Source organism: Heyndrickxia sp. FSL W8-0423, from assembly GCF_038009395.1.
GTDB lineage: Bacteria > Bacillota > Bacilli > Bacillales > Bacillaceae_C > Heyndrickxia > Heyndrickxia sporothermodurans.
Genome location: NZ_JBBPBE010000001.1, coordinates 3,167,984 through 3,283,326, shown reverse-complemented (window position 1 = coordinate 3,283,326; position 115,343 = coordinate 3,167,984). Strand labels below are relative to the sequence as shown.

120 protein-coding genes, 1 other RNA gene and 2 riboswitches (2 of these 123 running past the window's edge) are annotated in these 115,343 nt (G+C 34.6%); of the genes, 100 read left to right on the top strand and 21 right to left on the bottom strand.

Features of this window, described 5'->3' with window-relative positions:
- From ccsB to MKY81_RS16780, 5 genes are all read left to right on the top strand, one after another.
- Positions 1-32 carry the final stretch of a c-type cytochrome biogenesis protein CcsB gene (ccsB, locus tag MKY81_RS16800; protein ID WP_066228759.1) on the top strand. Its footprint begins 1,177 nt before the window's first position, so only the last 32 of its 1,209 coding nucleotides appear in the window; its start codon lies beyond the left edge, outside the window; its stop codon occupies positions 30-32.
- Positions 33-131: 99 nt separating this feature from the next.
- A complete protein-coding gene (locus MKY81_RS16795; RefSeq protein ID WP_066228756.1) occupies positions 132-848 on the top strand; it encodes a response regulator in 717 nt (238 codons plus the stop codon).
- On the top strand, positions 845-2,620 hold the full coding sequence (locus MKY81_RS16790; protein WP_328007401.1) for an ATP-binding protein: 1,776 nt from the start codon (positions 845-847) through the stop codon (positions 2,618-2,620). Before MKY81_RS16795 ends, MKY81_RS16790 begins: the two co-directional genes overlap by 4 nt.
- A 272-nt stretch (positions 2,621-2,892) precedes the next feature.
- Positions 2,893-3,735 carry a peptidoglycan DD-metalloendopeptidase family protein gene (locus MKY81_RS16785; protein WP_341118378.1) on the top strand — a complete coding sequence of 281 codons (843 nt, stop codon included), beginning with the start codon at positions 2,893-2,895 and terminating at the stop codon, positions 3,733-3,735.
- Between the two features lie 90 nt (positions 3,736-3,825).
- A riboswitch (FMN riboswitch) is annotated at positions 3,826-3,971 on the top strand.
- A 219-nt stretch (positions 3,972-4,190) separates the two neighbouring features.
- Positions 4,191-4,763: an ECF transporter S component gene (locus tag MKY81_RS16780; RefSeq protein ID WP_107957842.1), complete on the top strand. Its 573-nt coding sequence runs from the start codon at positions 4,191-4,193 to the stop codon at positions 4,761-4,763.
- A 36-nt stretch (positions 4,764-4,799) separates the two neighbouring features.
- Here MKY81_RS16780 and MKY81_RS16775 read toward each other — a convergent pair whose 3' ends face one another.
- Positions 4,800-5,051 carry a ferredoxin gene (locus MKY81_RS16775; protein WP_107921437.1) on the bottom strand — a complete coding sequence of 84 codons (252 nt, stop codon included), beginning with the start codon at positions 5,049-5,051 and terminating at the stop codon, positions 4,800-4,802.
- 217 nt (positions 5,052-5,268) lie between these two features.
- Between MKY81_RS16775 and MKY81_RS16770 the strand changes: the two genes are divergently transcribed.
- From MKY81_RS16770 to MKY81_RS16750, 5 genes are all read left to right on the top strand, one after another.
- On the top strand, positions 5,269-6,321 hold the full coding sequence (locus MKY81_RS16770; protein WP_108071348.1) for a helix-turn-helix domain-containing protein: 1,053 nt from the start codon (positions 5,269-5,271) through the stop codon (positions 6,319-6,321).
- 2 nt (positions 6,322-6,323) lie between these two features.
- Positions 6,324-7,775 (top strand): RecQ family ATP-dependent DNA helicase, encoded by a 1,452-nt coding sequence (locus tag MKY81_RS16765; RefSeq protein WP_445663939.1) that lies wholly within the window; start codon positions 6,324-6,326, stop codon positions 7,773-7,775.
- On the top strand, positions 7,772-8,359 hold the full coding sequence (locus MKY81_RS16760; RefSeq protein WP_108071352.1) for a CPBP family intramembrane glutamic endopeptidase: 588 nt from the start codon (positions 7,772-7,774) through the stop codon (positions 8,357-8,359). Before MKY81_RS16765 ends, MKY81_RS16760 begins: the two co-directional genes overlap by 4 nt.
- A 19-nt stretch (positions 8,360-8,378) precedes the next feature.
- Complete coding sequence (locus tag MKY81_RS16755) at positions 8,379-9,005, top strand: LysM peptidoglycan-binding domain-containing protein (RefSeq protein WP_341118376.1); 627 nt, start codon at positions 8,379-8,381, stop codon at positions 9,003-9,005.
- Positions 9,006-9,129: 124 nt separating this feature from the next.
- Entirely contained in the window at positions 9,130-9,582 is a 453-nt protein-coding gene (locus MKY81_RS16750) for a DUF2663 family protein (protein WP_341118375.1), read from the top strand.
- 8 nt (positions 9,583-9,590) lie between these two features.
- Here MKY81_RS16750 and MKY81_RS16745 read toward each other — a convergent pair whose 3' ends face one another.
- The 3 genes from MKY81_RS16745 to MKY81_RS16735 are packed head-to-tail and all read right to left on the bottom strand — an operon-like array spanning position 9,591 to position 10,680.
- Positions 9,591-10,160 carry a manganese catalase family protein gene (locus MKY81_RS16745; RefSeq protein ID WP_066228731.1) on the bottom strand — a complete coding sequence of 190 codons (570 nt, stop codon included), beginning with the start codon at positions 10,158-10,160 and terminating at the stop codon, positions 9,591-9,593.
- Positions 10,161-10,191: 31 nt separating this feature from the next.
- A complete protein-coding gene (locus tag MKY81_RS16740; RefSeq protein WP_341118795.1) occupies positions 10,192-10,422 on the bottom strand; it encodes a spore coat protein CotJB in 231 nt (76 codons plus the stop codon).
- 39 nt (positions 10,423-10,461) lie between these two features.
- Positions 10,462-10,680: a spore coat associated protein CotJA gene (locus MKY81_RS16735; protein ID WP_066228725.1), complete on the bottom strand. Its 219-nt coding sequence runs from the start codon at positions 10,678-10,680 to the stop codon at positions 10,462-10,464.
- Positions 10,681-10,865: 185 nt separating this feature from the next.
- Here MKY81_RS16735 and MKY81_RS16730 point away from each other — a divergent pair, with 185 nt between their 5' ends.
- The 4 genes from MKY81_RS16730 to MKY81_RS16715 all read left to right on the top strand — a co-directional run bounded on the left by MKY81_RS16730 (position 10,866) and on the right by MKY81_RS16715 (position 14,733).
- Entirely contained in the window at positions 10,866-11,498 is a 633-nt protein-coding gene (locus MKY81_RS16730) for a CBS domain-containing protein (RefSeq protein WP_341118374.1), read from the top strand.
- Between the two features lie 130 nt (positions 11,499-11,628).
- A complete protein-coding gene (locus MKY81_RS16725; RefSeq protein ID WP_341118373.1) occupies positions 11,629-12,180 on the top strand; it encodes an adaptor protein MecA in 552 nt (183 codons plus the stop codon).
- Between the two features lie 212 nt (positions 12,181-12,392).
- Positions 12,393-13,670, top strand: coding sequence for a Glu/Leu/Phe/Val family dehydrogenase (locus MKY81_RS16720; protein WP_341118372.1), 1,278 nt, complete (start codon positions 12,393-12,395; stop codon positions 13,668-13,670).
- A 103-nt stretch (positions 13,671-13,773) separates the two neighbouring features.
- Entirely contained in the window at positions 13,774-14,733 is a 960-nt protein-coding gene (locus MKY81_RS16715; RefSeq protein ID WP_066228714.1) for a YpdA family putative bacillithiol disulfide reductase, read from the top strand.
- A gap of 64 nt (positions 14,734-14,797) precedes the next feature.
- Here MKY81_RS16715 and MKY81_RS16710 read toward each other — a convergent pair whose 3' ends face one another.
- A complete protein-coding gene (locus tag MKY81_RS16710; protein WP_181294262.1) occupies positions 14,798-15,769 on the bottom strand; it encodes an asparaginase in 972 nt (323 codons plus the stop codon).
- A 111-nt stretch (positions 15,770-15,880) separates the two neighbouring features.
- Between MKY81_RS16710 and prsW the strand changes: the two genes are divergently transcribed.
- The 7 genes from prsW (at position 15,881) to MKY81_RS16675 (ending at position 21,278) form a co-directional block, all read left to right on the top strand.
- Entirely contained in the window at positions 15,881-16,585 is a 705-nt protein-coding gene (gene prsW / locus MKY81_RS16705; protein WP_066228709.1) for a glutamic-type intramembrane protease PrsW, read from the top strand.
- 138 nt (positions 16,586-16,723) lie between these two features.
- Entirely contained in the window at positions 16,724-17,521 is a 798-nt protein-coding gene (gene sleB, locus MKY81_RS16700; RefSeq protein ID WP_425319827.1) for a spore cortex-lytic enzyme, read from the top strand.
- A gap of 12 nt (positions 17,522-17,533) precedes the next feature.
- A complete protein-coding gene (gene ypeB / locus MKY81_RS16695; RefSeq protein ID WP_325945997.1) occupies positions 17,534-18,883 on the top strand; it encodes a germination protein YpeB in 1,350 nt (449 codons plus the stop codon).
- A gap of 97 nt (positions 18,884-18,980) precedes the next feature.
- Positions 18,981-19,631, top strand: a complete 651-nt coding sequence (locus MKY81_RS16690; protein ID WP_066228698.1) for a flagellar brake protein — start codon at positions 18,981-18,983, stop codon at positions 19,629-19,631.
- 87 nt (positions 19,632-19,718) lie between these two features.
- Positions 19,719-19,922 (top strand): YpfB family protein, encoded by a 204-nt coding sequence (locus tag MKY81_RS16685; protein ID WP_066228695.1) that lies wholly within the window; start codon positions 19,719-19,721, stop codon positions 19,920-19,922.
- 94 nt (positions 19,923-20,016) lie between these two features.
- Positions 20,017-20,697, top strand: coding sequence for a (d)CMP kinase (gene cmk, locus MKY81_RS16680; RefSeq protein ID WP_066228692.1), 681 nt, complete (start codon positions 20,017-20,019; stop codon positions 20,695-20,697).
- Positions 20,694-21,278 carry a lysophospholipid acyltransferase family protein gene (locus tag MKY81_RS16675; RefSeq protein WP_325946003.1) on the top strand — a complete coding sequence of 195 codons (585 nt, stop codon included), beginning with the start codon at positions 20,694-20,696 and terminating at the stop codon, positions 21,276-21,278. The genes cmk and MKY81_RS16675 overlap by 4 nt, the downstream gene beginning before the upstream one ends.
- 329 nt (positions 21,279-21,607) lie before the next feature.
- Here MKY81_RS16675 and MKY81_RS16670 read toward each other — a convergent pair whose 3' ends face one another.
- The gene (locus MKY81_RS16670) at positions 21,608-22,834 is read right to left on the bottom strand and encodes an IS110 family transposase (protein WP_108073350.1); all 1,227 of its coding nucleotides are present in this window, start codon (positions 22,832-22,834) and stop codon (positions 21,608-21,610) included.
- Positions 22,835-23,268: 434 nt separating this feature from the next.
- On the opposite strand from MKY81_RS16670, the gene rpsA reads away from it, so the two are divergent.
- Positions 23,269-24,408: a 30S ribosomal protein S1 gene (gene rpsA / locus MKY81_RS16665; RefSeq protein ID WP_341118370.1), complete on the top strand. Its 1,140-nt coding sequence runs from the start codon at positions 23,269-23,271 to the stop codon at positions 24,406-24,408.
- A 96-nt stretch (positions 24,409-24,504) separates the two neighbouring features.
- Here rpsA and MKY81_RS16660 read toward each other — a convergent pair whose 3' ends face one another.
- A complete protein-coding gene (locus tag MKY81_RS16660; protein ID WP_066228686.1) occupies positions 24,505-24,639 on the bottom strand; it encodes a YpzI family protein in 135 nt (44 codons plus the stop codon).
- Positions 24,640-24,743: 104 nt separating this feature from the next.
- Between MKY81_RS16660 and MKY81_RS16655 the strand changes: the two genes are divergently transcribed.
- The 27 genes from MKY81_RS16655 (at position 24,744) to MKY81_RS16525 (ending at position 49,033) form a co-directional block, all read left to right on the top strand.
- Positions 24,744-25,346 (top strand): YphA family membrane protein, encoded by a 603-nt coding sequence (locus tag MKY81_RS16655; RefSeq protein WP_108071372.1) that lies wholly within the window; start codon positions 24,744-24,746, stop codon positions 25,344-25,346.
- A gap of 249 nt (positions 25,347-25,595) precedes the next feature.
- Positions 25,596-26,906 carry a ribosome biogenesis GTPase Der gene (gene der / locus MKY81_RS16650; RefSeq protein ID WP_341118369.1) on the top strand — a complete coding sequence of 437 codons (1,311 nt, stop codon included), beginning with the start codon at positions 25,596-25,598 and terminating at the stop codon, positions 26,904-26,906.
- Between the two features lie 43 nt (positions 26,907-26,949).
- Positions 26,950-27,990 carry an NAD(P)H-dependent glycerol-3-phosphate dehydrogenase gene (locus MKY81_RS16645; protein WP_107920392.1) on the top strand — a complete coding sequence of 347 codons (1,041 nt, stop codon included), beginning with the start codon at positions 26,950-26,952 and terminating at the stop codon, positions 27,988-27,990.
- Positions 27,991-28,278: 288 nt separating this feature from the next.
- On the top strand, positions 28,279-28,482 hold the full coding sequence (locus tag MKY81_RS16640; protein ID WP_066228678.1) for a DUF2768 domain-containing protein: 204 nt from the start codon (positions 28,279-28,281) through the stop codon (positions 28,480-28,482).
- A 35-nt stretch (positions 28,483-28,517) separates the two neighbouring features.
- On the top strand, positions 28,518-29,225 hold the full coding sequence (locus MKY81_RS16635) for a hypothetical protein (RefSeq protein WP_445663933.1): 708 nt from the start codon (positions 28,518-28,520) through the stop codon (positions 29,223-29,225).
- Between the two features lie 250 nt (positions 29,226-29,475).
- Entirely contained in the window at positions 29,476-30,954 is a 1,479-nt protein-coding gene (gene spoIVA, locus MKY81_RS16630; RefSeq protein WP_066228672.1) for a stage IV sporulation protein A, read from the top strand.
- Positions 30,955-31,202: 248 nt separating this feature from the next.
- Complete coding sequence (locus MKY81_RS16625) at positions 31,203-31,475, top strand: HU family DNA-binding protein (RefSeq protein ID WP_066228667.1); 273 nt, start codon at positions 31,203-31,205, stop codon at positions 31,473-31,475.
- Between the two features lie 205 nt (positions 31,476-31,680).
- Positions 31,681-32,247, top strand: coding sequence for a GTP cyclohydrolase I FolE (gene folE, locus MKY81_RS16620; RefSeq protein ID WP_066228664.1), 567 nt, complete (start codon positions 31,681-31,683; stop codon positions 32,245-32,247).
- A gap of 117 nt (positions 32,248-32,364) precedes the next feature.
- A complete protein-coding gene (locus tag MKY81_RS16615; RefSeq protein WP_107920396.1) occupies positions 32,365-33,150 on the top strand; it encodes a heptaprenyl diphosphate synthase component 1 in 786 nt (261 codons plus the stop codon).
- Between the two features lie 31 nt (positions 33,151-33,181).
- Entirely contained in the window at positions 33,182-33,889 is a 708-nt protein-coding gene (locus tag MKY81_RS16610; RefSeq protein WP_066228658.1) for a demethylmenaquinone methyltransferase, read from the top strand.
- A 16-nt stretch (positions 33,890-33,905) separates the two neighbouring features.
- Positions 33,906-34,868, top strand: a complete 963-nt coding sequence (gene hepT / locus MKY81_RS16605) for a heptaprenyl diphosphate synthase component II (protein WP_066228655.1) — start codon at positions 33,906-33,908, stop codon at positions 34,866-34,868.
- A gap of 103 nt (positions 34,869-34,971) precedes the next feature.
- Positions 34,972-35,418 (top strand): nucleoside-diphosphate kinase, encoded by a 447-nt coding sequence (ndk, locus tag MKY81_RS16600; protein ID WP_066228652.1) that lies wholly within the window; start codon positions 34,972-34,974, stop codon positions 35,416-35,418.
- A 122-nt stretch (positions 35,419-35,540) separates the two neighbouring features.
- The gene (locus MKY81_RS16595; protein ID WP_341118368.1) at positions 35,541-36,314 is read left to right on the top strand and encodes a CheR family methyltransferase; all 774 of its coding nucleotides are present in this window, start codon (positions 35,541-35,543) and stop codon (positions 36,312-36,314) included.
- A gap of 155 nt (positions 36,315-36,469) precedes the next feature.
- Positions 36,470-37,642 (top strand): chorismate synthase, encoded by a 1,173-nt coding sequence (gene aroC / locus MKY81_RS16590; protein WP_066228644.1) that lies wholly within the window; start codon positions 36,470-36,472, stop codon positions 37,640-37,642.
- On the top strand, positions 37,643-38,701 hold the full coding sequence (gene aroB / locus MKY81_RS16585; RefSeq protein WP_341118367.1) for a 3-dehydroquinate synthase: 1,059 nt from the start codon (positions 37,643-37,645) through the stop codon (positions 38,699-38,701).
- Positions 38,702-38,717: 16 nt separating this feature from the next.
- A complete protein-coding gene (gene aroH / locus MKY81_RS16580) occupies positions 38,718-39,086 on the top strand; it encodes a chorismate mutase (protein ID WP_341118366.1) in 369 nt (122 codons plus the stop codon).
- A gap of 9 nt (positions 39,087-39,095) precedes the next feature.
- Positions 39,096-40,199, top strand: coding sequence for a histidinol-phosphate transaminase (gene hisC, locus MKY81_RS16575; protein ID WP_341118365.1), 1,104 nt, complete (start codon positions 39,096-39,098; stop codon positions 40,197-40,199).
- Between the two features lie 34 nt (positions 40,200-40,233).
- Entirely contained in the window at positions 40,234-41,337 is a 1,104-nt protein-coding gene (locus tag MKY81_RS16570) for a prephenate dehydrogenase (protein WP_341118364.1), read from the top strand.
- A gap of 37 nt (positions 41,338-41,374) precedes the next feature.
- Complete coding sequence (gene aroA / locus MKY81_RS16565; protein WP_341118794.1) at positions 41,375-42,670, top strand: 3-phosphoshikimate 1-carboxyvinyltransferase; 1,296 nt, start codon at positions 41,375-41,377, stop codon at positions 42,668-42,670.
- 78 nt (positions 42,671-42,748) lie between these two features.
- Entirely contained in the window at positions 42,749-43,636 is an 888-nt protein-coding gene (locus MKY81_RS16560) for a hypothetical protein (RefSeq protein WP_341118363.1), read from the top strand.
- A 36-nt stretch (positions 43,637-43,672) separates the two neighbouring features.
- Complete coding sequence (locus tag MKY81_RS16555) at positions 43,673-44,935, top strand: tetratricopeptide repeat protein (RefSeq protein WP_108071390.1); 1,263 nt, start codon at positions 43,673-43,675, stop codon at positions 44,933-44,935.
- A 35-nt stretch (positions 44,936-44,970) separates the two neighbouring features.
- Complete coding sequence (locus MKY81_RS16550) at positions 44,971-45,510, top strand: ReoY family proteolytic degradation factor (RefSeq protein ID WP_244913472.1); 540 nt, start codon at positions 44,971-44,973, stop codon at positions 45,508-45,510.
- Positions 45,511-45,697: 187 nt separating this feature from the next.
- Entirely contained in the window at positions 45,698-46,156 is a 459-nt protein-coding gene (locus MKY81_RS16545) for a YpiF family protein (RefSeq protein WP_108071394.1), read from the top strand.
- A 155-nt stretch (positions 46,157-46,311) separates the two neighbouring features.
- Complete coding sequence (locus MKY81_RS16540) at positions 46,312-46,821, top strand: QcrA and Rieske domain-containing protein (protein ID WP_108071396.1); 510 nt, start codon at positions 46,312-46,314, stop codon at positions 46,819-46,821.
- 14 nt (positions 46,822-46,835) lie between these two features.
- The gene (gene qcrB / locus MKY81_RS16535) at positions 46,836-47,510 is read left to right on the top strand and encodes a menaquinol-cytochrome c reductase cytochrome b subunit (protein WP_058002373.1); all 675 of its coding nucleotides are present in this window, start codon (positions 46,836-46,838) and stop codon (positions 47,508-47,510) included.
- Between the two features lie 57 nt (positions 47,511-47,567).
- Positions 47,568-48,341: a menaquinol-cytochrome c reductase cytochrome b/c subunit gene (locus tag MKY81_RS16530; protein ID WP_066228611.1), complete on the top strand. Its 774-nt coding sequence runs from the start codon at positions 47,568-47,570 to the stop codon at positions 48,339-48,341.
- Positions 48,342-48,430: 89 nt separating this feature from the next.
- On the top strand, positions 48,431-49,033 hold the full coding sequence (locus MKY81_RS16525) for a DUF1405 domain-containing protein (protein WP_108071398.1): 603 nt from the start codon (positions 48,431-48,433) through the stop codon (positions 49,031-49,033).
- A gap of 326 nt (positions 49,034-49,359) precedes the next feature.
- Here MKY81_RS16525 and MKY81_RS16520 read toward each other — a convergent pair whose 3' ends face one another.
- On the bottom strand, positions 49,360-50,799 hold the full coding sequence (locus MKY81_RS16520; RefSeq protein WP_066235067.1) for a DDE-type integrase/transposase/recombinase: 1,440 nt from the start codon (positions 50,797-50,799) through the stop codon (positions 49,360-49,362).
- Positions 50,800-50,964: 165 nt separating this feature from the next.
- Here MKY81_RS16520 and MKY81_RS16515 point away from each other — a divergent pair, with 165 nt between their 5' ends.
- A complete protein-coding gene (locus MKY81_RS16515) occupies positions 50,965-51,750 on the top strand; it encodes a sporulation protein YpjB (protein ID WP_108071400.1) in 786 nt (261 codons plus the stop codon).
- Between the two features lie 59 nt (positions 51,751-51,809).
- On the top strand, positions 51,810-52,487 hold the full coding sequence (locus MKY81_RS16510) for a zinc metallopeptidase (protein WP_108071402.1): 678 nt from the start codon (positions 51,810-51,812) through the stop codon (positions 52,485-52,487).
- Between the two features lie 25 nt (positions 52,488-52,512).
- Here the strand turns inward: MKY81_RS16510 and MKY81_RS16505 are convergent, their stop codons facing one another.
- Positions 52,513-53,385, bottom strand: coding sequence for a YitT family protein (locus MKY81_RS16505; protein WP_108071404.1), 873 nt, complete (start codon positions 53,383-53,385; stop codon positions 52,513-52,515).
- A gap of 225 nt (positions 53,386-53,610) precedes the next feature.
- On the opposite strand from MKY81_RS16505, the gene MKY81_RS16500 reads away from it, so the two are divergent.
- The 16 genes from MKY81_RS16500 (at position 53,611) to nth (ending at position 68,225) form a co-directional block, all read left to right on the top strand.
- A complete protein-coding gene (locus MKY81_RS16500) occupies positions 53,611-53,961 on the top strand; it encodes a nucleotide pyrophosphohydrolase (protein WP_445663932.1) in 351 nt (116 codons plus the stop codon).
- Between the two features lie 26 nt (positions 53,962-53,987).
- On the top strand, positions 53,988-54,791 hold the full coding sequence (gene dapB / locus MKY81_RS16495) for a 4-hydroxy-tetrahydrodipicolinate reductase (RefSeq protein WP_341118362.1): 804 nt from the start codon (positions 53,988-53,990) through the stop codon (positions 54,789-54,791).
- 20 nt (positions 54,792-54,811) lie between these two features.
- Entirely contained in the window at positions 54,812-55,225 is a 414-nt protein-coding gene (mgsA, locus tag MKY81_RS16490; RefSeq protein WP_341118361.1) for a methylglyoxal synthase, read from the top strand.
- The gene (gene bshB1 / locus MKY81_RS16485) at positions 55,218-55,922 is read left to right on the top strand and encodes a bacillithiol biosynthesis deacetylase BshB1 (protein ID WP_341118360.1); all 705 of its coding nucleotides are present in this window, start codon (positions 55,218-55,220) and stop codon (positions 55,920-55,922) included. Before mgsA ends, bshB1 begins: the two co-directional genes overlap by 8 nt.
- On the top strand, positions 55,919-57,073 hold the full coding sequence (gene bshA / locus MKY81_RS16480; RefSeq protein ID WP_341118358.1) for an N-acetyl-alpha-D-glucosaminyl L-malate synthase BshA: 1,155 nt from the start codon (positions 55,919-55,921) through the stop codon (positions 57,071-57,073). Before bshB1 ends, bshA begins: the two co-directional genes overlap by 4 nt.
- Entirely contained in the window at positions 57,070-58,278 is a 1,209-nt protein-coding gene (locus tag MKY81_RS16475) for a CCA tRNA nucleotidyltransferase (RefSeq protein ID WP_341118357.1), read from the top strand. The genes bshA and MKY81_RS16475 overlap by 4 nt, the downstream gene beginning before the upstream one ends.
- The gene (locus MKY81_RS16470; RefSeq protein ID WP_341118356.1) at positions 58,248-59,231 is read left to right on the top strand and encodes a biotin--[acetyl-CoA-carboxylase] ligase; all 984 of its coding nucleotides are present in this window, start codon (positions 58,248-58,250) and stop codon (positions 59,229-59,231) included. The genes MKY81_RS16475 and MKY81_RS16470 overlap by 31 nt, the downstream gene beginning before the upstream one ends.
- A 301-nt stretch (positions 59,232-59,532) precedes the next feature.
- Positions 59,533-60,366, top strand: coding sequence for a 3-methyl-2-oxobutanoate hydroxymethyltransferase (gene panB, locus MKY81_RS16465; protein ID WP_341118355.1), 834 nt, complete (start codon positions 59,533-59,535; stop codon positions 60,364-60,366).
- A gap of 1 nt (position 60,367) precedes the next feature.
- Positions 60,368-61,219 (top strand): pantoate--beta-alanine ligase, encoded by an 852-nt coding sequence (gene panC / locus MKY81_RS16460; RefSeq protein ID WP_341118354.1) that lies wholly within the window; start codon positions 60,368-60,370, stop codon positions 61,217-61,219.
- A 14-nt stretch (positions 61,220-61,233) separates the two neighbouring features.
- Entirely contained in the window at positions 61,234-61,617 is a 384-nt protein-coding gene (gene panD / locus MKY81_RS16455) for an aspartate 1-decarboxylase (protein ID WP_066228569.1), read from the top strand.
- Positions 61,618-61,734: 117 nt separating this feature from the next.
- Positions 61,735-64,539, top strand: a complete 2,805-nt coding sequence (gene dinG / locus MKY81_RS16450; RefSeq protein ID WP_328007414.1) for an ATP-dependent DNA helicase DinG — start codon at positions 61,735-61,737, stop codon at positions 64,537-64,539.
- Between the two features lie 169 nt (positions 64,540-64,708).
- A complete protein-coding gene (locus MKY81_RS16445) occupies positions 64,709-64,879 on the top strand; it encodes a YpmA family protein (protein ID WP_341118353.1) in 171 nt (56 codons plus the stop codon).
- Positions 64,880-64,891: 12 nt separating this feature from the next.
- Positions 64,892-65,374, top strand: a complete 483-nt coding sequence (locus MKY81_RS16440; protein ID WP_341118352.1) for a cell wall elongation regulator TseB-like domain-containing protein — start codon at positions 64,892-64,894, stop codon at positions 65,372-65,374.
- A gap of 18 nt (positions 65,375-65,392) precedes the next feature.
- Positions 65,393-66,583, top strand: coding sequence for a pyridoxal phosphate-dependent aminotransferase (locus MKY81_RS16435; RefSeq protein ID WP_341118351.1), 1,191 nt, complete (start codon positions 65,393-65,395; stop codon positions 66,581-66,583).
- A 254-nt stretch (positions 66,584-66,837) separates the two neighbouring features.
- A complete protein-coding gene (locus tag MKY81_RS16430) occupies positions 66,838-67,536 on the top strand; it encodes a DnaD domain-containing protein (RefSeq protein ID WP_066228555.1) in 699 nt (232 codons plus the stop codon).
- A 38-nt stretch (positions 67,537-67,574) separates the two neighbouring features.
- Positions 67,575-68,225 (top strand): endonuclease III, encoded by a 651-nt coding sequence (gene nth / locus MKY81_RS16425; RefSeq protein WP_066228553.1) that lies wholly within the window; start codon positions 67,575-67,577, stop codon positions 68,223-68,225.
- 51 nt (positions 68,226-68,276) lie between these two features.
- On the opposite strand, the gene MKY81_RS16420 is transcribed toward nth, so the two are convergent.
- Together MKY81_RS16420 and recU are read right to left on the bottom strand one after the other, a co-directional pair.
- Positions 68,277-70,964, bottom strand: coding sequence for a transglycosylase domain-containing protein (locus MKY81_RS16420; protein ID WP_341118348.1), 2,688 nt, complete (start codon positions 70,962-70,964; stop codon positions 68,277-68,279).
- Positions 70,965-71,033: 69 nt separating this feature from the next.
- Positions 71,034-71,645: a Holliday junction resolvase RecU gene (recU, locus tag MKY81_RS16415; protein WP_107920404.1), complete on the bottom strand. Its 612-nt coding sequence runs from the start codon at positions 71,643-71,645 to the stop codon at positions 71,034-71,036.
- A 636-nt stretch (positions 71,646-72,281) separates the two neighbouring features.
- Between recU and MKY81_RS16410 the strand changes: the two genes are divergently transcribed.
- The 3 genes from MKY81_RS16410 to MKY81_RS16400 all read left to right on the top strand — a co-directional run bounded on the left by MKY81_RS16410 (position 72,282) and on the right by MKY81_RS16400 (position 73,604).
- Positions 72,282-72,524, top strand: coding sequence for a hypothetical protein (locus MKY81_RS16410; protein ID WP_066228544.1), 243 nt, complete (start codon positions 72,282-72,284; stop codon positions 72,522-72,524).
- 105 nt (positions 72,525-72,629) lie between these two features.
- The gene (locus MKY81_RS16405; RefSeq protein ID WP_066228541.1) at positions 72,630-73,004 is read left to right on the top strand and encodes a YppE family protein; all 375 of its coding nucleotides are present in this window, start codon (positions 72,630-72,632) and stop codon (positions 73,002-73,004) included.
- An 87-nt stretch (positions 73,005-73,091) separates the two neighbouring features.
- On the top strand, positions 73,092-73,604 hold the full coding sequence (locus MKY81_RS16400) for a YppG family protein (protein WP_066228538.1): 513 nt from the start codon (positions 73,092-73,094) through the stop codon (positions 73,602-73,604).
- A 73-nt stretch (positions 73,605-73,677) separates the two neighbouring features.
- Here MKY81_RS16400 and MKY81_RS16395 read toward each other — a convergent pair whose 3' ends face one another.
- Positions 73,678-74,148 (bottom strand): Hsp20/alpha crystallin family protein, encoded by a 471-nt coding sequence (locus MKY81_RS16395; RefSeq protein ID WP_066228533.1) that lies wholly within the window; start codon positions 74,146-74,148, stop codon positions 73,678-73,680.
- Positions 74,149-74,290: 142 nt separating this feature from the next.
- Here MKY81_RS16395 and MKY81_RS16390 point away from each other — a divergent pair, with 142 nt between their 5' ends.
- The 11 genes from MKY81_RS16390 to MKY81_RS16340 all read left to right on the top strand — a co-directional run bounded on the left by MKY81_RS16390 (position 74,291) and on the right by MKY81_RS16340 (position 86,225).
- Entirely contained in the window at positions 74,291-76,588 is a 2,298-nt protein-coding gene (locus MKY81_RS16390; protein WP_108071416.1) for a DEAD/DEAH box helicase, read from the top strand.
- Positions 76,579-77,826 (top strand): ribonuclease H-like domain-containing protein, encoded by a 1,248-nt coding sequence (locus tag MKY81_RS16385; RefSeq protein ID WP_108071418.1) that lies wholly within the window; start codon positions 76,579-76,581, stop codon positions 77,824-77,826. Before MKY81_RS16390 ends, MKY81_RS16385 begins: the two co-directional genes overlap by 10 nt.
- A gap of 431 nt (positions 77,827-78,257) precedes the next feature.
- Complete coding sequence (locus tag MKY81_RS16380) at positions 78,258-78,542, top strand: CotD family spore coat protein (RefSeq protein WP_066228525.1); 285 nt, start codon at positions 78,258-78,260, stop codon at positions 78,540-78,542.
- Positions 78,543-78,620: 78 nt separating this feature from the next.
- Positions 78,621-79,172: a DUF1273 domain-containing protein gene (locus MKY81_RS16375; protein ID WP_108071701.1), complete on the top strand. Its 552-nt coding sequence runs from the start codon at positions 78,621-78,623 to the stop codon at positions 79,170-79,172.
- A gap of 73 nt (positions 79,173-79,245) precedes the next feature.
- Positions 79,246-79,548, top strand: a complete 303-nt coding sequence (gene gpsB / locus MKY81_RS16370; RefSeq protein ID WP_066228522.1) for a cell division regulator GpsB — start codon at positions 79,246-79,248, stop codon at positions 79,546-79,548.
- Between the two features lie 80 nt (positions 79,549-79,628).
- Positions 79,629-80,024, top strand: an RNA gene (rnpB, locus tag MKY81_RS16365) — RNase P RNA component class B.
- A gap of 146 nt (positions 80,025-80,170) precedes the next feature.
- Entirely contained in the window at positions 80,171-81,307 is a 1,137-nt protein-coding gene (locus tag MKY81_RS16360) for a THUMP domain-containing class I SAM-dependent RNA methyltransferase (protein WP_066228519.1), read from the top strand.
- Between the two features lie 127 nt (positions 81,308-81,434).
- Positions 81,435-81,605, top strand: a complete 171-nt coding sequence (locus tag MKY81_RS16355; RefSeq protein ID WP_160331418.1) for a hypothetical protein — start codon at positions 81,435-81,437, stop codon at positions 81,603-81,605.
- A gap of 82 nt (positions 81,606-81,687) precedes the next feature.
- Positions 81,688-83,610, top strand: coding sequence for an ATP-dependent DNA helicase (locus MKY81_RS16350; RefSeq protein ID WP_108071420.1), 1,923 nt, complete (start codon positions 81,688-81,690; stop codon positions 83,608-83,610).
- Between the two features lie 118 nt (positions 83,611-83,728).
- Entirely contained in the window at positions 83,729-85,240 is a 1,512-nt protein-coding gene (locus tag MKY81_RS16345) for a carboxypeptidase M32 (RefSeq protein WP_425319823.1), read from the top strand.
- A 73-nt stretch (positions 85,241-85,313) separates the two neighbouring features.
- Complete coding sequence (locus MKY81_RS16340; RefSeq protein WP_341118343.1) at positions 85,314-86,225, top strand: DMT family transporter; 912 nt, start codon at positions 85,314-85,316, stop codon at positions 86,223-86,225.
- 21 nt (positions 86,226-86,246) lie between these two features.
- Here the strand turns inward: MKY81_RS16340 and MKY81_RS16335 are convergent, their stop codons facing one another.
- The 3 genes from MKY81_RS16335 to MKY81_RS16325 are packed head-to-tail and all read right to left on the bottom strand — an operon-like array spanning position 86,247 to position 88,537.
- The gene (locus MKY81_RS16335) at positions 86,247-87,899 is read right to left on the bottom strand and encodes a b(o/a)3-type cytochrome-c oxidase subunit 1 (protein WP_066228513.1); all 1,653 of its coding nucleotides are present in this window, start codon (positions 87,897-87,899) and stop codon (positions 86,247-86,249) included.
- Positions 87,896-88,375, bottom strand: coding sequence for a cytochrome c oxidase subunit II (locus tag MKY81_RS16330; RefSeq protein WP_108071424.1), 480 nt, complete (start codon positions 88,373-88,375; stop codon positions 87,896-87,898). The genes MKY81_RS16335 and MKY81_RS16330 overlap by 4 nt, the downstream gene beginning before the upstream one ends.
- 21 nt (positions 88,376-88,396) lie before the next feature.
- The gene (locus MKY81_RS16325) at positions 88,397-88,537 is read right to left on the bottom strand and encodes a subunit I/II of b(o/a)3-type cytochrome C oxidase (protein ID WP_066228507.1); all 141 of its coding nucleotides are present in this window, start codon (positions 88,535-88,537) and stop codon (positions 88,397-88,399) included.
- 186 nt (positions 88,538-88,723) lie between these two features.
- Positions 88,724-88,825: riboswitch (purine riboswitch) on the top strand.
- Between the two features lie 144 nt (positions 88,826-88,969).
- Between MKY81_RS16325 and MKY81_RS16320 the strand changes: the two genes are divergently transcribed.
- The 7 genes from MKY81_RS16320 to MKY81_RS16290 all read left to right on the top strand — a co-directional run bounded on the left by MKY81_RS16320 (position 88,970) and on the right by MKY81_RS16290 (position 98,796).
- Positions 88,970-89,557 (top strand): xanthine phosphoribosyltransferase, encoded by a 588-nt coding sequence (locus MKY81_RS16320; RefSeq protein ID WP_066228506.1) that lies wholly within the window; start codon positions 88,970-88,972, stop codon positions 89,555-89,557.
- Positions 89,557-90,864: a nucleobase:cation symporter-2 family protein gene (locus tag MKY81_RS16315; protein WP_341118342.1), complete on the top strand. Its 1,308-nt coding sequence runs from the start codon at positions 89,557-89,559 to the stop codon at positions 90,862-90,864. The genes MKY81_RS16320 and MKY81_RS16315 overlap by 1 nt, the downstream gene beginning before the upstream one ends.
- A gap of 556 nt (positions 90,865-91,420) precedes the next feature.
- Entirely contained in the window at positions 91,421-92,485 is a 1,065-nt protein-coding gene (locus MKY81_RS16310) for a type III polyketide synthase (protein WP_341118341.1), read from the top strand.
- The gene (locus MKY81_RS16305; RefSeq protein ID WP_066228498.1) at positions 92,485-93,054 is read left to right on the top strand and encodes an isoprenylcysteine carboxyl methyltransferase family protein; all 570 of its coding nucleotides are present in this window, start codon (positions 92,485-92,487) and stop codon (positions 93,052-93,054) included. The genes MKY81_RS16310 and MKY81_RS16305 overlap by 1 nt, the downstream gene beginning before the upstream one ends.
- 83 nt (positions 93,055-93,137) lie before the next feature.
- Entirely contained in the window at positions 93,138-96,740 is a 3,603-nt protein-coding gene (locus MKY81_RS16300; RefSeq protein WP_341118340.1) for a dynamin family protein, read from the top strand.
- Between the two features lie 211 nt (positions 96,741-96,951).
- On the top strand, positions 96,952-97,782 hold the full coding sequence (locus MKY81_RS16295) for a sulfurtransferase (protein ID WP_341118339.1): 831 nt from the start codon (positions 96,952-96,954) through the stop codon (positions 97,780-97,782).
- 111 nt (positions 97,783-97,893) lie between these two features.
- Entirely contained in the window at positions 97,894-98,796 is a 903-nt protein-coding gene (locus MKY81_RS16290; RefSeq protein ID WP_341118338.1) for a 5'-3' exonuclease, read from the top strand.
- 52 nt (positions 98,797-98,848) lie between these two features.
- Here the strand turns inward: MKY81_RS16290 and sspL are convergent, their stop codons facing one another.
- Positions 98,849-99,004, bottom strand: a complete 156-nt coding sequence (gene sspL, locus MKY81_RS16285; protein ID WP_341118337.1) for a small, acid-soluble spore protein L — start codon at positions 99,002-99,004, stop codon at positions 98,849-98,851.
- A 92-nt stretch (positions 99,005-99,096) separates the two neighbouring features.
- On the opposite strand from sspL, the gene MKY81_RS16280 reads away from it, so the two are divergent.
- Positions 99,097-99,414, top strand: coding sequence for a DUF6123 family protein (locus MKY81_RS16280; RefSeq protein ID WP_341118336.1), 318 nt, complete (start codon positions 99,097-99,099; stop codon positions 99,412-99,414).
- Positions 99,415-99,429: 15 nt separating this feature from the next.
- Here MKY81_RS16280 and MKY81_RS16275 read toward each other — a convergent pair whose 3' ends face one another.
- Both MKY81_RS16275 and MKY81_RS16270 read right to left on the bottom strand, forming a co-directional pair.
- Positions 99,430-100,356, bottom strand: coding sequence for a DMT family transporter (locus MKY81_RS16275; protein ID WP_341118335.1), 927 nt, complete (start codon positions 100,354-100,356; stop codon positions 99,430-99,432).
- Complete coding sequence (locus MKY81_RS16270; RefSeq protein ID WP_066228476.1) at positions 100,353-100,757, bottom strand: reverse transcriptase-like protein; 405 nt, start codon at positions 100,755-100,757, stop codon at positions 100,353-100,355. The genes MKY81_RS16275 and MKY81_RS16270 overlap by 4 nt, the downstream gene beginning before the upstream one ends.
- Before the next feature lie 155 nt (positions 100,758-100,912).
- Here MKY81_RS16270 and MKY81_RS16265 point away from each other — a divergent pair, with 155 nt between their 5' ends.
- Together MKY81_RS16265 and MKY81_RS16260 are read left to right on the top strand one after the other, a co-directional pair.
- Positions 100,913-101,566, top strand: coding sequence for a reverse transcriptase-like protein (locus tag MKY81_RS16265; RefSeq protein WP_107919892.1), 654 nt, complete (start codon positions 100,913-100,915; stop codon positions 101,564-101,566).
- A gap of 31 nt (positions 101,567-101,597) precedes the next feature.
- Positions 101,598-101,789 (top strand): zinc-finger domain-containing protein, encoded by a 192-nt coding sequence (locus MKY81_RS16260; RefSeq protein WP_107919894.1) that lies wholly within the window; start codon positions 101,598-101,600, stop codon positions 101,787-101,789.
- A gap of 66 nt (positions 101,790-101,855) precedes the next feature.
- On the opposite strand, the gene cspD is transcribed toward MKY81_RS16260, so the two are convergent.
- On the bottom strand, positions 101,856-102,056 hold the full coding sequence (gene cspD / locus MKY81_RS16255; protein ID WP_066232576.1) for a cold-shock protein CspD: 201 nt from the start codon (positions 102,054-102,056) through the stop codon (positions 101,856-101,858).
- A 385-nt stretch (positions 102,057-102,441) separates the two neighbouring features.
- Between cspD and mntR the strand changes: the two genes are divergently transcribed.
- Positions 102,442-102,864, top strand: coding sequence for a transcriptional regulator MntR (gene mntR / locus MKY81_RS16250; protein WP_066232574.1), 423 nt, complete (start codon positions 102,442-102,444; stop codon positions 102,862-102,864).
- A 35-nt stretch (positions 102,865-102,899) separates the two neighbouring features.
- On the opposite strand, the gene MKY81_RS16245 is transcribed toward mntR, so the two are convergent.
- Positions 102,900-103,118 carry a DUF3892 domain-containing protein gene (locus MKY81_RS16245; RefSeq protein WP_066232571.1) on the bottom strand — a complete coding sequence of 73 codons (219 nt, stop codon included), beginning with the start codon at positions 103,116-103,118 and terminating at the stop codon, positions 102,900-102,902.
- Positions 103,119-103,282: 164 nt separating this feature from the next.
- On the opposite strand from MKY81_RS16245, the gene MKY81_RS16240 reads away from it, so the two are divergent.
- The 3 genes from MKY81_RS16240 to MKY81_RS16230 all read left to right on the top strand — a co-directional run bounded on the left by MKY81_RS16240 (position 103,283) and on the right by MKY81_RS16230 (position 109,128).
- Positions 103,283-104,971, top strand: a complete 1,689-nt coding sequence (locus MKY81_RS16240) for a formate--tetrahydrofolate ligase (protein WP_235999571.1) — start codon at positions 103,283-103,285, stop codon at positions 104,969-104,971.
- Between the two features lie 243 nt (positions 104,972-105,214).
- Positions 105,215-108,265, top strand: a complete 3,051-nt coding sequence (locus MKY81_RS16235) for a GNAT family N-acetyltransferase (protein WP_181294634.1) — start codon at positions 105,215-105,217, stop codon at positions 108,263-108,265.
- An 11-nt stretch (positions 108,266-108,276) separates the two neighbouring features.
- Positions 108,277-109,128 carry an amidohydrolase family protein gene (locus tag MKY81_RS16230; RefSeq protein ID WP_108071440.1) on the top strand — a complete coding sequence of 284 codons (852 nt, stop codon included), beginning with the start codon at positions 108,277-108,279 and terminating at the stop codon, positions 109,126-109,128.
- Between the two features lie 46 nt (positions 109,129-109,174).
- On the opposite strand, the gene MKY81_RS16225 is transcribed toward MKY81_RS16230, so the two are convergent.
- Positions 109,175-110,827: a glutamine--tRNA ligase/YqeY domain fusion protein gene (locus MKY81_RS16225; RefSeq protein WP_341118334.1), complete on the bottom strand. Its 1,653-nt coding sequence runs from the start codon at positions 110,825-110,827 to the stop codon at positions 109,175-109,177.
- A 164-nt stretch (positions 110,828-110,991) separates the two neighbouring features.
- Here MKY81_RS16225 and MKY81_RS16220 point away from each other — a divergent pair, with 164 nt between their 5' ends.
- The 5 genes from MKY81_RS16220 to MKY81_RS16200 form a co-directional block, all read left to right on the top strand.
- Entirely contained in the window at positions 110,992-111,153 is a 162-nt protein-coding gene (locus tag MKY81_RS16220) for a hypothetical protein (protein ID WP_181294635.1), read from the top strand.
- Complete coding sequence (locus MKY81_RS16215) at positions 111,150-113,042, top strand: ABC-F family ATP-binding cassette domain-containing protein (RefSeq protein WP_108071444.1); 1,893 nt, start codon at positions 111,150-111,152, stop codon at positions 113,040-113,042. Before MKY81_RS16220 ends, MKY81_RS16215 begins: the two co-directional genes overlap by 4 nt.
- Positions 113,043-113,132: 90 nt before the next feature.
- A complete protein-coding gene (locus MKY81_RS16210) occupies positions 113,133-114,263 on the top strand; it encodes a conserved virulence factor C family protein (protein WP_108071446.1) in 1,131 nt (376 codons plus the stop codon).
- A 24-nt stretch (positions 114,264-114,287) separates the two neighbouring features.
- Entirely contained in the window at positions 114,288-114,722 is a 435-nt protein-coding gene (locus MKY81_RS16205; RefSeq protein WP_108071448.1) for a BrxA/BrxB family bacilliredoxin, read from the top strand.
- Between the two features lie 475 nt (positions 114,723-115,197).
- Positions 115,198-115,343, top strand: the start of a protein-coding gene (locus MKY81_RS16200) for a YpjP family protein (protein WP_341118333.1). The gene runs 454 nt beyond the window's last position; only the first 146 of its 600 coding nucleotides appear in the window; it begins with the start codon at positions 115,198-115,200; the stop codon falls past the right edge of the window.

Sequence of the window (115,343 nt, the reverse complement as noted above, 5' to 3'; positions counted from 1 at the left end):
TCGCAGGATTACACTCCTATGCTTCTAATTGATTTTGGCTAGTTTGAGTAATAAAATAAAGTAAGGATGACAACTTAAAGCCTTCACATTCGTGAAGGCTTTTTCACAAAAATATAAAGGGGAAAATATATATGGATTATGAAGCAAAAATATTAGTTGTTGACGACGAAGATCGTATTCGTAGATTATTGAAAATGTATCTAGAACGGGAAAATTATTATATTGAAGAAGCAGGTGACGGTGAGTCAGCTTTACAAATGGCACTGGAACATGATTATGACTGCATCCTATTAGATTTAATGATGCCCGGAAAAAGTGGGATAGAGGTTTGTAAAGAACTAAGAGAGAAGAAGGCAACACCTGTAATTATGCTTACAGCTAAAGGTGAAGAAGCTAATCGTGTGGAAGGCTTTGAAGTTGGAACAGATGACTACATCGTAAAGCCTTTTAGCCCAAGAGAGGTCGTACTCCGCGTAAAAGCATTATTAAGAAGATCATCGACTACTAGCTTTTTGAATACGGATACAAAAACAAAAGATATGATTGTCTATAATCATTTAACGATTGATAATGACGCCCACCGTGTGAGTGCAGATGGTAAAGAAGTTAATTTAACACCTAAAGAATATGAACTATTATACTTCTTAGCCAAATCACCGGATAAAGTTTTTGATCGGGAACATTTATTAAAAGAAGTGTGGCATTATGAATTTTTTGGTGACTTAAGGACTGTGGATACACATGTAAAACGCCTACGGGAAAAATTAAACCGTGTATCCGAACAAGCAGCTAAAATGATAGTTACCGTATGGGGAGTTGGTTATAAATTTGAGGTCACCTCAGAATGAGGTTATGGAAAAGCGTTGTCGGAAAACTCTGGTTAACTATATTAGTATTAGTCTCTTTTGTTTTATTTATTTTGACCATACTATTACTGGAGTTTTTCGAGAATTATCATGTGCAGCAAATTAAAGATAATCTAACATATACTGCACAAAAAGTAGCAAATATCGTTGAGACTCATGCGGGAGATGATATCGGCAAAGAACTTGCATTAGAATTTGTTGATAAATCAACAAAAGTAATGATTGCCTATGATAAGGATAACGTTTATTATTCCCCCAATATTCATAAAAACGATAAAATATCACCAATAACCATTTTAGAGGATCCAACATTTACTAGTGTTTATAATAAAGGGCAGACGAAGATTAAAGAATTTTCAGCCCCGAAAAATAAATCTAATAATAGGTATGAAAATGTAATTGTGGCATCCGCTCCTTTACATATTCGACAAGGTGAAACTGGAGCAATATTTATTTATCGCTCTTTAGATGTGTTGCAGGAAACCACTAATCAAACAACGAAATTAATTTTATTAGCGGCAGGTATTGCAATTATTTTAACTACTGGATTTGCTTTCTTTTTATCCACTCGAATTGCTGCTCCATTAAGAAAAATGCGTGAAGCAGTTTTTGAAATAACAAAAGGAAAATTTGATAAAAAAGTTCCAATTCTTACCCATGACGAAATTGGAGAGCTTGCAACTGCCTTTAATCAAATGGGAAAACAATTAAAATTTAATATGAATGCATTAAATCAGGAAAAGGAACAACTATCAAGTATTTTAAGTAGTATGGCCGATGGGGTGCTTACTTTTAATCGTGATGGTACGATATTAATAACGAATCCACCGGCAGAACGATTTCTTCAACAGTGGTATAAGGAACAAGGTGAAAATGGCGACTTCTTACCGCCAGAAGATTTGCTTCTCCAAAAAGTGCTTGAAACAGAAATGGAGAAAACAGATGAACTGACAATACAAGGAAGGACGTACGTTGTCATTGTCGGTCCCTTATATAACCAAGATAGTGTTCGTGGAGCGGTTGCTGTTATACGAGATATGACGGAGGAACGTAAGCTCGATAAACTGAGGGATGATTTCATTGCTAATGTTTCACATGAATTGCGGACTCCAATTGCGATGCTTCAAGGATATAGTGAGGCAATCATCGATGATATAGCTGCTTCTGAAGATGAGAAGAAAGAGTTTGCGAAAATTATTTATGATGAAACGTTACGAATTGGAAGATTAGTTAATGAATTATTAGATTTAGCAAGAATGGAAGCCGGCCATATTTCTCTATATAGAGATGAAGTCGAGATTCAACCATTTATTGAAAGGGTAACGAATAAATTTTACGGTTTAGCAAGAGAGAAGCATGTCAATTTATCTTGTGAAGTGAACTCGGCTACAGAAACAGTTTTTATTGATCCGGATAGAATTGAACAGGTTTTAACAAATCTTATCGATAATGCCATTCGTCATACATCATTAAATGGTTATGTAAAAGTCAAATTAATTGATAGTACTAACGGGATCGAAATAATGGTAGAGGATAATGGGTCCGGAATTCCCGAAGAAGATCTGCCATTCGTCTTTGAACGATTTTATAAAGCGGATAAAGCAAGGACAAGAGGTAAATCCGGAACCGGATTAGGGCTAGCAATTGCGAAAAACATTGTGGAAGCGCATGACGGGAAAATCTCTGTTAAAAGCATAGTAGGACAAGGTACGACATTTTCCTTCTTTATACCTAAAAATGTGAAACAAGCATGATGAATGCTGACGAGAAATCTTGTTTCATGAGAAACATTTACTGCATAATTGATAGCAAAAGCGCAAAATATTGCGCTTTTTTTTGTTCTTTTGTATAAAATTTCCCAATTAGCATAAAATAAGTTTTGCTCTAGCAAACTTAATATTGGCATTTTATTCTAGCTTCATTTCAATTGCATTACGTTTTAATTTCAAAAAGTGGGCTAGGTTCTAAAAAAAAACAAGCAGTCATATTAGTTTTTAGCAAGAGTTTTTATTTGAGGAGGAAAAATATGCTTGACTTTTTAAAAAGAATACTTATTGTAGCTTTAATGGCAATTTGTGTAGGTTTAATTCTAATTGGCGGAAGAGCCGAAGCGGCTGAAAATAGTATAAATAAAGAAACAAATGAATGGACTTTCCCGGCAAAAGGTGAAATATCCGACGTATTCGATTCGCGTGGTGGTATACATAAAGGTTTGGATATTGCGGGAAAATATAAATCCGGTGTTTATGCAGTTGCAGATGGTAAAGTGGTTCGTTCTTACTATTCAGGGTCATATGGAAATGTTATTTTTATTCACCACGATAACGGATATGAGACAGTTTATGCCCATTTGAATAAACGAATTGTAAATGAAGGCCAAAAGGTAAAAAAAGGAGAAAAAATCGGTTTGATGGGTAATACCGGGCAATCGACAGGGATACATCTCCACTTTGAAGTACATAAAGGTAAATGGAAAATTCATAAGGAAAATGCGATTGATCCTTTTTTAGTATTTGGTAAAGGGGAAATAGGTCAATATGTTTTTGCTTTAAATCATGATCCATATGGCGTAGTTAATGTATCTGGAAAATTAACGGTAAGTGAAACAAAGACAAATAATGCGGCTAGAGCATTTATTGAAAAAAATATAGAAAAACCTAAACAAGTATCGAAATCAAGACAAGAAAAATATGAAGTAGGCAATAAGTTGAAAAACGAGAAAGTATATGTCGTCAAGTCAGGGGATACATTGAGTAAAATTTCCCGATTCTATCATGTTTCAATCCAACAACTAAAATCATGGAATGAGTTAGAAAATATTGATCTCATCCATCCAAAACAAAAAATCATAATAAAAGCAAATAAATAACAATGGAAAGAATATAAAACATTGAAATCAAAACAAATCGCTTCACAAAATAATGTATTTAAGATATAATTTACATGTAAAAATAATATGATTCGTCTTCGGGGCAGGGTGAAATTCCCGACCGGCGGTAATGAAGCTTTTTTAACATGCTTATTAGCCCGCGAGCCTAGAAATTTTGGGCAGGATTTGGTGAGATTCCAAAGCCGACAGTACAGTCTGGATGGGAGAAGATGGAGGTGCCGGTATTCATAAATGCAGGCTTGAATAGTTATGTTCAAAATACTTTTGAAGCTGTTCAAAAGTAAAATTTGAATTTATTCAAAAATTGCATTTTTGAATATTATTTGAGCATGCCATTAATTCTCCCTCAAGGTAATTTCCTTGGGGGTTTATTTATTGTATGCTTAAGGCCACTTTCTTCTGACATGAGATGAATCTCAAAAGGAGAGAGAGAGTTGAGAAAATTACGTTTAAAGGAATTTGTTGGTGTTGCCATGTTGAGTAGTGTGGCATATGTTCTAATGTTCATTAAGTTTCCTGTACTGCCAGTCTATTCATATCTAACCGTTGATTTTAGCGATATACCCGCATTAATTGCAGCACTCATTTTTGGACCTATCGGAGCAATAATAGTTGAAGTGATAAAAAATTTATTAGATTACTTAACCCATATTAGTGATGTAGGAATTCCAATCGGGAATGTAGCTAATCTTATCGCTGGACTCTTATTCGTACTTCCAACTTATTTTGTTTACAATCGTATGAAAACAAAAATAGGAATGACATTTGCTCTAATTATCGGAACCATTATCATGGCTGTTTTAATGAGTGTGCTCAATTACATCATTATTCTTCCTGCTTACTTAGCATTGTTGCATATTGATGTTGGAAATGTAAAGGATTATATCGTGGCTGGTATATTGCCATTTAATCTTATAAAAGGGGCATTAGTTACGATCATATTTATGCTTATATTTGCAAAAATGCAAAAGTGGATCAATAAACAAGCCCAGATTAATAATATATAAAAAAGAGCAAGTGCATTATTACATGCACTTGCTTTTTTAGTCTTCAAATTTTAAAGGATTTCCATCAAAAGGCTCGTCCGCTACTTTTATAGAGTCAGTAGGACAGCCTTCGAAAGCATCAATCATATCATCCTCTAAAATATCGGGGATTTCTACTACACCTTTATTTTCGTCTAAAATGACATAAGCGATACCTTCATCGTCGTAGTCATAAATATCCGGTGCCGCAGCTCCACAAGCACCACAAGCAATACATGTATCTTGATCAACAATTGTATATTTTGGCATATATGTGACCTCCTAATAATCTATATCATTCATTAACCTTTAAAATGACCATTACATCCTTCATTATAATAAAACTCATTACAGTACTTTTCAATAGATAAGGATTAAAATAAAGTTTTTAATTTTTTATGCGTCTCATTTGTAAGCAATAATATTAACAATAATCAACACTTTCATGATAAAATTAGACATAAAAAGACAAAAGGGGTAAAAACAAATGACGTTTTTACAAGCCTTAATATTACTGATGTTAAAAAAATTAAATGGATCACGAACAGTATTTTCGATTTATCATTTGTTAAAAGGGAAAAAATCATCTCAAACTATTCAGGATGCTCACTTATTTAGAATCGGACAGTTTTTTCAATTCTTTCCCCCTTTAAAAAGAAGAACATTTGATGCTGCCGTTCAAGATCTTAAAATAAAGGGTCTAATTAGAGAAACGGAACTGAATAAATATACTGTAACACCCGATGGAGAAAAAGAACTGAACACTTATTTTAACCATCGACCAATTCCACAATATTTTAATGGGCTAAAATACCAAGATATCGCTATCGTTTTCTGGAAGCGGCTAAATTTATTAATACAAGTTTTATCAAATGCTATTTATAATAAAAAAAAGTATTACCCAATTCAAAGTGATGTAGAGGTTCAAAGGTGGGTTAAGTCATTCCTGAAAAGTCAAAAAAGCGACAAAGAACACCAAGCAAAACAGCTTTATCAGGAATTAACTTCCATCTTTTCTAATAACCCGCCCGAAGATCCTTTGCTTTTTATCATTCGTTTAACTGGCCAAAATCAAATTGGAATGACGATGGATCAAGCAGCAGAGCATTTCTCCCTAGATAAATATGATTATTGGTTTCGTTATTTGTTATTAATTCACTATATAATAGATACTTGTATAAATGATAAAAAGCAATATCCGATATTGTATACGTTATTGTCAGATAAATATCGCAATATACCACTTACAAATTCCACATACGAAACATTTTTATTAATAAACAAAGGTTATAATGTCTCTGAAGTTGCAAAGAAAAGAAAGTTAAAGGAAAGTACGATTCAAGACCATATCGTAGAAATTGTTTTAAACAATTCTGATTTTGATATTTCACCGTACTTGAATAAAGAATTAGAGCAAAAAATTATAAACGTTTCCGAGAGAATTTCACCCAAAAAACTGAAACCAATTAAGGAAACAGTCGGAGAAGTTACATATTTCCAAATTCGATTAGCTCTCGCAAAACAAGGGGAATGGGAATGAAAATAAATTTATATGACCATTTAAATAAACGGTTTGGCTATGATATGTTTCGGATTGGACAAGAAGAGGTCATTACTTCGGTTTTGGAAGGAAAGCAAACATTAGCTGTTCTGCCTACCGGAACAGGAAAATCATTATGTTATCAACTTCCTGGTTATTTGCTTAAAGGTATTGTTATTATTGTCTCCCCCTTACTTTCACTAATGCAAGATCAAGTTGAACAGTTAAAAATAAACGGAGAAAAAAGAGTTACCGCATTAAATTCTTTTTTAGAACCGAAGGAACGAAGACAAATTATTCATTCACTACAAAATTATCGATTTATATACACTTCTCCTGAAATGTTAACGAATAACGAAGTATTACAAAAACTAAAGCAAATGGATATTTCGCTTTTTGTCGTAGATGAGGCCCACTGTATCTCGCAATGGGGCCCTGATTTCAGACCAGATTATTTAAGTTTGAGTACGATACGATCCGAGCTGAAAAATCCAACTACCCTTGCATTGACTGCTACAGCTACGGAAGATGTTAGAGCCGATATAATAAAACATTTAAATTTAGACGATGTAAATCAATTAATATATTCTGTTGACCGTCCGAATATTGTACTAGTTGTAGAAGAAACGACCAATTATAATGATAAAGTTAAAAAGTTACTACAATTTGTAAAACAACTGCAAAAGCCGGGAATCATTTATTTTTCTAGCAAACGGTTAACAGAAGAAATGGCCGCTTTACTAAGAAATAATGGAATTGCTCAAACGGCTGCCTACCATGGGGGAATGGATAGAGAACAAAGAATATTAATTCAACAACAATTTTTACATAATCAATTACAAGTCATTTGTGCAACAAGTGCATTCGGGATGGGCGTTAATAAAGAAAATATTCGTTTTGTTATCCATTTTCATATGCCTTATCAACTGGACTCATATTTGCAAGAGATTGGACGAGCAGGAAGGGACGGTAAAAAAAGTATTGCCATACTTTTGTATTCACCGGGAGATGAATTTTTACCATTACAAATCTTTGAAAATGAATTACCGTCGGATGATCAGATTGAACAATTTTTTTTATTAAATAAGAATAGTAATGAGGCATCGCTACTTAACTTAACAGAAATACAATTGCGGTTTTTAACCTATTATCAAAAGAAGTATGATAAGAGTGTAGTGGAAAAACGTGTTAAACGGATTCGTGATTTTCGTGTGCAATATAAACAAAAAAAATTAAATGAAATGGTAAAATGGGTAAAATCTACGACATGTCGACGCGAAGGTATTTTACGATACTTTCAGGAACGGAAAGTTACGAATGTAAAAGATTGTTGCGATGTTTGCGGTGTACATATCGAAAATTATCAAACTGACATTCCGGAAACTATTGAAGGTCAAAATGAAAATTGGCAATTATTGTTGAAGAATTTATTATTAAGAGGCGATAAAGAATGAAAAGAAATAAGCAAGCCGAAATCATTAAACAGTTAACAAAAGAGGAATTATCTTTTCATTTATATATCACTCAATTAATCCTAGTAGTCATTGCAATGATTTCGTCCTTCTTTTTATTTAAAGACTTTTCGTCTTTTTTAACTTTATTTCAATTAAATTCATCTATTTTTACACTTGGGATAACAAATGGAATTGCTATTGTTGTTTTAGATGTTGTTTGTATGAAAATACTTCCCGATCATTTTTACGATGATGGCGGAATTAATGAAAAAATTTTTAAGAATCGTTCTATTTTAGAAATTGCCTTTTTGGCTGCTGTCATTGCAGTTTGTGAAGAGCTTCTATTTAGGGGTGTTATCCAAACACACTTTGGTTTAATTATTGCAAGTGTAATTTTTGCAATTGTTCACATTCGGTATTGGGGACATTGGTTTTTAATTGTGAATATTTTACTATTAAGTTATTGGCTCGGACTTGTATATGAATGGTCTCAACACAATTTGATGACAACGATTATGATGCATTTTACAATCGATTTTATATTAGGACTCATCATTAAATCTAAAAATAAAAACATGGAATAAGGGCTTGGTGGTGAAATATATGACGACAGATCCTTATCGTGATCAAGTTGAACGATTAAGAAAAAGAATTGATAAAGTTTCCGTAGAAAATTATTGGGAATCGAAACAGTTGAATGAAAAGTCAACTGAAACGTTACCTTCTAGAAGCGAAGTACAACGACAACGAAATCAATCAAAAAAGAAGAAAAAAAAGAAATTAAAGTTCCCTTTATTAAGGATATTATTAGTATTTTTTATATTACTGCCGATTGCAAGTTTGTTATTCTATACTGATTTGTTAAAAAAGTCGCCTTTCCCGAGTTCAACAGAAACTTCTACTGGTAATGAGTTTTCTTATGAAATAGAAGACTCTGGTACTAATACAGATAAACCCCAGGAAAGCAAGGATCAGGAACAAGAAGTCGCGGATTTACCTGATGAACAAACAATTGATAAAGGGCAAAAAATAGAAAATGGAGAGACACAAAGCAATTCAGAGCAAGATTCGAAAATCGTCTATCATACTGTGCAAGCGAATGAATCGCTCTACAGCATTGCGATGAAGTATTATCATTCCGAAGAAGGAATCGAAAAAATAAAACAATGGAACAATATAACGAATGACGGATTAATGGTAGGGCAAGTGTTACAAATTCATTTACCATAGCGTGTGCTTAGACAGAAAAAAGATAGCATTTTTTTGCTATCTTTTTTCTGTTTAAGCAAAATAACAATTGATTTTCTGACATACATTATGGACTTGCTCATAGAATTTTAATGGGGGGATAGTTATGGATTCATCAATTATATCTTTGAAACTTACAGATCAAGCGACAAAGCAAATGTTGCAAAATTTAGTCGATCGAAAGTTAAAATTCGATAGACTTAAACAACGTCATATTATTTTGCTATGGATAAGTGTTCTTTATAGTTTTACTTGCCTTTATTTTTTATACTACTTCATTTTAGAGCCTTACTCTTATTCCTTTGCGGATATATTTTCTATTATCGTCGGTGAAAATAATCATCTGTTTTTTCTTTTTATTGCTATAGGGACATTTGGGGCGACAAAAGTGTTATATGAAAAAAAAGAAAAAGCGGAAAAAGAGTACCACGAGTTAAGATGTGAGATTATCGATCGAAGCAAAGATTTATGGAAAAATGAAGCTTGGAAATCTAGAAATGTTGTATTTGAAATGATGAAAGAAAAATATAATATTAATTTATATCATGAAAGTAAGTAACAACGATACTAAAAAAATCTCTTTTTCCCTTTTTCTTCTTTAAGAATTTCAACTGCTTCTCTAAATCGAAGGGAATGTACAATTTCACGTTCTCTAAGAAATCTTAAACTATCGTTAATATCTGGATCATCGCTCATATTAATAATCCATTGATAAGTTGCTCTTGCCTTTTCTTCAGCTGCGATGTCTTCATAAAGATCTGCAATCGGATCTCCTTTTGCTTGAATGTATGTTGCGGTCCAAGGAACACCGCCAGCATTTTCGTAAAAAAGGGCTTTATCATGATTCGCATAATGAGCACCAAGACCTGCTTCCTTCAATTGATCTGGGGTAGCATCCTTCGTAAGTTTATACACCATTGTTGCAATCATTTCTAAATGTGCAAACTCCTCGGTTCCGATATCTGTTAATAATCCGATGACCTTATCAGGAATTGTATACCTTTGATTTAAATAGCGGAGTGCAGCGGCTAATTCTCCATCGGCCCCTCCGTATTGTTCAATTAAAAATTTAGCAAGCATAGGGTTACATTGGCTCACCTTTACCGGATACTGGAGTTTTTTCTCGTATACCCACATTAGCAAAATTCACTCCTTCAAAATAAATTTTTTATACTTGCCATGGCCATGGAGCATTTTTCCAATCCCAAGGAGCTTGTGAATAACTGTAGCCAAAACTTGTTAAGGCCCCAAACTGTTTTTCAAACTCTTTTTTTGCTTTCTTACGTTGTTGAGTAAATAAATTGTATTGCTGAATAGCATCATGGTCACCAGGATGTGTATCTAAATATAATGTTAGTTCGACAATGACAAAATCTAGCACCTGTAATTCTTCCATCATTTTGTAATATTCAGGAGGTACTGGTTTTGGCACTTTCTTTCACTCCTTTGCTCTTTCATATGGACTAAAATATGGATCATATAACGGTTGCCACAATGTTCCCTTTCGTAATGCTTCTTGTGGTGTGAATTGTGGTAAATTGGGTGGTTGAAAATCTATATATAAGTTAGGCGGTGTTGAAAAAGTTTTCACTTTTATCGGGGGACAAGGATCAAATGGGCTTATATAAGGTTTATAGCTTTTGTAATACGTAGGCATAATTCTCCCTCCTAAATTTGTCATCATTTAATTTTATGGAATAATATTGTCCATCATGTCAAAAATCCAATTAATAAAAACGCGATTGTATTTTTCGGCAAAAAAAATTAATCATTTAAAGGGTATTTTCCGAATAATGTTGAAATATACATGCATGGTGGATTAATTTAATGAGGTGATTACATATGTTTGCGAAAAATATAATGATTCCTAAATCTCGCTGTTTTTATGTGAATGCAGAAGATACAGTCGAACATGCGTTACAGGTGTTAAGGTCTAAAAAGGTGGACGGACTACCGGTTTTAAGTGGAGATGAGTATGTTGGAATGATTACTCATTATCATATTTATAAAAACTTTTTTAATTCCGAAATGCCAAAGGAAGAATTTTTAAAAACAAAGAAAGTTAGTGAAATAGCGACACATCAAGAGATTTATTTTCAAGGGACCGAAATCTTCGAAAATACATTAGTTGAGTTAAAAGACTTCCCTTTATTTGCAGTAGTGGATGAGGCAAGGAAATTTTTAGGTGTCGTCACTCGATTTGATGTTATAGAGCAATTCCAAAGTGCATTTGGAATTAAACGTCCGGGAATTCGGATCGCATTTAGCTCTGTCGAGGTCGAAGGACGTATTGCGAGATTAGCTAATATTATCCAACAATATCATGAGTCGGTAATATCACTAGTTACTTTTGATGAAACCGATAAATTAGTAAGAAGAATTATTTTAAAAATCGAAAAACGTGATAATATCGATAAATTTATTAACAGTTTGGAGGATTCCGGTTTCCGTGTTTTAAATATTACTGAAGACTAACGAATAAATAGAAAATCCACCTTGTGTTTTATTGGGAGGATTTTTTATCATTACGTCCCGATTTTTAAGTGAACCTTCTTTTTTCGCTCACATAGTATGGTATTAGAAGCCATATCAGGGGGCGGATTTAATGAAATTAGAACGAATATCCCAAAATAAAATTAAGTATTCGATTACTTTCGAAGAGCTTTTAGATAAAGGGTTGCATGAGGAAGAATTCGAATCGTTTATATGGTATGAATTGTTTGATGAAATGGTGGAAATTGCTAAACAGAAATATCAATGTGATATACCGGATACCATCTCAATTGAAATCTTTTCATTAAATTCGAGTGAGATCGTTTTAATATTAACTATGGACGAACTTTCCCTTCAAGAAGAAAATCAATCAAAACCATTTCTCTCGACAAAAAGTTGCTATTCTATCTTTATTTTTGAATCGATTGAAGACGTCATCACACTTGCATTTTATTTGGAAAATCTTCAGTTGCAGGCGAATAGTAAATTAATTTTATTTGAAGACCAATACTTTTTAATTCTTCCGTTTCAACAACCTGTTTCGACCATTTGCGAGGAATTTGGAGAAAAGACGAATTTGTCGGTCTATATGCTTGAGGAGTATGGAACAACCATTATTGATCACGATGCACTACAAATACTAGCAAACTATTTCAAACGTTAAAATAGTGTGAAAAATGACCTGTTACAGAAATTCATGTTCAGGTCATTTCTATGCTTTAATAAAAACTTTTGATGAATCTCCAAACGTTTGAGAGCGTTTACAAAAAATCGAAAAAGTATCCTCATTTATCTTGCATAAATACAGTAAAAGTGTATACTATGTCTGAAAGCATGAATACTTAATACCGATTGATTTTTAGGAGGTTTGCAACAATGGCAGCCGAGACGGGTGCAGATAATCAAGTTTTAGAAGAGAAACATGATGTATTAAAGTCTACACAAACAGTAATTCACAAAGCACTTGAAAAATTAGGTTATCCTGAAGAAGTTTATGAATTATTAAAAGAACCAATGCGCTTATTAACAGTGAAAATTCCTGTACGTATGGATGATGGTTCGATCAAAATCTTTACAGGTTACCGTGCACAACATAATGATGCTGTTGGTCCAACAAAAGGAGGAATTCGATTCCATCCTAATGTTACTGAAAAAGAAGTTAAAGCATTATCAATATGGATGACATTAAAATGTGGTATTGTTAACTTACCGTATGGCGGAGGAAAAGGCGGAATTATTTGTGATCCTCGTGAAATGTCGTTTCGTGAGCTAGAAGCTTTAAGTCGCGGTTATGTTCGCGCCATAAGTCAAATCGTAGGTCCTACGAAAGACATACCAGCTCCGGACGTATTTACAAACTCGCAAATAATGGCATGGATGATGGATGAATACAGCAGATTGCGTGAAAACGATTCACCCGGATTTATTACCGGTAAACCACTCGTGTTAGGTGGTTCTCACGGACGTGAAACGGCAACTGCTAAAGGTGTTACTATATGTATTCGTGAAGCGGCTAAAAAACGCGGAATTAACCTTGAAGGCGCAAAAGTCGTAGTTCAAGGATTTGGTAATGCTGGAAGTTTTTTATCTAAATTTATGCATGATGCGGGTGCTAAAGTAATTGGGATTTCTGATGCTTATGGCGCATTATATGATCCGAATGGTTTAGACATCGATTATTTACTTGACCGCCGTGATAGCTTCGGTACAGTTACAAAACTGTTTGACAGTACCATTTCAAATAAAGAATTGCTTGAATTAGATTGTGATATTTTAGTGCCGGCTGCAATCGAAAACCAAATTACGGAAGAAAATGCACATAATATTCGTGCAAAAATCGTAGTAGAAGCTGCAAATGGTCCAACCACTTTAGAAGCTACACAAATTTTAACTGACCGTGGTATTCTACTGGTACCAGATGTATTAGCTTCAGCTGGTGGGGTTACTGTATCCTATTTTGAATGGGTACAAAATAACCAAGGATATTATTGGACAGAAGAAGAAATAGATGAAAAACTTGAAAAAGTTTTAGTGCATTCCTTCGAAAATGTTTATAACACTGCTGAAACAAGAAGAGTCGATATGAGACTAGCTGCCTACATGGTAGGGGTAAGAAAATCAGCCGAAGCTTCCCGTTTCAGAGGTTGGATTTAGCACGAACATTGCAGCAATCATAAAAATCTCCTATCATTATAGATGGGAGTTTTTTTATATACTTTACTTAATATTATTCAAAAGGAATTAAGAGGTGGCAACAATGCAAACAGAAGAGTGTATTATTGTCGGGGGAGGTCCATGTGGTCTTTCAGCAGCAATCGCTTTAAAGGATAAAGGAATTGACCCGCTCATTATCGAAAAAGGGAATATCGTTAATGCTATATATAATTACCCAACACATCAAACATTTTTTAGTTCGAGTGAGAAATTAGAAATTGGTGGAGTTCCATTTATCAACGAAAATTTAAAGCCAAGACGAAATCAAGCATTAACGTATTATCGAGAAGTTGTAAAAAGAAAAAACCTACGTATCAATCGATTTGAAAAAGTTGAAACGATAACAAAACAAAATGATGAAAGTTTCATCCTTACGACAAGTAAAAAAGAATACACTGCGAAAAATGTAGTAATAGCAACGGGATATTATGACCATCCAAATTATATGAATATACCGGGGGAAGATTTAGAGAAAGTTTTTCATTATTTTAAAGAAGCACACCCTTATTTTAATACAAATGTAGTCGTTATAGGTGGGAAAAATTCTGCCGTTGACGCAGCGATTGAATTAAATAAAGCAGGGGCAAATGTAACGGTTTTATATAGAGGAGAAGAATATTCTAAAAGCGTAAAGCCTTGGATTTTGCCTGAGTTCGATTCTTTAGTACGAAACGGCCAAATCACTTTAGAATTTAAGGCGGAGCTGTTAGAAATTACGGAAAGTACTGTGAAATATCGCGTGAATGAAGTAGTTAAGGAAATTAAAAATGATTTTGTTTTCGCCATGACTGGATATCATCCGGATCATCATTTCTTACGGGAAATGGGAGTAGCGATTGATCCGTTAACAGGTAAACCTGAATTTGATCCGAATACAATGGAAACAAATATAAAAGGAATATTTATCGCCGGTGTAATTGCTGCTGGTAATAATGCGAATGAAATATTTATTGAGAATGGACGTTTTCACGGAGAACTTATCGCTTCATGTATTTGCCCATAACATGAGCTTGTTAAATATATAAAGACCTGTACCATACGAGGTACAGGTCTTTTGCTAATATTATTTAATGAAACATTTCTTCGATAACTTTCATATCGTTTGTTTGTGAAAGTGCAATTAAAAGCTTTATTCTAGCTTTTTGCCCATTTAAACCATTTGAAAAAATGGCACCTAATTCTTTTAATTGTTTTCCTCCGCCATTATATCCGTAAATGTCTTGAGCAATTCCATTAAAGCATCTTGAGACGATGATCGTAGGAATATTTGCCTCGATTAACGATTTAATTCCCTCCACTGTATCAGGGGGCATATTACCTTGACCTAATGCTTCAATGACGATTCCATCGTATTGTAAATCGAGAATGGAATGAAAAAGTAACGAGTCCATTCCAGCATGGGCTTTTAATAATGCTACTCTTTTTGAAATTTGATCGATATCGTATTTTTCTTTATGGGTAGGGGTATTATGAAAAAATACTCCCTGCTTTGTAATGATTCCAATTGGTCCATACTGAGGACTTTGAAAAGTCGATACATTACTCGCATGTGTTTTCGTAACGTTTTCCGCAGTATGAATCTCATCGTTTAATACAACTAGAACACCTTTTCCTTTGGCATCGTCACATGCTGCAACACGAATTGAAGTGATTAAATTATATAAACCATCGGAACCAATTTCATTACTTGACCTCATTGCTCCTGTAACAACGATAGGTATTTCAAGATCTATCGTTAAATCAAGAAAATAGGCAGTTTCTTCTAGTGTATCTGTTCCGTGTGTAATAACTACCCCTTCAATCTTATTCTGATTCACCTCATCTTCAATTATTTTCTTTAATTGAAGCATTTCTTGCATTGTAATATGTGGAGAAGGAAGGTTAAAAGGTTCCTTAATGATTAGATTTGCTAAATTATTTAAACCTTTTGTCTGAGTTGACAAAGGATTTTCATTTCCGGGTTTAACGGCACCTGTCTCACTATCTTCAAACATTGAAATAGTTCCACCGGTATGCACAACTAAAATGTTTTTTTTCATCAAATATACCCCCATAAAAAAACAAAGCTTTTCCAAATTTTGAATAAAATATTTTCATTCTATATTATACATGTTACGATTAAAAAAACGTTATAGAAAAGAGGACGAAAAATGCTGGTAATATTATCAGCAGGAATAGCACCAGGTTTAGCTTTATTAAGTTATTTTTATTTAAAGGATCAATATGAATTTGAACCAATTCAATCTGTTTTTAAAGCATTTTTATTTGGTGCATTTCTTACATTCCCAATCATGTTTATTCAGCATGTATTAATGACAGAGCATGTATTACAAGGAAATATTTTTAATGCATTTATTAATATATCATTATTAGAGGAGTTTTTTAAATGGTTTATCCTCTATTTTGTTGTGTACCAACTAGGAGATTTTAACGAGCCTTACGATGGAATTGTTTACGGTGCTAGTGTTTCACTTGGTTTTGCAACTGTGGAAAATATTTTGTATTTATTTGCAGATGGCGTATGGACAGCGTTTGGGCGAGCATTATTACCTGTTTCAAGTCATGCATTATTTGGCGTATTAATGGGATATTATTTAGGAAAAGCTAAATTTTCAGTTGATCATTTAAAAAAGAAGAAAGCATTGATCTATTCTTTTTCCATTCCACTAATTCTTCATGGTTCATATGATTATATCCTTTTATCAAAGACGAAATGGATTTATTATATGATCCCATTTATGCTATTTCTTTGGTGGTTAGCATTAAAGAAAGTAAAACATGCCCATATCCTTTCGAAAAATCATCATGAAGTAGTAACGGAAAACAACAAATCAACAATTAATACAATCGGATAATATGTCCGATTGTTTTTTATTATGAAATTTTGAATAAAAACCCTCTTGGAACAAAAACTAGCTTTAATTCTAAATCATTTTATGGAGGGTTAAGATAGAATGAAGTATAACACTTTGTTAAAAGTCATGTTCGTGTTAATGCTTTGTCTCATGACCTTATCACTATCAAGCAAGGAAAAACCTGTTCAAGCTTTTACTAATCAGGTGATACAAAAAGGAGCGGTAGGTGATGATGTAATTGAGTTACAGGCACGTTTGCAAAATATTGGTTTTTACCGAGGGAAAATTGATGGCGTTTTTGGTTGGGGTACCTATTGGGCATTGCGAAATTTTCAAAAGGATTTCGGATTGCCAATAGATGGTCTTGCCGGGTCAAAGACAAAAGCTAAATTAGCAAAGGCTTCAAATTATAATAAGGCATTTGTAAAAGACCAAATTAAAAAAGGAAATGAATTTACTTACTACGGTGGTGTAGATATCAGTAAACAGATTAAACCAAAGAAATCGTCTGCGAATAAAACAACAACAAAAAAACCATCGAATACATCAAAAGTTAGTGCTGCCAATGTTCCAAACGGTTACTCACAAAATGATATCCAATTATTGGCGAATGCGGTATATGGTGAATCTAGGGGAGAACCGTATGAAGGACAAGTTGCAGTAGCTGCTGTTATATTAAACAGAATTGAGAGTTCCTCATTTCCTAATACTGTGTCCGGAGTTATTTTTGAACCTGGAGCATTTACGGCTGTAGCGGACGGGCAAATATGGTTAACACCGAATGAAACTGCAAGAAAAGCAGTTATTGACGCGATAAATGGTTGGGATCCAACTGGTGAAGCTTTGTATTATTTTAATCCCGAAACAGCAACAAGTAAGTGGATCTGGTCAAGACCGCAAATTAAGAAGATTGGAAAACACATCTTTTGTATGTAAAGGGGGAGAAAAATGATTAGAGGTATTATAATTACAGTTCTTACGCTCGGGGTAATTGGTACAGGCGCTTGGGGCTATCAGGAACATCGGGAAAAAAACGCAATATTAATGAATGCTGAAAACAATTACCAACGAGCATTTCATGATTTAGCTTATCAAATGGATACTTTACATGACAAAATTGGTACGACATTAGCGATGAATTCCAGAAAATCATTGTCGCCTGCACTTGCTGATGTTTGGAGGTTAACATCTGAAGCCCATAATAATGTCGGTCAATTGCCTTTAACATTATTACCATTCAACAAAACAGAGGAGTTTCTTTCAAATATCGGTAAATTCAGCTATCGAACAGCAGTAAGAGATTTAGATAAAGAACCTCTCACAAAAGATGAGTACGGAACATTAAAAAAGTTATACTCACAAAGTGCAAACATTCAGGATGAATTGCGTAAAGTACAACATCTTGTATTAAAAAATAATTTACGTTGGATGGACGTTGAAATGGCCCTTGCAACGGGAAAAGAAGCATCCGATAACACGATTATTGATGGTTTTAAAACCGTGGAAAAAACGGTTAAGGGTTACGACGAATCCAATATGACGGATCCCTCACTAATGAGCTATCAAAAGAAAAATCAAAACTTTGAGGATGCACCAGGGAAAAAAATTAGCAAGGAAGAAGCAATTCAGATTGCGAAAAAGTTTACAAATAAGAATAACCTTTCAAAGGTGAAAGTAACTGAAAGTGGAAAAGGTTCAAAATTTGGGTTTTTTAGTGTGACCTTTGTTGATAGTAACGGAAATGAAGGAAATATAGATATTACTAAAAAAGGCGGTCACCCTATTTATTTTATTGAACGAAGGGATATTGCAAAGCAAAAGCTTAGTTTAAATGAAGGAATGAGCTCAGCGAAAAAGTTTATCGATAATAATCATATTAAAAATATGGAAGAATTTGAAACGACCCAATACGATACGATAGGGGTATATTCATTTGTAACAGTTGAAAATGGTATTAGAATATACCCCGAGACATTAAAAATAAAAATAGCCTTAGATAATGGTGAAATAGTGGGCTTCACTGCACAAGATCTTTTAAAGAATAAAAAGAAACGAAATATTCCTAACCCTAAATTAAGTAAAAAAGAAGCAAAAAAACATATAAATCCAAATTTGAAAATCATGGAAGATCGACGATCCCTAATAGTCAATGACTTAGGAAAAGAAGTCCTATGCTATGAATTTTTAGGGACACTAAATAATGATACGTATCGAATTTTTATTAATGCCGATTCGGGTGTAGAGGAAAAAGTAGAAAAGTTAAAAAATGCCGAAAAGGTTTATGAAAACACTCTTTAAGAAAGGCGCTTGCCTTTCTTTTTTTTTCTAGAAAAGTTCAAATAGTAATGTCATAATAATTATATAATTAAATTTGATTAGGAAGGATTGCAAGGGAATGCTAAATGTGGGAACGGCCCTTACGCTTGAATCATTAGAAGATGATGGTGAGAAATATAAATGCAAAATAGCGGATATCGATGAGGATAAAATTTATATTGATTATCCTATTAGCTTAACGACAAACCGTACTGCTTTTCTTTTAAATTCATTTCAATTAAATGCAGTCTTTATTACCGAAAACAACGTGGCGTACCAATTTCGAACTCAAGTAATAGGAAAAATAAAAAAGAATATCCCATTAATTATTTTACAATTGCCACCTAAGGAAACATTTAAAAAAATTCAACGGCGACAATTTGTTCGTGTGAATGCCGCTATTGACATTTCAATAAATTGTAAAGAATCTAATTGTCATTTTACTACGATTACTGAAGATGTTAGTGCAGGAGGATGCGCAGTATTATTACCTAATAATATAAAGCTTGTCCAAAATGAAATAGGTAATATGATACTTGTTCTACCAATGCATTCAGGAGAATATCACTATATTCAAACAAATTTTAAAATCATTCGTATTAATGAAGGAGAAAAAAATATAGCTTCAATCGAATTTATTGATATTCAAGAAAAAGATAAACAGCTTTTATTCCGCTTTTGCTTTGAAAAGCAGCTAGAGTTACGAAAAAAAGGATTATTAAAAAACTAACTTTTAGTAACTTCGTATAAAATGTTTCCATAAACCCAATAATGAAAAACAAATTACTAATATTCGTTGTTGGAGGAGTGGAAGCCTTTGAAAACAATTGAGCGCTGGTTTATAAAATTAATTGTCATTCATTTTATGTTTTTATTAATTATCCAAGTGTTTTTACATAGTTCACGTTACTTTCAAGACTTACAAAAAATCACCATTTATGAAGGCGTAAATAAAATGAATGAGACTCCGATTGTTGAAACATGGAGCCATTTAATAGACGATTATAATGAAGGCAGATAATTTTCTGTCTTCTTTTCTTTATTGATAAAATATATGTTAAAATAAAAAAGATATTGTGAAATAAGGTAATTTTATTAGATTAGGGTGGAATGAAATGAACAAAAAAATTAGAATCGCAATTGATGGTCCTGCAGCTGCCGGAAAAAGTACAGTTGCTAAAATTGTGGCAGAAAACTTGTCGTTTATATACATAGATACGGGAGCTATGTATCGATCATTAACACTTAAGGCCATTGAAAATGAAGTGGACATAAATAATGAAGAAGCGTTAGCAGATCTCCTGCATGCGACATCAATAGAACTTAAACCGGGTAAAAACGGACAACTTGTATTTGTCGATGGAATTGATGTAACGAATGAAATTCGTCAAGGTCACGTAACAAACAATGTATCAAATGTTTCAAAACATCGTTTAGTGCGTGAAGAGATGGTAAAGAGACAACAAGCCTTCGCAAAAGATGGTGCTGTTGTTATGGATGGGCGGGATATTGGAACACATGTTATCCCTGATGCAGAATTAAAAATCTTTTTACTTGCGAGTGTAGAAGAACGCGCGGTAAGACGTCATAACGAAAATATTTCAAAAGGTTATCCATCAGACCTTGCTCAATTAAAAAAGGAAATTGAACAGCGGGATAAGCTTGACTCTGAACGTGAAGTTGCCCCTTTGAAAAAAGCAGAAGATGCAATTATTATCGATACTACATCGCTATCTATCGATGATGTTGTAAATAAAATAATGAACTTAGCTAATGAAAGGATCGAATTAGCGTGACATTTTATTCTTTTGCAAAAGTCGTTGTATGGAGAATTTTTAAACCTCTATTTAGAATTCAAGTAATAGGATTAGAGAACTTTCCTAAAAGTGGCGGGGTTCTTTTATGTCCTAATCACATCGATAATCTTGACCCGCCGGTTGTTGGTATTACCGCCCCAAGACCAGTTATCTTTATGGGGAAAGAAGAATTATTTAAAACACCTGTCATTAAAACATTAATGAAACACTTAAATGTCTTCCCTGTAAAGAGGGGAATGAACGATAGGGAAGCTTTGAGAAAAGGGCTAAAAGTACTTAAAGATAATCAAGTATTAGGATTATTTCCGGAAGGCAAGCGAAGTAAGACTGGTGAACTCGGTGAAGGTCTTTCCGGTGCCGGATTTTTTGCGTTAAGATCGGAAGCGGCAGTTGTTCCATGTGCAATTATCGGTCCGTATAAGCCGTTTAAAAAATTGAAAGTTGTATATGGTCAACCGATTGACATGAAGGAACTACGTGAAAAAAAAGCAAGTGCAAGTGAAGTTACCGCTGTTATAATGGACCATATCAAAAAATTAATAGAAACTCATCGTTGCTAAGTCTCTTTACTTGACAAAATGTAGCATTTGTTAGAAGTTTATAGAAGGATTATATTTTGAATTATAAGAAATTAGAAAAGCATGGAAGCTAAATGGATATATTTATTCGAGTTTCATAGAGAAACAAAGAACTCAAAAACACATGTAGCATCTGCTTTCGGTATTTAGATTAAGACTTGTGGTAATAAGTCAAGAGAAAATCCATAAAAAATAAAGTTGATTTTGGACTTTCAAAGGAAAAAAAGGCGCACTGAACTAAACCCGCACCATCACAAGAACGCTTGTTCGGGTTTGCTGAAAGGATTCAAAAGCAGCTATTTGCTTTTGAGTTACACGCTCCTTTTTGGCGTGTAGAGTTGGTGATTGCGTAGTAGCACATCCACCAAACGCACTAATTTTCTTGCAGTCATGACAAGGGCTCTTTTGTGTTGAAATTTCGGAACTTCTTTATACTTCTTTAAGTAAAATTCACGATAGGCGGGTTCATTTCGTTGGACCGAGTTGGCAGCTTCAACTAAGTAATAACGAAGATACTGATTTCCCGACATGACTCGTGGTGTTCGTTCCGATTCATAGTCGCCTGATTGCGATTTTTTCCAGAAGAGACCGGCATATTTAGCTATTTGCGCTTGTGTTTCAAATCGATCAATTTGACCGATTTCGGCGATAATCCCTGCCGCATAAACCGGACCAATACCCGGCACGCTTTTCAAGCACTGTCCTTCTGGAATAATGTGAAATAGGGACTCAATCCCTTTTTCTAACTCTTTGACCTGGTTTTTAAGTGTTTGAATGAGTTTGGCATAGGTGGCCAATACGACATCAACGGAGTCCTGTACGACCTTGCCTAAACGGTAGGAGTCACGAATCGCCTTTTGGATGGATTTCGCAACTTTTTCTGGCTGACGAAAGCGACCTTTTCCTCTCTCTTGAAGGAACTCAGCCAGCTCTTCCAGCTCCATCTGAGCGATCTCATCCAGCGAAAAGGATTCAGCGAACAACTCCATCATGGTCGAACCAAAAACAGAAGTATCTACTTCATTGGTCAATGTATTGCACTTGTAATAGAGATTTTCAAGGAAATGCTGCTTACACTCGGTCAATTGATGAATGACCTGATAACGAGAACGCGTTAAACGCTGAAGGGCAACATACTTTTCTTCCTTGATGATGGTTTTATTATAGCGCCCAAACCGAAGAAAGTCGGCAATCCGAAATGCATCAATTTTATCGGTTTTATCTTCTTCAAATAAGCCTTTAAACCGATGGATCGCCTTTGGATTTTGAACCACCACTTCCACCCCAATCCGTTTTAAGTCGGCATCGTTATCTAAAAGATGCGCAGGGTGAAAGCTATACACAGAGGTGGATTCCATGCCGACAATGATTTTTTCGTAATGGGATTGTCCATGATAAGCTAAGATATTTTCTTTAATCTGGTTCGCTCCATGAATATCGTTTGGAAAAGTCGTTTCTTTTAAACGTGTGTCTTCGCTGTCCAGAAAACACACATCAAGTTTTTTAGAGCTTACATCAATACCTACAAATAAATTCACGGAAAGGACCTCCTTTCATTTGATTATGGAATAAGCTTGGATACTGCGGGATATCCCTAGAAACAATGGTCTGGCAACAGCCTCGCGTATGAGTATTCAAAAGGTGCGTCTCTAAAAGCTGCCCCAATGTCCACTAACATTGGTATAGAAATACACCGATACAGCTTGTGTGTTTGCAGTACAACCATTGTCTGGGTCACAGTCTTTAATCGTAGTCGAACTACAGGAGGAAACAGCATATTCCCAGTTGGATCCATTCCAATGTCTATTATCCAGGGATATCCCCCAGTATCCAAGCAATTCGGGTTGTGCTATTTATGAATATAAAGAGAGAGCAGCATTGCCTCCATCATAGATAGCAATATCTTAATTATTTAGTTATCAAAGAACAATAAAAGCAATTTCTAAAACTTATTATACGAGGAGGAATACATATGACAGATGAGATGAATCAAGTAGAAGTAAGGACCTTTTCAGAAAATGACAAAGTAAAAGGAACTGTTACAAAGGTTGAGGAAAAGCAAGTTCTTGTTGCTATTGAAGGTAGCAAAATAGACGGTATTATCCCAATCAGTGAATTATCAAGCCTTCATATTGAAAAAGCATCGGACGTTGTAAGTGTCGGTGATGTCCTTGATCTCGTTGTCACAAAGGTCGAAGAGGAAGCTCTTGTTGTTTCAAAACGGAAAGTTGACGCAGAATTGGCGTGGGATGAATTGAAACAACGTTTTGAAAATAATATTGTGTTTGATGCAGTTGTTAGTGATGTAGTTAAAGGTGGCTTAGTGGTTGATTTAGGAATTAGAGGGTTTGTTCCGGCATCACTTGTTGAAGATTATTATGTTGAAGACTTTGAAGATTATAAAGGCAAAACATTGTCATTTAAAATTGTTGAATTAGATCGCGAAAAGAACCGAATTATTCTCTCTCATCGAGCAGTCGTTGAATCAGAAAAATTAGAGAAAAAGAAACAGGCTTTAAAACAAATACAAGCTGGACAAACACTCGAGGGAGTTGTTCAGAGAATTACAGATTTTGGAGCTTTTGTTGATATTGGCGGTGTAGACGGACTTGTTCATATTTCTCAATTGTCCCATGAGCATGTCGATAAACCGTCTGATGTTCTTGAAGAGGGTCAAACAGTTAAAGTGAAAGTACTTTCTGTTGATCATGATAATGAACGAATTTCTTTATCCATTAAAGAAACTCAACCAGGGCCATGGGCAAATATTGAAGAGAAAGCACCTAAAGGAGCAGTTTTTACGGGTAAAGTGAAAAGATTAGTTTCTTTTGGCGCATTTGTTGAGGTGCTACCGGGTGTTGAAGGATTAGTTCATATTTCTCAAATTTCCCATAAGCATATAAATACCCCACATGAAGTATTAAAAGAAGGTCAAGAAGTGCAAGTGAAAGTATTAGATGTAAACTCTGAGGAAAATCGTTTGTCACTTAGCATTAAAGATCTTGAAGAGCGTAATACAGAAGAAGTTATTGATTATGAACTTCCGGAGGAAGCAAAAGGCTTTCAATTAGGAGAAGTAATTGGTGAAAAGTTAAAAGAATTGAAAAACTAAATTTAAAATAAAAACTCTCATTACGAGAGTTTTTTATTTTTGATTAAATATATATAGCTTTCCTGTCCAGCTGCAGCGTCTAGCGCTCAGCTTTTCTTATCCTCTTTGGTTTTTTCTAGCATCTTCCGGTCCTTCAAGCTTTGTTGATCCGTTATAGTGTAGTGCTTGGTCGCGATCTGACTCTACTCGACGACTTGCCTTCAACTTTTTTTCTTGCCGATCTTTTCCCATTGCAAAACACCTCCCTCGATAATTAGCATTTGTACAGAAAAAATTACTATTCATGGTTAGAACTTTTTTTCTTTTCCCATAATGAAAAGAAAGGAGGTGTTTTTGTGAGTGGATTTTTTTATTTATTTTTTCTTTGGAGTGTCTGGATTTTCTCGACTTTTATCATAAGTAAACAAAATAAAATAAGAATCTGGTTAGCGACATTATCATTGCTTTTATTAATTCTTTTTCCGTATAAAATCAATTTATTTACATTAACAATTCAATTGCCATCATTAGTAATGTTAGCTATTTGCTTTTATCATTTCTCAAAACTTTCACTCGTGAAGAAGATATATATGTTTGTAGCAATTCTCATCATGATGACTGGTTTTTGTGGTATGTTATTATTGGAATTATATGATCCGGTTTGGATGTTTTTTGATCGTCGATTTTTACTTGGAGGGTTTCTCTTCTTATTGTCAAAGCTACTTTTTTCACAAACATTATATTCTCAAATCATTTGTACAACTGCAGGAACTTTGCAAGGAGAGGTTATCTATTCGCTTATTCTAAAAAAATGGAATTTTCCCTATACGATAGGGAGTGCTGATTATTTAGATGTATATACAATATTTTTAAGTATAAGTTTTACTTGGACATTTATGAATTATGCATTTTCGAATATTTCTACGAAAAGTAATATTGAAAGAGAAAAGCAAGGTTAAATTTTCATTAATCGCTTATCTCTTCCAATCTATTTATTGCTTGTCAAACATATTATTGATAAACTATCTAGGTTAGTCGTTTACAACATCAATTTTTTATAAGCTCTGTTAAACTTGGTTGTTGATTTTTCGCTGCAGATGCTCGCTTCAATTAACTAGTACAAAAATCAACATAGCACTTTAACGTAGCTTTTTAATCAACAAAAAGTGAATGAGATGGAAGAAAATATATATGAAAGGGTGATTACGGTGACAAAACCAGTTGTCGCGATTGTAGGTCGTCCGAATGTAGGGAAGTCAACAATTTTTAATCGCATTGTCGGTGAACGTATTTCTATCGTTGAAGATGTACCCGGGGTTACTAGAGATCGAATTTACAGTTCTGCGGAGTGGTTAGCTCATGATTTTAATATTATTGATACTGGTGGTATTGATATTGGAGATGAACCATTTCTTGAACAAATTAGAAGTCAAGCGGAGATTGCTATTGATGAGGCAGACGTTATTATTTTTATCGCTAGTGGACGTGAAGGAATTACCTCGGCTGACGAAGTAGTTGCAAAAATTTTGTATAAATCAAAAAAGCCTGTCGTTTTAGCAATAAACAAAATTGATAATCCAGAAATGAGAGATCAGATTTATGATTTCTATTCACTTGGATTTGGTGATCCCTTTCCTATTTCAGGGGCACATGGAATTGGATTAGGTGACCTTTTAGATGAAGTAGCCAAACACTTTCCTAAGTCCGAGGATACAGAATATGACGAGGATACAATTAAATTTAGTTTTATTGGACGGCCTAATGTTGGAAAATCATCACTTGTAAACGCTATACTAGGAGAAGAGCGTGTAATTGTAAGTGATATTGAAGGAACGACTCGGGATGCAATTGATTCGATGTACACGTTCGATGATCAAAAATATGTCATTATTGATACGGCAGGGATGAGGAAAAAAGGGAAAGTGTATGAGAGTACCGAAAAATATAGTGTTCTTCGTGCACTACGAGCTATTGAACGATCAGATGTCGTCTGTGTTGTATTAAATGGCGAAGAGGGAATAAGAGAACAGGACAAGCGTATTGCTGGCTATGCCCATGAAGCTGGTAGAGCAATAGTAATTGTTGTGAATAAATGGGATGCGGTTGAAAAAGACGAAAAAACGATGAAAAAATTCGAAGAAAATATTCGCGAACATTTTCTCTTTTTATCGTATGCACCAATCGTATTCTTGTCAGCCAAAACGAAAAAAAGAGTCCAAACATTAATTCCAGTTATTCAAACAGTTAGTGAAAATCATGCCATGCGTGTTCAATCAAGTATTTTAAATGAAGTGATTATGGATGCTGTTGCAATGAATCCTACACCAACGGATAAAGGGAAGAGGTTAAGAATTTACTATGCCACACAAGTGGCTATTAAACCACCAACCTTTGTTGTTTTCGTTAATGAACCTGAACTAATGCATTTTTCTTATGAGAGATTTTTGGAAAATCGAATACGTGATGCATTTAATTTTGAAGGAACACCGATAAAAATTATTTGTCGTCGAAGAAAATAAGTAAAGCACGGGCGCTATATTATTTGATAATTAGGTGATGAAAATGACTTGTAAAAATGAAAAAATTGCAGTAATTGGTGCAGGTAGCTGGGGGACAGCACTTGCAATAGTACTAGCTGATAATGAACATGAAGTTCACTTATGGGGTCATAAGAAAGAGCAAATTGAGGAGATAAATCGTTCTCATACAAATAAAAAATATTTACCTGATATTCAATTATCCGAATCTATCATTGGCTATGATTCTTTAGAGATGGCAATGAACGGCATTAATAATATTGTACTCGCCGTTCCGACAAAGGCTATTCGTGAAGTGTTAGGGAAAATTGCCAAGTTTCAAACAAAACCAATTACAATTATCCATGTTAGTAAAGGGATTGAACCTGATACATTACTTAGAATTTCAGAAATGATTAAAGAAGAATTTCCAAATGATCTCTTGCAAGACATTGTTGTTTTATCTGGACCGAGTCACGCCGAAGAAGTAAGTTTAAGGCATCCAACAACCGTAACTGTTTCCTCGGAAAATGAAGAAGCCGCTAAGCATGTGCAAGATTTATTTATGAACCAAAATTTTCGTGTTTATACCAATTCGGATATTATTGGTGTCGAAATTGGCGGTGCGTTGAAAAATATTATTGCATTAGCCGCAGGGATCTCTGATGGTCTTGGTTACGGTGATAATGCCAAAGCAGCATTAATTACTAGAGGATTAGCTGAGATAGCTCGATTAGGAACAAAAATGGGCGCTAATCCGTTAACATTTTTAGGCCTTTCTGGTATTGGGGATTTAATTGTTACATGTACTAGCGTTCATTCAAGAAATTGGAGAGCTGGAAATATGCTTGGTAAAGGAATGAAACTTAATGAAGTGCTGGAAAATATGGGGATGGTTGTAGAAGGTGTAAGAACAACGAAAGCAGCACACCAGCTGGCGAAAAAATATGATGTACAAATGCCAATTGCAAATGCTTTGTACAGTGTATTATTTAATGAGTTTAATCCAAAGGAAGCGGTCGACAGCTTAATGGGTAGATTAAAAACACATGAAAACGAAGATTTAACAAATTTATTAAATGATTAATTATCTTCTTATTAGGCATTCGACGATGCAAAACTGTATGAAATTGCATAAAATGCCATGAAGTAAAAGCTTTAAACTAGTGGAATGGGTATCTGTCTAATATTTTTACTGAGGTAAGGTTAACGCCGCTTACCTCAGTTTTTTTATTTTCAGTTACTTTCATTTTTTAAAACAACAATCCATGCTAGCGATTAGTAAGGAATATGTTATAATATGTTCCGTAGTTTGTAGAAAATTAATCTAAAATATGTAGCATGCACCAAATTTTTTGAAAAGGTGGAAATAGGTATGTCTGAATCGATGCTGAAAATGTGGATTTCCATTGCAGGAATGGGTTTATTGGCCGTTGCGATGATTGCCATTTATTTTAGTAGGTACAAAATTAAAATGAAATTATTAAAAGCGATTACTGCATTATTTGCATATTTATGTTTAATTGTTGGCGGCATTATTATGGTATTTGTTGTATTTACTGGACCAACAGGCAATTAAAATTATACCTTTTCGGAAAGGATTGAAATAGTATTTTGAAGAGATTTACACTTCTAATTCTAGTTTTATCATTGATTGCACTTTTAAGTGGATGTATGTATCCTCAAGATAAGTTAGCAAAAAATCAAGTGCCTTATGAAAGTCAAATCGAAGAAGTTCAAAAAGCAGTTAACAAATTTCAAAAGGATAATGATGGAATACTTCCCATTAAAACAAAAGATCAAAGTACACCAATATATGAAAAATATCCAATAGATTTTAAAAAGATGATTCCAAACTATTTATCGGATGCTCCGGGAAATTCATATGAAAATGGGGGTATTTTTCAATATGTTCTAATAGATGTTGAAAACAAACCTAAAGTGAAAATATTTGATTTACGGATAGCTGAGAAAGTAAGAGAAATACATATGCGTATTGACGCTCAAGGGTATCCTCCTTTCAAAGACCAAGTTAGTAAAAATGTATATACGATTAATTATAAAAAAATTGGATATAAAGAGGAGCCGTATGCAATTTCTCCTTATACGAACAATAATCTTCCCTTTGTAATCACAACAAAGGGAGAGATTTATGTGGATTACAGCAGTGACTTATACCAAGCTTTAAAAAATAATAAAGAACATGTGAAACAAGGGGAAGATATTCGCTCTATACTAACGAAAAACTCGCAGTTTGTTCCAGCGTACTCTTTACCTTATACAGTGGATGAAAAAAACGAACCTATTTTTTTGACAAAGTAGTCATAACCCTTTCTTTACAAAATATATTGTAGAGGAAGGGTTTTATTTTTATGGCTTTGTTATTATTTTATGTTGAAATGGGAATTATCCTCTATTTTTCGAAGAATAAGTTAACATGGCCAAAAATGATAGAAAAAAGATGATTATTCATCATTTTATTGTCATAAGAGAATAGGACAACATCATACACATATAGTGTCCAAATCATTTTAAAGATGTACCCGGTAACTTAATGTGGGGAGGGAATCTCTTGGAAAAGGTTGATATTTTTAAAGATATCGCTGAGAGAACAGGCGGCGACATTTATTTAGGCGTAGTTGGAGCAGTACGTACAGGAAAGTCTACATTTATAAAGAAATTTATGGAATTAGTGGTGTTACCGAATATTGCGAGTGAAGCAGATAGAAATCGCGCACAAGATGAATTACCCCAAAGTGCTGCTGGAAGAACCATTATGACAACAGAACCGAAGTTTGTCCCAAACCAAGCTGCTTCTGTCCATGTCGATGACGGTTTGGATGTAAATATTCGTCTTGTTGATTGTGTTGGTTACACTGTACCAGGTGCAAAAGGATATGAGGACGAGAACGGCCCTCGAATGATTCATACGCCATGGTATGAAGAACCAATTTCTTTTCATGAGGCTGCAGAAATTGGAACAAGAAAAGTTATTCAGGAGCATTCGGTAATCGGGGTTGTGATTACTACTGATGGATCAATTGGCGAAATTCCTAGGCATGATTATGTTGAAGCCGAAGAAAGGGTCATTGCGGAATTAAAAGAGGTTGGAAAGCCATTTATTATGGTTGTCAATTCAGCTCGGCCCCATCATCCTGAAACGGAGTCATTACGTAGTTCACTTGCTGAAAAATACGATATTCCTGTTTTAGCAATGTCAGTTGAAAGTATGCGTGAAGGCGATGTATTAAATGTACTTCGTGAAGCGCTTTATGAATTCCCGGTACTTGAAGTAAATGTAAATCTACCAAGTTGGGTAATGGTTTTAACAGAGAATCATTGGCTCCGGGAAAACTATCAAGAAGCGGTAAAAGAAACAGTTAAAGATATTAAAAGGCTAAGAGACGTAGATCGAGTCGTCAAACAATTTAGTGAATACGAATTTATTCATGACGCCGGTCTGGCCGGAATTGAGATGGGGCATGGGGTCGCTGAAATTGATCTTTATGCACCTGATGAATTATATGATCAAGTATTAAAAGAAATTGTTGGTGTTGAAATTCGCGGAAAAGATCATTTACTCGAATTAATGCAGGATTTTTCACATGCAAAAAGAGAATATGACCAAATATCCGATGCATTGAAAATGGTTAAACAAACAGGTTATGGAATTGCTTCTCCAACATTAGGAGATATGAGTTTGGATGAACCGGAAATTATCCGTCAAGGTTCAAGATTCGGTGTAAGATTAAAGGCGGTTGCTCCTTCCATCCACATGATTAAAGTAGATGTGGAATCAGAATTTTCTCCAATTATTGGGACAGAAAAACAAAGTGAAGAACTTGTACGTTATTTAATGCAAGACTTTGAAGATAATCCGCTTTCAATCTGGAATTCCGATATATTTGGCCGTAATTTAAGTTCAATTGTACGTGAAGGAATTCAGGCTAAACTATCGCTTATGCCGGAGAATGCACGATATAAGCTTAAAGAAACATTAGAAAGAATAATTAATGAGGGGTCAGGCGGATTGATCGCCATTATCCTTTAATAGCAAAATGTCAGGCAAAATGCCTGGCATTTTGTCGTTTTTAAGAAAAGTTTCCCATTATTTCACGATTTATTCTTGCTAACGTGATTTTATTGTGATAATCTTTTATCAGAATTGTTGTTGATGCTATTTCAGCAACATTCTTAAGGTTTTTAACGGTTTACATGTATATAAACCGGATAAAATGTTTACTAATGTAAATAAACAAAAACAAAATGTTTTTAATATTTCGGGAGGAGGTGAACGGCATGAACAAAACAGAATTAATCAATGCTGTTGCTGAAAGCACAGAACTTTCCAAAAAAGATGCAACTAAAGCGGTTGATGCGATTTTTGAATCAATTCAAAATGCATTAGCAAATGGTGATAAAGTCCAATTAATTGGATTTGGTAACTTTGAAGTACGTGAACGTGCTGCTCGTAAAGGACGTAATCCACAAACTGGTGAAGAAATTGAAATTGCTGCTAGCAAGGTTCCTGCATTCAAACCAGGTAAAGCGCTTAAAGATGCTGTGAAATAATAAGTACATACGTTTCGCTTTGAGCGTGAAAGAAAGGGCTGATTTTATTAGCCCTTTTTTTCTATTTATAGGGAAGGTTTATCAAAGCCATTTTTAAAGAATTTTAGTATGCTTTATGTTTTACTATTTGTATTTTGCTGTGTCCTTTCCTGTATGCTAATATTAAGAAGTTATGATGCACGATTTACAATGCAGGAGGTACAACATGGGAGAGATCAATCGCGAACAAATTGAAGAAGCAATACGGCTGATTATAGAAGCAGTAGGAGAAGATCCCAATAGAGAAGGGCTACTAGACACACCTAAACGTGTTGCAAATATGTATGAAGAAATTTTTAGTGGTATTAATCAAGATCCGAAGGAGTTATTTGAGCTTGTTTTTAGTGAAAATTATGAGGAACTTGTTTTAGTTAAGGACATCCCATTTTATTCAATTTGTGAACATCATCTCATCCCTTTTTTTGGAAAGGCCCATATTGCTTATTTACCACGAAACGGAAAAGTTACTGGTCTTAGTAGGCTTGCCCGCGCAATCGAAACAGTTGCAAAACGCCCACAATTACAAGAACGTATTACCTCTACTGTAGCAGATGCTATTAATGAAAAACTAGATCCACATGGTGTAATGGTTGTTATAGAGGCGGAGCATATGTGCATGACGATGAGAGGTGTGAAAAAACCAGGTTCAAAAACGATAACAACAGCAGTTCGTGGTTCTTTTGAAACTGATCAATGCGCACGCTCAGAAATTTTGACATTAATTAAATCTTAATTAGTCAAATCTCACAGAAAATAAACTTTATATGTTATAATAAATTTTATGTGAATCGTAGTAGAAAAATAAATTTAACATTGTCAGAAATTGAGGAAGAAATGGGGATTAAGGGAAATGAACTTGCAAGAAAGGATGCAACAAGTTGCTTCAATCAAAGAAAATATTCAACAAAAAATATCACAAAATTATTTAATGCAGTACATAGATAAACCGTATATTGATGAGGATCGTATCATGATTCTTATTGAAAGCTTATCTGCACTGAACTTGCCTGCTGCAAGCATTGAGCGCTATGTAACAACTGCTATGCTCATCCAAATTGCCCTTGATACCCATGATAAAGTTAATAACGCTAACGAGCCGTTAAAAAAACAGCAACTAACAGTCCTTGCAGGGGATTATTATAGCGGATTATATTATAAACTATTAGCAGAAGTAGAAAATGTCCCACTAATAAGTTCTTTGGCTAGTGGCATTAAGCTTGTTAATGAATATAAAATAATCTTGTATCGAATAGAAGACATTAACCTAAAAGACTATATTCATACATTAAAGAAAACTGAATCTACAATTGTGTCTAAGTTTATCCACTTTTTTGGATTTAATCATTTGTCACTACTTAGTGAAGAAATATTGTTATTAAATAAACTATTAAGGGAAAAAGAAAAAGCATTAGAAGGCGGATCCTCTTACTTTTTTGAAGCGTTAAAAAAGTTTATCTTCCCTACGAATCAAGATTCTTTTCATCAGCTTTCAAATGAAAATAAGAATGTATTAATTCAGACTTGTCAAAAATACATAAAGCAAACAAAAGATGCTATTTTGAATGCGAAGGAACAGGTAAAACTTAATGAACTAATGGATCAGAGGATAAATATACTCCTTAATCAGGAAAGCTAAATGAAACTATTTTTGGAAGAGGGAGAGTCAGGTGCAATCAAAAGAAGAACGTGTACATCATGTATTTGAGTCCATCTACGGTAATTATGATAAAATGAATTCTGTCATTAGTTTTCAACAACATCTTAAATGGCGAAAAGATACAATGAATAAAATGGCTGTTGGAAAAGGAAAAACAGCATTAGATGTTTGTTGCGGTACAGGAGATTGGACGATTGCATTAGCAGATGCAGTAGGGCCAGAGGGAAAAGTTATTGGATTAGATTTTAGTAAAAATATGCTTAAAATTGCAGAGGAAAAAGTTCAAACATTAGGCTTAAAACAAGTGGAAATCATTCATGGTAATGCGATGGAGCTGCCATTTGAAGACGATACATTTGATTATGTAACTATTGGTTTTGGTTTAAGAAATGTACCTGATTATTTACACGTACTAAAGGAAATGTACCGTGTCCTTAAACCTGGCGGATTAGCCGTATGCCTAGAAACTTCTCATCCTACGTTATTAGGTTATCGTCAACTGTTTAATTTCTATTTTCGTTTTATTATGCCTATTATGGGTAAGCTATTTGCCAAAAGTTATAAGGAATATTCTTGGTTGCAAGAATCTGCAAGGGATTTTCCAGGAATGAAAGAGCTTGCGATTTTGTTTGAGCATGCTGGATTTAACAACATTCAATATAAGTCATATAGTGGAGGTGCGGCAGCATCGCATATAGGCTATAAAGAGAAAAGATAAGCTGGGTGGAAATAATATGAAATTACAAAGATTGTATTCGTTTTTAAAAACGGATATCGATATTATTGAAAAAGAACTTATCACTGCGATACAATCTGAATCGGCTTTATTACAAAATGCTTCTTTGAATTTGATTCAAGCTGGTGGAAAAAGAATTCGCCCTATTTTTGTTCTACTATCAGCTAAATTTGGAAACTATGATATTGAAATGATTAAAAATGTTGCAGTTTCATTAGAACTTATTCATATGGCTTCACTAGTGCATGATGATGTAATTGATGATGCAGAATTACGTCGGGGGAAGCCAACTGTAAAAGCTACATGGGATAACCGTACCGCAATGTACGCAGGTGATTATATTTTAGCTTGTTCCCTTGAGTATATGACAAAGATTAATAACCCAGCAGCCCATCGAATTTTGGCAGATACAATGGTAGAAGTATGTATTGGGGAAATTAAACAAATACAAGATAAATATCGTTTTAATCAAAATCTAAGAGATTATCTTCGTCGAATTAAGAGGAAGACGGCAATCTTGATTGCTGCTAGTTGCCAATTAGGAGCCGTTGCCGCTGGTACTGATGAAGAATTACATAAAAAATTATATATGTTCGGCTATTATGTCGGTATGTCTTATCAAATCACTGATGATATATTAGATTTTACTGCATCGGAAAAAGAACTTGGAAAGCCGGCCGGTGGTGATTTACTTCAGGGGAATATTACTTTGCCTGTTTTGTACGCAATGCAAAATCGTGATGTTGCAGTAATGATTGAGAAAGTGAATGAAAGTACAACTAAAGATGAGATGAAATATCTCATTTCTATGATCAAAAAAACAGGTGCGATCGAAAAGTCATATGAAATGAGTCAAAGGTATTTAAAGAAAGCAATGTCTATATTGGAAAAGCTTCCTAATAATCGTTTTAGAAAATCTCTTTTTGATGTTGCCAATTTTATAGGGAAACGAAAGTACTAGAACGAATAATTGAAGCGTTTTCTTATTGCTAAAACTCGTAAATAATGGTACTATTTTCGAGGATACATAAGTCCAGTCGAGATACAGCGTAGGAGGCATAATGATGGAAAAGACTTTTTTAATGGTAAAACCTGATGGAGTGCAAAGAGAATTAATCGGTGAAATCGTTTCCCGTTTCGAGAAAAAGGGATTTCATCTTGTTGGTGCAAAATTGATGAGCGTTTCAAAAGAATTAGCTGAACAACATTATGGTGAACATAAAGAGCGCCCTTTCTTCGGTGAGCTAGTCGACTTCATTACTTCAAGTCCGGTATTTGCAATGGTTTGGCAAGGAGAAAATGTCATTGCAACTGCACGTCAAATGATGGGTTCTACAAATCCTAAAGATGCTGCTCCGGGAACAATTCGTGGTGACTTTGGAGTAACGGTAGGCAAAAACATCATTCATGGATCAGATTCACCTGAAAGTGCGGAAAGAGAAATTGGTCTTTTCTTTAAAGAAGAAGAACTCGTTGAATATACAAAATTAATAAATAACTGGATTTATTAATTTGAAAAGATCGGCATTAATTGCCGATCTTTTTTTATAGCAATGAAAATAAAAAAATATCCACTTTAATATAAAATTCATTATACTTAAGTAAAGATGACTTTTTCATGGGAGATTAGACAATGAGTATTGATTACAAAGAATTTATCAGCCAAGTAAAAAGAAAAACAAATATTGATTTGTCTTTATATAAAGAGGCACAAATGAAAAGACGGTTAACATCATTGTATGAAAAAAAAGGATATACCTCATTTCAAGAATACTTTCAATCTATGAATGCTAATTCTGACATTTTACATGAATTTCTAGACAGAATGACGATAAACGTTTCCGAATTTTATCGTAACAAACAAAGGTGGGACGTTTTGGAAAATAAAATATTCCCACGTTTATTAGCTGAGAGGAAGTCATTAAAAATATGGTCCGCCGCTTCGTCAACCGGTGAGGAACCTTATACAATAGCAATGGTATTATCTAAATATATACCTTTATCTAGCATCTCTATATTGGCTACTGATTTAGATAGTAACGCAATTGAAAAAGCGAAAATCGGAATATACCCGGAAAGATCGTTAAATGAAGTTCCCGTTGAAATGAAGAAAAAATACTTTACACTAGAAGGCACGTATTATCGTGTTTCGGATAAAATCAAAAAAACCGTGACTTTTAAACAACATAATTTACTTGCTGACTCCTTCGAATCAAATTTTGATTTAATCGTATGCAGAAATGTTTTAATTTATTTTACGGAAGAGGCAAAAGATCTTCTTTATCATAAATTTAATTCTGCACTTCGAACGGGGGGAACTTTATTTGTAGGAAGTACTGAACAAATCTTTAATCCGCAATCATATAATTTTACGATTGAAGACACATTTTTTTATAAGAAAATATAAGTGACGCTACGATCGATACGATGAATAGATAAATACGATGTGTGTTTCGTATCTTTGCTATTTTCGCAAAGATTCAAAATTTTTTAGTTTATCTATATTGGAAGTTATGATATAGTGTTACATAAATCCTTTAAAGTGCTAAAAGGAGGAACATTATGAGGTATTTAACAGCAGGTGAATCTCATGGCCCGCAACTTACAACAATTATTGAAGGATTGCCGGCAGGTATGCCGCTAACGGCAGAAGATATTAACTATGAACTTGCCCGAAGACAAAAAGGTCATGGACGGGGAAGAAGAATGCAAATTGAAACAGACCAGGCCAATATCGTAAGTGGTGTCCGACATGGGGTTACTTTAGGTTCTCCGGTAACGCTTGCCGTCGAGAACAATGATTGGAAGCATTGGACAAAGATTATGGGTATACCCCCATTAGAGGATGGACAAGCGGAAGAAATTAAAAGAAAAGTAACACGTCCAAGACCAGGGCATGCTGATTTAGTTGGTGGAATAAAATACGGTCATCGTGATATGCGAAATGTCCTTGAACGGTCATCTGCAAGGGAAACGACAGTAAGAGTTGCTGCCGGTGCGGTTGCTAAAAAGCTTTTATCTTTATTAGGTATTGAAGTAGCCGGACATGTTCTAGAGATAGGTGGAATTCGTGCGAATCCAGCCGAATATACTTCTTTACAAGAATTAAAGGAAAAAACCGAAAATTCGCCAGTTCGTTGTTTTGACGAAACGGCTGAAGCTAAAATGATGGAAGCGATTGACCAAGCTAAAAAGGATGGTGATTCCATCGGCGGTATCGTGGAAGTTATCGTTGAAGGAGTGCCTTCTGGATTAGGTAGTTATGTCCATTATGACCGTAAACTTGATGCGAAAATTGCAAGTGCCATCATTAGTATTAATGCATTTAAAGGCGTAGAATTTGGCCTAGGATTTGAAATGGCAAGAAAACCGGGCAGCCAAGTACATGATGAGATCATATGGAATAAAGAAACAGGTTATAAAAGAAAAACAAACCGACTAGGTGGATTTGAAGGTGGCATGACGACCGGTATGCCTATAGTTGTTCGAGGTGTCATGAAACCAATTCCTACTTTATATAAACCTTTGCAAAGTGTGGATATTGATACGAAGGAGCCATTTACGGCTAGTATTGAACGTTCTGATAGTTGTGCAGTTCCCGCTGCTAGTGTTGTAGCTGAAGCAGTTGTTGCTTGGGAAGTAGCTGATGCAATAGTTAACCAATACTATAGTGATCGTTTTAGTACACTAAAAGAACTAGTAGAGCAAGAAAAAGCGAACGGCAGGAAGTTTTAAATGGAAAAAGTAGCTATTCATACAGCATCAAAAAACTACCCTGTTTACATTGGTTCTGATATTATGCATCTTTTATCCAGTTGCCTAGAAGAATATACTAAAATCATGTTAATTACGGATGAAACAGTAAGTAAGTTGCATTTAGGGACACTAATTGAACAGCTTCCTAATCTGATTGTTTATACAACTCCTAGCGGTGAGAAAGCAAAAACATTTAAAATTTATGAAGACTGTCTTTCCTTTGCATTAAAAAACGGTCTTGATCGAAAATCCGTTATTCTTGCTTTCGGTGGAGGAGCAGTTGGAGACCTTGCTGGTTTTGTAGCTGCTACATATATGCGCGGGATTCCGTTTATACAAATTCCAACGACCATTTTAGCTCATGATAGCGCCGTTGGTGGAAAAGTGGCAATTAATCATCCACTCGGTAAAAACATGGTTGGAGCTTTTTATCAACCTGAGATGGTGATTTATGATACGAATTTTTTACATAGTTTGCCGGAAAGACAAGTTAGAAGCGGCTTTGCTGAAGTGATTAAACATGGTTTAATTGCAGATCCGGATTTTTTGCAAGAGTTAATGGAGAATTTGTCCTCTTTAAATCACTTAGACAATATTCAACTGGCTAAATACTTGAAAAAGGGAATTGAGATTAAATCATCGTATGTAAGCAAAGACGAAAAGGAAACAGGGATTCGGGCATATTTGAATTTTGGGCATACATTAGGACATGCGATAGAAGCAAAAGCCGGTTTTGGCGAGCTTACACATGGGGAATCAGTTATGTGCGGAATGGTTTATGCGTTAATACTGAGTAAACAACTTTTAGGATTAACCTTTGATATTCAGTCTTTTATTAACTGGATAGAAAAATTAGATTATAAATGGCGAATCCCCTCTTCTATGGAATTTAACACTTTATATGAATTAATGAAAAGGGATAAAAAGTCTACATCAGGAAAGCCTGCCTTCGTCCTTCTAGAAGAAATTGGTAAACCGACTATGTTTGAAGTAGAAAAAAGCCTTTTGGAGGATACCTTTTATAAATTATCCGAGTAACAAGAGGGGGAATAGCATGATTCGCGGGGTTAGAGGAGCAACGACTGTTTCTGAAAATAAGGAAAAGGAAATAATTGAAGCCACTGAAACATTAGTGCAAGAAATGATAGAACAAAATAATTTAGAAGCAACGAATGTTGCTTCTGTTTTCATATCAGTAACCGATGATATTGATGCTACTTTTCCGGCAAAAGCATTACGTAGATTCCCTTCTTGGATATATGTACCAGTAATGTGTATGAAGGAAATCAATGTAGATGGGGGTTTACCACTTTGTATTCGCATTATGATGCACATAAACACTGAAAGAAAACAGCACGAGATTAACCATGTATATTTAAAAAATACAAAGATTTTACGACCGGATCTCCAAAAAAATAGGTAGGTGGATATAATGAAATGGAAAAATCAAATAGTTAATTTACATGCTTATCAGCCAGGTAAATCCATTGACGAAGTGAAAAAAATGTATAATCTTAAAGAAATATTTAAATTGGCTTCTAATGAAAACCCTTATGGATTTTCCGAAAAAGTAAAAAAAGTTCTGGAAGAGGATGCAACATCAATGTTTTCCTATTATCCTGATGGATACGCTACTAATCTTCGCGAAGAAGCTGCCAAATTTCTTGGTGTTAAACCTACCCAGCTAATCTTCTCAAATGGCACAGATGAATTATTACAAATCATTTCAAAGGCCCTTCTTGAGCCGGGAAAAAATACAGTCATGGCATGTCCAACTTTTTCGCAATATAAACATAATGCAATAATGGAAGGTGCGGAAGTACGGGAAATTCCGTTAGTTGATGGCAACCATGATCTTGATAATATGCTAAAAGCATTGGATCACCAAACAGCTATCGTATGGTTATGCAGTCCCAATAATCCTACAGGTACGTATATCACTAATGATAAATTGATGAATTTTCTCCAACAAGTACCAAAGGATATATTAATTGTTTTAGATGAAGCGTATTATGAATATGTTGACGCTGATGATTATTATGATGCATTATCGCTTATTGATAAATATCCGAATTTAATTGTAACGAGAACATTTTCTAAAATCTATGGACTTGCAAGTTTTCGAGTGGGCTATGGGATAGCTTCCGAAGAAATTATCAGTGCGTTAGAACCTGTTCGGCAACCATTCAATACGAATGTCCTTGCTCAAAAGGTAGCGTCGGAGGCATTAAAGGATCAAGAGTTTGTTTCTCAATGCGCAGCATTAAATAAAAAAGAATTGGAACGTTTTTATGACTTTTGTCAAAAACATAATTTACATTACTATCAATCTCAAGGCAATTTTATTTTAATCGATTTTCAATGTGATGGCGATGATGTTTTTACATTTTTACTATCAAAAGGGTACATTGTCCGTTCGGGGAAACAATTAGGATTTCCTACATCCATTCGGGTAACGATCGGTACGAGTGAACAAAATAGCGGTGTCATCCACGCGATGAAGGCATTTCTTGAAAAACAGGCGATTAAAAACTGAAAATATTTAATATAACATCCAGGGGGAGACGTTTTTGCAAGGAAATATTTTGATTATAGGTTTAGGGTTAATAGGAGGATCTATTGCATTATCGATTAAAAAATCGTATCCTGATATGAAAATTATCGGATATGATGTGGATCATAACACTACACATCAAGCGAAAATTTTAAAAGTTATTGATCATGAAGAAAATAATTTACAACATGGTGCGGAAAATGCGGATTTTATTGTTATATCAATCCCAGTTGTGGAAACAGAAAAAATGATTGAACGATTATCACATTTTCAATTAAAAGAAAATGTAATTGTAACCGATACAGCAAGCACGAAGAAATCTATAATTAATAAAGCATCTATCCTAACGGAAAAAGGAATTTGCTTCATTGGCGGTCATCCAATGGCGGGTTCCCATAAAAGTGGTGTTACAGCTGCGAGAGAACATTTATTTGAAAATGCTTTTTATATTTTATCTTCTGTATCAAAAGTATCGAATGGAAGAATAAATGAGTTAAAACAATTACTTAAAGGAACAAATGCAAAATTTTTGGAATTGTCAGCTGATGAACATGATGAAATGACGGGAATTTTAAGTCACTTTCCGCATATAATTGCTGCCTCACTCGTTGGCCAAGCTCGTTCGTATCAAGATAAATATCCTTTGTTATCAAGACTGGCAGCAGGTGGATTTCGCGACATTACAAGAATTGCTTCATCAAATCCAAGCATGTGGTCGGATATTACAATTAGAAATAAACAGGTAATATTAGGATTATTAAATGAGTGGAATCAAGATATGGAAAATATTCGCGGTATGATTGAACAAGAAGATTACGACAGGATTTTTCAGTTTTTTATTCAGGCGAAAACTTATCGAGACGAATTACCGGTTCACACGAAAGGTGCTATACATTCATTTTATGATTTATACGTGGATGTACCTGACTATCCGGGTGTAATTTCTGAAATAACAGGATATTTAGCAGAAGAAAGCATTAGCATTACAAATGTTCGAATTTTGGAAACGCGTGAAGATATTTATGGTGTTCTGCGAATCAGTTTTCAAAATGCTGAAGACCGTGAAAACGCAAAAAAATGTTTGGAAAACCGGACTTCCTATGAATTATTTATCCAATAGACTGAAAAAGATTGAAATAAAGGTGATGAAAAATGAAATGAGTGTAACTGAGCTTCATCCAGTAAATAAAGGACTAAAAGGAACAATTAAAGTTCCGGGAGATAAATCGATCTCACACCGGGCTATTATGTTTGGTGCAGTCGCAAATGGAGTCACTATCGTTCGTAACTTTTTACAAGGAGCGGACTGTCGAAGTACAATCGAATGCTTTCGAAAATTAGGTGTAAAAATAGAGGAATCAATCGATGAGATTAGAATATATGGAATAGGATTCGATGGTTTATTAGAGCCTGTCGACATATTGGATGTGGGTAATTCAGGCACTACTACACGCCTTATTCTTGGTTTATTAGCGGGAAGACCATTCCATACAGTTATTATTGGCGATGAGTCGATAGCGAAAAGACCTATGCATCGAGTAACACAACCCCTCCAAGAAATGGGAGCAATTATTCAAGGACGTAATCAAGGTAATTACACTCCTTTATCGATTGTTGGAGGCCAATTAAAGCCAATACAATACGAGATGCCTGTAGCTAGCGCCCAAGTAAAATCAGCATTATTGCTAGCGGCATTACAAATTGATGGTGAAACGACAATTATTGAACCAGTTTCTACGCGAGATCACACAGAGAGAATGATTAAACAATTCGGCGGCAAAATAAAATTAGAGCAACATACGATTAAAATAACAGGGAAACAGGAGCTCCATGGGGCGAAAATAGATGTTCCCGGAGATATATCTTCTGCTGCGTTTTTTATGGTAGCTGCGGCCTTAATCAATAATAGTGAGGTAGTATTGGAAAATGTAGGACTAAATCCAACAAGGATTGGTATTATTGAAGTTTTAAAAGAAATGGGTGGAGACATTCATATTGAAGAAAATTGCGACCAAACGTATGAACCTGTAGGAAACATCATGGTTAAAACATCAAATTTAAAAGGAATAGAGATTGGCGGGGACTTAATTCCGCGTTTAATAGACGAATTGCCAATTATTGCTCTTCTTGCGACTCAGGCTGAAGGAACTACGATTATTAAAAATGCTGAAGAATTAAAAGTAAAAGAAACGAATCGTATTGATACTGTTGTAAAAGAGTTGAAAACTTTAGGAGCAGATATTGAAGCAACAAACGATGGAATGATAATTAAGGGCAGAGTCCAGCTAAACGGTGGACATGTTCATAGCCATGGCGACCATCGAATAGGAATGATGTTGGGCATTGCTTCATTAATTTCAAAAGACACAGTCCATCTTGAAGGCACGGACGCAATAAACGTTTCCTATCCGACATTTTTTGAAGATTTACATCAACTGCTAGCAACTAAGTAATTATAGTTAATTTCAATGTCATTTTCCCCTCTTTTGGTGCATAGCTTGTCTATATACCATTTCGATGGAGGGGAAATCATGTATATTATTGATAGGGCAAATGTTTATTCCGAAGAGCAAGAATGTATAAAAAATATCTCCTTTTATATTAAAAATAATGCAGTTCAATCGATTAAACCTGCAAACGTTAAAACGCCAATTTTGAAAATGGATGTTTCATCTTTTATTATGACTCCAACTCATGTCATGCTTGATTCCCATCTCCCCAGTGAAAACTTTCAGTTATTAAAACAATACTCCAAAAGACATTATTTATTAAAGGGGTGTCACACAATCATTACTCCCTTTTCTATTCACTACGAATATCAATTTGATCGAGAGCTTCACAAAAAGAGAGTATCACTGTTAAACAGTCCTGTTGATTATGTTTTAGCATTAAGGCTTCCAATAAAAATACTCTCCCCAAGTCTAATACGCAAATGTAAAAAGGAGAAAATAGCAATAATCTTTGTGGAACTGGATGATGAATCTTTAATATCTCAAATGCCTTGGGGGTGGATCCGAGAAGCGATGTTTCCGTATAATCCAATTTTAATTCCAGCAGGATTGCCAAATAAAGACACGAAACGGAAAACCATTATAAAAAAATGGAATGAAGTATTGGATGAGGCAAAAATCCCTAGATTATTTGATGAAATTCAAGAAAAAACGCCAATATCTGTGAAAAATTTGAAGAAATTTGGTCTATATCCGAAAAGAGGAGATTTGCATATTGGTGGAGAAATAAACTATAATCTATATTTTAAAAACAAGATAGTTGCTGAACAAAAAGGGATTCATTATGATTATGATAGATTAGCTATAATGGTACACAAAGGCCGGGTGGTCACATCTGAAAACGCAGTTGCGTTCCGTCCGGGTTGTGGGGAAGAAATAATTATAAATAGAACTTCTCTTTTTGTATAAATATATTATTGGCTTTAGAAAGGGATCAATATTTTTATGAAAAATATTCAGCAAATCATACAGTTTTTAGAAAAAGGTGAACTAGAAAGAGCGAAAGAGAGTATTTCAAAGGTAAAATCATCCGGAAGCCACGAAGACATTTTTTTACTTGCAGAAGAATTATTACAATTAGGCTTTTTAAACGAGGCAAAAGATTTATATGAATATTTATTGGCGTTATATCCGAATGAAGGAGAATTAAAAGTAACATTGGCTGAAATATTAATTGAAATGGATAATGAAGAAGAAGCGATCTCTTATCTAGATTCAGTCAATGAGACGGATCCTGATTTTCCAAGATCATTATTAATTTTAGCTGACCTTTATCAAATGCAAGGTTTAACAGAAGTAAGTGAATATAAATTGTTGCAAGCGAAGGAAATATTGCCTAACGAGCCTATAGTTGATTTTGCCTTAGCAGAGCTATATGCTTCTCTAGGGAGAAATATTGAAGCAATTAAGTTTTATGAAGAACTAATTGTATCCGGAAATGATACATTCGTTGGAGTAAATGTACACAGTCGTATCGGAGAGGCGCTAAGTGCAGCTGGAAAATTTGAAGAGGCACTTCCGTACTTTGAGCAAGGTTTAGAAGAAAATAATGATATTAATACATTATTTGGCTATGCATTTACGGCTTATCAAGCAGGTTTTTACAAGAAGGGTATCGAATTATTTAATAAGCTGAAGGCGATAGACCCTGAATACCATTCACTTTACTTATATTTAGCTAAGTGCTATGAAAGTGAGGAAGAGCTTCCAAACTCCTTGCAAGCGGTTAAGGAAGGAATAGCTGTTGATGAGTATAATAAAGAGCTATTTCAATTTGGGGGTAAACTCGCTTTAAAAATGGGTAAAGAGGAATTAGCTGAAACTTATTTTCGGAACGCGTTAGCATTAGACCCAGGGTATATTGATGCAGCATTAACTTTAAACAAGTTATTCCTACATCAGAACAGGTATGAGGACGTGATAGACCTTACTTTACAAATGGATAAAGAGGGGGACATGGATCCGCAATTACACTGGGACGTTGCCATTTCATTTCAAAATCTCGAGAAATTTCACGATGCATTAAACCACTACCAGCAAGCATATAATGATTTAAAAAATAATCCGGAGTTTTTAGCGGATTATGGATATTTTTTGATTGAAGATGGAAAGCGAGTGGAAGCAATATCTATTTTTCGATCGCTCGTTCATGAAGATCCATTAAATGAAGAATGGACCTCACTTTTGGAACGATTAGAAAACAATTAAAAAGCATAAATCATTATGCAGAGGAGGGATTTTCATTGGCTGCCACCCCTGTATCTGTCAACGAGAAGAAGGATTTTATACGTTGGTTTTTAAACCATTATCAACTAAAGAGAAGAGAATCAGTTTGGATTTTGAACTATCTTATGAGCCATGACCAGCTGATGGAGAAAGTCCATTTTGTTGACGAAGCTCAGTTTTGTCCCCGTGGATTGATTATGTCGACACATTGTGTGGAGAGTGTACCGTTCCGTTTTTATAAGGAAAATATTATGACAACGGATGCAGAAAAATCATTCCATGATATTCGCTTAAATAGAGAAGAGGATATTTATATACAACTCAATTTCAAAGCTGCCAATATTTCTTATCAATATGCAGCAGTACTAGAAGAAAACCCATTTATGCCAAATTTGTTACACATTAATGATGAGGATCGAGTCATTGCTGAGAAGTTTTTACAACAAAGTATTGTAAGTTTTCAAAAAGAAAAATTACTCAGTCAAATTGATGAAGCTTTAGATAATCATGATATAAGCGCCTTCCGAAAATTAACAGAGCAGTTAAAACAACTTTAGCAGTCAAGTTCTTTCCCCTCTTGCATGTGCAAGAGGAGTTTTTATTTATCTCAAAAGACTTTATTTAAATTAATTGTGATACATATTATCTTTAATTATAATGGTAATGCATAGATGGGGAAAAGTACTGTAAGTTTTTTGCATGTTTTGGAAAAGAAAACGAAATAATAAACATAGGAGTGTTTATATGCTTTGGAATAGTAAAGATGTGGAAGTATATTTAAAAGAACAACAATTTATTGATACAGCGGTGGTACCGCTATTGCCTATTTCATTTGGTCATGAAATGAAACAAGCTGCGTCCCAAGGAGAATTTATCGATTTATTATCCTTGCATCTCGAAAGACAATTTAAAGGAAGAATGCTTCTATTTCCCGCATTTACTTATTTATCAACTCTTGAAAAAGAACAACAAATGAACATGCTTCAAAATTGGGAGGTGAAATTAAAAGAAACCGGATTTTCACATATCTTTTATTTAACATCTGATAGTTCTTGGAGCAATCAAGAAAAAATCAAAGATATTATATGGTTACCATCTGTCCCGCTTGAACACATGGATGAACAATATAAACATTCCATTATGGAGGACCAAGTAAAGCAATTAATAAATATTATTGTTCAAAAATGGCAAACTATAAAATAATTCGATTATTCGTCACATTGTTGACATGTTTTTGAATGACTATCATATTGACCTTGGTAGGAGATTGGTATATCATGGTTATGTCCTAGTTTGTATTTGTGCGATTATAATTTTTTGTCCATTGGACTTACCTTACTGTTAGAGGGGGGAAAAGGATGAGCAAGAATCCTGTAACAAGACGTCAATTTCTTAGCTACACACTTACGGGTGTAGGTGGGTTTATGGCAGCCGGAATTTTAATGCCAATGGTTCGTTTTGCCGTGGATCCTGTATTACAGCATAGAGGTGCTGGGGAATTTCATGCAACGAGCAAAAAAGTAGCTGACTTGACAAATGAGCCTACACGTGTCGAATTTAAATACGAACAAGTCGATGCATGGTACAAGTCAAATGTTACTCAAACCGCATGGGTGTATAAAGATGAAAAAGGAGAAATTATAGCCCTTTCACCTGTTTGTAAACACTTAGGTTGTAACGTTACTTGGGGAGAAAACAAACAACACCCAAACCAATTCTATTGTCCTTGTCATGGTGGACGCTACGAACTTAACGGCAAAAACGTACCTGGTACACCACCATCGAAGCCATTGGATGCATATCCAACGAAAGTTAAAGATGGTTTCTTGTATTTAGGTAAACCGAAAGAAAATCCATTTGTGAAGTAAAGGAGGCGTAATCATTGCTTAATAAAATCTATGATTGGGTTGATGAGCGCTTAGATATTACGCCTTTATGGCGAGATATCGCTGATCATGAAGTACCGGAACATGTAAACCCTGCACACCATTTTTCTGCGTTTGTTTACTGTTTTGGTGGTTTAACCTTTTTCATTACGGTTATCCAAATCTTATCTGGTATGTTTTTAACAATGTACTATGTACCGGATATCAAAAATGCTTGGGAATCCGTTTACTATCTTCAAAACGAAGTAGCATTCGGACAGATTGTTCGCGGTATGCACCATTGGGGAGCAAGTTTAGTAATTGTTATGATTTTCTTACATACACTACGTGTTTTCTTCCAAGGGGCATATAAAAAACCACGTGAATTAAACTGGATTGTCGGAGTACTTATTTTATTTGTTATGCTTGGACTTGGTTTAACAGGTTATTTATTACCTTGGGATATGAAAGCATTATTTGCTACAAAAGTTACATTGCAAATAGCAGACTCGGTACCGTTAATAGGACCGTATGCGAAAGAATTGCTTTCGGGACATCCTGATATTGTTGGTGCACAAACATTGACTCGTTTCTTTGCGATCCATGTATTCTTCTTACCGGCAGTGTTATTAGGATTAATGGCAGCCCATTTCTTAATGATTCGTAAACAAGGTATTTCGGGTCCACTATAAAATTTAATTGGAACACTATTTGTTTAATGACTTTTTATGAAGAAGGAGGGGGACTTAATGCATCGTGGAAAAGGGATGAAGTTTGTAGGGGATTCACGTATCCTTGACCCTTCAGTACGAAAACCGATGGGCCCTAAGGATTACTCAGAATATCCCGGTAAAACAGAAGCATTTTGGCCGAACTTTCTATTGAAAGAATGGATGGTTGGTGCAGTATTTCTAGTCGGTTTTTTATGTTTAACTGCAGCGCATCCAGCACCACTTGAGCGTATAGCTGATCCAGCAGATGCAGGATATATTCCAATGCCTGACTGGTATTTCTTATTCCTTTATCAAATGTTGAAATATTCTTATGCATCAGGACCATATAATATCATTGGATTAATTATTCCGGGTATTGCATTTGTTGGTTTGCTTTTAGCTCCTTTCATTGATCGTGGTCCACAACGACGTCCATTAAAACGTCCATTTGCAACAGGATTCATGCTATTATCAGTTGCGGCTGTCTTCTATTTGACTTGGGAAGCTGCAGCACATCATGACTGGAAAAAAGCTGCTGAGCAAGGTAAAATTGTTGCAAAAGTGGATATTGATAAAGAAGATCCAGGATATAAAGTTTTCTCAAAACAATCTTGTATTCAATGTCATGGAGAAAACCTTACAGGTGGACCTGCTGCACCTAGTTTAATTGGCACTGGTCTAAGCGCTAAAGAAGTAGCTGACATTGCACAGCATGGTACAAAAAGCGGTAAAATGCCTGCGAACCAATTTAAAGGTTCTCCTGATGATTTGAAAAAATTATCCGAGTTTATCGCTGGGCTAAAAAAATAATTAAGCATTGGAAAAGCTGGCAAACATGCCAGCTTTTCTTTCAATATAAATTTATTGAAAAGTAAAAAAATAGAAAGAGAGGGGAGTAAATGAGGTATCTCTTTCCGATTTTAGCGAATCGAACAGTTGTCTGGATATTGTTTATCGTAAATTTAATAGGGACTATTTATGGATATATATGGTATAAACCGCAATTTGAGGTAACGCCAACCAAATTTCTGCCCTTTGTCCCGGATAGCCCTACAGCAAGTTTGTTTTTCACTATTGTTTTGTTTGCATTCTTAATCAAAAAAAATTGGCCCTATATCGAAGCCTTAGCAATTGTTACGTTATTTAAATATGGGGTTTGGGCGGTTGTAATGAACATCTTAACACTGAAATTTACGGGATATCTGCCGTGGCAGGGATATATGCTGATTATTTCACATGGTTCGATGGCAATAGAAGGCATTTTATATTCTCCTTTTTATCGAATTAAGCTAAAGCATATTGTGGTTGCTGCAATATGGACATTACATAATGATATAATTGACTATGTATTTATGCAATTTCCTAAGTATGGTGCATTAGATGTGTATGCCCGTGAAATAGGATATTTTACATTTTGGTTGAGCATTCTATCATTAGGTCTTGCATATTATTTTTCAGTTAGAAAAAATAGTCTTAAATTGACAATGTGGCATAACCGTTAAGCATATACATATTTTATTTTTGGTCTACACTTGTCCTCTTTTACATACACTTTACTAGTAGTTGGTAGTGTCAAAAGTTCTATGAAAACTCAATAGACACTCAGTTCTCTTTACAGTTATTGGTGGAACGGCCCCGCAATCGCTCTTGACAAACACGCCAATGGTTTGAATTCAGGATAACAAGGGCGAAGGGGACAAAAAGAAGGCATGCCAAATAAGCCCTTGGTTTTTACAATTTTAAACCATTGGCAAGTTCGGTTTGTCAAGAGTTCGCTCCGCCGATTGCTGAATAGCTCAAAAGCTTAAGGGCTCTGCTAAACAAAAAGTTAGGCAGACCTTTGTTCAAAAATCCACTGTTGGGCTAGTCCAATAAGCTTTGTCCATCGAGCTGGCATTGTTGGCAACCCTGATATCTCTGGATTAACAACAGGCACTTTACCTTCTAGGGATGCATGAGGACGTAGAAAGTTAAAATAAGCCACAAACAGGGTGACATAAGAAACAGATCCTTGTTCGGATCCAAAGCCATGCGTAGAGCGATAATTGCCCTTGAAAGTTCGGTTCAGTCTCTCGATGATTTGTTTCAGAGGCCTATATTCAGCCGAAACCGGGTCCTCATTCGTCAATCCGATGACTTGTTTCACATCAAAGCGAATTCCATGCTGGGCGAAAAAGTGTTGAGCCAGAAGGTAAATTGGATTTCCATCGACTACGAAGGTAAGATTCTCCGGGATCTCTTTCATCTTCACTAACACTTTATCAATGGCTCGAATGGCTGATGCTGTATCCCGATTAGGAGACACAGGATAGGAAAGAATAATCTTTTTTACCGCATCAAAAAAGAAAAATAAGTAGTGCCATTTTCCGTTCACTTTGATGTAAGTTTCATCTCCGGAGAATTGATCGGAAAGCTCGTACGGATAATGATCCACATAAGACTTAAGCAAAAGTGCCACACTGTTTTCGTAATTCAATATCGTTTGATGAGAAATCGCTACACCGTGGATATCTTGCATAATGGCTGCTGTCCTACGGGCCGAAAGTCCATAGTTTATGTGATAGGTCAAAATCAAACCCAATGTATGTGGTGAAGCATAGATCTTGGACAAATCAACCCTTGGAAGTTCAGGTGATTGTTTAGACAAAGGTAAAAAGTCTATATGAAACTGACGAAAAATATATCTTACTTTAAATGCTTGAGGATCTTTTTCAAATCGTTTCTTCTCTTTGGGAGACATCGCTTGCAGCTTCTTTTGATAATAGGAACAGTCATTATTTTTACACTTGAAAACGGAGAAATCTTTCCGTTCCTTGATCTTCTCAAGAGTTCTGGCACAGTGAGGGCATTTTAAAATAGCCTCTTTGGAAAAACGATTCTTATCACTGAATAGACAAGAACATACCTTACATTGAAACTGACCTTTATCTCCATTGTTGGCATAAAGAAAGTCCGAAGGAGCACCACACTGTGGACAGTTCAATGATTTAGGTACTGATACTTTTGAATTAGCACGCCTTTGAACCGGTTTGAGAGGTTTCCCGTGCTGCTCATAGAACTCTTGTAAAAGAATTTTATAGTCAAGCTGTTCAATCGTTTCAATAATCGGAAGATCATCTACCTGAAGCTTTCGATAAGGCATATTAACGGGCTCTTCCGTTGGTTTCTCAAACATATTTTCACCTACAAGAAGAGTCAATAAATAACGAATAATATGTTCTTGATACTTGATAAATTCGAGTAAATAGGTTAATAATTGAGGATACAACTTGTCACTTCCTGTTCTAAGGTATTGTGTGTGTGGTAACCTCAATTATCCTTAGGTTTCAGGGGGTGGCAAGTTTTTTGCTTGTGAAGCTCTTTAAATCAAGGAATTATTAACTTTTTACTATAGATGTTTTGACAATACGTAGTAGTTAGAGGAGGGACAAGAATGAAAGTGAGATTAATTATCCTTCTAGTGACGATGTCATTTTTTTTAGCAAATAACGTATTTGCCTCTTCCGCTGTCGTTATTGAAAAAATGGACAGGTCTGCAGATGAAGCATTACAATTGACCAAATTCGGGCAGTATGAAGGAGCGGAACGTATTCTTAAGCAACTTTCAAATGATATTGTAGAAGCCGCCGGTTTAAATCAATACTTTTCTATGGATGAAATAAGGATTCTTGAAGACTCTCTTAAAGAAGCATTATTTGCCGTCAATAATGTAAAGCTTTCACCTGAAGAAAAAATAAATAGAGTAACAACATTCCGTTTAGTTGTTGATGCGATGAATTCTCGTTATCAACCACTATGGACAGAATTACAAGATCCAATAATGACGGCATTTTCTCAAGTAAAGGAAGCAGCAAAAGAAAACAACTACGACAGCTTCCGAACCAAGTTGAATTCATTTTTAACTAAATATTCACTCATTCAGCCCAGTTTAAAAATAGATTTGTCAGTGGATAAAATTCAAAAATTAGAAGCAAAAATTACATTTATTGATAAATATAGTTCAAAACTTTTAACTGATACGAGCGGGATTGTCCAATTAACAAAATTAGAGGCTGACCTTCAAAATATGTTCGAAAATGCAGATAAGGATGAAACGGATCCGTCATTATGGTGGGTGATTATTACAACAGGAAGTATCATAATTCTTACACTTTCTTACACTGGATGGAGAAAATATAAAGGTGAAAACAAAAGAAAACAGAAAGAGCATAATGATTGACCCTTTGATACGAATCTAATAAAATAATACTAAGAAATATTATCTACATGGAGGATAAAATGGAGTTCATCATTTACTACATCATTATTGCGCTCATTCCCATTTGGGCACAAATGAAAGTGAAAAGTACATTTAACAAATTTGCTAAAGTTCCAACTACAGCAGGTATGAATGGTGCGGAAGTTGCAAGAAGAATTTTAGACGAAAACGGATTGTATAATGTAAAAGTAGTAGAACACAGTGGCTTTTTAAGCGATCACTATAATCCAATGACGAAAACCGTTCATTTATCTTCGTCTAATTACCATGGACAATCGGTTGCAGGTGCGGCTGTTGCAGCACATGAGGTGGGCCATGCCATTCAGGATAAAGACGGTTATGGACCTTTAAGATTTCGTCATTCGTTAGTACCCCTCGCAAATATTGGGTCTAATGCATCGTGGATTTTTATCATTATTGGAATGCTTTCACGTATACCTAATATGTTATTAATCGGAATCGTTTTAATGGGACTAGGAGTTCTTTTTCAACTAGTTACACTGCCGGTCGAATTCAATGCATCATCTAGAGCGTTGGATCAAATTGTTGGTCTCGGTATTATTAATAACAGTGAAGAACGAAATGCACGGAAAGTATTAAACGCCGCTGCATTGACTTATGTTGCAGCAGCAGCTGTTGCGGTTATTGAAATGCTTCGTATGATTCTTATTTTCACAAATATTTCAAGAGACGAGTAAAAGGAAGGGTTTCATCCCTTCCTTTTTATATTTCAATTGGTTTTTTATTTTCGTCTAGTGTAAATCCTTCCCCAAGCACATCGTGTACGATAGACACGGATACAAATGCATGTGGATCAATTGAATTAATCAAGCCTTTTAAACGGACAATTTCATTTTTTCCAACAACACAGTAAAGGACATCTTTATCCTCTTTTGTATAGGACCCATGACCTCTTAATACGGTCACACCTCTGTCCATATCTTTCATAATAAGGCTAGCGATTTCATCGTGCTTCGGTGAAATAATTAATGCTCCTCTTGCGGAATAGGCTCCTTCTTGCATAAAGTCAATAACCCTCGCGCCAACAAAGACGGCAACTAATGTATACATGGCTTCACGATAATCTAAATACGTAATAAGTGATAATGTAATAACACATGCATCAAAGATAAACATCGTTCTTCCCATTGCTAGTCCTTTATATTTGAAGACGAGTCGGGCGATAATATCTACACCACCAGTTGTTCCTCCGTATCTAAAGATAATTCCTAAACCAATACCTATAAAAATACCTGCAAACAGCGCTGCAAGAAACATATCATGCTCAAGTGGTATAGTAAAATGTTTCCTTTGGAAAACCCATAAAAACAATGATGTTGCAATCGTTCCGATAATCGTATAAATAAATGCTCTTTTTCCAAGTAACCTCCATCCAATAAAAAAAATAGGGATGTTTAATATTAAATTGGAATACGAAGGATCTATTTTAAAAAGGGAATAGAGAAGTAATGTAATTCCTGTAAAACCGCCCTCAGCTAAATTATTTTGCATATTAAAATGTACGATTCCAAATGCAAAAATTGCAGAACCTAATAAAATAAACAATATATTTTTTGCTTTTATACCAATTCGCATATCTGCATCCTCCTGTTCGTTTGTGTATAGAATATCCAATTGATGGACTTTAAGTCGATATAAGAAAATAAATCCAATTTAGCACAACGGTCTTATTATATAAAACAGATGAAAAACTAGCAATGGTTGGTTATTATTTAACTAATAGAAAAATGAGATTGCATGCAATTATCAAAAATATATTCTGAACAAAAATATTTGTAAATAAATGCAGATTTAGCTAACATGAAATATACGAGTGAGGTGTTAATAGTGAACGATAAAACAATTAAAGTCATGCAACAAGAAGTAGATAAATATATTAGCCAATTTAAAGAAGGATATTTTAGTCCTCTTGCGATGGTTGCTCGTTTAACAGAGGAGCTAGGTGAATTGGCGCGAGAAATTAATCACTACTATGGAGAAAAACCAAAGAAAGAATCAGAAGATGAAAAAACAATTGAGGAAGAATTAGGTGACTTACAGTTTGTTATTATGTGTCTAGCTAATTCATTAAATATTGATTTGGAAGATGCACATAATCGGGTTATGCATAAATTCAACACCCGAGATAAAGATCGTTGGACGAAAAAATAAATAATCAAAAAGTGAGGAGAACATAAATGAGTAAGATTCGTGTCATCATTGCTGGACCGCGAGGAAAAATGGGCAAAGCAGCAGTAAAAATGGTTCATCTAAATGAAAAGTTTGAATTAGTAAGTGTTTTGGATCATAAGTATGATGGTCAAATGCTTAATGAAATAGATGGTTTTGATAAATATAAAGATATTCCTATTTTCACTAATATAGAAGAGTGCCTTCAAAAGTCAAACGCTGACGTATTAGTTGATTTAACCACGCCTGAATTCGGATACTTACATACAAAAACATCGCTTCAATATGGAGTAAGACCTGTTGTCGGGACAACAGGATTTACATTAGCACAACTCGATGAAATTAAACAACTGGCCGAAGAGAAAGAGATTGGCTGTATCATAGCTCCCAACTTTGCAATTGGAGCTGTGTTAATGATGAAGTTTTCTCAAATGGCAGCCAGATACTTTAACGATATAGAAATTATCGAACTGCACCATGATCAAAAATTAGATGCTCCTTCAGGCACAGCCGTAAAAACAGCAGAAATGATTTCTGAAGTACGGAAGAAAAAAGAACAAGGACATCCAAATGAAAAAGAAACGATTAATGGTGCTAGAGGGGCAAATATTGATGGCATGCATATACATAGTGTCCGTTTACCTGGTCTTATCGCTCACCAGCAAGTAATGTTTGGGTCCGAAGGTGAATCACTAACAATACGCCATGATTCATATAATCGTGATTCGTTTATGTCAGGTGTTAAATTATCGATTGAAACGGTTATGAATGCAAGTACATTAATTTACGGATTAGAAAACATTATCGAATAATCATTTAAGGGGATGGTTATATGGAAATTGCATTAATCGCGCACGATAAGAAAAAAGATGATATGTTACGTTTTGTTACCGCGTATAAAAGGATTTTTTCGAAACATCACCTTTATGCAACAGGCACAACAGGAAAAAGAATAATGGAAGAAACAAAATTATCTGTCCATCGTTTTCAGTCCGGTCCATATGGTGGAGATCAGGAAATCGGTGCATTAATTGCGAAAAATAAATTGGACATGGTTATCTTTTTTCGGGATCCGTTAACAGCACAGCCACATGAACCAGATGTTTCTGCTTTAATGAGATTATGTGATGTTTATTCCGTCCCACTTGCAACAAATATGGGAACAGCCGAGGTACTTATACGCGGATTGGATAAAGGTGACTTAGAATGGCGAAGTATTACTAGAGGTGAAACGAAAAATGAATAATACAATAGATATTCTTGCGTTTGGGGCCCACGCAGATGATGTTGAAATTGGAATGGGAGCATCCATCGCAAAATGGTCTCAAGAAGGCAAATCAGTTGTCATTTGTGACTTAACTGAAGCAGAATTATCTTCAAATGGAACAGTTGAAAATAGAAAAAAAGAAGCCCTTAAAGCAGCAAACATGTTAGGGGTAAAAGAAAGGGTATCTCTTACAATACCGGATCGCGGCCTTTACATAAATAACGATCATATACAAATGATTGTAGAAATTATTCGCACATACAAACCATCTATTATTTTTGCCCCTTATTTTGAAGATAGACATCCGGATCATGGGAATTGTGCACAGCTTGTGAAAGAAGCTGTATTTTCAGCCGGTATTCGGAAATTTACAACTGGCTCATTAGAGGCACATAAGGCAAAAAATTTATTCTATTATATGATTAATGGATTTCATAAACCGGATTTTGTTATTGATATCACTCCTTTTATGGAACACAAAATTGCAAGTTTGCATGCCTATCAAAGCCAATTTGTTCAAATGGACAATGGCGTGAAAACACCTCTAACAGAAGGGTATATTGAAAGTGTGAAAGCTAGGGAAAGAATGTTCGGAAAAGAGGTGGGAGTACCTTTTGCCGAGGGATTTAAAGCTACAAAACCTTTATTATTAAATATGGATGTGTTTGGTGAATGAATAAAAAGTTAAAAATAGGTATCACATGTTATCCTACTGTAGGAGGATCAGGTGTCATTGCCACTGAATTAGGGAAATTTCTAGCTGAAAGAGGTCACGAAATTCATTTTATCACATCAAGTATACCGTTTCGATTGAATAAAATGTATCACAATATTTACTTTCATCAAGTAGAGGTAAATCAGTATGCTGTTTTTCAATATCCTCCGTATGATATAGCATTGGCAAGTAAAATGGCCGAAGTGATAAAAAGAGAAAAATTAGATATTCTTCATGTCCATTATGCAATGCCACATGCAGTTTGTGCCATATTAGCAAAACAAATGGCTGGAACAAATGTGAAAATTGTTACCACACTTCATGGTACAGATATTACGGTCTTAGGTTATGATCCATCGTTAACAGAAGCAATACGTTTCGGCATTGAGCAATCCGATTATGTTACCGCTGTTTCTAATTCATTAGTACAGCAAACAAATGAATTAATCCAGCCCAATAAGTACATAGATACTGTTTATAATTTTATTGATGAAAGAATATATAAAAAAATGGATTCGACACATTTGAAATCGGAATATGGTATTTCTTCTGATGAAAAGGTGTTAATTCATGTATCAAATTTTCGTCAAGTAAAAAGAGTTCCGGATGTTGTTAAAATGTTCGCTAAAGTAAAAGAGCGTATCCCGGCAAAATTACTTCTTGTTGGAGATGGCCCTGAAATGACGATTATTTGTAAACTTGTTCAAGAATTAAACTTAAGTGAGCATGTTTTATTGTTAGGAAAGCAAGACAGCTTAGAAGAATTGTATTCGATCAGTGATTTAATGTTGTTGTTATCACAAAAAGAAAGCTTTGGATTAGTCGCGTTAGAAGCAATGGCCTGCGGTGTTCCATGTATAGGGACAAATATAGGAGGAATTCCCGAAGTAATAACAGATAAATATAATGGGTTTCTTTGTGAATTAGGCGATATCGATGCGATGGCAGATCGAGCAATTACACTATTAATGGATGAAAAACGTCATCAACAATTTTCTCAAAATGCACTAGAAAGTGTACATACCAGGTTTCTATCCGAAAAAATTGTAAATCAATATGAAGCAATCTATTATCACCTTAAATTAGAAAATGAAAAGGTGGGAATGGAATGAAAGAACCATTCCTAAGTGCTAAGCCAATTATTCAAAAATTAGAAGAACAACGTTTTGAAGCGTATTTTGTTGGTGGCTCCGTCCGTGATTATTTATTGAATCGTTCCATTGCTGATGTTGATATTGCTACTTCAGCAACACCCGAGGAAGTAAAAAACATTTTTTCTGTAACGATTGATACAGGTATTGAACACGGAACAATATTAGTCATTTACAAAGGAAAAGGTTACGAGGTGACAACCTTCAGATCTGAATCTGAATATATCGATCATCGCCGACCGGAAAAAGTGAGATTTATTCGATCTTTAACAGAAGATTTGAAACGACGAGATTTTACAATGAATGCGATCGCAATGAATATACATGGTGAAATCATTGACCCGTTTCACGGACGCCTTGCTCTTAAAAATCGCGTGATTGAGTGTGTCGGCAAAGCAAATGAGCGATTTCATGAGGACGCGTTAAGAATGATGCGGGCAATCCGATTTGTAAGCCAGTTAAGCTTTTCCTTAGAACATGAAACGAAGCTGGCAATTAAAGCAAATGCGCCACTTTTGCAACATATTGCAGTTGAACGTATTTTGCAAGAATGTACAAAACTTTTTCAAGGGAAAAATAAAAAACAAGCGCTCCAATTTTTATATGAATGTGATTTGTGGAACTATTTACCGGAATTGAAACATCATAAAGACCTTTTTCCTTGCCTTCAAAAATGGGAAATTGATCACTTATCAGAAAATCAAGTATGGTTATTGTTGCTTTTTCTTTCAAAAACGAATAATCCAACTAGTTTTCTAAAATCATGGAGAATGTCGACTAAGAAAATCAACTATTTATCAAAAGCATTGTTTTTTTTACATAAAAGGTTGGAAGAGGGATGGACCGTATATTCGCTCTATCAGGCAACGAAAGAAATTTCAATAGATGTAGAATCGGTTTATCAAATGATCCAAAATCAATCAGACGAAAATGTCGAACAAAAAATTAATAATATATTTTTGTCAATGCCTATCCAAAAGCGAGAAGAATTGAAAGTGACGGGTACTGATTTAATGACATGGTTTGAACGTCCCGGAGGACCATGGATTAAGCGAGCATTAGAAATGATTGAAAAGGCTGTAGTGTTAAAACTAGTTGCTAATGAAAAGAAAGCAATAAAGGGGTGGATTCTAACGTGCAATCTCCAACAAGAAAACGATTGCTAGAAGCTTTTACAGAAGCAAATGGAGAATTTTTATCAGGACAAGCTCTAGCAGATATTTTAGGTTGCTCAAGGACTGCTATTTGGAAGCATATTGAGGAATTACGAAAAGAAGGCTTTGAATTAGAAGCCGTCCGGAAAAAAGGATACAGAATCGTTTCAACTGAAGATCGTGTATCGGAAAATGAAATTAGACTTGGCCTTAACACAAAATTTCTTGGTCATTTAATCCATTATTTAGATTCAACCGATTCCACCCAAAAGGTAGCGCATAAACTATCCCAGGAGGGCTGTCCAGAAGGAACAATCGTCATTGCAGAGGAACAAAAAAATGGCAGAGGCCGATTGACAAGACATTGGTACTCGCCAAAATACACAGGTGTATGGATGAGTATTGTTTTAAGACCTAACCTCTCTCCACAAAAAGCTCCTCAATTTACTCTAATTGCAGCTATAGCTGTTGTTCAGGCAATAGAGGAATTGACGAATGTACTACCGGAAATTAAATGGCCCAATGATATATTGATAAATGGAAAAAAAGTGACGGGGATTTTAACTGAATTACAAGCGGATGTTGACAAAATCGATTCGATTATAATAGGGATTGGTATTAACGTCAATCAACAATTATCGGATTTTCCGGATGAGCTTCAATCCATTGCGACATCATTAGCGATAGAAAGCGGTCGAAAAATTACTCGTGCAAAACTGATACAATGCATTTTAATGAAATTAGAAAAATATTATCATGTATATTTGGAAAAGGGGTTTGCTCCCCTTAAAATTTTATGGGAAAGCTATGCCATTAGTATCGGCAAAGAAATAATTGCCCGTACGGTAACGGGATCGATTACTGGAAGAGCAATAGGAATTACAGATGAAGGAATTTTAAAAATTGAAGATGATACGGGGCATATGCATGAAATATATTCCGCGGATATCGAAATTAAGAAATAAAATGATAGTTACAATATATTTTTTTTTGATATACTTTTATTGGGTAGTATCCATTGGAACTGCACCTTGCTTTAACAGTTATTAATTTCATAGTATTCTGCCTTGATCCATTGTGGACGGGGACAGAGGGTCGAGATTTAATGTGAATGATAAAGGGGTCCTTCTGCCGGTCGGAAGGACTCCTTTTTGCTTAAAATTAATGAAAAAATAAGTACCCAATCCTTAACCTATAAAGCAAGGTCGCATTTGTTCAAGCTACTTTCTTATGAAGTCATGTATTGACAAAAAAGGAGGAAAAAGCATGAAACAAACGACTGATTTTTTGAAAATGAAAGAAACGAACGAAAAAATTGCGATGGTTACAGCATATGATTTTCCTACAGCAAAATTATCAGAAGAATCAGGTGTTGATATTATTCTCGTCGGCGACTCATTAGGTATGGTTGTGCTAGGATATGATTCTACAGTACCCGTTACGATAAATGATATGATTCACCATACGAAAGCGGTAAAACGGGGAGCAAAGTCGACATTTATCGTTACTGATATGCCATTTATGACCTACCATTTAAACCGTGAAGCGACGTTAACAGCAGCGGCAAATATTATTCAAGATGGAGAAGCAAATGCTGTTAAAGTGGAAGGTGGCGGTAATGTTATTCAAATGATTGAAGCGCTTACTACTTCTGGAATACCTGTTATGGCACATCTTGGATTAACTCCACAAACTGTCGGTGTTTTAGGCGGATATAAAGTGCAAGGAAAAACAGCAGAGGCAGCAAATCAATTAATCGAAGATGCCTTAAAATGTGAAGAAGCTGGTGCATTTGCATTAGTTTTGGAATGTGTTCCGAAACAGTTAGCGAAAGAAGTAAGCAAGCGGCTTTCTATTCCTGTCATAGGCATTGGAGCAGGTGCAGATGTTGATGGGCAAGTGTTAGTTTTTCATGACTTGGTCAAATTAGGTGTAGATCGAGTGCCGAAATTTGTAAAAACTTATGCAGATGCGAATGAATTAATTAGCAAAGGATTAAAAGAATACGTCCGAGAAGTAAAATCTTTACAATTTCCGGAAGAAAAACATACCTTTTCGATGAAAGAAGAAGAATTGTCGACATTATACGGAGGAAAATAAAATGGAAGTAATTACAGATAGGGTAGAGATGAACCGAATTGTAAAAAATCACAAATATAAAGCAAAGACAATTGGATTTGTTCCTACAATGGGATTTTTACATGAAGGTCATCTCTCCTTAGTAAAAAAAGCAAAACAGGACAATGATATTACGATCATGAGTATTTTTGTTAACCCTACCCAATTTGGACCTAACGAAGATTTCGAAACGTATCCGAGGGATTTTGAACGAGATCGACGTTTGGCGGAAAACGCGGGTGTAAATTATCTATTCGCCCCATCTGTAGATGAAATGTATCCAAATGAAATGGGAAACCAACTGTCGGTATTGAAAAGGACAAATGTTCTTTGTGGAAAAAGCCGTGAAGGTCATTTTGACGGAGTTGTCACCATTTTATCAAAATTATTCCATATCGTTATCCCTGATAAGGCTTATTTTGGAAAGAAAGATGCCCAGCAAATAGCAGTTGTTGAGGGACTCGTACACGATTATTTTTTCCCTATTGAAATCGTGGCAGTCGAAACTGTAAGAGAAAAAGATGGATTAGCGAAAAGTTCTAGAAATGTATACTTGTCAGTTGATGAAAGACGTGAGGCGCCTGCATTATATAAAAGCTTAGAACTGGCGAAAAATGTTATTTTGAACGGTGAAAAATCTCCGGCAAAAATAAGAGAAAAAATAAAAGAATATATACAAAAAAATACAAGTGGAATAATTGATTATATAGAAATATACTCATACCCCGCACTCGAACCAATAGCAAACATTCATGGTAAAGTTATCATTGCTCTAGCGGTGAAATTTTCCAAAGCAAGGTTAATCGATAACATCATTATGGAAGTAGAGCAGTAAAAGGAGGAAACTTTATGTTTCGCACGATGATGAACGGAAAAATCCATCGAGCAACGGTTACGGAAGCAAATTTAAATTACGTAGGAAGTATAACCATCGATGAAGATATACTAGATGCAGTAGGTATGGTCGCAAATGAAAAAGTTCAAATTGTTAATAATAATAATGGTGCTAGATTTGAAACATATATCATACCCGGTATGCGCGGAAGCGGTGTCATTTGTCTAAATGGAGCTGCAGCAAGACTAGTTCACACCGGAGATATTGTCATTATCATCTCATATGCACTCGTCCAAGAGGAAAATGTAAAAACCCATCAACCAAAAATTGCCTTACTTGATGAAAATAATCGGATTACACAAATGATTTCATATGAACCTGAAGCAACTATTTTATAAATAAAAGCAAAACCGTATCATCCTTCGATACGGTTTTTTGCCTTTTTATTAAAAGTGTATTGTAAAGCCTTTTATGGTAGACTTATAAAATAATGTTTGAGACGTAAGGTGATTTTAATGACAAATCGTTTTGTTGTAATAGATATAGAAACAACAGGAAACTCATCAAAGAAAGGCGATCGGATAATTCAAATAGCAGCTATTATCGTTGAAAACGAGCAGATTGTTGATCAATATACTACTTTTGTTAATCCATGTACATCGATTCCTGTATTTATTGAAGAGTTAACAGGAATAAATGATGAAATGGTAAAGGATGCCCCTTTATTCGAAGAAATCGCTGATGATTTGTTGAAAATATTAGAAGGAAGTATATTCGTAGCCCATAATGTATTATTTGATTTATCTTTTTTACAAGAAGAATTTAAAAGAATTGGGCGTTCGGAATTTGTTGGACTTACTATCGATACAGTAGAGCTTTCGAGGGTATTATTTCCGTCTTCTGACAGCTTTAAGCTTTTTGATTTAACCGAAAGTTTTTCTATTCACCATGAAAGACCACATCAAGCAGATAGTGATGCATTTGTCACAGCGAAACTTCTTTTGCATTGTATTAATTTTGCTAAAGAATTACCGCTTATAACACTTGAACAATTATCTCTGCTAGCTGTTGGTTTGAAAAGTGATATAGAAGTATTGTTTGAGGCGATCCTCCATCGAAAGAAAAAGCATATAGAAAATTTACCGGAACATTTAGAAGTTTATAGAGGAATTGCATTACGTAAAAAAAAGAAAAAACATATCGAAAGAAATTATCGTGAAAGATACGAATATCCCATTAGTCCGAATGAAAAAGAAAAATTGTTGTCTCAAACGATAAAGCACTTTGAGGTTAGGGACGGACAGTTTGAAATGATGGACATCGTATATGAGTCTTTACGTTTGAAAAAAACGGCCTTAATCGAAGCGGGAACCGGGGTAGGAAAATCTCTAGCATATTTACTTCCAAGCTTGTATCAAAGTGTTCAAGAAAATAAACCGATTCTAATTAGTACATATACAGTTCAATTACAGGAACAATTATTGCAAAATGAAATTAAGAAGCTGGAGAATATGCTTCCATTTGCGTTTAAAACAGTTTTATTAAAGGGAAGACAACATTACATAAATTTATTTATGTTCGAACAATCCTTACACGATGAAGACACACAGTATGATGAAATACTCTCGAAAATGCAAATATTAGTATGGCTTCTAAATACTGAGACAGGCGATATAGATGAAATTAACCTTTCAAGCGGAGGAAAATTATTTTGGAACCGAATTAAACAAGGTGGTTGGCATTTAAAAGATAAGGATCCTTGGGTTTCAAGAGATTTTTATTTAAATGCAAGGAAAGAAGCGGAAAATGCTGATTTAGTCATTACTAATCATGCCATGATGCTTATAGATTTTAAACAAGAATCATCCCTTTTTCGCACATTTGACTACGTAATTATTGATGAGGCTCATCATTTCGAAAAGTGCGCAAGACATTTTTTCGGGAAAAAACTAGAATACATTCCTTGTAAATATTTATGTAGTAAATTAGGGGCATTTGAAAAAAAACAAGCCTTTTTTCAGTTAGAAAAGCTAATTGATTCAAATAAAATCACTCCCAAAACACCCGCTTTTGAACTTGATTTCTCCATTATTGAATTGGAAAGAAGTATAGATGAATTATTTTTAGGTATAGCGGATAGATGGATGTTTGAACGTAATAAACAAGGTACCCAGGCAAAAACACAAATACGTCTAGTAAATAAATGGATGGATGAAAGCAAGTGGCAACCGGTTAAATATTGTGCAGAGAAAATAATTGCAACAATTAACGAAATAAATTCGTCTATAAATGGGCGACTAACAAGTTTAAAACGAATAAGTGAGAAATTAAATGAGAAAGAAAAAGCGTTTGTTGAAGAAATTTATAACATTATGAACGAATTTCATGAATTGCAAAAGACAATACAAATGCTTTTAATTCAACAATCAAATGATCATGTTTACTGGATTGAAGGGGATGTAAAAGCTATTCCCAATAGTATTACCGTTCAATCTCAACCAATTTCTGTTAAAAATCAATTAGGGACTGAATTTTTTTCAAAAAAGAAGAGTACGATTCTCACTTCAGCAACATTAACGGTAAATAACTCTTTTAGCTTTTTCGAAAATGAATTAGGGCTGAATCATTTAGAACATCTTGTAAAAAAGCAAATACCTTCTCCATTTCACTATAAAGAAATGACCAAGTTGATTATTCCGAATGATGTACCGGAAATACTTCATGTTTCCTCAAAGGAATATGCAGAGTCAATCTCTAGTCATTTAATTGCTATTGCACAAGCAACAAAAGGGAGAATGCTTGTCTTATTCACCGCAAATGAAATGTTAAGACAAACACATAATTTTATGAAAGAAAGTGGACTGTTAGAAGATTTTGTCTTAATCGCTCAAGGGATTACAGCAGGAAGTCGAACGAGGCTAATTAAGAATTTCCAACGATTTGAGAAAGCGATCTTATTCGGGACAAATAGTTTTTGGGAAGGCGTAGATATACCTGGAGAAGATTTATCATGTTTAGTCATCGTAAGGCTGCCTTTTTCACCTCCTGACGAACCTTATATATGGGCAAAAAGCAAAGCGTTAACTGCGGAAGGGAAAAATCCTTTTACGGCTTATTCATTACCGGAAGCCGTCATTCGTTTCAAACAAGGTTTTGGACGACTAATTAGAAGAGATACTGATAAAGGAATTGTTATCGTATTCGACCGAAGGATAGATACAACAAAGTATGGTAAAGCCTTTTTACAATCAATACCAAAAATTCCTGTTAAACATGCATCGCTAAAAGAAATTATTGAAATTGTTGAGAAATGGTTTTAACGTAAAAAAATACGCTGCAATAGCAACGTAAAAAAAGTGGACTAGAAAAATTTTTTAAAATCAAAAATGAATTGATTTTTTGATATAATGTTGATTAGTGTATTTATATTGTGGCTTTAATCAGCTGCGATATTTATAACAATATTTGTTTATTTGTAGGGGGATTTATATGGATAGTAAGATTGAAATATTATCGACGATTAAAATCGATTATCAAGCTGATTTATATAAAATTGTTGATTCTTTAAACCGAACATTAAAGCAAAAAGATCTAATGTTTGGTTTAGCCCTCGATTCAGAGGATAAAAGTAAAGCGATTTTTACAATTTATCGTACATAATAGGGGTTTAAAATGAAAAAATGGATTATAGGTTTATGTTTATTGTTATTAATTGTATTGGGATTTTCCGTAAATGTATATTATCAATCAACAAAACCGATTAATAAAGCGGAAAGTTTAGCTAAAAAAAAGGCAAAGGAAAAGGCGAACCTTGTTTCAATGGATAAGTTCTATTTATATAATGGGAAAGAAAGCTATTATATTGCCGTTGGTAAGCAAAAAAATGGTGAAAATATTGCCGTTTGGATTCCTGAAAAAAATGGCGAACGAGTTACAATTGAAAAAATGTCTGATGGACTATCGAAACAAGATGCAATTAACAAACTAAAGGAAAAAGAAACACCTAAAAAAATATTAGGAAGTAGACTAGGGATGTTAAACAACGAGCCAGTCTGGGAAATATCTTATCTTGATCAATCATCCCGTTTAAACTACGCATACATTTACTTTTTAAAGTCAAGTAATAAAACACCATATATGATTTATAATATTTAGAAAAAGTGAGGAGAAATTATGGCCGTACAATTAGCAAATCGTGTGAGTGCCCTTACACCATCATCTACATTAGCAATTACTGCTAAAGCAAAGGCTATGAAGGCGGAAGGAATCGATGTAATCGGATTAGGTGCTGGGGAACCGGATTTTAATACGCCACAACATATTATAGATGCAGCAGCTGAATCCATGAATAAAGGATTCACAAAATACACTGCAACAGGTGGATTACCTGAATTGAAAAAAGCAATAATAAATAAGTTTAAGCAAGATCAGCATATTGATTATCACGCTTCTGAGATTATTGTGACAAATGGAGCAAAACATGCTTTATACACTCTTTTTCAAGTTCTATTAAATGAGAGGGATGAGGTAATTATTCCTATCCCATATTGGGTAAGTTATCCTGAACAAGTAAAACTTGCCGGGGGACAGCCTGTATATATTAATGGTCAGGAAAAAAATAATTTCAAAATTACACCTGATCAACTTACAGCTGCAATTACAAATAAAACGAAAGCACTTATTATTAATTCTCCAAGCAATCCGACAGGGATGCTTTATACGAAAGAAGAATTAACGAAAATAGGTGAAATTTGTTTAGAGCATAACATTTTAATTATTTCTGATGAAATATATGAAAAATTAATCTACGATCTCCATCGACATGTTTCGATCGCAGAAATTTCACCGGAATTAAAGAATCAAACGATTATTATTAACGGTGTTTCCAAGTCACATTCGATGACGGGGTGGCGGATTGGCTATGCAGCAGGTAACAGTGAAATAATTAAAGCGATGACGGACCTTGCAAGCCATTCTACATCAAATCCAACTACACCATCACAATACGGAGCTATTGCAGCTTATAACGGTTCACAAGAAGCCGTAGAAATGATGCGTGAGGCATTTGAGAATCGATTAAATAAAATTTATAAAAAATTGATTTCAATTCCGGGAATTAGCTGTCTTAAACCTCAAGGTGCTTTCTATTTATTTCCTAATGTAAAAGAAGCTGCCGAAATAACAGGGTTTAAAACTGTAGATGAACTAGCAACAGCATTGCTTGAGGAAGCTAATGTTGCGGTAATCCCGGGTTCCGGATTTGGAGCTCCTGACTATATACGTTTATCCTATGCCACTTCATTAGAAAATCTAGAAGAGGCAGTAAAAAGGATTGAGCACTATATTAGCAACAAAATAAATTAGCTGTTAATCCACCAAAGGAGGGGTTTTGGGTTAGGTCTAGAAAGGACAGTTGCCTGGAATTTCAGATTAGAACCTTACCATTGCCTCCCTTACTGAATAGGTTTTAACCAGTTTTAATGCATAAAAGCCATGCATACGTATGGCTTTTTAAATTTGGCGATATTTTAGAACATGATCGTTGAAAAATTATAGGACAGATTTTCCTTATTCCTTTTTTGATATGCATGTTTTATACTTGTTATGAGGTGTACTGTATGGAAAAAGATATTATTTTAGCATGGATAGAAGAGGGAAGCCTTCAGATTCCTCAATTATTAATGGCTAATTATAAAAAAATTGGTTTAAATGAAACGGAAGTTATGTTAATCCTGCAAGTCTATTCCTTTTTAGAAAAAGGGAATGATTTTCCGACACCTGAAGAGCTTTCCGAACGGATGACCATACATAATAGTATGTGTTCATCAATCCTACGAAAACTTGTGCAAAATCAATATATTAGTATCGAAGAAGGCGTCAGTGAAGATAATATCCGATTGGAAAAATACTCTTTAACTCCTTTATGGAATAAACTTATTGAAAATATTCTTTATGATAAAAAACAAAAAGAGCTTGAAAAGAATTTACACGATGAAACGAATCTTTATACAGTTTTTGAGAAGGAATTTGGCCGACCACTTTCTCCGTTAGAATGTGAAACATTGGCAATGTGGCTTGATCAAGATCATCAATCTCCAACAGTCATTATTGCTGCACTAAGAGAGGCTGTTATTTCCGGAAAGTTAAATTTTCGATATATCGATCGTATTTTATTTGAATGGAAGAAAAATGGAGTACAAACGATCGAACAGGCTAGAGACTTCGGACAAAAATTTCGGCAACAACAACGCAAAAAAACACAATCAGTACAAAAAAGCTCGAACACTGTGCCATTTTACAATTGGTTGGAGCAATAGGCACTTATTTTGTTCGGAAATGTAAGGTGGCAATAATTATGTTGAATTTGCAGCAGATTAGATTTTGTTTAGATGAAATGGGTAAATTATTTCCAAATGCTCATTGTGAACTAAATCATTCTAACCCTTTTGAATTAGTTATAGCGGTTTCCCTTTCTGCACAATGTACAGATGCACTTGTAAATAAAGTGACTGAAACTCTTTTTAAAAAATATAAAACCCCGGAAGACTATTTATCCGTTTCCCTTGAGGAATTACAAAATGATATTCGATCAATTGGCTTATTTCGAAATAAAGCAAAAAATATACAAAAGCTTTGTCAAATGCTGATTACTGATTATAATGGCGAACTTCCTCGAGATAGGGACGAATTAACGAAACTTCCCGGAGTTGGCCGAAAAACAGCAAATGTGGTTGTTTCCGTTGCTTTTGGAATTCCTGCTATTGCAGTCGATACGCATGTAGAAAGGGTTAGTAAACGACTGGCTATTTGTAAATGGAAAGATTCTGTACTTGAAGTAGAAAAAACATTGATGAGAAAAATTCCACAAGAAGAATGGTCAATTACACATCATCGCATGATATTTTTCGGAAGGTATCATTGTAAAGCGCAAAACCCTAAATGCGATAGTTGTCCTTTACTAGATCTATGCCGAGAAGGTAAAAAGAGAACAAAAAATAGAGGGTGACCTTAGGTCATCCTCTATTTTTATACAAAATTATTCATCACTTATCGATTTTTAATGATTTGAGCCGTCATCGGAAGGATCCGGTGTTGTTTGTTCACCATTATCTCCATTATCGTTTCCTCCACCGTCATCATTACCATTGCCTTTATCATTATCATTGCCATTGCCTTGACCATTGCCATTGCCTTTATCATTACCATTGCCTTTATCATTGCCATTGCCTTTATCATTTCCGTGCCCATTACCATTACCATTGCCATTATCGTGGCTATTATCATTGCCGTTACCATTATCGTGGCCATTACCATTACCATTTTCGTTGTCGTTTTTATCTTTATCTTTTTCTTTATCTTCTTTATCTTTAGACTCACCTAATTTAATCGTAATACTAGCGGGTTTACTTCTTTGATTGCCTAGTATAGCCGTTACATCTATTCGGTATGTTCCGCCTAAATTTGGATTTGCAATGGATAATGTTGTATCCTTCGTGCTTCCTAATGATTGTTTTGCCTCATTATTAAATGAAGCTGAAATTTCGAAGGAAACACCTTCTTTTAATTTCGGATGGTCCCAATTAATTACAATTTCATTTGTCGCTTGATTGTATGTTCCTTTAAGTCCTGTTGGTGCTTCTAGTTGATCATATTTTTGTGAAACCTGTGATGGTTCTTCATGTCCTCGTACGAATAATTCATACACAATATTGCCACTTGGTGTATATGAACTTGGTTTTTGAGGAGGGTTTGTTCCAGCCTCTACCGGTACTTTTACAACACTTTGCGGCATTTCAAAGTCAGGTGTATCTTTACCTTGAGATACATGTGACATTAAATTTTTAAATATTAGCTGTGATATTTTTTGTTCACTAGATGTTAAATAGTACTTAAATTTGTTATTCTCATCATATTTGCTATCGTATCCCGTCCAAACTGCCGCGGTGTAATTTGTTGTATAACCGACAAACCAGGCATCTTGGCTTGCTCCCTTAGGTATACTGTATTTTTGTACCTCATCAGCAGGGAAGTTAGTTGTTCCCGTTTTACCTGCAGCATGTAGGCCGGGGACATTTGCTGCCGTTCCAGTCCCTTTTGTAAGCACATCTTTAAGCATATCGGTAATCATATAGGCAGTATAGTCTTTCATTGCAACCTTTGGTTCAGGATTTGTTTTAATTACCGTATCTCCGTCATGAAGAACAATTTTTCTTACAGTATGCGGTTTTGTATAAATCCCATTATTACCAAATGCCGCATAAGCACCCGCCATTTGAACTGGTGAGACACCAACGCCGCCACCAATTGAATAGGCTTCATGCATTTCCTTGAAATTTATTCCGAGGTTTTTGGCGAATGCTTTTGCATTGTCTAAACCTGCCTCTTGCAAAGCTTTTAATGCAGGGATATTTCTGGAATTATATAACGCTTTTCGAATAGAAATTTGTCCTTGATAGCGGAAATCCCAGTTGTTAATAGGTGTTCCATCAAAATATTGATACGGTTCATCTTTAATTTGATGATAAGTAGACCATTGTTTATGTTCAATTACCGGACCATAATCAAGTATTGGTTTAATTGTTGATCCAGGTGAGCGCTCAATATCTGTTGCATAGTTCATTCCACGTGCTACTTTCGGATTTCTTGCTCCTCCGATCGCACGAATTTCACCTGTTTTTGTATCTAATAATGTAATTCCGGCACGAAATTTATCATCAGGATACTGAACAATATCATTTGAATTTAAGATTTTTTCCGTATACTCTTGTGCATCTGGATCGATCGTAGTATAAATTTTTAAACCATCAGAGAAAATATTATAGCCCATTGCTTCTACTTCATCGATTACTACATCTACAAATGCATCATATTTATGTTGAGCAGGTTTTTTTCTATCTTTTTTCTTTACAAGACCTTTCGTAACCGGTGTATTTTTCGCTTTTTCCATCTCTTGTTTTGTGATTTTTTTATGTTGATACATTAAGCCTAATACAACATTTTTTCGTTTTTCCGCAAGATCAGGGTGATTAAAAGGATTATAATTATTTGGACTTTGCTGTAGTCCCGCTATAAGTGCCATTTGTGGCAAGGTTAATTTATCAAGACTTTTATTATAATAATATTTTGCAGCCGTCGAAATTCCATGGACACCATCTGACATATAAATTTTATTAACATACATTTCAAAGATTTCTTCTTTTGTATATTGTCTTTCTAATTGTAAAGATAGCCATGCCTCTTGGGCTTTACGCTCCAACGTCTTTTTCTCGGTTAGAAAGGACATCTTCACTACTTGCTGAGTGATTGTACTTGCACCTTCAGAGCCAAATCCACGTTTAAAGTTTGCTAACACGGCACCACCCAATCGTATCGGATCGATCCCGTGATGTTTAAAGAAGCGAATATCTTCGGTAGCTAAGATGGCATCTTTCATCCGATCAGGTATTTTATCATAGGCGATATAATCGCGATTGACGGAACCGACCGTTTCGATCGGTTTATTGTTCATTCCATATATTACTGAAGCGATTGGATCTTTTAGCATTTTTTTATCTAATTTCGGTGCCTTACTTGCATAATAAGCAAATGTTCCAGCACCAGCTAAGAAACCGATGATTCCAATCATAACAATTGTCAAAATGATTCTCTTGAAGATGGACTTTTTCTTCCCTTTTTTTTGTTTTTTATTTTTTGCGGTTTCTTGCTGTTTCCTACGCTCTTCACGAGTTTGGTATTTTTCTGTCATAATAAAGTTTCCTCTCTTTCCTAAATCAAACTTTTCGATTTAGAAGTGTAAAACAATGGTTGATATGCTCTAACCATTTTTAATAATTTTTTCGATAATTTGTAAATAATCAATTCGAGGATGAAGACCTATAGGTAAAAGGTATCCAAATTGTTTAATTTCCTCTTTTTTTATCGATTTTCTTCCGCCAGAGGTCATCCGGTTCCAAAAGTTAAATAAATATTGACTCTCTAATAAAAAAATCTCTTCCGTTTTAGCAAATCGAAGGATGACGAAAGAAATACCATTTTGTTGGACAACTTTTTTCATATGATCAATTTGATGTTCATGGAAATTCTGCAATGGAAAAGATGTTGTATTGTTTGTTTCTTTTGCTTCAAAATCAATATACTTTCCTTTATAAACACCATTATAATCAGTTGTTGATGGTTGCTTAAAATAAGCCTCTTTAATGACAGCTGTACTTCTGGACTTATAATCAACATGGACAATTTGAACAGGCGTAGGTTTCTTATGAATGACAGCCAGATCATTTTGCAAATAATATTGATTGGTTATATTTAAGTCTTCTTCTAACGTCATACCTCTATTACTGTACGAAATACTATTCGATGTTTTCCGTGTATTTTTGTCCTTTTTGTCGAGAATGTACTTTTTCCCATTTGGGTATCTTAATTCCACCCATCCTCACCTCACAAGCTAAATTATATCATAGCAGAAATATATGTTGATTGGGTGAATAAAAAGTCCGATTTCTCGTTAAGAACACTCATCATCGATGAAGTTAGCTTGTTTATTGAAGTAAATCAAACTTTTTCAACGACATAATCTCGATTTCTTTAAAATAATAGCAAATGGTCATTTTATCCAAAGGATATTTTTTGTGAAAATATTCTCTTCAAATATTGACGAAGAAACATTGTGATAAGTTTCAATTATTACTAACCAATTAAGTTATGCCTTATATACAATTGTCAATAAAAAAAAAGCAAGGACTAAAAATCCTTGCTTTTCTTAAGTAGACGGTCGATTTGGACCTGATAATTTTGGGTTACTATTTCCTGCCTTTGTCTTAGCTTTTTCTTCTTTTTCCTTTTGTTTTTTTAGCTCGTTATTCATATTTGAAAACACCTCCTAAATTTATTTTGTACTTCGCTTAACTTCTCATACATTTAAAAAATACTGTCGAAAAAGGATTCAAGTAATGTATATTTACCACTTTCTTTGCCGAATCCGTTCTAGTTTTGTCATGCTTGAAGGTGAATCAAAATAGAACAAGAATATGTATTTTAAGAAGCAAAAGGAGGGGGAAGTTTTATGTTATTAAAAGATGATGTTTTATTAAAGTTAGGTGAGTTAGAGCAATTAGTTGAAAACCTGGAGGATAGCCTCGTTATACGTTGTAATAATGAAAGAAAAGAAATTGCATCAAAAATACATCGATCCCATTTGCAATTGGAGAAAAAAATTAAAATGCTTGAGAAAAAAGTAAGCATTAAAATGAATTCTACACCTAAAACAATTAATAAATTTACGTATAAACTACAAAACCTAGGTTAATACGTGTTCTTTGACCGGATTGGAAACAAACTTTATAATAATATATATTCTTTTTAGAAATTCAGTAGCTTTTAAAGCTGCTTTTTATTTAGGAGGTACATTTTAATGGTTGAAGATCAGCTAATTGAATTAACAAAACAATTAATCGCATTAAATGAGGCTGCTTTTCAGTCATACAATTCAGTTAGGGAAACTGGGGTACAAGGAGATTTTTATTTAGAAGTAAAACCCTTTGCTGATCGAGTTAAACATATGTGTGACGAATGGTTACCACTTGCAACCGAATGGGTAGAGACCGTACAGCCAAAACATCTTCATTCCATACAATTAAAAAATACGAGTGAAAATTTACAAATGGTATCGGTTAAAGCATTCTTTCCGGATGCGAGTTTAAAAAAGTTTAAAGAACATATACGATCTGTTGATTATGTATTAAGAAGATTACTTGAAGAATTGACAAAATATCATAATAACCCTTAAAGAGATAATTAAATAGATATATCACCATTTGAATTCCCCTTCATATTGTAATAATGTGATGACTGTGTAAACGGGAGGAAATGCAAAATGAAGGGAAACCGTTCAAATAGTATAAATCCAATGTTGTTGCGTAATTATCAACCTCAAAATCACCAATATTCAGCACCTTTTCAACCATATGTTCAAGGGTATCAACAAGCAAATAATTACTATTATCATCCATTTGGAAACCCTCAACCATCTCAATTACCACAGCAGGGGCCATTTGGCTCTAGTTCTTATTTTCATCAGCAAGGAAATGGGTATTCTAATGATGTACAACAAACCCATATCTTTCAAAACCCATTACAGCCCGCAGAAGAATATCAAAACCTTAAATCACAAAATATGCAAAATCACTTTCTAAATCCATATCCGCCACAAGCTGGAACAGCCGTAAAACCTCAGCAAGGTGGCGTAAACTCGTTAATGAATTCTTTTAAATCACAGGATGGGTCACTAGATTTTAATAAAATGGTCAATACAGCCGGGCAGATGATGAACGCTGTCAACCAAGTTTCAACGATGGTCAAAGGGCTAGGAGGTCTCTTTAAGTCATAGGCTCCGAGGCCTTTTTATTTTTTGTTCATTACATAGTAAAAAGGAGTCATTATCTAACTCCTTTTTATCCCGTTTATTCAATTCTTAAGCGCTTTCCCTTTTCTTTAGGAATGGTGATCGTTAATAGTCCATCTTCGTAACTAGCATTAATTTTCTCTTCAATTATCGGACCCGGTAAAGGAATTGTCCTTGACGATCGTTGAAGCGTGTTCTTTTTATAAATTGATTTTTGTGATTCATCCTCTTTTGAAACTTTTTCTTTATGTTCAACAGTAATTGTTATATATTTTTCTAAAATATCTATATCTATTTGTTCTTTTTTTATGCCAGATAGTTTTGCCGTTATTATATAATTATCACCAGAATCACTAAATTCTACGGGAAATCCACTTAACGGAAAAGGTGATGTGAAAAAGTCATCAATACTTTGAAGAACCCCCTTAACAGGACGTTCCTGAAAAAGTTCATTGATTGATCGAAAAAGATCTTGAAATGGTTCTTGGAATAAGTTTTTCTTTGGTTCTTCTGGTAATTTATTAGACATTCACTCTACTCCTCTCGAAACATGCTTTTTTACAATTATTATATGTATTTGCTAAGGAATAAGTGATTTGATAATTGAGGATATAAATAACTATGAAAACGAACGTTTATTCGCTAAAATAGAGATATTGAGGTGGAAATTGATGAAAAGAAAAAAAGATCTTCAAGATCTCATACAATTTTTAAAAGAAGACACAACTTTTAATAAACAAATTGTTCATTGGCACACGCTGGAAGCCACACCCGCTAAAACAGTACCGTTTCCTTCAAATATACATCCAAAAATAAAGAGTTCGCTTGAAAAAAGGGGGATTGTTGACCTTTATACTCATCAGCGAATCGCATTTGATTACGCAATGGAAGGTAACAGTTTTGTAGCTGTGACTCCGACGGCTTCCGGAAAAACATTATGTTACAATTTGCCTGTTCTACAAACAATCATAAATAACCCTACTTCAAGGTCACTTTATCTGTTTCCTACAAAAGCATTAGCCCAGGATCAAAAAAGTGAATTGAATGAAATGATTGAAGAGGCTGGGGTACCAGTAAATAGTTACACATATGATGGGGATACGCCTGCAAATATTCGGCAAAAAGTAAGAAAGGCCGGACATATTGTTATTACGAACCCAGATATGCTGCATTCCGCTATTTTGCCACATCATACAAAATGGGTGGCCTTTTTTGAGAACTTAAAATACATTATTATCGATGAATTACATATTTATCGTGGAGTGTTTGGAAGTCATGTAGCAAATGTTATTCGCAGGTTAAAACGGATTTGTGAATATTACGGTAGCAATCCCATATTTATATGTACATCTGCTACAATTGCGAATCCGCTAGAATTAGCGGAAAAGCTAACAGGGGAATCAATGGAGTTGATTAACAATAATGGCGCTCCAAGTGGAAAAAAGCATTTTGTCTTTTATAATCCGCCTATTGTCAATAAGCCGTTAAATGTGCGCAGGAGTGCAACATTGGAAGTACGGGATATAGCGAAAGAAATGCTCGAGCAAAAGATTCAAACGATTGTATTTGCAAGAAGTAGGGTAAGGGTCGAAATTATTTTAACTTACTTACAAGAAGTAATTAAGCATCAATTAGGTGAGAAATCAATCCAAGGATACCGCGGCGGATATTTACCTACCCAAAGAAGAATGATTGAAAAAGGGCTAAGAAACGGTGACATAATTGGTGTAGTGAGCACAAATGCGTTAGAGCTGGGTGTCGATATTGGTCAATTACAAGTATGTATTATGACAGGATATCCCGGAACGATTGCTAGCGCTTGGCAGCAGGCTGGTAGAGCAGGGCGCCGCCAGGGGGAGTCACTGGTCATTATGGTAGCAAGTTCTGCTCCATTAGATCAGTATATCATTGAACATCCGGAATATTTTTTCAATCAATCTCCCGAAGTAGCGAGGATTAACCCGGATAACTTAGTCATTCTAGTGGATCATATTAAATGTGCAGCATACGAATTGCCTTTTAAAAAAGGAGAATTATTTGGTGAATTGGAAGTAGAGGATATATTAGAGTTTTTAGTAGATGAAAGAGTGTTGCATTATCGAAGCGAGAAATGGTATTGGATGCAAGATTCATTTCCCGCACATAATATTAGTTTGCGCTCGGCATCGCAAGAAAATGTCGTAATCATCGATATTTCCGATATAGCAAATGTAAAAGTAATCGGTGAGATGGATCAATTCAGTGCCATGACTCTCTTACACGACGAGGCGATATATTTGCATCAAGGGAATCAATACCAAGTGGAGAAATTAGACTGGGCAGAGAAGAAAGCATTTATTCGAGAGGTAGAAGCGGATTATTATACAGATGCTAATTTGGCCGTACAATTGAAAGTTTTAGAAGAGGATAAGCAAAAAACGGTAACAAATGCACATGTTTATTATGGGGATGTAACCGTACAAGCAATGGCTACTATCTTTAAAAAAATAAAATTTAATACTCATGAAAATATCGGCTCCGGACCTATCCATCTTCCTGAACAGGAATTGCATACAAATGCTGCTTGGCTTTCATTTGAAAGTCCATTACCTGAAAAGCAATTAGAGGAAGGATTAATTGGACTTTCTACTGCGTTAAATTCAATTGTACCTTTATTTGTCATGTGTGATCCTCACGACATACATGTAGTACCACAAATAAAAGCGATACAAAGTGAAAAGCCAACCATCTATTTATATGACCGATATCCTGGTGGAATAGGATTAAGCGAGAAAGTGTATGAAAATATATCCACTATTATGTATAAGACGATGGATATGGTGAGAAATTGTCCTTGTGAAAATGGTTGTCCATCATGTATTGGATTAGAAGGTGTCTCTTCAAATACAAAGAGGACCGTTTTAAATTTAATAGAATTTTTACTAGAGGATACAGGCTGCCTTACAAAGGATGAAAGTAAATGTCTATGAAAAATAAACTACAACGTTTTAGAACTCATTTTGGATTAGAAAATAACCAAAATGTGGAAAGTGACCAAGTGATCAAGGAAAATCGAAACAATGAGGAAATTCCATTTAGAACGATGTGGGAAGAAATGAATACTTCTATTTACTATTTTGAAAATGAGTACTGTTTTATTAGAGAAGTTCACTACCCTTTAGAGCATTTACATGGAAAATATCGGTTTCGTGATTTTTTGACGGCAATGGAAATGTGGAATGAATCCGAAGTTCATCATCCACTTTCGGCCTATGGATTTGAACCGCAAGAGTTATTTTTTTTTGATACTGAAACAACAGGTTTAGGAGGGGGCACTGGAAATACTATATTTTTATTAGGATATGCGAGTGTAAATAATAATGAGATTATTTTAAAGCAACATATTCTGCCTGAACCGGGACTTGAAATTCCTCTCTATCAAAGTTTTTTAGAGAATATCAATTATTCTACACTTGTTACCTATAACGGTAAGGCATTTGATTGGCCGCAAGTAAAAACAAGGCATACGCTTTTACGTGAACATATTCCGAAACTTCCATCATTTGGACACTTTGATTTATATCATGCATCTAGACGCTTTTGGAAAGATCAGTTGCCTTCAGTAAAACTGTCAAATATTGAACGGGATATTTTAAAATTTGAGCGGATTAATGATGTCCCAGGATATTTGGCACCAATGATTTATTTTGACTTTGTTGAACGAAAAAATCCTGAAGGGATATTTGAAATATTAAGGCATAATGAATATGATATTCTTTCATTGATCACGCTATATACGCATTTATCGTTCCAAATCCTTCAAAAGGATCCTAATCAAACGACTCGTGAAAAGTATCAATTAGGAAAGTGGTTTAACTATATTGGTGAAAAAGATGCAGCAATTCAAACTTTTGAACAGGCTGCCATAAATAATGATATTAATGCAAAATTTGAATTGGCGTATTTTTTAAAAAGACAAAAGCAATTTAACAAAGCAAATTCGTATTGGATGGATGTCGTACAATACGGCAATAGTGAAATTAAAAAACAGGCATGTATAGAAATCGCAAAATTACAGGAGCATCAATTTAAAAACTTTAATCTTGCGAAGGAATATACTGAAAAGGCATTATCTTTTCACGAACAAAACCAACAACATATTCAACCCGAAAAAGATAAATTTCTCCAAAATGCGCTAAAAAGATTAGCAAGACTTAAGAAGAAATAATTCCCCTATTTCCTGGGTAAGCGCAGGATTCGACGGAGGGTTTCAAAAAGTTTTACATCATCCGATAAAATTTAACAAAATGTCATCAAAAGTTTTAAAATCTGTTAAATTTTTGTGATTGTGTCGAATGTTTGAAACAGGTAAAATATAAAATTGCAAAGATCAAATAAAGTGATAATAAAGTAGCTATAAACAGTAAAATAATTGAGTTGGGGTTGAAAAAATGTATCGGGCTTTGTTTATTTTGTTTTTTGTCGTTGTCGGACTTACAGCGTTACTTTTTACTAGTTTAAAAGAAAGTTTTTATTCATTCTTTTAAAGTCGATTTTATATTATATCTTCAAAAAATAGGTATTTTCATTAGTACATGTTATAGCCTTTTAACATAGTTTGTTAGTGTATCAGACAAATTAATGAAGGGAGTTATGACTATGTTTTGTGGAAAGATTTTACCACCGGTGGTTCATCCAACTAAATGCTGTATAAATCACACTCAACAGAATTTTATTCAACCACATATTTTTCCTTCTCATACAACGAATGTGAATCATCAAGTAATCGGTCATAAAAATTATTATCCTCATACTGAATCATTTGTAAATGAGGTTACTAATGTAAATCTTGGTCCTGCTGTTGGTCCACCGCCAGTCGGACCGGGTGTGGGAGGCTTCGGGCCTGGATACCCTGGAGCAATGCCATATGGATTTCCATGTTAATAGAACGATAGAACAAGGATGGTAACGCCATCCTTGTTTTAGAATATTAATAATGAAAAAGGTGCGTATTCATAAGTGATTAAGGTAATATCTGTAACAGGCTATAAACCGTTTGAATTAGGTATTTTTTCCGATAAACATCCAGCGGTTGGAATCATTAAAAAGGCGATAAAAAAGGAACTTATTAGATTAGCGGAAGAAGGTCTTGAATGGGTTTTAATTTCCGGACAGTTAGGCGTAGAGCTTTGGGCAGCTGAAGTTATTTATGAAATACAAGGCGACTACCCTGCGATTAAGCTTGCGATTCTTACACCATTTGAAAATCAAGAAGAGAAATGGAATGAAAGCAATAAAGAATTTTACGATATGATTCTTTCTCAAGCTGATTTTGTCGATTCGATATCAAAACAGCCTTATACAAGTCCCCAGCAATTTCGAAATCGAAATAAAATTTTTTTGCATAAAAGTCAAGGTATGCTCATAGTGTATGATGTACAAAATGAAGGGTCACCAAAATATTTATATGAAGAGGCTAAAAAGTATAAAGAACAAAATCAGTTTGATATCATATCAATTGATTTTGATCAATTACAAATGTTGATTGAAGATGAAAAGTGGGATACATATTAAATTGACAAACATAGTTATTTTTGAAAGAATAATAATAATGGGCATCCTGCGAAAATATAAGGTGGTGTGTAAAATGTTATCTGATAAAGTGAAATTAACTGCTAAAGATATTTTAGAAAAAGAATTTAAAACAGCGGTACGAGGCTATAAACAAGAAGAAGTTGATAAATTTTTGGATTTTATTATTAAGGATTATGAAACATTCCATCAGGTAATTGAAGATCTACAACAGGAAAATATGCGTTTGAAGAAACAGGCGGATGATTCATTTCGCAGACAACCTTCGCAGCCAACGACAGGTACAACCAATTTTGATATTCTAAAAAGACTTTCAAATTTAGAAAAACATGTTTTTGGCAGTAAGTTAAGTGAATAATAAAATATGGATATAATTTCTTATTGCAAAATAGGAAAAAGTTCAATATAATAGATAAGCGGTCAAGCCGTAAGTTAATAACGTTCGGGTAATCGCTGCAACAGTAAATGTTGTTGAGGAAAGTCCATGCTCGCACGGTGCTGAGATGCACGTAGTGATCGTGCCTAGCGAAGTCATAAGCTAGGGCAGTCCGGATAACTCTGGATTGACGGCAGGGAAAATTCCTAAGTCCTAATTGGATATGGAGTGACTACCTTTAAAGTGCCACAGTGACGAAGCCTTGTGAGAAATTACAAGGGTGGAACGAGGTAAACCCCGCGAGCGAGAAACTCAAATTATGGTAGGGGCACCCTTTTTGAGGAAGTGAACGATAAAAGGGACAAGCAATTATGCTTGTAGATAGATGATTACCACCAGCGTACGAGATCTTTACCTGATCGCTTGTAGTACAACGGTACAGAACATGGCTTACAGAACGTTATTAAAGGTAATAAACAAATAAATTCATGCTCTCCTTTTGGAAGGAGAGCATTATTTATATCAATTACCCGTTCTACAAAATACAAATATATAAGAATTTGGAAAAATTTAAAAAATGAATACATAGTAAAAGGGTGACAGGATGTCAAATTTTTCATTGATTGCTACTGCAGCGATGGGGCTGGAAGCGATTGTTGCAAAGGAAGTAACTAATTTAGGATATGAATGTAAAGTAGATAATGGCAAAATAGAATATCAAGGGGACGCTAAGGCAATCGCCCGCAGTAATCTTTGGCTGCGTACTGCCGACCGGGTTAAAATAAAAGTCGGTGAATTTAAAGCCCTATCATTTGACGAATTATTTGAAAAAACAAAGGCACTGAACTGGGAGAACTTCCTCCCTGAGAATGCAGAATTTCCTGTTCAAGGGAAATCTGTTAAATCAAAACTATTTAGTGTGTCGGATTGCCAAGCTATTGTAAAAAAAGCGATTGTTGAACGCCTTCGAAAACATTATAAAAAAACTTCATGGTTTGAGGAAAATGGTCCGTTATTCAAAATAGAAATAGCGCTACACAAGGATATAGCTACTTTAACAATTGACACAAGTGGTGTTGGATTGCATAAACGAGGCTATCGCGTAAATCAAGGGGAGGCGCCTCTAAAGGAGACATTAGCTGCTGCTTTAATTCAGTTAACGAATTGGCACCCTGATCGACCATTTTTTGATCCGTTTTGTGGTTCAGGGACGATCCCAATTGAAGCTGCTTTAATTGGCCAAAATATCGCACCTGGTTTTAATCGTGATTTTGCATCAGAGTCATGGCCATGGATTGGTAAAAAGGTGTGGGAAGATGCACGAAATGAAGCGGAAGATTTAGCGAAATATGATCAACCATTACAAATTACAGGCACGGATATTGATCATCGAATGATCGAAGTGTCAAAGGAAAATGCGATCGAAGCGGGCTTAGGTGATTTAATTACATTTAAGCAAATGCAAGTTTCTGACATAACGACGAAAAACGAATACGGTGTCCTTGTCGGAAATCCTCCATATGGTGAACGCCTCGGTGAACGCAAAGAGGTTGAAAAAATGTATCGTGACATGGGAAAAGCTTTCGCTGAGCTTGACACTTGGTCTGTATATATTTTAACTTCGTATGAACAATTTGAAGAAGTATACGGAAAAAAGGCAACAAAAAAGCGGAAACTATTTAATGGATTTATTCGAACAGATTTGTATCAATATTGGGGACCAAGGCCACCCAGGGTGTAAATGGGTGGCAAAAGGCCACCCAGAGTATAATTGGTGGCAAAGGCCACCTAGAGTTTAAAACGTGTGGAATAACTTCCTGCATTTCGGAATATAATAGTAATATTTCAATGTGAAAGGAAGTTTACTTTTGACCTCAACTGATTTTGATAAAATCGCAAAAGCAATTACCAATACATACGAGCTCATACGATTAGATGAACAGCCTTCGGAAACTGCTCTGGAAATGCTGAAAGAAGCAGAAATATCGTTAAATGAAGCAAAAAGTTATGTATTAACAAAATTGCAATCCATTTCATAAGAACGCAAGTGTATGCTGATACACTTGCGTTTTTATGTGAAGCACGCTTTAAAAAATTTGTATAAATCGCTGGAGGAACAAAATGAGAACTGGACTACCTTTTACTATTGCAAAAGAAGAATCGTTTTATGAAAAATTAGGTGATTGGATTGGCGATGTCTTTTATGAAATTTTACCCGAAAAAGGGTTTGAATTAAGAGATGAACAAATTTATATGGCTTTTCAGATGGAAAAGGCTTTTAAAGATAAAAAGGTGGTTTTTGCAGAAGCAGGTGTTGGTACGGGAAAAACAATTGTTTATCTTTTGTATGCATTATGTTATGCGCGCTACACAGGAAAACCAGCTATTATCGCATGTGCTGATGAAACACTCATTGAACAACTGATGAAAAAAGAGGGAGATATTAAGAAATTGGAGGTCGCACTTGGTTTACAGGCCGATGTTAGACTCGCTAAATCTAGGGACCAGTATCTTTGTTTAAAAAAACTAGATACCCAAATGCAAAAAAATGATACCGATGACATTAATTCTATTTATGATAATTTACCTGAATTTGTTCATGCTCAAGGATCTATGCTTAAATATGAAAAATATGGGGATCGAAAGGAATATTCAAATCTATCCGAAAAAACGTGGAAAACCGTCGCATGGGATTCACTTCAAGATTGTTTTTCTTGTGATGTCCGACATCGTTGTGGGCAAACGCTTCATCGGGATTACTATCGTAAAGCCGCAGATATAATTGTGTGTTCCCATGATTACTATATGGAACATGTGTGGACGAAGGAATCACGAATTAGAGAAGGGCAATTGCCGCTACTTCCGGAAGCTAGTTGTGTCATTTTTGACGAAGGACATCTTCTTGAATTTGCTTGTCAAAAAGCATTAACTTATCGTATTCAAACGGAAACATTAGAAACATTATTAACGCGTTTAATGGAAAATGATGTTCGTGACGAAACCCTATATACGATTGAAAATGTTCTGTTTTTAAATGATAAGTTATTTGAGAATATGATAAAAGAAGCAACGCCAGTCGTAGGATCTGAACGATTTGAAATTAAAAAGTCAGCTCAGATACTTAAATTCGCTCAATCGCTGCGATTGCAAATTGACAAATTATCCGAACAGCTTGTATATGAAGGTGAAATGTTTGTATTAAATGAATACGATTTGCGAATTGTAGAGGAATATTTAGAACAAATTCTTTACTCATTAAAGCTGTTTATAGAAGATACTGAGGGAATTGTCTGGTTTGAAATGACTGAATCAGATCATACACTTGTTATAATGCCAAGACTAGTAGAAGAAGTATTACGAAAAGAAGTATTTTCAAAAAATATCCCATATATATTTTCTTCCGCAACTCTTTCAAATAATGGTGACTATTCATATATAGCCAATAGTTTAGGAATTGATTCATATTTATCTTTTAAAGTAGATTCACCATTTGACTATGAAAGCAATATGGAAGTTTTTATTCATCGGAATAATGGGACCCAATATGATGAATTTCTTTCTTTACTAAAGGAAGCTGGCGGCAGAAGCCTTTTACTATTTAGTTCTAAAGATTCGATATCTGAATTTAAGCGATACGTTCTGCAACAAAAAGATATAGGTTTAAATATGTTATTTGAGGGAGATAAGGAAATAAGTCATTTAGTTTCTCAATTTCAGGAAAATGAAGAAACTGTTCTTTGTGCTTATCACCTCTGGGAAGGGCTGGATATACCGGGTCCATCATTATCAAATGTGATGATCGCGGAACTACCTTTTCCTCCAAAAGATCCTGTTTTCGATGCTAAGAGGAAAGTTAGTGTCAATCCATTCAATGAAGTCGATGTGCCGTATATGTTATTACGCTTAAAACAAGGAATAGGTCGATTAATTAGGACTTCAACAGACAAAGGAACCATTCACATTTGGATGTCACCATCTGAAAATGATGAGATTTTAGATTCTATTTTACCTTTATTACCTGTTAAACCAGCTTTTTATAAATAATTTAGAGAAAAATCGGGGTGAAACGACCAAGTTTCACACCGATTTTTATTGTTCTCCCTTTTCAGAAGAATATGATAAAATATACATGATCTTGATTTTTCTAGGGAGGTTCAATTTAATGATATCAGAACATACAAAAGAAATAGAAAAAGAGTTTTTAGAATATGTGAAAAAAATGCAAGCGTATAATGAAGCACTTGGATTAATTTATTGGGATCTCCGCACAGGAGCGCCGAAAAACGGTGTCGATCAACGATCAGAGGTCGTTGGTATGCTTTCATCGGAAGTATTTCAAATGTCAACCTCTGAGGATATGGCAGCATACATAGCTAGTCTCTCCGGTATTGAAGATTTATCGGAGATTACGAAAAAGACATTAAATGAATGTCAAAAAGACTATGATCGTAACAAGAAAATTCCAGTTAAGGAGTTTAAAGAATATGTTATCTTACAGTCTAAAGCTGAGAGTGTATGGGAAGAGGCGAGAGAAAAAGCTGATTTTGAAATGTTCCAACCCTATTTAGAAAAAATTGTTGAATTTCAAAAAAAGTTTATTGGATATTGGGGGTATGAAGGAAATAAATATAATACATTACTTGATATGTACGAACCGGGAATTACGGTAGAAATTTTAGACCAAGTATTTGCTGAAGTGAGAGATGCAATTATCCCATTAGTCAAAAAAATATCTGATTCCTCAAACAAACCGGATACTTCATTTATTTTTAAACATTTCCCTAAGGATAAACAAAAGGATTTTAGTTTGAAAATATTAGAACAAATGGGCTACGATTTTAATTCTGGACGTTTAGATGAAACGGTACATCCGTTTGCTACAGGATTAAACCCAGGAGATGTTCGCGTTACGACAAGATATGATGAAGGTGACTGGCGCACAGCTGTATTTGGTACCATCCATGAGGGCGGCCATGCATTATATGAACAAAATATTTCAAAAAAATTAATCGGAACTCCACTATGTGATGGCACATCAATGGGAATTCATGAATCACAATCTTTATTTTACGAAAATATTGTTGGTCGCGATTTTTCGTTTTGGAAACATAATTACAATGTATTGAAAGAGTACGCAGATGGCCAGTTCGATGAAATAAATTTAAATGACTTTTATAGGGCAATAAATGAATCAAAACCTTCTTTTATTCGTATTGAGGCAGACATGTTAACATATCCGCTTCACATTATCATTCGTTATGAGATTGAAAAAGGACTATTTAACGATGAAATTGAAGTAAAAGATTTACCGCAAGTCTGGAACGACAAATATGAAAAGTATTTAGGAATTCGACCTGGTAACAACGCTGAAGGAGTTCTTCAAGATGTCCATTGGTCTGGAGGAAGTTTTGGCTATTTTCCATCCTATGCACTTGGTTATATGTATGCAGCGCAATTTAAAAATGCTATGTTAAAAGAACTTCCTAACTTTGATGAGTTATTGGCTACAGGAAACTTAAAGCCAATCAAAGAATGGTTAACAGAAAATATTCATCAATATGGAAAATTGAAAAAGCCATTAGAAATTCTACACGATGTGACAGGTGAAGGATTGAACGCTAAATATTTAATCGATTATTTAACCGATAAATACACAAAGGTTTATAATTTGTAATTCATTACTTATGGCAACTGGATATATTCCGGTTGCCTTCATTTTCATATATCGAAGGAGGAATAATTAGGAATTGCCGCAGCTTTTTATTATTTTGGCAGCGTTGTCGTGGGGATTTATATCTGTTTTTGTTAAAAAGCTATCGAATTACGGATTTACGGAAATGGAAATAGTTACAATTCGTGTCGTATATGCATTTATAATACTGATACCAATTATTATCTTACAGCGGAAAAACTCAGTTATTCGTATTAGGCTCACACATTTACCCTATTTTATAGGTACTGGACTATGTAGTATCGTCTTTTTTAATTGGTGTTACTTTACCGCTATGAATAAATTATCGGTATCGTTTGCTGTGATGTTATTGTATACTTCACCTGCATTTGTCGCTATATTTTCCTATCTTTTTCTAAAAGAAAGATTAACGAAAAAGAAATTGCTCGCGGTTTTAATAACGATTATTGGATGTGCTCTCATTGCGATAAATGGTGGGGTAGGTGCTTCGTGGGATCAATTAGGCTTTGTTATCGGATTAGGAGCAGGATTAGGGTACGCATTGTATAGTATCTTTGGAAAACTTGCTACTCGATATTATGATTCTATAACGATAACGTTTTATACCTTTTTTGTAGCATCACTTTGTTTAGTTCCATTTTATCGCTTTTGGGAAAAATTCAATCAGATACCAAATGAATTACACTTATATATGATTGGATTAGCCCTTGTACCGACTGTATTAGCATATATATTATATACGATTGGTTTGAATCGGATAGAAAGCAGTACGGCTGCTATATTAGCTACAATTGAACCTGTTGCAGCGATAATTATTGGTATTACACTTTTTAACGAAAAAATTACTTTTGTTCAATTTGTAGGAATCCTATGTATTTTATCTTCCGTACTTATTTTAAGTATAAAAAGAAAATCTATTAAATCACATAAAAGTGAATTAAGCCTTTTCAATGAAAAAACCCGCTAATGGATAAGCGGGTTTACTTCATCACCATAATTTAAATCCTTTTGACCCAGGAGGGGCGTTTTGAATCATATCCATAAACGGAACGGTGTATGCGATTAGGATTAAAGCTGCCAAGACAGTCAACCATATTTTCCAGTTTTCAAGAACCATTGGTGTCTTTTCGGCATTTTCAGCAATTTCGCCGATTGGAAAGTCTTGTTCTCCTTTAGGTGCAAAGAATGCTAAATTAATAACAATTACGATAATTAGTACAATTCCTAAGAAGAGAATGGAACCACCAATAGCTTGAGCAACTTGGTATGGAATCCAATCAAGTGCTTGTTGGGCATTTCCATAAGTAGTAAATGCTGTACGTCTTGGTGCTCCTAGAAGACCTTCGAGATGCATGGATCCTGACATAAATGCCATTCCGATTGTCCAACAAATCGCTTGAATAATTGCTAAACGATTCATTGCTTTTGTGAATACTCTTCCAGTTAAATGTGGAATTAACCAATAACTTATACCAAAGAAAGTTAATACAACTGTTGTTGCGACGGTTAAATGGAAATGACCTGTTACCCAAATCGTATTATGGACAACTTGGTCCATTTGGTTAGAAGCATTGATAATCCCACCTGCACCAGCAGGGATGAAAGCAACCATACCGATAAACGGAACTACAAATCTAGCATCCTTCCACGGAAGTTTTTTCAACCAACCGAATAATCCTTTTGCTCCTTTGGATCTCCCAAACATTTCAAATGTTGCAAACATCGAAAAGGCAGTCATTAGGGAAGGTATAATAACCATAAATGTTAGAACAACTTGAACGAACTTCCAACTAGCATCGATACCAGGTTCAGTTAACTGATGATGGAATCCGACAGGTATTGAGAATAATAAGAAAAGGATGAATACTAATCGTGCAAGTGAATCTGAGAATATTTTTCCGCCAATAATTTTTGGAATAATGACATACCATGCCATATATGCCGGTAGTAGCCAGAAATAAACAAGTGGGTGACCAAAGTACCAGAACAGTGTACGGCTAACAAGTACATTCACTGTATCCACTAATCCTAATGACCACGGTAGAAGTTGAAATAATACTTCACCTGCCACACCCAGTGTACAAACAATCCATAGTAATGAATTCACTACGACCATAAAGCATAATAACGGACTTGGTTTTCCGGGATTTTGCTTTCTCCATCTCATATAGGTAGCAATCATCGCACCACATGCAATCCAACTACCTACAATTAAAAGTGTTAATCCTAAGTAGAAAAGAAAATGTGCTTGTAACGGTGCATAAAAGGTGTAAAGCACTGTCGCTTTATTTGTTAAAATCATCCATGTTGCAAAAATGGTACCGATGACCATTACAATAAAACCAATCCAACCAGATAATCTAGCTTTACTAGATAAAGTTCCAGCAGTACGACTTACAGCTGCAAATTGAAAGCCCAAAATAAAATAGGTTGTAAGGCCTAATCCGAGTAAAACACCGTGGGCCGTTAATATTTCATAATAATTAATTCCACCGGGCAATTCCAACTTACCGGATCGCACGAGCGTTTGTAAAAGTCCCATTAACCCGCCAACAGCGAGTGCGATAAATGCTACAGTAATATAAGCCATAGATAATCTTGCATCACGTTTATCCACTTTACTAATTTGTGCGTTCATCATTTATCCACCACCTTAATTCTAGCTGACATCATATGATGTCCTGTACCACAATACTCATTACATATGATTAGAAATTCACCTGTTTTATTAAAGGTTGTAACATATTCACTTATATAACCAGGTTCTAACATCATATTGACATTTGTTCCCGCAATCTCAAATCCATGGACAACATCCTTTGTTGTCGCGATAATTTTTACTTTAGCACCTTTCGGGATTTCTACTTCTCCTGGGGTGAACGAGAAGGCAGCTGCAACTATTACTAATTCGTAATCCCAATCTTTGCCCTGTACCTTGTGTAACCCTGGTTTCGTAAATGGTTCGGTTTCACTAACTCTTTCGGGATCAACGAATGCTTTTGCACTCGGTGGCTTGTGTCCTTGATGAAAGGCTTGGATCCCGACAATAGATAAGAAAATAATAAGTGCTGAAATTCCAAACGTAAGCCACCATTTCTCATAGCGATGTAAATGCATAATCGATTCAACTCCAATCATTTATAAACGATTTAAATAAAGACCAAAAACTGCAAGCCATGAAATAACTAGAAAGGCTCCTACGATAAAAACAGCAATCAAAGTCCCTTTTAAAGATGTTGGTTCTTCTTTTACCTTTTTTTTAGACTGTGGAATAGCCATGCTTTATCACTCCATTCATTTTGAATATCTTTAGATCTGTTACTTTTATCATAGTGATAAAGAAAACATCCATCTGTGACTTTTATCACACTTTAGCGTACATTTTGTGATGAATATGTGAAAATCTGAACAAATATTTTTTTGAAATAGCTTTTCAAGGGGGAATAAGGGTGATATAATCAAAACACAGTTAAAAAAGTATTCACTCATATAATCGCGGGAATATGGCCTGCAAGTTTCTACCAAGCTACCTTAAATAGCTTGACTATGTGTGAGCAATGGGTAAATCAATAATTTACTATATTGATTTTTTCGTATTTCTATTGACATCTAGTTCAATGGACATTGCCACACTCATATAAAGATGAGTGCAATGACCATTGGACTTTTTTATTTGTCCCTTTGGTCATAATCTACTTGGAGGGAAGAAGAATGGAATTATTAAAGCAAAAAATTAAAAATGATGGGCTAGTCCTTTCGAATTCAGTATTAAAAGTTGATTCATTTTTAAATCATCAGATTGACCCTGCTTTAATGAAAGCGATTGGAGATGAATTTGCCGATAGGTTTCGTTTGGATAAGGTAACAAAAATTTTGACGATTGAATCGTCAGGAATATCCCCTTCATTAATGGCCGCTTTGGCTTTAGGTATTAACGTAGTATTCGCAAGGAAACGTAAGTCACTTACCCTTGTTAATGATTTGTATTCTGCAAAGGTACACTCGTTTACCAAAAATGAGACGAACGAAATATCTGTCTCAAAAAAATTTATTAATGAAAATGATCGTATTTTGATTATTGATGACTTTCTTGCAAATGGACAAGCGGCATTAGGTTTATTAAATATCGTTGAGCAAGCAAAAGCCAAAACAGTTGGGATAGGAATCGTTATCGAGAAATCTTTCCAAGATGGTGGTAAGCTCCTTCGCAATAAAGGCATAAGAGTAGAATCTCTTGCGCAAATCGATGCGTTAGAAGATGGGGAAGTGAAATTTAAAGAGGTGGAGGTCATGGCCTAATGCAAAACAAATTTAAAATGGCAACTATAGGCATTCAGCATGTGCTTGCGATGTATGCCGGCGCAGTCATTATTCCTCTAATAGTTGGTGGAAAGTTAGGAATGACGAGTAAAGAATTAACCTTTTTAGTTTCAATCGATATTTTTATGTGTGGAATTGCAACGATTCTCCAAGTATGGAAAAATCGCTTTTTCGGAATTGGATTGCCGGTGGTGTTAGGATGTACCTTTACCGCGGTAGGTCCAATGATAGCGATAGGTTTACAAGATGGGATAACAGCAATATATGGAGCTGTAATTGCATCCGGACTACTAATCATTATTATTAGTAAATTTTTTGGAAAGTTAGTTCGCTTTTTTCCACCAATTGTTACAGGTTCTGTCGTGACAACGATTGGTATTACACTTATCCCTGTTGCAATGAATAATATGGCCGGTGGGGAGGGGAACCCGCAATTCGGTTCTTTAAGCAATGTCGGTTTAGCTTTCGGTACATTAGTAATTATTATCCTTCTGCAACGATTTTTTAAAGGATTCATTCGATCTATTTCGATTTTATTAGGACTAGTTATAGGAACAATAGCTGCAGCATTTATGGGGAAAGTTGATTTTTCACCGGTAAGTGATGCTTCTATGTTCCATATGATTACACCGCTGTATTTTGGAGTTCCAACGTTTGAATGGTCAGCCATTTTGACAATGTTTCTTGTCGCGATGGTAAGTTTAGTTGAATCAACTGGTGTATATTATGCATTAAGTGATATTACGAATCAAAAAATTTCAGAGGATGATTTAGCGAGAGGATATCGTTCTGAAGGATTGGCAAGCGTGATTGGCGGAATCTTTAATTCATTTCCGTATACGACATTTTCACAGAATGTTGGGCTTGTCCAATTATCCGGAATTAAATCCAAAAATGTTATTTATCTTGTTGGAATCTTTTTAATGATTTTAGGGTTAATTCCAAAGCTAGGAGCGTTAACGACCATTATTCCGTCATCAGTATTAGGTGGAGCAATGGTTGCGATGTTCGGGTCGGTCATCGCATCAGGAATAAAAATGTTAAGTAGAGTAGATTTAACTTCACACGAGAATTTACTTATCATCGCCTGTTCAGTTGGTATGGGAATGGGAGTAACCGTTGTACCCGGTCTTTTTGCAAATCTTCCTGAAAATATCCAAATTCTAACTAGTAACGGAATTGTAACAGGCAGCTTAACTGCTATCATATTAAATATTTTATTTAATATTGTTCCATCTAAGCAAAGAAGAAAACAAATCAAAGTTGTTGGTCAAAAGGTCTCATAAACTTATACCGAGAAACCATTTTCATCTCTCGTATTTTAAAGATCATAAGTCTAGTCACCCTTTTTATAATTTTTAATACAATATAGCTATAGAATGTTACAAAGTGAGAGTGCTACTGATTATGGAAAGGTATTACTGTGACTATTGTCGGATCATCAGCGAAAAAAATGAAAGATGCAGTAAATGTGGAAAAGATATTACACATAAAATCAATATTCAAGTACAATATCAATCAAATTTGAGGTCTAACCAAAAAAGGTTCTGACCTTTTTTTGTTGAGAAATAGGTAAAAAGGCTTTCGAAGTGAGAAGAGAGCAGTTAAATAAACTGCTCTTATTTTTCAAGCATGAGTAAAAGATTTAGTTCACCTATCTGATCTAATTTTAGTGGAAAATATTGAGTATATTTTCGATTTCAAAAGAAGTGTATAATTAATTTGCACAACAACTCCTTCAAAACAGAAACCATTGCTCCTTAGAGGAGCTTTTTTTTATACATAAAATTAGCATGAAATGGAAAACATATCCTTACATATAGTAAGGGAGTTCGATAAGTGATGCCAAAAATATGTTCGGTTGGATTAGGAATTCCACCATATGAAATTTCACAAATTGACACAATGAACTTTGTTCACCAATTGTTTTCTAAAAACGTCAAAGATATCAATAGATTAATTAAAGTATTTGAAAATGGAGACATACGAACGCGCTATTTTGTGAAGGATATGGACTGGTTTAAAGAGGATCATACATTTGCAGAAAAAAACAAAGCGTTTATTGAAGAAGCAATTAACTTAGGAATAAAAGCTATAGAAAATTGTTTGCCTGCTGAAGAATACGGAACGATTGATGCGATTTTTACGGTTTGTACATCCGGTCTTGCCACACCAAGTATTGAAGCTAGAATTATGAATAGAATGCCATTTAGGGAAGATGTAAAACGTATTCCCATCTGGGGATTAGGCTGTGCGGGGGGAGCCGCAGGGTTGTCTCGTGCATATGAATATTGTCTTGCATTTCCTCAAGCAAAGATTATTGTTTTATCAATTGAAATTTGTAGTTTAACATTTCAAAAAAATGATTTTTCGAAAAGTAATCTAATTGGAACATCACTATTTGCCGATGGAGCCGCATGTACACTGGTTGTAGGCGATAAGTGTAAAGAATTGGAAAATGTTAGTAAACCAATTCCTACTATATATGGAACGGAATCACGGCTTATGCACGATTCATTAGGTGTTATGGGTTGGGATTTTAAAGATGATGGGATGCATGTTATTTTTTCTAAGGATATCCCAACAATTGTTGAAAACTGGTTACAGCCAAATGTGGAATCATTTTTAAAAAAGCACCAACTGAAATTAACGGATATTTCACAGTTTATTGCACACCCGGGAGGTAAGAAGGTAGTAAAAGCATATGAAAAAGCATTACAACTTTCGCCATCAAAAACAGCGGATACGAGAGAAGTTTTGAAGCAATTCGGTAATATGTCATCTCCAACTATTTTTTACGTTTTAAAACGTATTATGGATAATGATATAAAGCGGAAAGAATGGGGGCTAGCCATTGCGTTGGGACCCGGATTTAGCTCAGAACAGCTGTTGATGAGGTGGGAATAATGTTTTTTTATTTATTATTGGTAATCATCATTATTCAAAGATGTGTTGAATTATTTATAGCTAAGAAAAACGAAAGATTTTTGAAAGATCAGGGCGCTAAGGAATATGGTCGAAAACATTATCTTTTTATGGTTATGATGCATATTTGTTTTTTTGTTTCACTTTTGGTTGAAGTAACTTTCTTTGCGAAATCATTAAGTAGTTTATGGCCAATTTGGTTTAGTTTATTTTTACTCACGCAAATCGGAAGGGTATGGGTCATTCAATCTTTAGGAACATTTTGGAATACAAAAATAATTGTCTTGCCTGAAGCGACCATCGTATCAAAGGGTCCTTATAAATATATCAAGCATCCAAATTACCTTATTGTAACGACCGAATTGTTGGTTATACCTTTAATGTTTAATGCGTATTTTACTTTAGTCTGCTTTTTTATTTTGAATCAACTGATTTTAGCAATACGAATCCCTTATGAAGAACGAGTACTCTTAAAAGAAACTAATTATCGAACAATAAGTGAAATTCCCCGTTTTTTACCCAAACTTGTGAAACGTTCACGTTTAAAGTGAACGTTTTTTGTATTTGTTCTTGGGATACATGAGAAAATCCGTTAAAATAAGAAGTATTAAAAGGTAGGGAGTTAATTTTCATCATGACAAAAACAATGAATAAGCAACATACTGAAGAAAGTATTAACAACTTAATAGGATTAATTGAACGATTTAAACAAAATGGTGATTGGGAAAGGGTTGATAAAGCAAAAAAGTTATTGAAAAAACGAATTGATCATGAATTTATCATCGCATTTTGTGGTCATTTTTCAGCTGGTAAATCGACAATGATTAATTCATTACTTGGAGACAATGTGTTACCAACAAGTCCAATCCCGACAAGTGCTAATCTTGTCAAAGTGCATAAAGCTGCAAACGATTATGCAACGGTATTTTATCATGATCAACCGCCACTATTATTTCAAGCACCATATGATTTTAAAAAGGTAAAGGAATTTTGTAAGAACGGTGATGTAAGTGAAATTGAAATCGGTCAAGCAACATCAGATCTTGCAGAAGGTGTGACAGTAATGGATACACCTGGTGTAGATTCTACAGATGATGCTCATCGCATATCCACTGAATCGGCTATCCATTTGGCAGATATCGTTTTTTATGTGATGGACTACAATCATGTTCAGTCTGAATTGAATTTTATGTATACAAAAGATTTGTTGCGTAACGGTGTTGAATTATATTTGATTATTAATCAAATTGATAAGCATAATGACGAAGAATTATCATTTAATGATTTTCAAAAATCTGTTAAAGAATCTTTTGCATCATGGGATGTGCATCCAAACGGAATATTTTACACTACATTAAAAAAACCGGAGGATCCGAAAAATCAATTTCAAACTGTTAAACATTTAATACAAAATACAATGAATGAAAAAGAGGAAAGAATTCTTTCCTCAACGGAATCATCTGTTCATATTTTAGTACAAGAGCATTTTAAATGGCTAAGAGAAGAGCAAGAAGAAAAGGCAAAACAATATGAAGAAATCGTAAACCAATACCCAATGGAAAAAAGGTCGACAATTTTCGAAGATGAAGAAAAAATGGTTGCGCAAATGGATATGCTTCATGCACGGGAAGAGAAATGGAAACAAACATTTAACAACGAATTGGATAAAATATTGACCAATGCTTATTTAATGCCATTTCAAACGAGAGAATTAGCAGAAAGCTATTTAGAATCTGTTCAACCCGATTTTAAAGTTGGTTTTTTTGGTAAGAAGACAGAGCTTGTAAGAAGTGAAAGGCTTGACGCATTTTATAAAAATTTAACCACACAAGTGGATACACAACTTACTTGGCATCTGCGACAATTTGCAATAAATCAATTAAAGGAAACAAAAATCGCTTCTGACGAATTGCAAAGACGGGCACAACAATTATCGATCGATTTTGACTCGACATTAATTACCAATAGTGTAAAGCCTGGTGCAAGATTAACTGGGGAATATGTTCTTAATTATTGTGATCAAATTACTGAAACGATACGGAAACGAGCAAGAACGACCTGCCAGAGCTTTAGAGAAGACTTATGGAAAACGTTAAAGCCGGAAATTGAGAGTCAATATACTACTTTAGAAAGTTCGCTGCGTAAAATTAAGAAAGTAACGAATGCATTAAGGGTTTTGGACCAATTAGAATCGGAAAGAAATCAAAAGGAAGAGAACGTCTACTTACCGGTTTCAAATGTGGAAGAATCATATCTTTCACTACGAAATGAGTGGGAAAATAATGAAAAGAAAATACGAATCTACACACCGGAAAATGAAAAAGATGAAGAAAAAAATGATACAAGTGAAAAAATAACTGAAACAAAAAAAGATAATATGTCCGTTAATACTTCGCTTTCTGTTGATAGTATGATAGAAAAACTTAAAAAAGCTGTTTTCCTTTTAAAGGATAAAAAAGGTTTTCAACGCGTAACAGATGTTTTGGCTGAAAAATCTGAAAGATTAGAAAATCGTGAATATACAATTGCATTATTCGGGGCATTTAGTGCCGGAAAATCCTCATTTGCTAATGCTTTATTAGGGGAGAAAGTATTGCCGGTTTCACCTAATCCAACAACTGCAGCAATCAACCGAATTTGCCCACCAACAAGTGAGTACAAGCATGGGACGGCTATCGTTCATTTAAAATCAAATCAACATGTACTGGAAGATGTACAGAAATCGCTTAAGTTCTTCGGAACAAACTGTGATCGACTACAAGATGCAGAGAATATTATTCATAAAGTGATTCAAAGTGCTTCCGGTAGTGATAAAGAAAAGATTCATTTATCGTTTTTAAATGCATTTTTATTAGGGTTTCCAAAATATAAAGAAAAACTTGGTGAAGACATTGTAACCGATTTACATGATTTTCGTGGTTTCGTAGCTAATGAATCCCAATCATGTTTTGTAGAATCAATTGATTTGTACTATGATTCGGAATTAGCTCAAAAAGGCATTACCTTAGTCGATACACCAGGGGCCGATTCAATTAATGCCCGTCATACAGGAGTTGCGTTTGAATATATTAAAAACTCGGATGCAATTCTGTTTGTAACATATTATAATCACGCGTTCTCAAAGGCTGATCGAGAGTTTCTCATTCAATTAGGCCGCGTGAAAGACGCTTTTGAATTAGATAAAATGTTTTTTATCATTAATGCAATTGACTTAGCTAATTCAGAGGAGGAGCTTAGTGAAGTTCAATCATATGTCCATGATCAATTGACTCAATATGGAATTCGCTTTCCTCGCATCTTTGGAGTATCAAGTTTATTAGCGCTATCAGAAGATGAAAATACATCGAGAATAAATTTATTTAAAAACGAGTTCAATCATTTTCTTGAAACAGATTTAATGAAAATGACAATTCAATCGGCAGAAACAGAATATCAAAAAGGCATACAAATTCTTGATTCCTATATTGCAACAGCATTGGAAGGTAAAGAAGAGAAAGAAAATAAAAAACAAGAACTGCTTAAGCAAAAAGAAAAAGTCCATTCATTGTTAACAAGTTCTTCTTCTGATTTTGTAGTGAATAAATTTTTACAAGAACAAAAGGAACTTTTATTTTATGTTAAACAAAGAGTGTTTTACCGTTTTCCGGACTTCTTTAAAGAGGCATTTAACCCAGCAGTTATTCAAAAGAATAATAAAGGTGCATTAAATATCGCTTTAGATGACTTACTAGATAGCATTGGCTATGATTTTTCACAAGAATTGCGTGCCACATCGCTTAGACTAGAGAATATTGTAAAAGAAGCCTTTGCACAGCAAAAACATCAACTATCTGAACAGATTGCGAAAATACAAAAAGATATCCAATTCTCAAATTTTGAATGTAATCGTATGACTACACCAACGTTTCCAAATGCTTTCGAAAAGGTATCTAAAGTATCTTTAGAAAAGTCCTTCAAGCATTTTAAAAATGCCAAATCATTTTTTGAAAAAAATGAAAAGCAATTGATGCAAGAAGAATTAGAGGAATTACTTCGGCCGTTAGCTGATGAATATTTAGATCAGCAAGGAGCATTGATCCAACAAAGCTTCACAATATTTATTGAACAACAGTTTTCACGGATGATTGAAGAAATGCTTCAAGATACGCTAGAACAGTTTAATGGTTGGTTTGAAATATTGGATGAACATATCGATGTGAATGAATGGGTGGAAATTCGAAATCAATTAGCGAAATAGATGAAGGATAGAAAGGGAGAGGTTTTTTGAAACAAAATCGGTTTCATGCTTGTGCCACGTGCATTCATTTCTCCGCAGAAAAGCTCGAACAGGGAATGAAATATACATGTCGGCGTTTAGGTTATGATACGAAACCCCATTATACGTTCGATTGTTGGAGTCCGAAGGAGCATATAAAGAAACTGATAGCTAAAGAACAGGGGGAGTAATCATGAAGTACATTGTAGACGTAGAATGGCTCAAAGATAATTTAAATAAGTCCGAAATAAGAATTGTTGATTGTCGTTTTTCTTTAGGGGACCCATTAGCAGGCGAACATGCATATAAGAAAGAACATATTCCCGGAGCGGTTTATTTTGATTTAGAAAAAGATTTATCTGTTCCTCCAACCGAGCATGGTGGCAGACACCCTTTACCTTCAATCCAATCTATTAAAGAAAAACTAGAATTATCCGGTATAGATGAGCGTGTTAAAATAATTGTTTATGATGATGGAACTGGAGAGTATGCAAGCAGGTTTTGGTGGCTGCTTAATTATCTAGGTAATAAGAATGTTTATATATTAAATGGGGGATATAAAGCTTGGAAGCAAGCAAACTACCCAACTGATAATGAAATCCCACATTTCGAGAAATCTGTTTTTAACGTATCTTGCCAACCATCGATGCTAGCCACAATGTCGGATGTAAAAGAGAGTATAAAAAAAGGTGATGCCATTTTAATTGACTCTCGAGCATATAACCGGTATATCGGATTAGAAGAACCAATAGATAAAAAATGCGGTCATATTCCTACTGCAATAAATAAAGTCTGGACAGATGGATTTAAAGATGGCTTTTGGAAATCTAAAGAAGAACAGAAAAAACGATTTTCAGAATGGAACGAATCTGATTCATTTATTGTTTACTGCGGTTCGGGTGTGACAGCTACACCTAATATTATCGCCTTATTAGAAGCGGGTTTTACGAATGTTCGGCTATATGCAGGTAGTTTTTCTGATTGGATATCGTATGAGGAAAATCCAATCGAAACAGCTGAATAAAATGTTGAAGGGACATTGTGTAAACACACATTGTCCCTTCGTGTTATAATGGAACTTGTATCATTTAGAAATACAATAATAGGGCGATTCCCTTTTTATAGAGGTGTAGATATGGAGAAGAAACCACATTTATTACTAGTTGATGGAATGGCATTACTTTTTCGATCATTTTATGCAACAAGTGTAACGGGTCAGTTTATGATGAATTCGAAAGGGATGCCAACCAATGCTGTGCAAGGTTTTATGAAACACTTATTCTATGCGTTGGAGGATATTGAACCGTCACACACAGCAATTTGCTGGGATATGGGTAGTAAAACTTTTCGAAACGAGATGTTTGATGGATACAAGGCCAATCGTTCAGCACCACCAATCGAGCTTATTCCCCAATTTGATCTTGTTAAAGACGTCGTGGAAGCATTTGATTTACCAAACCACGGCCTTGTAGGGTATGAAGCGGATGATTGTATTGGAACGATTGCTAAAGCGATGAAAAATGAAGCAAATGTCACGATAGTAACTGGTGATAAAGATTTATTACAGCTATTAGATGAACATATTGAAGTTCGTATACTTCAAAAAGGTTTTGGTAACTATAAAATTTATTCCGAAAGCCTATTTCAAGATGAATTAGGATTAACTCCGAAGCAATTTATCGACGTCAAGGCCCTAATGGGTGATACAAGTGATGGATATCCTGGGGTTAAAGGTATCGGAGAAAAAACTGCATTGAAATTAATTCAGGAGTACGGATCAATTGAACAGTTACTAGAAAATATTGATCATTTAACACCCGGACAGAGTAAGAAAATCGAAGAAGATATGGAAATGCTTCACTTATCAAGGAAATTAGCTGAAATTAATTGTCAAGTACCAATCAAGTTTTCATTAGAAACATCTTTACGCAAGCAAATACCGAAATCATTTTTTGAACTAATTGAAGAACTTGAGTTAAAAAATATTCGTCGTCATCTTATCCAATCTAAATGGGCAGAAAACATTGCATTAGCTTAAAGATGAAAAAGCATCCTTCATGTGAGGCTGCTTTTTCATCTTTTTCGTATTATTATTTTTTATTTAGTTTTTTTGCAGCATTTTCCAGCTTAGACTTAGGTTCCTGTGCAAACTCCACATCGTCTTGTCCCCAACCTTGTGGATTGACGCCTGGTGCAATTTTCTTTCCTCTATTATTATTTTTCTTTGCCAAAAAAATCACCTCCATTTATAGAATTTCCAAAAAAATAAATATCAACATTATTTCACGAATTAACTTTTCCGAGGATGTTCTAGTCATAAAATCTAATTTACTGTACAATGAAAAAGGATGTTTTTTGGGGAGTGAGGGGAAAAATGAAACATAGCAATATTTCACTAGACGAATATCTTTTATTATTAAGAGAAAAAGGCTTTAAATTTGAAGAAGATGTGATTGGCTTTATATATTTTGGAAAACAATATACGAAGGCTTCGGATCAAACAATAAAAGCGGCCATTGAAATTACATTAAAAACACAAAAACATTTCGACGGTAGCTTTTATATGTCATTATTAGAAACATTTCAGAACAAAAATATCGAATCGATGAAACAAGCATATACTTACGTACAACAATTAGGACTGCTGCCCGCATAAAAAAGTGCATTCTTACTAGAATGCACTTTTTTTGTTTGTTTTTTTCATAAATATTTTTAACTTCAGATTATTAGGCAGCTCTGCTATAACCATTCCAATTAAAATAAAAATGCACCCTATGCTCGCCACTAGGGTGAGTCTTTCGTCAATCCAAATATATGAAGTAATGGCAGCAAAAACAGGTTCCATCGTTAATATAATAGCGACCCTCGTTGGCGAAGTTGATTTTTGGGAACTCGTTTGAATAAAGAATGCTGCTGCAGTTCCTAAAATGGCCGTAATCAAAATCGCTGTAATTAATGATGTTGAGTGATAAGTTTCAGGATTTAATATTAGTTTCCAGTCTTCAAATAATAGTGAACTTAATGTACAGAGAAATGCCACTGTAAAAATTTGAATTGTTGTCAGTGTAAGGACAGAAATTCGCCTTGCGAATATGTCGGTAAAAATAATATGGAAAGCAAAACCAAATGTACAAATTAAAACATAAATTTCACCGACTGAAAAAGGTGAAGCTCCTTTGACAGCTAATAAATATAGGCCTATTGCAGCTAAACTTGAGCCAAAAATGGCAGATCGTTTCGGTTTATTTTTAAAACATATATAAGAAATGATAGGAACCATTACAACACTTAATCCTGTAATAAATCCAGCTTTTGACGGTGTAGTGTATAATAAACCAATGGTTTGAAGGGCATATCCAATAAATAAACAACATCCTAAAATCATACCTGGAAATAGTGTGCTTAATTGAAATTTGACTTTCCCTTTGTTTTTAAATAAATAAACGATGAAAATAATGACTCCCGCAAGAAAGAAACGAATCGCATTAAATAATAATGGTGGCAGAAGATCAATGGCATTTTGGACAACAACAAATGTAGAGCCCCAAATAAAAGCGACAAATAATAAAGATAGTTCAGCTAGAAATTTATTATTCAATGAGTCCCCTCCAAATCCTTAACCTGGATCGCTTTTCTGGCTAAATCATCCGCGGTTTTATTTTCAGAACTTGGAACCCATTTAATAAAAAACAGATCAAAGGAACTTATTAAAGTAAGTATACGATCCAATAATGTTTTATATTTTTCTTTTTTTGTATACTCCTTTTCAACTGCATTAACTACTGCAGTTGAATCAGATCGAACAGATATTGTTTGGAAATTGAAAGATTGACAAATTTCCAGTGCTTTTATTAAAGCAAGAAATTCCGCTTCATGATTATTATATATGCCAAGGGGGATTGAATAACGTTCAACTTTACCATGATGTTTAATAAATATTCCCGCGCCACTTTTCCCGGGATTTCCCGCACTGGCCCCATCTATATAAACCTCAATCAAATGCGCACACTCCTAACTCACACAATGTATAATTAAACACAATATCACTGTAAATCCTAACTATATTGTAATATAAATACATAATAATAAAAGGGGAACAATTTAAATGTTAAGGAAAAGCTATAAATAACAACCGTCTGGAAGGGAAAAAGAAGATGAAATATAAAATTAAGTGGCAATATAAAGGGGCGAAAACAGAGTCAATTTTATTGGAATCAGAATGGGCTTCGGATGACGTAATTGAAACATTAATGAATGATTTTCTTAAAACAGGAAGAACTGTTGATCTATCTATTGTTGATGAAATGGGCAATGAGTGGACAAAAAAGGAATTCTTAAAGTTAAAAAACATAACTGAAAATGAGCCGGAAAATATCATGATTTATTTCGATGGGGGCTTTGATTTACAAACAAGGTTATCTGGAATAGGTATGGTAATTTATTATGATAAAGGTGGTAAATCATATCGGTTGCGTGCCAATGACCAATTAACGGAACTAGAATCTAATAATGAGGCAGAATATGCAGCATTATACAATGCCGTCGTATTATTAGAAGGTTTAAACATAAAGCCTATCCCATGTACAATTCGTGGCGATTCTCATGGGCTATTGAAGCAATTAACAGGAGAGTGGCCATGCTTAGAACAAAATTTAAATCGGTGGTTAGATCGAATTGAAGAAAAGATAAATAAACTGGGGATCAAGCCATTATATGAACCAATCACAAGGAAGCAAAATAAAGAAGCAGATCAACTTGCATCTCAAGCATTAAAAAATATATTAGTGAATAGTCATATTGAACTTTAAGTCAGGTGTTGAAAAAGAAAGGAAGTTTGCAATGGAAAGATCTAAACTACTACTAGAAATAAATGAATTATTATCAACATATTGCGGAGATTGTCTCGTAAAGGCAGCTTTACGAAAAGAGTATCATAAAACATACGCCCATCAATTTTGTATTCAAAAATGTACGGTAGGTGAGCAGCTAAAAGAGCTTGGAAAGCAGCTAACATATGCTCATAAACGGTAAGAATAGAGCAACCAAAAAGGCTGACAATTTATCGTCAGCCTGCTTATTTTTATATTAGTATTATTATTATTTTTTCGTTACATTAGCAGCTTGAGGTCCACGGTTTCCTTCTACAATTTCAAATGAAACTTCTTGGCCTTCTTCTAAAGTTTTGAAACCTTCGCTTTGAATAGCAGTGAAATGTACGAATACATCATCTCCACCTTCAACTTCGATAAAACCATAGCCCTTTTCGTTATTAAACCATTTAACTTTACCGTTTTGCATAATTTCTATTCCTCCTAAATCTTACAGCACGCTGTGCCAAGAAAAAATATTGTCCATTAAACAGTCATTAATTTTTCTAATAAAAGAAAAATTTGAATATTTAATGATAATTTTAATATACACTAAAGTCTTTATATGCGTCAAGGAATGATGCGAATGAAAGTTAAATTTTATGAATTTTTAAATAAATAGCGAAGCCAAGTGTTCCTAAATCATTGTTCAAATAAGGGTATCTTGTTTAATCGTGACAATTATAGTAAACTTCATATTGAGGAAATGCCTTAAATCAGGTCCTTATATAAAATGGATATCAACTACTTTGAAAGTAGTTCGTAGAGGTTATTTTCAAATACATATTTTTTATATTATAAATGGGGGTTTAGGGATGCCTACGCCAAGTATGGAAGATTATATCGAACAAATATATTTATTAATTGAAAATAAAGGTTACGCTCGTGTATCGGATATTGCAGATGCACTTTCCGTCCATCCCTCCTCTGTAACGAAAATGGTACAAAAGCTTGATAAGGATGAATATTTAGTTTATGAAAAATATCGAGGCCTCGTTCTTACACAAAAGGGAAAAAAGATAGGAAAGCGATTAGTTGATCGTCATGATTTGTTAGAACAGTTTCTAAAAATTATTGGTGTGAAGGAAGAAAATATATATCAAGATGTTGAAGGAATCGAGCATCATTTAAGTTGGAATTCAATCGACCGCATTGGAGATTTAGTACAATTCTTTGAAGAGGATCCTAAACGCTCAGAAGATTTAAAACAATTACAACTAAAAAACGAAGCAGAATAAAAGAACCGTATTCATGCGGTTCTTTTAATGTTCTGTTAGAAAATGGAAGGATAGTACGTAAAAAACCGATCATTTTCATCTTCATTTACTAACGTTTCTACCCCACTTTGATTCCAATCAATATTAGTTCCATTTAGTAACCCTTCCTTTGTTTCTAATAAAGCTTTTCGATAAGAGATTATTCTACCGCTGGAAGTTTGGAAGCTAATAATTTCTCCTTCATCATTTCGTTGAACTTTTGAAATATATTCCATATGAATGATTCTCCTTTCTAATTAGAATGGTAGTTAATACTATTTTGGTGTGTATATTTGAAAAATAAACATATAAAATTATTTCCTTATATATTGAATCTTTTTAAGATAGAAAAAGTATATAATGTAGGTAAACTATTTTTAATTGAATGGAGGCCATACACTTGGGTGAAAATAAATCAGTTAAATCGGATATTCAAATTGCTCAAGAATCAAAATTAAAACATATAAAGGAAGTAGCAGAAAGCATTGGGCTAACCGAAGATGATATTGAATATTATGGAAAATATAAAGCGAAAATTACTTATGAAAAAATACATAGTTTAAAAGAAAATAGAGATGGTCGATTAATTTTAGTTACGTCAATTAATCCAACAGCTGCTGGTGAGGGAAAATCTACGGTTACAGTAGGATTAGGAGATGCAATGCATCAGTTAGGGAAGAAGGTTGTAATTGCGTTACGTGAGCCATCTTTAGGACCTACTATGGGGATGAAAGGCGGAGCAACTGGTGGTGGTTATGCTCAAGTATTACCTATGGAAGATATCAATCTTCATTTTACCGGTGATCTTCACGCAATAACTGCCGCAAATAATGCACTAGCAGCACTTATGGACAATCATATCCATCAAGGAAACCAATTGCAAATTGACCAAAGACGAATTGTTTGGAAGCGTGCTCTAGATATAAATGACCGGGCATTAAGGCAAATTGTGATTGGCCTTGGAGGCCCTTCGCAAGGTGTTCCCCGTGAAGATGGATTTGATATTACAGTAGCTTCAGAGATAATGGCTGTACTATGTCTATCAACAAGTCTCGAAGATTTAAAGAAAAGACTAGCTAAAATGGTAGTAGGGTACAATACATCCAAACAACCTGTAACAGTAGGAGATTTAGGAGTTGAAGGAGCACTTAGCTTATTATTGAAAGATGCATTGAAACCGAATCTCGTTCAAACAATCGAACATACACCTGCATTAGTCCATGGTGGACCGTTTGCAAATATTGCTCATGGCTGTAACAGTATCATGGCAACGAAATCTGCATTAAAATTGGCAGATTATGTAGTAACGGAAGCAGGATTTGGAGCAGATTTAGGAGCGGAAAAATTTTTAAATATTAAAGCTAGGGCTGCAAATATAAAACCTGATGCCGTAGTTGTTGTAGCAACAATTAGAGCATTAAAAATGCATGGAGGTATGTTAAAGTCGGATTTGCAACATGAGAATGTTTTAGCATTGGAAAAGGGTTTGGAAAATTTGCAAAAACATATAGAAACGATTTATAACTTTGGTTTACCAGTAGTCGTTGCGATCAATCGATTTATTACAGATACCGATGCAGAAATCAATACCCTTACAAATTGGTGTACTGAACAAAAAGTTCCGGTAGCATTAACCGAAGTGTGGGAAAAAGGTGGAAAGGGTGGTTTGCAATTAGCAGAGTTGGTGATTGAACAAATTGAATCGAATAAGCAAACATTTGAGTATCTTTATGATTTGAACCTCCCTATAGAAGAAAAAATTAAAAAAATAGTGCAAAAGGTGTATGGGGGATCTGATGTAGAATTTTCTACAAAAGCAATGAAGCAATTAAAGGAATTTCAAGAATTTGGATGGGGTCAATTGCCTGTTTGTATGGCCAAGACGCAATATTCATTATCTGATGAACCTACCAAATTAGGACGTCCGAAAAATTTTACGATCCATGTTCGTGAATTAGTACCAAAATTAGGAGCTGGATTTATCGTCGCACTAACCGGTGATGTGATGACGATGCCTGGACTTCCTAAAAAGCCTGCCGCTTACCAGATGAATATCGATGAAAAAGGAAGAGCAATAGGATTATTCTAAAGAGAAACAGGCGAAAAGCCTGTTTTTTTGTTTGGGAATTTCCCCCACTAATATTATTAGAACAAATTTATTTTTCTGAAAAGTATTTACAAATGACTACATGTATTTTAGTATTACTAAAGGAAGAAAAAACTTCCAATTTACTAGAAGGGAGAATTAAATATGCGTTTACTTACTAAAAGAAGTTTAAAAAAGAAAAAGGATAACACCACGTAGAGAAAAGGAAAAGTTGAGGAGGATATGATGATAAATCCAATGACAGAAACAATAAAAATCGTAAAGTATCATGAAGATTTGGCAAAATCAATTGCTGAAATGTGGAATGAAAGTCGTGATAGCTGGGGTGGAGATTCGGCGATTATGACTGAAGAGCAAGTGCTTGAAAAAGAAGCGAATTCGGAAGATTTATTCCTATACCTCGCTTTGGATGGAGAAAAGGTAGTTGGATATTGCGGAATATCTGAATATAAAGAGGATATAGAAGCACTGTATATTCGGTTATTAAATGTGCACCCTGATTATCATGGCAAGAAAATAGGTAAACAACTTGTTTTAAAGGCAGTTGAAAAAACCGTTGAATTAGGCTGGCCGCGTATTGACCTTTACACATGGCCAGGGAATGTTAAAGCTGTGCCTTTATACAAGAAATGCGGTTTTTTCTGGGAGGATCGCGATGATACGACCCACTTAATGAACTTTATCCCATTAGTCTTACAAAATGAAATAACAAAACCACTTTTTCATTCGATTGATTGGTATGAAGATAATGTTAGAGAGATTGAAGTGAAGCCTGATGGTATAAAAGAAAATGGATTCACTTACTTTGAATATGTATGGGAAAATGAGGAGCATTTTCTTCGTGTTCAAATAGAAAAGAGCGGTAGAGGGATTCGTTTAATTGAAACGAATGATATCCAAATCGAACTTCTAATGGAACAACATACACAAATCGAAGGAAGAGAATCGAAACTTCAACTTGAAATACAAAGTAAACAGAATGATGCGATTGAAGTAACACTAGAAGGCTGTGAAAATGAAAGAATCCATGTACAGGGGAAAATGGAAGAAACATTTAAACATAAAAAAATAATAGAATTTCCATTTCAGATAAAACGTGGTGAGGAACCTAATGAATGGATCACTCATCCTAAAGCTGAAGTTAAGATTGAAATGAATGGTCGGACGTCTTTGTTTGCTGTTGGCGTTTTTCCAAAAAAAGCGATGAAAGTAAAGCCGGTTTATATTCCGAAAAAATTTGACACGAATAAACAACAATTCTGTTATATAGAAATTGAAAACTATTTAAAAAATGAAGCTGAAATTTTTATAAATCTGTCACCTAACAAATTAGTAAAGTGGGAGAAAAATAGCTATTCATCGATTATTTCCGATACTGGTATGATAAAAATTCCTTTCCAAATTAAGAAATATGGCTTTTTACAATCGGAGTGTACAGTAGTCGTTCAAACGGCTGAAGAAACCTTTGATTGGCAGGAAACATTAGCATTTTCTATGCCTTACTTCGGTGTGAAAGATGGTGGGTTTGATCAAGAATTCTATTATTTGCAAAACGGATTTTACTCAGTATACGTTCGTAAAAGGGACAATGCAATTTCATTTGGAAATGAACAAAAATTTAACCAAAGAACGTTCCTTCTTCCACCGAAATTCGGCAAACCATATGTGGCCGAATTAACAAAGAAACAAGCATCTTCATATGAATGGAAATACACTGAGACATCAGCAATTATGAAAATTCATTATGAGATTGAGAAGCCATCGAAGCAAAATGTAGCACTATGTTTTGAATTATTCAGTGAAGGTTTATTAAACTATTGGCTAGAAATAGAAAATGTATCCGGATCAATAATAGAAAAATTGTATATTTATCAGCCAATAAGACATGAGCTAAATCAAACTTATCTACCATTAAACAATGAAATCGTTTATTTTAATGATGCAAAAATGACCGATTTAAACCAATTAAATAGTAAGGATGTAACTAGTAATTGGTTATTTTCTGACGATAAAAAGGATCCTCATGGAATAACTTGGGATACTCAAGTGAAAATTGGATTTGAGGGATGGTTATTATATTTAGAGGAAAATACCGGAAATATTCTTAATCATGAAATAATAAAATCAAAAAAAATCTGCTTTTCATTAGGTGTCATTAAAACCGTTGAGGAATTTCAACTATTTGCAAATCATACATTTGAGCAACCAATTATCAATGAAGTGGAACTTAGCACAAAAACGCGGAATCCAATTATTTCAAGCGGCGAGGTAGAATTGGTATTAAAAAGGAGTCAAAATCGTTATTTTAATGGTGTCTTGTCTTTATTAAAAAATGATGAACCACAGAGAAAGTTAAGTATTGAACAAGAAAATAATGAAGCCTTGAAATTTATACACCGTTTAAATGATGGACCATTTGTACCTCTTCACTATACACTTAAAAATGAATCGCAAACGATACAAGGTTCGTCCTTATTTTTACGAAAAGAAATTCGACCGATTTATTCTCGAAAAGTAGAGGAGAACGATCAATTAATTTATGAAGTTGAAAATGGTAAATTACAATTTCGTGCTGCACCTGGATTTTTTCCAACGTTGTATTCCATTCGATACAAAGGGAGGGAATGGTTAGATTCATCGTTTCCAAATCCAGAACCAAAGGCATGGTGGAACCCTTGGGCCGGCGGATTCAGTTCCCATCTCAGTGGGATAAGTCTCTTTTCATACATTAAAGAGTCATCACATACATCCTTTGTAAAAAAACTGGATCAATATGAAAACGTATGGGAAGGCTTAGCAATTGAAACAAACATAGAGCATCACGAAAAATGGAAAGGGTTAAAAATTACTCAATACTTTTTAACTATTCCAGGAGTTCCCATTATTACACATTATACAGAATTAACTCATCCGACTCGGACGATCAATCAATTTGTGTATACAGATGTGTTTTTGAAGAAAGAAACGACAGTTCAATTGCATAATAAAAATGGTTCGAATAAATTTAAAGCTGGATTCGAAGAACACATTTTTCGCTTAAGTAATCCGACTACTTTTTCTGATAGTGAACAAACACAATATTTACAACTCGTTTCAGGTAAAGATTCGTTGGATTCAGAATGTATTTTTAGTGAGGAATTTGCTTTAGTCAACACAACCGACTTTATAAATAATAGCCCGGGTCATACAAAAAAAACAGATCCTATTTTCATGTTATTTCCCCATCAACAAGTTGATAAAGAAATGATCAAGAACTTGAAATCAATTAAATTTTAAGGGAGCTAGCGATGAAAATTATTGACGCACATATTCATTTCTCAAATATACGCTCTTTTCATGAAACGGCAAAGGAGCAATCTTTTGTCGATTATTCAAAAAAAGGGATTATAAATGAATTTGAAGAAGCAGGGGTCGTTCTAGGTATCGGTATGGGGTTAACGGAGACATTGGGAATCGGTTTTCCTGATCCAAAGACTAATACACCAATGGGGTTGGATTTGGATTCTAGTTTACCGAACAATATTGTTTATTGTGTGGGAGTTAATCCATATACATTAAATAAAGAGACGCTCGTTTTACTAGAAAATGAGTTACAAAATGATAATGTAGTAGGAATAAAGATTTATTTAGGTTATTATCCTTTTTATGCATATGATGAAATCTATCATCCGGTTTACGCTTTAGCTGAAAAATATGATGTCCCTGTCGTTTTTCATACAGGTGATACATATTCGGAACGGGGATTATTAAAATATTCCCATCCTTTAACATTAGATGAGGTCGCAGTTCGTTTTCGTAAAGTTCGTTTTGTAATGGCGCATTTTGGCGATCCATGGGTATTAACTGGTGCGGAAGTAGTGTATAAAAATTCGAATATGTTTGCTGATCTTTCTGGATTAATTGTCGGAACAGAAAAAGAGCTAATGAATTATTCGGAAGGAAGGTTTTTAGATCATTTACGACACGCATTAGTATACTGCGACCATTATGATCGATTATTATTCGGGACCGATTGGCCATTAGCACCTATAAAACCATATATAAAATTCATCCAACAATTGATCCCGGAAAAATATCAAGAAGATGTGTTTTATAATAATGCAGTAAAGGTTTTCCCGAAAATAAAAAATAAACTCTAACGATAAAAAAACTCGTATTACCATGTAATACGAGTTTTTTGTATCCTTATAATTTAAATGAACTTTTCAATGATACAACACGGTTGAATACGAGTGAACCCTTAGTTGAATGCTTCGGATCGACATTGAAATAGCCATGTCTAAAAAATTGAAACTTGTCATTCGCTTTAGCACTTTCCATATTAGGTTCAACAAAGCCTTTTGCAATTTCAAGGGAATTTGGATTGATATGGTCCAAAAATGTTCCATCCTCATCTTCTTCATCATCTAAAATTAATGAATCATAAAGTCGAAATTCAGCCGGTATCGCTTTAGTTGCTTCAACCCAATGAATTGTCCCTTTCACTTTTCTTCCAGTGAATCCCGTTCCACTTTTCGTTTCCGGATCATACGTGCAATGTAATTCAATAACCTCTCCGTTTTCGTCCTTAATAACATCTTCACATTTAATAAAATATGCATGTTTCAAGCGTACTTCATTGCCAGGGAAGAGACGAAAGTATTTTTTAGGCGGATTTTCCATGAAATCCTCTTGTTCGATATATATTTCACGCGAAAACGGAATTTGTCTTTTGCCCATTTCCGGTACTTCCGGATTTATTTCAGCATCAAGCATTTCAACTTGTCCTTCAGGATAGTTTGTAATTACTACCTTCAATGGTTTTAAGACGGCCATCGTTCTAGGTGCTTTAAGTTTTAAATCCTCTCGAATAAAATGTTCAAGCATTTGGACATCAACGGCACCGCTACTTTTGGAGATGGCAAGTTCTTCACAAAAAGCACGAATTGCTTCAGGTGTAAAACCTCTCCGTCTGAGGCCGGATATCGTTGGTAGGCGCGGGTCATCCCACCCATCCACAATATTTTCTTCAACTAATTGTTTTAGTTTTCTTTTACTCATTACAGTATTTGTTAAATTTAATCGGCCAAACTCAATTTGTCTTGGTGTTGATTCCATCTCACATTTTTCTACAACCCAGTTATAAAGGGGGCGTTGATCCTCAAACTCAACCGTACATAATGAATGAGTGATCCCTTCGATTGCATCTTCAATAGGATGTGCAAAAGCATACATCGGATAAATACACCATTTATCACCTGTATTATGATGTGTCGTATGCGAAATACGATAAAGAACAGGATCCCTTAAATTAATATTCGGTGAGGACATATCAATCTTTGCTCGTAGTACCTTTTCACCGTTAGCGAATTCGCCATTTTTCATTCTCGTAAATAGATCAATATTTTCTTCAATACTACGATTTCTGGAAGGACTTTCTTTGCCTGGCTCTGTTAACGTACCGCGGTACTCTCTAATTTCGTCTGCGGACAGATCTTCAACATAGGCAAGTCCTTTTTTGATTAATAAAACTGCTTTTTCATACATTACATCAAAGTAATTAGAGGCGAAAAACAAATTTTCCCATTCGTAACCTAACCATTTTACATCTTCTTTAATTGATTCAACGAACTCGATATCTTCTTTTAATGGATTGGTATCATCAAAACGTAAATTTGTCTTTCCATTAAATTCATCTGCCAATGAAAAGTTGATAAAAATTGATTTGGCATGTCCAATGTGTAAATACCCATTTGGTTCTGGCGGGAAGCGAGTTATAATTGTATCGTGTTTTCCGCTATGTAAATCTTCAACCATTATGTCTCGAATAAAATTGGATGGCGTTGCTTTTTCTTCCATTAATAGATCACCCTTCTTACATCTTCATTTTGGATATTCTAATATTATAACAAACTAATGAAAACAGTAAACATTTCTCTTGATATTATAGGCTGAACCAACACATTTTTATAAATAACAAAGAAAACATGGTAAAATATAAAAGTGAGATAAAGGGAGGTACTATGACTGAAAAATCTACATCTATCCATCATTTTTATGAAAAGCTTTTAGTATTAACAGAGCACATGCATACTGACACAGCGAAAAGAATGGCAGAGGAACGTCATCGATGGTTAGAAATGTACTTAGAACAATTTTTTAAAGAATGGAATGGTGACCAGTGAGATCATTAACAGTTGAACATTTATCAAAAGCATATGGAGAAAAGCAACTGTTTCACAACATATCACTTCAAATAAATGAAAAGGATCGGATTGGTCTTATCGGTGTTAATGGGACTGGGAAATCGAGTCTTCTAAAAATTATAGCTACTATTGACGATCCTGATTCCGGTGAAATCATTCATCCTAACGATTATGAAATTACATATTTAGCGCAAAATCCCGAATTAAATCCCGAACTAACAGTGTTGGAACAAGTGTATGCGGGTGATTCTGTGATAATGAAATTATTACGTACATACGAATTAGCTCTGCTCAGATTAGAAAAGGAACCGTTAAATGAAAAATATCAGGAAGAACTTTTTAAATTGCAAGCAGAAATGGATGCGTTAAATGCATGGGATGCAAGTGCAAATGCAAAAACCATTCTTTCAAAACTAGGGATTATTCAAATTAATAAACGAATTGGAGAACTATCAGGCGGACAGAAAAAAAGAGTTGCGCTTGCACAAGTGTTAATTGACACGCCGGATTTATTAATATTAGATGAACCGACAAACCATCTAGATTATGAAACAGTCAAATGGTTAGAGATTTATTTATCAAAGTATCCGGGAGCTGTATTATTGGTTACACATGATCGCTACTTCTTAGATCATGTAACTAATCGAATCTTCGAAATTGATAATGGAAATGTGTATTCCTATACTGGAAATTACCAATCTTTTATAGAAGCAAAATCGATCCGTGAAGAAGAAGCTGTACAAACAGAGACAAAGCGTAAAAACCTGTATCGCAGAGAATTAGCTTGGATGAGACGTGGTGCGAAAGCAAGATCGACAAAGCAAAAAGCAAGAATTCAAAGATTCGAACATTTAGAATCAACTATTGGCCAAATACCATCGAAAGAAAACATTGATATTGGCTTACAAAGCAGTCGATTAGGAAAACAAGTATTTGAATTTCAACATGCTTATAAGTCTTATTCGGATCGAACGATTCTTAAAGACTTCAATTGGTTAGTAAAGCCTGGTGATCGAATTGGTATTATCGGAAAAAATGGCAGCGGAAAATCCACTCTTATGAACTTAATTGCTGGAAAAATCAAATTGGATGAAGGGAATCTTTCACTTGGAGCAACTGTTAAAATTGCCTACTATCAACAAGAAAATGAGGAAATAGATGATTCAAAGCGAATGATCGAATACATCCGTGAACAAGGGGAAATAGTGACGACGTCTGATGGTGAATCGATATCTGCCACACAAATGCTTGAACGATTTTTATTTCCACTAAATACTCATGGAACACCAATTAGAAAACTCTCCGGAGGAGAAAAAAGAAGACTATATTTATTAAAGCTTCTTATGGGAAAACCAAATGTTTTGTTAATGGATGAACCAACGAATGATTTGGACACTCAAACACTAACTGTATTAGAAGATTATCTTGAAGAATTTCCGGGTGTCGTAATCTCCGTATCGCATGATCGCTATTTCTTGGATAAAACGGCTGAGCAATTACTCATCTTTAATGGAGAAGGGTCAATCGATCGTTATTATGGAACATACAGTGAATATTTGGAACAAAACACGAAAATTGAGAAGAAAACTTTAGTTAAAGAGAAAAATTACACGCCAGAATCTGTAAAGAAACCATTAATAAAGAAAAAATTATCATATAATGAACAAAAAGAATGGGAAGAAATTGATCATGAAATAGAAAAGACGGAAAACGACATTGAATCCATTCAAAATGAACTTAATCTAGTTGGCAGCGATTTTGAAAAGGCACAACAATTAACGGAACAGTTAGATCAACTAAATGAAAGATTAGAATATCTTATTGAACGTTGGAGTTATTTATCTGAACTTGTCGATTCGTTTTCTTAAAAGCAATAAAATGCAAGCATAATAAATTCAAAAACAAGTAGCGTATGTTAAAATAAAGTAATGATTTTAAGTGAAAGGTGGTATGTAGCCGTGAAAATTATTTCAATAGAACCTACCCCAAGTCCGAATACGATGAAAGTAATTTTAGACGTAGAACTACCTGCCGGAAAGAGTAATAATTATAAAAAAGAGCAAATGAATACCGCTCCCCAATTTATTAAAGAGTTACTAGAAATTGAAGGGGTAAAAGGAATCTACCATGTAGCGGATTTTATAGCTGTGGAACGAAATGGTAAATATGATTGGCAACAAATTTTGCCAAAGGTGAAAGAAATATTTGGTGATGAGGAAACAGACCAAACAGAAACGTCTCAAATTGATGAGCACTTTGGAGAAGTGAATGTTTCCGTCCAAATGTTTAAAGATATTCCTTTACAGGTGAAATTATCTGACGGTGAACAAGAAAAACGTTTCGCATTACCAGAAATATTTGTTAACGCTATGAACAAAGCACAGCTAGAAGGAGATAATTATGTGCTTTTACGAAAATGGAAAGATTTTGGGGTTCGCTATGGAGATCTAGAACAAATTGGTCAAGAAGTAGTAGAAGAATTAAAAGCAGCCTATCCTGAGTCACGTTTGAATGATTTAGTGGAAGCAGCAATAAATCCAAAGTTGACAAAGGAATTGCAATTAAAGAAATTAATTAAAGTAACCCCAGAAATGTTAAATGACTCAGATTGGAGAAAAAGATACCAGTTGCTTGAACAAATGGAAGAACCGACAGTAGATGAACTTCCAGTATTAGAAAAGGCATTACAAGATGAGAATGCATCGATTCGAAGATTAGCAGTTGTCTATCTTGGAATGATAAAAGATAAACGAGTACTTCCATATTTATTTAAAGGTTTAAAAGACAAAGTTGTAACAGTGAGACGGACGGCAGGGGACGCTCTTTCAGACCTTGGTTTTAAAGAAGCAATTGAACCGATGATGGAGGCATTAACAGACAAGAGTAAAATTGTTCGTTGGAGAGCGGCAATGTTTCTATATGAAGAAGGTGATGAAAGAGCTGTTCCTGCACTTAAAAATGCTGAAAATGATGATGAATTTGAAGTTCAGTTACAAGTAAAAATGGCGTTAGAGCGAATTGTTGGTGGCGAAGAGGCAAAAGGTTCTGTTTGGAAGCAGATGCTGGAAGCTCGTAAAAAAATTAACTAATCAAGCGAACAGGAGGATGTAACTATGTCGATGGCATATGAAGAATACATGAGAGAATTAGTAAAACCGATGCGAGAAGAATTGAAAAGTGCTAATTTCACAGAGTTGTTAACAGAGGCCGATGTGGAAAGTTTTATGGAAACAGCAAAAGGCACAACACTAGTTGTTGTAAATTCTGTTTGCGGTTGTGCAGCAGGATTGGCAAGACCAGCGGCTATCCAAGCAGTACAAACAAATGAAAAAAAACCTGATCAATTAGTCACAGTGTTTGCCGGTCAAGATAAGGAAGCAACTGCAAAAATGCGTGAGTATTTTAAAGGATATGAGCCTTCATCCCCTTCTATGGCCCTTCTTAGAGGGAAAGAAGTTATTCATTTTATTCCAAGGGATGATATAGAAGATTATGATGTGGAAGAAATTGTAGCCAATTTAACCAATGCATTTAATAAATATTTATAATTAACATGGTGACTATGGCACCCTTTATTGAAAATTGAAAAATAGAAAGGCCGACAAACACTTTCATTTTTAAAGCTTTGTCGGCCTTTCATACATTTTAATTAATCAGTAATCGTTAAATAAACAAAGTACGCCAATAAAATAAAGATACCAATATAAGTTAATGTTGCTTCCACAAAATCACTCCTCAAAATTAATATTCAACATTTCCTTAATAGATATGTATAAGGAATAAAGTTAGCATATACGTATTATTATAAAAATACTCCTTTTACATAAATGAAAAATACGATACAATAATAATATAAAGCGAATGAATATTAAGAAAATGTATAAATATCATATACTACTATATAACTTTTTTGTGAATATTGAAACCTTTTTGTTTGCTGTTCGTCAATATAAGTATAAAATAATTGAACACTAGAGTTCATATTTAATAGGCAGGCTTTTACATCGGAAAGGATTTTGGCACATGAAACAGTGGCTTAGAAAATCAGTTGTCGTACTCGTCTCCATATTAACATTTGGATTAGTAACACCTACACATGCATTTTGGAATGAAAACCAGGAAGTAGATAAAGCTAAACAAGAATCAGCAAATTCTAGCTTTCAGCAAAC

Bases quoted from the DNA above. Each gene is read 5' to 3' on its own strand.
- MKY81_RS16795 (WP_066228756.1), top strand. From the start codon at position 132: ATGGATTATGAAGCAAAAATATTAGTTGTTGACGACGAAGATCGTATT.
- MKY81_RS16790 (WP_328007401.1), top strand. From the start codon at position 845: ATGAGGTTATGGAAAAGCGTTGTCGGAAAACTCTGGTTAACTATATTA.
- MKY81_RS16785 (WP_341118378.1), top strand. From the start codon at position 2,893: ATGCTTGACTTTTTAAAAAGAATACTTATTGTAGCTTTAATGGCAATT.
- MKY81_RS16775 (WP_107921437.1), bottom strand. From the start codon at position 5,051: ATGCCAAAATATACAATTGTTGATCAAGATACATGTATTGCTTGTGGT.
- MKY81_RS16770 (WP_108071348.1), top strand. From the start codon at position 5,269: ATGACGTTTTTACAAGCCTTAATATTACTGATGTTAAAAAAATTAAAT.
- MKY81_RS16760 (WP_108071352.1), top strand. From the start codon at position 7,772: ATGAAAAGAAATAAGCAAGCCGAAATCATTAAACAGTTAACAAAAGAG.
- MKY81_RS16755 (WP_341118376.1), top strand. From the start codon at position 8,379: ATGACGACAGATCCTTATCGTGATCAAGTTGAACGATTAAGAAAAAGA.
- MKY81_RS16750 (WP_341118375.1), top strand. From the start codon at position 9,130: ATGGATTCATCAATTATATCTTTGAAACTTACAGATCAAGCGACAAAG.
- MKY81_RS16745 (WP_066228731.1), bottom strand. From the start codon at position 10,160: ATGTGGGTATACGAGAAAAAACTCCAGTATCCGGTAAAGGTGAGCCAA.
- MKY81_RS16740 (WP_341118795.1), bottom strand. From the start codon at position 10,422: ATGATGGAAGAATTACAGGTGCTAGATTTTGTCATTGTCGAACTAACA.
- MKY81_RS16735 (WP_066228725.1), bottom strand. From the start codon at position 10,680: ATGCCTACGTATTACAAAAGCTATAAACCTTATATAAGCCCATTTGAT.
- MKY81_RS16730 (WP_341118374.1), top strand. From the start codon at position 10,866: ATGTTTGCGAAAAATATAATGATTCCTAAATCTCGCTGTTTTTATGTG.
- MKY81_RS16725 (WP_341118373.1), top strand. From the start codon at position 11,629: ATGAAATTAGAACGAATATCCCAAAATAAAATTAAGTATTCGATTACT.
- MKY81_RS16720 (WP_341118372.1), top strand. From the start codon at position 12,393: ATGGCAGCCGAGACGGGTGCAGATAATCAAGTTTTAGAAGAGAAACAT.
- MKY81_RS16715 (WP_066228714.1), top strand. From the start codon at position 13,774: ATGCAAACAGAAGAGTGTATTATTGTCGGGGGAGGTCCATGTGGTCTT.
- MKY81_RS16710 (WP_181294262.1), bottom strand. From the start codon at position 15,769: ATGAAAAAAAACATTTTAGTTGTGCATACCGGTGGAACTATTTCAATG.
- prsW (WP_066228709.1), top strand. From the start codon at position 15,881: ATGCTGGTAATATTATCAGCAGGAATAGCACCAGGTTTAGCTTTATTA.
- sleB (WP_425319827.1), top strand. From the start codon at position 16,724: ATGCTTTGTCTCATGACCTTATCACTATCAAGCAAGGAAAAACCTGTT.
- ypeB (WP_325945997.1), top strand. From the start codon at position 17,534: ATGATTAGAGGTATTATAATTACAGTTCTTACGCTCGGGGTAATTGGT.
- MKY81_RS16690 (WP_066228698.1), top strand. From the start codon at position 18,981: ATGCTAAATGTGGGAACGGCCCTTACGCTTGAATCATTAGAAGATGAT.
- cmk (WP_066228692.1), top strand. From the start codon at position 20,017: ATGAACAAAAAAATTAGAATCGCAATTGATGGTCCTGCAGCTGCCGGA.
- rpsA (WP_341118370.1), top strand. From the start codon at position 23,269: ATGACAGATGAGATGAATCAAGTAGAAGTAAGGACCTTTTCAGAAAAT.
- MKY81_RS16660 (WP_066228686.1), bottom strand. From the start codon at position 24,639: ATGGGAAAAGATCGGCAAGAAAAAAAGTTGAAGGCAAGTCGTCGAGTA.
- MKY81_RS16645 (WP_107920392.1), top strand. From the start codon at position 26,950: ATGACTTGTAAAAATGAAAAAATTGCAGTAATTGGTGCAGGTAGCTGG.
- MKY81_RS16640 (WP_066228678.1), top strand. From the start codon at position 28,279: ATGTCTGAATCGATGCTGAAAATGTGGATTTCCATTGCAGGAATGGGT.
- MKY81_RS16625 (WP_066228667.1), top strand. From the start codon at position 31,203: ATGAACAAAACAGAATTAATCAATGCTGTTGCTGAAAGCACAGAACTT.
- folE (WP_066228664.1), top strand. From the start codon at position 31,681: ATGGGAGAGATCAATCGCGAACAAATTGAAGAAGCAATACGGCTGATT.
- MKY81_RS16615 (WP_107920396.1), top strand. From the start codon at position 32,365: ATGAACTTGCAAGAAAGGATGCAACAAGTTGCTTCAATCAAAGAAAAT.
- hepT (WP_066228655.1), top strand. From the start codon at position 33,906: ATGAAATTACAAAGATTGTATTCGTTTTTAAAAACGGATATCGATATT.
- ndk (WP_066228652.1), top strand. From the start codon at position 34,972: ATGGAAAAGACTTTTTTAATGGTAAAACCTGATGGAGTGCAAAGAGAA.
- MKY81_RS16595 (WP_341118368.1), top strand. From the start codon at position 35,541: ATGAGTATTGATTACAAAGAATTTATCAGCCAAGTAAAAAGAAAAACA.
- aroC (WP_066228644.1), top strand. From the start codon at position 36,470: ATGAGGTATTTAACAGCAGGTGAATCTCATGGCCCGCAACTTACAACA.
- aroB (WP_341118367.1), top strand. From the start codon at position 37,643: ATGGAAAAAGTAGCTATTCATACAGCATCAAAAAACTACCCTGTTTAC.
- aroH (WP_341118366.1), top strand. From the start codon at position 38,718: ATGATTCGCGGGGTTAGAGGAGCAACGACTGTTTCTGAAAATAAGGAA.
- hisC (WP_341118365.1), top strand. From the start codon at position 39,096: ATGAAATGGAAAAATCAAATAGTTAATTTACATGCTTATCAGCCAGGT.
- aroA (WP_341118794.1), top strand. From the start codon at position 41,375: ATGAGTGTAACTGAGCTTCATCCAGTAAATAAAGGACTAAAAGGAACA.
- MKY81_RS16560 (WP_341118363.1), top strand. From the start codon at position 42,749: ATGTATATTATTGATAGGGCAAATGTTTATTCCGAAGAGCAAGAATGT.
- MKY81_RS16555 (WP_108071390.1), top strand. From the start codon at position 43,673: ATGAAAAATATTCAGCAAATCATACAGTTTTTAGAAAAAGGTGAACTA.
- MKY81_RS16545 (WP_108071394.1), top strand. From the start codon at position 45,698: ATGCTTTGGAATAGTAAAGATGTGGAAGTATATTTAAAAGAACAACAA.
- MKY81_RS16540 (WP_108071396.1), top strand. From the start codon at position 46,312: ATGAGCAAGAATCCTGTAACAAGACGTCAATTTCTTAGCTACACACTT.
- MKY81_RS16530 (WP_066228611.1), top strand. From the start codon at position 47,568: ATGCATCGTGGAAAAGGGATGAAGTTTGTAGGGGATTCACGTATCCTT.
- MKY81_RS16525 (WP_108071398.1), top strand. From the start codon at position 48,431: ATGAGGTATCTCTTTCCGATTTTAGCGAATCGAACAGTTGTCTGGATA.
- MKY81_RS16515 (WP_108071400.1), top strand. From the start codon at position 50,965: ATGAAAGTGAGATTAATTATCCTTCTAGTGACGATGTCATTTTTTTTA.
- MKY81_RS16510 (WP_108071402.1), top strand. From the start codon at position 51,810: ATGGAGTTCATCATTTACTACATCATTATTGCGCTCATTCCCATTTGG.
- MKY81_RS16505 (WP_108071404.1), bottom strand. From the start codon at position 53,385: ATGCGAATTGGTATAAAAGCAAAAAATATATTGTTTATTTTATTAGGT.
- MKY81_RS16500 (WP_445663932.1), top strand. From the start codon at position 53,611: ATGAAATATACGAGTGAGGTGTTAATAGTGAACGATAAAACAATTAAA.
- dapB (WP_341118362.1), top strand. From the start codon at position 53,988: ATGAGTAAGATTCGTGTCATCATTGCTGGACCGCGAGGAAAAATGGGC.
- mgsA (WP_341118361.1), top strand. From the start codon at position 54,812: ATGGAAATTGCATTAATCGCGCACGATAAGAAAAAAGATGATATGTTA.
- bshB1 (WP_341118360.1), top strand. From the start codon at position 55,218: ATGAATAATACAATAGATATTCTTGCGTTTGGGGCCCACGCAGATGAT.
- bshA (WP_341118358.1), top strand. From the start codon at position 55,919: ATGAATAAAAAGTTAAAAATAGGTATCACATGTTATCCTACTGTAGGA.
- MKY81_RS16475 (WP_341118357.1), top strand. From the start codon at position 57,070: ATGAAAGAACCATTCCTAAGTGCTAAGCCAATTATTCAAAAATTAGAA.
- panB (WP_341118355.1), top strand. From the start codon at position 59,533: ATGAAACAAACGACTGATTTTTTGAAAATGAAAGAAACGAACGAAAAA.
- panC (WP_341118354.1), top strand. From the start codon at position 60,368: ATGGAAGTAATTACAGATAGGGTAGAGATGAACCGAATTGTAAAAAAT.
- panD (WP_066228569.1), top strand. From the start codon at position 61,234: ATGTTTCGCACGATGATGAACGGAAAAATCCATCGAGCAACGGTTACG.
- dinG (WP_328007414.1), top strand. From the start codon at position 61,735: ATGACAAATCGTTTTGTTGTAATAGATATAGAAACAACAGGAAACTCA.
- MKY81_RS16445 (WP_341118353.1), top strand. From the start codon at position 64,709: ATGGATAGTAAGATTGAAATATTATCGACGATTAAAATCGATTATCAA.
- MKY81_RS16440 (WP_341118352.1), top strand. From the start codon at position 64,892: ATGAAAAAATGGATTATAGGTTTATGTTTATTGTTATTAATTGTATTG.
- MKY81_RS16435 (WP_341118351.1), top strand. From the start codon at position 65,393: ATGGCCGTACAATTAGCAAATCGTGTGAGTGCCCTTACACCATCATCT.
- MKY81_RS16430 (WP_066228555.1), top strand. From the start codon at position 66,838: ATGGAAAAAGATATTATTTTAGCATGGATAGAAGAGGGAAGCCTTCAG.
- nth (WP_066228553.1), top strand. From the start codon at position 67,575: ATGTTGAATTTGCAGCAGATTAGATTTTGTTTAGATGAAATGGGTAAA.
- MKY81_RS16420 (WP_341118348.1), bottom strand. From the start codon at position 70,964: ATGACAGAAAAATACCAAACTCGTGAAGAGCGTAGGAAACAGCAAGAA.
- MKY81_RS16410 (WP_066228544.1), top strand. From the start codon at position 72,282: ATGTTATTAAAAGATGATGTTTTATTAAAGTTAGGTGAGTTAGAGCAA.
- MKY81_RS16405 (WP_066228541.1), top strand. From the start codon at position 72,630: ATGGTTGAAGATCAGCTAATTGAATTAACAAAACAATTAATCGCATTA.
- MKY81_RS16400 (WP_066228538.1), top strand. From the start codon at position 73,092: ATGAAGGGAAACCGTTCAAATAGTATAAATCCAATGTTGTTGCGTAAT.
- MKY81_RS16395 (WP_066228533.1), bottom strand. From the start codon at position 74,148: ATGTCTAATAAATTACCAGAAGAACCAAAGAAAAACTTATTCCAAGAA.
- MKY81_RS16390 (WP_108071416.1), top strand. From the start codon at position 74,291: ATGAAAAGAAAAAAAGATCTTCAAGATCTCATACAATTTTTAAAAGAA.
- MKY81_RS16385 (WP_108071418.1), top strand. From the start codon at position 76,579: ATGTCTATGAAAAATAAACTACAACGTTTTAGAACTCATTTTGGATTA.
- MKY81_RS16380 (WP_066228525.1), top strand. From the start codon at position 78,258: ATGTTTTGTGGAAAGATTTTACCACCGGTGGTTCATCCAACTAAATGC.
- gpsB (WP_066228522.1), top strand. From the start codon at position 79,246: ATGTTATCTGATAAAGTGAAATTAACTGCTAAAGATATTTTAGAAAAA.
- MKY81_RS16360 (WP_066228519.1), top strand. From the start codon at position 80,171: ATGTCAAATTTTTCATTGATTGCTACTGCAGCGATGGGGCTGGAAGCG.
- MKY81_RS16350 (WP_108071420.1), top strand. From the start codon at position 81,688: ATGAGAACTGGACTACCTTTTACTATTGCAAAAGAAGAATCGTTTTAT.
- MKY81_RS16345 (WP_425319823.1), top strand. From the start codon at position 83,729: ATGATATCAGAACATACAAAAGAAATAGAAAAAGAGTTTTTAGAATAT.
- MKY81_RS16335 (WP_066228513.1), bottom strand. From the start codon at position 87,899: ATGATGAACGCACAAATTAGTAAAGTGGATAAACGTGATGCAAGATTA.
- MKY81_RS16330 (WP_108071424.1), bottom strand. From the start codon at position 88,375: ATGCATTTACATCGCTATGAGAAATGGTGGCTTACGTTTGGAATTTCA.
- MKY81_RS16325 (WP_066228507.1), bottom strand. From the start codon at position 88,537: ATGGCTATTCCACAGTCTAAAAAAAAGGTAAAAGAAGAACCAACATCT.
- MKY81_RS16320 (WP_066228506.1), top strand. From the start codon at position 88,970: ATGGAATTATTAAAGCAAAAAATTAAAAATGATGGGCTAGTCCTTTCG.
- MKY81_RS16315 (WP_341118342.1), top strand. From the start codon at position 89,557: ATGCAAAACAAATTTAAAATGGCAACTATAGGCATTCAGCATGTGCTT.
- MKY81_RS16310 (WP_341118341.1), top strand. From the start codon at position 91,421: ATGCCAAAAATATGTTCGGTTGGATTAGGAATTCCACCATATGAAATT.
- MKY81_RS16305 (WP_066228498.1), top strand. From the start codon at position 92,485: ATGTTTTTTTATTTATTATTGGTAATCATCATTATTCAAAGATGTGTT.
- MKY81_RS16300 (WP_341118340.1), top strand. From the start codon at position 93,138: ATGACAAAAACAATGAATAAGCAACATACTGAAGAAAGTATTAACAAC.
- MKY81_RS16295 (WP_341118339.1), top strand. From the start codon at position 96,952: ATGAAGTACATTGTAGACGTAGAATGGCTCAAAGATAATTTAAATAAG.
- MKY81_RS16290 (WP_341118338.1), top strand. From the start codon at position 97,894: ATGGAGAAGAAACCACATTTATTACTAGTTGATGGAATGGCATTACTT.
- sspL (WP_341118337.1), bottom strand. From the start codon at position 99,004: ATGGAGGTGATTTTTTTGGCAAAGAAAAATAATAATAGAGGAAAGAAA.
- MKY81_RS16280 (WP_341118336.1), top strand. From the start codon at position 99,097: ATGAAAAAGGATGTTTTTTGGGGAGTGAGGGGAAAAATGAAACATAGC.
- MKY81_RS16265 (WP_107919892.1), top strand. From the start codon at position 100,913: ATGAAATATAAAATTAAGTGGCAATATAAAGGGGCGAAAACAGAGTCA.
- MKY81_RS16260 (WP_107919894.1), top strand. From the start codon at position 101,598: ATGGAAAGATCTAAACTACTACTAGAAATAAATGAATTATTATCAACA.
- cspD (WP_066232576.1), bottom strand. From the start codon at position 102,056: ATGCAAAACGGTAAAGTTAAATGGTTTAATAACGAAAAGGGCTATGGT.
- mntR (WP_066232574.1), top strand. From the start codon at position 102,442: ATGCCTACGCCAAGTATGGAAGATTATATCGAACAAATATATTTATTA.
- MKY81_RS16245 (WP_066232571.1), bottom strand. From the start codon at position 103,118: ATGGAATATATTTCAAAAGTTCAACGAAATGATGAAGGAGAAATTATT.
- MKY81_RS16235 (WP_181294634.1), top strand. From the start codon at position 105,215: ATGATAAATCCAATGACAGAAACAATAAAAATCGTAAAGTATCATGAA.
- MKY81_RS16230 (WP_108071440.1), top strand. From the start codon at position 108,277: ATGAAAATTATTGACGCACATATTCATTTCTCAAATATACGCTCTTTT.
- MKY81_RS16225 (WP_341118334.1), bottom strand. From the start codon at position 110,827: ATGGAAGAAAAAGCAACGCCATCCAATTTTATTCGAGACATAATGGTT.
- MKY81_RS16220 (WP_181294635.1), top strand. From the start codon at position 110,992: ATGACTGAAAAATCTACATCTATCCATCATTTTTATGAAAAGCTTTTA.
- MKY81_RS16205 (WP_108071448.1), top strand. From the start codon at position 114,288: ATGTCGATGGCATATGAAGAATACATGAGAGAATTAGTAAAACCGATG.